The 115,343-nt window shown below is 64.6% G+C and carries 98 protein-coding genes, 1 tRNA gene, 1 other RNA gene and 1 pseudogene (1 of these 101 running past the window's edge); 59 read left to right on the top strand and 42 right to left on the bottom strand.

Annotated features, from left to right (window positions below; translation table 11 throughout):
• From K289_RS0114485 to K289_RS0114460, 6 genes are all read right to left on the bottom strand, one after another.
• On the bottom strand, nt 1–272 hold the 5' end (the start) of the coding sequence (locus tag K289_RS0114485; RefSeq protein ID WP_371260813.1) for a tannase/feruloyl esterase family alpha/beta hydrolase. The gene continues 1,339 nt to the left of window position 1, outside the view; only the first 272 of its 1,611 coding nucleotides appear in the window; it begins with the start codon at nt 270–272; its stop codon lies off the left edge, out of view.
• Between the two features lie 147 nt (nt 273–419).
• A complete protein-coding gene (locus tag K289_RS0114480) occupies nt 420–1,874 on the bottom strand; it encodes a GntP family permease (protein WP_027552181.1) in 1,455 nt (484 codons plus the stop codon).
• Nucleotides 1,875–1,877: 3 nt separating this feature from the next.
• Nucleotides 1,878–2,897 (bottom strand): patatin-like phospholipase family protein, encoded by a 1,020-nt coding sequence (locus K289_RS0114475; protein ID WP_027552180.1) that lies wholly within the window; start codon nt 2,895–2,897, stop codon nt 1,878–1,880.
• Between the two features lie 113 nt (nt 2,898–3,010).
• Nucleotides 3,011–4,255, bottom strand: coding sequence for a phosphoglycerate dehydrogenase (gene serA / locus K289_RS0114470; protein WP_027552179.1), 1,245 nt, complete (start codon nt 4,253–4,255; stop codon nt 3,011–3,013).
• 292 nt (nt 4,256–4,547) lie between these two features.
• Nucleotides 4,548–5,780 carry a rhodanese-like domain-containing protein gene (locus K289_RS0114465; RefSeq protein WP_027552178.1) on the bottom strand — a complete coding sequence of 411 codons (1,233 nt, stop codon included), beginning with the start codon at nt 5,778–5,780 and terminating at the stop codon, nt 4,548–4,550.
• A 95-nt stretch (nt 5,781–5,875) separates the two neighbouring features.
• Entirely contained in the window at nt 5,876–6,781 is a 906-nt protein-coding gene (locus tag K289_RS0114460) for an alpha/beta fold hydrolase (RefSeq protein ID WP_198024704.1), read from the bottom strand.
• A 163-nt stretch (nt 6,782–6,944) separates the two neighbouring features.
• Here K289_RS0114460 and K289_RS50410 point away from each other — a divergent pair, with 163 nt between their 5' ends.
• Nucleotides 6,945–7,802, top strand: a complete 858-nt coding sequence (locus K289_RS50410) for a LysR family transcriptional regulator (RefSeq protein WP_051310573.1) — start codon at nt 6,945–6,947, stop codon at nt 7,800–7,802.
• On the opposite strand, the gene K289_RS44375 is transcribed toward K289_RS50410, so the two are convergent.
• From K289_RS44375 to K289_RS0114435, 4 genes are all read right to left on the bottom strand, one after another.
• The gene (locus K289_RS44375; RefSeq protein ID WP_084788610.1) at nt 7,683–8,942 is read right to left on the bottom strand and encodes a PepSY domain-containing protein; all 1,260 of its coding nucleotides are present in this window, start codon (nt 8,940–8,942) and stop codon (nt 7,683–7,685) included. The genes K289_RS50410 and K289_RS44375 overlap by 120 nt on opposite strands.
• On the bottom strand, nt 8,935–9,942 hold the full coding sequence (locus tag K289_RS0114445; RefSeq protein WP_245283914.1) for an extracellular solute-binding protein: 1,008 nt from the start codon (nt 9,940–9,942) through the stop codon (nt 8,935–8,937). Before K289_RS0114445 ends, K289_RS44375 begins: the two co-directional genes overlap by 8 nt.
• Before the next feature lie 23 nt (nt 9,943–9,965).
• A complete protein-coding gene (locus tag K289_RS0114440; RefSeq protein WP_027552175.1) occupies nt 9,966–12,296 on the bottom strand; it encodes a TonB-dependent siderophore receptor in 2,331 nt (776 codons plus the stop codon).
• Nucleotides 12,297–12,500: 204 nt separating this feature from the next.
• Nucleotides 12,501–13,385, bottom strand: a complete 885-nt coding sequence (locus tag K289_RS0114435) for a dihydrodipicolinate synthase family protein (protein WP_027552174.1) — start codon at nt 13,383–13,385, stop codon at nt 12,501–12,503.
• 178 nt (nt 13,386–13,563) lie between these two features.
• On the opposite strand from K289_RS0114435, the gene K289_RS0114430 reads away from it, so the two are divergent.
• Together K289_RS0114430 and K289_RS0114425 are read left to right on the top strand one after the other, a co-directional pair.
• A complete protein-coding gene (locus tag K289_RS0114430; protein WP_027552173.1) occupies nt 13,564–14,976 on the top strand; it encodes an FAD-binding oxidoreductase in 1,413 nt (470 codons plus the stop codon).
• A gap of 27 nt (nt 14,977–15,003) precedes the next feature.
• On the top strand, nt 15,004–15,669 hold the full coding sequence (locus tag K289_RS0114425; RefSeq protein ID WP_027552172.1) for a GntR family transcriptional regulator: 666 nt from the start codon (nt 15,004–15,006) through the stop codon (nt 15,667–15,669).
• Nucleotides 15,670–15,676: 7 nt separating this feature from the next.
• Here the strand turns inward: K289_RS0114425 and K289_RS51555 are convergent, their stop codons facing one another.
• A complete protein-coding gene (locus tag K289_RS51555; RefSeq protein WP_198024703.1) occupies nt 15,677–15,841 on the bottom strand; it encodes a hypothetical protein in 165 nt (54 codons plus the stop codon).
• Nucleotides 15,842–16,080: 239 nt separating this feature from the next.
• On the opposite strand from K289_RS51555, the gene K289_RS0114415 reads away from it, so the two are divergent.
• The 3 genes from K289_RS0114415 to K289_RS0114405 all read left to right on the top strand — a co-directional run bounded on the left by K289_RS0114415 (nt 16,081) and on the right by K289_RS0114405 (nt 19,836).
• A complete protein-coding gene (locus tag K289_RS0114415) occupies nt 16,081–18,099 on the top strand; it encodes a YgiQ family radical SAM protein (RefSeq protein WP_027552171.1) in 2,019 nt (672 codons plus the stop codon).
• 62 nt (nt 18,100–18,161) lie between these two features.
• On the top strand, nt 18,162–18,569 hold the full coding sequence (locus K289_RS44370) for an Ivy family c-type lysozyme inhibitor (RefSeq protein ID WP_084788609.1): 408 nt from the start codon (nt 18,162–18,164) through the stop codon (nt 18,567–18,569).
• Nucleotides 18,570–18,813: 244 nt separating this feature from the next.
• Entirely contained in the window at nt 18,814–19,836 is a 1,023-nt protein-coding gene (locus K289_RS0114405) for an LLM class flavin-dependent oxidoreductase (RefSeq protein ID WP_027552170.1), read from the top strand.
• 30 nt (nt 19,837–19,866) lie between these two features.
• Here the strand turns inward: K289_RS0114405 and mddA are convergent, their stop codons facing one another.
• From mddA to K289_RS0114390, 3 genes are read right to left on the bottom strand one after another with little or no spacing between them, the layout of a single operon-like run.
• Nucleotides 19,867–20,595: a methanethiol S-methyltransferase gene (gene mddA / locus K289_RS0114400; RefSeq protein WP_027552169.1), complete on the bottom strand. Its 729-nt coding sequence runs from the start codon at nt 20,593–20,595 to the stop codon at nt 19,867–19,869.
• A 20-nt stretch (nt 20,596–20,615) separates the two neighbouring features.
• Nucleotides 20,616–22,721 carry an alpha/beta hydrolase gene (locus K289_RS0114395; RefSeq protein ID WP_027552168.1) on the bottom strand — a complete coding sequence of 702 codons (2,106 nt, stop codon included), beginning with the start codon at nt 22,719–22,721 and terminating at the stop codon, nt 20,616–20,618.
• 36 nt (nt 22,722–22,757) lie between these two features.
• On the bottom strand, nt 22,758–23,399 hold the full coding sequence (locus K289_RS0114390; RefSeq protein ID WP_035684732.1) for a TetR/AcrR family transcriptional regulator: 642 nt from the start codon (nt 23,397–23,399) through the stop codon (nt 22,758–22,760).
• 48 nt (nt 23,400–23,447) lie between these two features.
• On the opposite strand from K289_RS0114390, the pseudogene K289_RS44365 reads away from it, so the two are divergent.
• A pseudogene (locus K289_RS44365) lies at nt 23,448–23,963 on the top strand (LLM class flavin-dependent oxidoreductase); the annotation flags it as partial.
• A gap of 37 nt (nt 23,964–24,000) precedes the next feature.
• Here K289_RS44365 and K289_RS0114380 read toward each other — a convergent pair.
• Nucleotides 24,001–24,933, bottom strand: a complete 933-nt coding sequence (locus K289_RS0114380) for a division plane positioning ATPase MipZ (protein ID WP_027552166.1) — start codon at nt 24,931–24,933, stop codon at nt 24,001–24,003.
• A 173-nt stretch (nt 24,934–25,106) separates the two neighbouring features.
• Between K289_RS0114380 and K289_RS0114375 the strand changes: the two genes are divergently transcribed.
• From K289_RS0114375 to K289_RS0114350, 6 genes are all read left to right on the top strand, one after another.
• Nucleotides 25,107–25,661, top strand: coding sequence for a hypothetical protein (locus K289_RS0114375; protein WP_027552165.1), 555 nt, complete (start codon nt 25,107–25,109; stop codon nt 25,659–25,661).
• A 4-nt stretch (nt 25,662–25,665) separates the two neighbouring features.
• A complete protein-coding gene (locus K289_RS0114370; protein WP_027552164.1) occupies nt 25,666–26,484 on the top strand; it encodes a TIGR04222 domain-containing membrane protein in 819 nt (272 codons plus the stop codon).
• 311 nt (nt 26,485–26,795) lie between these two features.
• Nucleotides 26,796–31,619 (top strand): NAD-glutamate dehydrogenase, encoded by a 4,824-nt coding sequence (locus K289_RS0114365; protein WP_027552163.1) that lies wholly within the window; start codon nt 26,796–26,798, stop codon nt 31,617–31,619.
• A 127-nt stretch (nt 31,620–31,746) separates the two neighbouring features.
• Nucleotides 31,747–32,067, top strand: coding sequence for a hypothetical protein (locus K289_RS0114360; protein ID WP_027552162.1), 321 nt, complete (start codon nt 31,747–31,749; stop codon nt 32,065–32,067).
• A gap of 203 nt (nt 32,068–32,270) precedes the next feature.
• Nucleotides 32,271–32,741, top strand: coding sequence for an aminoacyl-tRNA deacylase (locus K289_RS0114355; protein ID WP_027552161.1), 471 nt, complete (start codon nt 32,271–32,273; stop codon nt 32,739–32,741).
• Between the two features lie 115 nt (nt 32,742–32,856).
• Nucleotides 32,857–33,276 carry a CBS domain-containing protein gene (locus K289_RS0114350; protein ID WP_027552160.1) on the top strand — a complete coding sequence of 140 codons (420 nt, stop codon included), beginning with the start codon at nt 32,857–32,859 and terminating at the stop codon, nt 33,274–33,276.
• A gap of 195 nt (nt 33,277–33,471) precedes the next feature.
• Here K289_RS0114350 and K289_RS0114345 read toward each other — a convergent pair whose 3' ends face one another.
• Nucleotides 33,472–34,341, bottom strand: a complete 870-nt coding sequence (locus K289_RS0114345) for a VOC family protein (RefSeq protein WP_245283912.1) — start codon at nt 34,339–34,341, stop codon at nt 33,472–33,474.
• 879 nt (nt 34,342–35,220) lie between these two features.
• On the opposite strand from K289_RS0114345, the gene K289_RS0114335 reads away from it, so the two are divergent.
• The 5 genes from K289_RS0114335 to mctP all read left to right on the top strand — a co-directional run bounded on the left by K289_RS0114335 (nt 35,221) and on the right by mctP (nt 41,979).
• Nucleotides 35,221–37,467, top strand: a complete 2,247-nt coding sequence (locus tag K289_RS0114335) for a TOMM precursor leader peptide-binding protein (protein WP_027552158.1) — start codon at nt 35,221–35,223, stop codon at nt 37,465–37,467.
• A gap of 93 nt (nt 37,468–37,560) precedes the next feature.
• Nucleotides 37,561–38,928 (top strand): SagB family peptide dehydrogenase, encoded by a 1,368-nt coding sequence (locus K289_RS0114330; RefSeq protein ID WP_035684722.1) that lies wholly within the window; start codon nt 37,561–37,563, stop codon nt 38,926–38,928.
• A 242-nt stretch (nt 38,929–39,170) separates the two neighbouring features.
• Nucleotides 39,171–39,827: an FG-GAP repeat protein gene (locus K289_RS0114325; protein WP_156917961.1), complete on the top strand. Its 657-nt coding sequence runs from the start codon at nt 39,171–39,173 to the stop codon at nt 39,825–39,827.
• Between the two features lie 368 nt (nt 39,828–40,195).
• On the top strand, nt 40,196–40,357 hold the full coding sequence (locus K289_RS52240) for a DUF3311 domain-containing protein (protein WP_245283932.1): 162 nt from the start codon (nt 40,196–40,198) through the stop codon (nt 40,355–40,357).
• A 68-nt stretch (nt 40,358–40,425) separates the two neighbouring features.
• Complete coding sequence (gene mctP / locus K289_RS0114315) at nt 40,426–41,979, top strand: monocarboxylate uptake permease MctP (RefSeq protein WP_027552154.1); 1,554 nt, start codon at nt 40,426–40,428, stop codon at nt 41,977–41,979.
• Between the two features lie 138 nt (nt 41,980–42,117).
• Here the strand turns inward: mctP and K289_RS0114310 are convergent, their stop codons facing one another.
• The 3 genes from K289_RS0114310 to K289_RS44360 form a co-directional block, all read right to left on the bottom strand.
• Nucleotides 42,118–44,541, bottom strand: coding sequence for an autotransporter domain-containing protein (locus K289_RS0114310; protein ID WP_084788607.1), 2,424 nt, complete (start codon nt 44,539–44,541; stop codon nt 42,118–42,120).
• 179 nt (nt 44,542–44,720) lie between these two features.
• Entirely contained in the window at nt 44,721–45,698 is a 978-nt protein-coding gene (locus K289_RS0114305) for an AraC family transcriptional regulator (RefSeq protein WP_156917960.1), read from the bottom strand.
• A 154-nt stretch (nt 45,699–45,852) separates the two neighbouring features.
• Nucleotides 45,853–46,713, bottom strand: a complete 861-nt coding sequence (locus K289_RS44360; protein ID WP_084788606.1) for an outer membrane protein — start codon at nt 46,711–46,713, stop codon at nt 45,853–45,855.
• Between the two features lie 315 nt (nt 46,714–47,028).
• On the opposite strand from K289_RS44360, the gene K289_RS0114290 reads away from it, so the two are divergent.
• On the top strand, nt 47,029–47,991 hold the full coding sequence (locus K289_RS0114290; RefSeq protein WP_198024702.1) for an AraC family transcriptional regulator: 963 nt from the start codon (nt 47,029–47,031) through the stop codon (nt 47,989–47,991).
• Between the two features lie 81 nt (nt 47,992–48,072).
• On the opposite strand, the gene K289_RS0114285 is transcribed toward K289_RS0114290, so the two are convergent.
• Entirely contained in the window at nt 48,073–48,375 is a 303-nt protein-coding gene (locus tag K289_RS0114285; RefSeq protein WP_035684720.1) for a Dabb family protein, read from the bottom strand.
• Between the two features lie 34 nt (nt 48,376–48,409).
• Nucleotides 48,410–49,189 carry an SDR family NAD(P)-dependent oxidoreductase gene (locus K289_RS0114280; protein ID WP_027552148.1) on the bottom strand — a complete coding sequence of 260 codons (780 nt, stop codon included), beginning with the start codon at nt 49,187–49,189 and terminating at the stop codon, nt 48,410–48,412.
• 173 nt (nt 49,190–49,362) lie between these two features.
• Here K289_RS0114280 and K289_RS0114275 point away from each other — a divergent pair, with 173 nt between their 5' ends.
• Genes K289_RS0114275 through K289_RS0114260 form a run of 4 tightly spaced genes read left to right on the top strand, consistent with a single transcriptional unit; the run spans nt 49,363 to nt 52,680 of the window.
• Nucleotides 49,363–49,761 (top strand): cupin domain-containing protein, encoded by a 399-nt coding sequence (locus K289_RS0114275; RefSeq protein ID WP_027552147.1) that lies wholly within the window; start codon nt 49,363–49,365, stop codon nt 49,759–49,761.
• A 55-nt stretch (nt 49,762–49,816) separates the two neighbouring features.
• Nucleotides 49,817–51,034, top strand: coding sequence for an ABC transporter substrate-binding protein (locus K289_RS0114270; protein ID WP_371260812.1), 1,218 nt, complete (start codon nt 49,817–49,819; stop codon nt 51,032–51,034).
• A gap of 17 nt (nt 51,035–51,051) precedes the next feature.
• On the top strand, nt 51,052–51,795 hold the full coding sequence (locus tag K289_RS0114265; protein ID WP_198024701.1) for an SDR family NAD(P)-dependent oxidoreductase: 744 nt from the start codon (nt 51,052–51,054) through the stop codon (nt 51,793–51,795).
• Nucleotides 51,796–51,828: 33 nt separating this feature from the next.
• The gene (locus K289_RS0114260; RefSeq protein ID WP_027552144.1) at nt 51,829–52,680 is read left to right on the top strand and encodes an IclR family transcriptional regulator; all 852 of its coding nucleotides are present in this window, start codon (nt 51,829–51,831) and stop codon (nt 52,678–52,680) included.
• Between the two features lie 124 nt (nt 52,681–52,804).
• Here K289_RS0114260 and K289_RS0114255 read toward each other — a convergent pair.
• Both K289_RS0114255 and K289_RS0114250 read right to left on the bottom strand, forming a co-directional pair.
• Nucleotides 52,805–52,881 (bottom strand) — tRNA-Arg (locus tag K289_RS0114255).
• Nucleotides 52,882–53,170: 289 nt separating this feature from the next.
• The gene (locus K289_RS0114250) at nt 53,171–54,637 is read right to left on the bottom strand and encodes an ATP-binding protein (RefSeq protein ID WP_051310570.1); all 1,467 of its coding nucleotides are present in this window, start codon (nt 54,635–54,637) and stop codon (nt 53,171–53,173) included.
• 392 nt (nt 54,638–55,029) lie between these two features.
• Here K289_RS0114250 and rpmH point away from each other — a divergent pair, with 392 nt between their 5' ends.
• The 11 genes from rpmH (at nt 55,030) to dapE (ending at nt 64,762) form a co-directional block, all read left to right on the top strand.
• On the top strand, nt 55,030–55,164 hold the full coding sequence (rpmH, locus tag K289_RS0114245) for a 50S ribosomal protein L34 (protein WP_008542748.1): 135 nt from the start codon (nt 55,030–55,032) through the stop codon (nt 55,162–55,164).
• A 24-nt stretch (nt 55,165–55,188) separates the two neighbouring features.
• The gene (rnpA, locus tag K289_RS0114240) at nt 55,189–55,587 is read left to right on the top strand and encodes a ribonuclease P protein component (protein WP_027552142.1); all 399 of its coding nucleotides are present in this window, start codon (nt 55,189–55,191) and stop codon (nt 55,585–55,587) included.
• Nucleotides 55,588–55,603: 16 nt separating this feature from the next.
• On the top strand, nt 55,604–57,460 hold the full coding sequence (gene yidC, locus K289_RS0114235; protein ID WP_027552141.1) for a membrane protein insertase YidC: 1,857 nt from the start codon (nt 55,604–55,606) through the stop codon (nt 57,458–57,460).
• A gap of 143 nt (nt 57,461–57,603) precedes the next feature.
• On the top strand, nt 57,604–58,257 hold the full coding sequence (yihA, locus tag K289_RS0114230) for a ribosome biogenesis GTP-binding protein YihA/YsxC (protein ID WP_027552140.1): 654 nt from the start codon (nt 57,604–57,606) through the stop codon (nt 58,255–58,257).
• Nucleotides 58,257–58,622, top strand: coding sequence for a DUF423 domain-containing protein (locus tag K289_RS0114225; protein WP_371260816.1), 366 nt, complete (start codon nt 58,257–58,259; stop codon nt 58,620–58,622). Before yihA ends, K289_RS0114225 begins: the two co-directional genes overlap by 1 nt.
• Nucleotides 58,623–58,782: 160 nt before the next feature.
• Nucleotides 58,783–59,670 carry an acetylglutamate kinase gene (gene argB / locus K289_RS0114220; RefSeq protein WP_027552138.1) on the top strand — a complete coding sequence of 296 codons (888 nt, stop codon included), beginning with the start codon at nt 58,783–58,785 and terminating at the stop codon, nt 59,668–59,670.
• 149 nt (nt 59,671–59,819) lie between these two features.
• Nucleotides 59,820–60,806: a DUF1036 domain-containing protein gene (locus tag K289_RS0114215; protein WP_027552137.1), complete on the top strand. Its 987-nt coding sequence runs from the start codon at nt 59,820–59,822 to the stop codon at nt 60,804–60,806.
• A 102-nt stretch (nt 60,807–60,908) separates the two neighbouring features.
• Nucleotides 60,909–61,598, top strand: coding sequence for a pyrimidine 5'-nucleotidase (locus K289_RS0114210; RefSeq protein WP_027552136.1), 690 nt, complete (start codon nt 60,909–60,911; stop codon nt 61,596–61,598).
• 273 nt (nt 61,599–61,871) lie between these two features.
• Nucleotides 61,872–62,717, top strand: coding sequence for a 2,3,4,5-tetrahydropyridine-2,6-dicarboxylate N-succinyltransferase (gene dapD / locus K289_RS0114205; protein WP_027552135.1), 846 nt, complete (start codon nt 61,872–61,874; stop codon nt 62,715–62,717).
• Between the two features lie 237 nt (nt 62,718–62,954).
• Nucleotides 62,955–63,599: a DUF805 domain-containing protein gene (locus K289_RS0114200; RefSeq protein WP_027552134.1), complete on the top strand. Its 645-nt coding sequence runs from the start codon at nt 62,955–62,957 to the stop codon at nt 63,597–63,599.
• Entirely contained in the window at nt 63,596–64,762 is a 1,167-nt protein-coding gene (gene dapE, locus K289_RS0114195) for a succinyl-diaminopimelate desuccinylase (protein ID WP_027552133.1), read from the top strand. The genes K289_RS0114200 and dapE overlap by 4 nt, the downstream gene beginning before the upstream one ends.
• A gap of 173 nt (nt 64,763–64,935) precedes the next feature.
• Here dapE and truA read toward each other — a convergent pair whose 3' ends face one another.
• The 3 genes from truA to def form a co-directional block, all read right to left on the bottom strand.
• On the bottom strand, nt 64,936–65,673 hold the full coding sequence (gene truA / locus K289_RS0114190; RefSeq protein WP_027552132.1) for a tRNA pseudouridine(38-40) synthase TruA: 738 nt from the start codon (nt 65,671–65,673) through the stop codon (nt 64,936–64,938).
• A 49-nt stretch (nt 65,674–65,722) separates the two neighbouring features.
• Nucleotides 65,723–66,658 (bottom strand): methionyl-tRNA formyltransferase, encoded by a 936-nt coding sequence (fmt, locus tag K289_RS0114185; protein WP_027552131.1) that lies wholly within the window; start codon nt 66,656–66,658, stop codon nt 65,723–65,725.
• A 140-nt stretch (nt 66,659–66,798) separates the two neighbouring features.
• Nucleotides 66,799–67,323, bottom strand: coding sequence for a peptide deformylase (gene def / locus K289_RS0114180; RefSeq protein WP_027552130.1), 525 nt, complete (start codon nt 67,321–67,323; stop codon nt 66,799–66,801).
• Nucleotides 67,324–67,494: 171 nt separating this feature from the next.
• Here def and K289_RS0114175 point away from each other — a divergent pair, with 171 nt between their 5' ends.
• Both K289_RS0114175 and K289_RS0114170 read left to right on the top strand, forming a co-directional pair.
• Entirely contained in the window at nt 67,495–68,694 is a 1,200-nt protein-coding gene (locus K289_RS0114175) for a DNA recombination protein RmuC (RefSeq protein ID WP_027552129.1), read from the top strand.
• A 249-nt stretch (nt 68,695–68,943) separates the two neighbouring features.
• Complete coding sequence (locus K289_RS0114170; RefSeq protein ID WP_027552128.1) at nt 68,944–70,323, top strand: MFS transporter; 1,380 nt, start codon at nt 68,944–68,946, stop codon at nt 70,321–70,323.
• A 114-nt stretch (nt 70,324–70,437) separates the two neighbouring features.
• Here the strand turns inward: K289_RS0114170 and K289_RS0114165 are convergent, their stop codons facing one another.
• From K289_RS0114165 to ffs, 5 genes are all read right to left on the bottom strand, one after another.
• Nucleotides 70,438–70,875 carry a hypothetical protein gene (locus K289_RS0114165; RefSeq protein ID WP_027552127.1) on the bottom strand — a complete coding sequence of 146 codons (438 nt, stop codon included), beginning with the start codon at nt 70,873–70,875 and terminating at the stop codon, nt 70,438–70,440.
• 27 nt (nt 70,876–70,902) lie between these two features.
• Entirely contained in the window at nt 70,903–71,505 is a 603-nt protein-coding gene (gene recR / locus K289_RS0114160) for a recombination mediator RecR (RefSeq protein ID WP_027552126.1), read from the bottom strand.
• A gap of 1 nt (nt 71,506) precedes the next feature.
• On the bottom strand, nt 71,507–71,827 hold the full coding sequence (locus tag K289_RS0114155; RefSeq protein WP_027552125.1) for a YbaB/EbfC family nucleoid-associated protein: 321 nt from the start codon (nt 71,825–71,827) through the stop codon (nt 71,507–71,509).
• A 24-nt stretch (nt 71,828–71,851) separates the two neighbouring features.
• Nucleotides 71,852–73,681, bottom strand: coding sequence for a DNA polymerase III subunit gamma/tau (locus tag K289_RS0114150; protein WP_027552124.1), 1,830 nt, complete (start codon nt 73,679–73,681; stop codon nt 71,852–71,854).
• Nucleotides 73,682–73,776: 95 nt separating this feature from the next.
• Nucleotides 73,777–73,873, bottom strand: an RNA gene (ffs, locus tag K289_RS48225) — signal recognition particle sRNA small type.
• Between the two features lie 184 nt (nt 73,874–74,057).
• Here ffs and K289_RS0114145 point away from each other — a divergent pair.
• From K289_RS0114145 to K289_RS0114105, 9 genes are all read left to right on the top strand, one after another.
• Nucleotides 74,058–74,918: a transporter substrate-binding domain-containing protein gene (locus K289_RS0114145; protein ID WP_027552123.1), complete on the top strand. Its 861-nt coding sequence runs from the start codon at nt 74,058–74,060 to the stop codon at nt 74,916–74,918.
• A 214-nt stretch (nt 74,919–75,132) separates the two neighbouring features.
• Nucleotides 75,133–75,795 (top strand): amino acid ABC transporter permease, encoded by a 663-nt coding sequence (locus K289_RS0114140; protein ID WP_027552122.1) that lies wholly within the window; start codon nt 75,133–75,135, stop codon nt 75,793–75,795.
• Complete coding sequence (locus tag K289_RS0114135; protein ID WP_027552121.1) at nt 75,792–76,610, top strand: amino acid ABC transporter ATP-binding protein; 819 nt, start codon at nt 75,792–75,794, stop codon at nt 76,608–76,610. Before K289_RS0114140 ends, K289_RS0114135 begins: the two co-directional genes overlap by 4 nt.
• Entirely contained in the window at nt 76,610–77,365 is a 756-nt protein-coding gene (locus K289_RS0114130; RefSeq protein WP_027552120.1) for an SDR family NAD(P)-dependent oxidoreductase, read from the top strand. The genes K289_RS0114135 and K289_RS0114130 overlap by 1 nt, the downstream gene beginning before the upstream one ends.
• Nucleotides 77,362–78,489 carry a muconate cycloisomerase family protein gene (locus K289_RS0114125; RefSeq protein WP_027552119.1) on the top strand — a complete coding sequence of 376 codons (1,128 nt, stop codon included), beginning with the start codon at nt 77,362–77,364 and terminating at the stop codon, nt 78,487–78,489. Before K289_RS0114130 ends, K289_RS0114125 begins: the two co-directional genes overlap by 4 nt.
• A gap of 246 nt (nt 78,490–78,735) precedes the next feature.
• Entirely contained in the window at nt 78,736–79,155 is a 420-nt protein-coding gene (locus K289_RS0114120; protein WP_027552118.1) for an HIT family protein, read from the top strand.
• Between the two features lie 11 nt (nt 79,156–79,166).
• The gene (gene nudC, locus K289_RS0114115) at nt 79,167–80,111 is read left to right on the top strand and encodes an NAD(+) diphosphatase (protein ID WP_027552117.1); all 945 of its coding nucleotides are present in this window, start codon (nt 79,167–79,169) and stop codon (nt 80,109–80,111) included.
• Between the two features lie 13 nt (nt 80,112–80,124).
• On the top strand, nt 80,125–81,042 hold the full coding sequence (locus tag K289_RS0114110) for a sugar kinase (RefSeq protein WP_027552116.1): 918 nt from the start codon (nt 80,125–80,127) through the stop codon (nt 81,040–81,042).
• Nucleotides 81,043–81,143: 101 nt separating this feature from the next.
• A complete protein-coding gene (locus K289_RS0114105) occupies nt 81,144–81,653 on the top strand; it encodes an Lrp/AsnC family transcriptional regulator (RefSeq protein ID WP_027552115.1) in 510 nt (169 codons plus the stop codon).
• Nucleotides 81,654–81,822: 169 nt separating this feature from the next.
• Here the strand turns inward: K289_RS0114105 and K289_RS0114100 are convergent, their stop codons facing one another.
• The 4 genes from K289_RS0114100 to K289_RS0114085 all read right to left on the bottom strand — a co-directional run bounded on the left by K289_RS0114100 (nt 81,823) and on the right by K289_RS0114085 (nt 88,124).
• Complete coding sequence (locus K289_RS0114100; RefSeq protein WP_027552114.1) at nt 81,823–83,322, bottom strand: phosphomannomutase/phosphoglucomutase; 1,500 nt, start codon at nt 83,320–83,322, stop codon at nt 81,823–81,825.
• Between the two features lie 226 nt (nt 83,323–83,548).
• Nucleotides 83,549–84,061 (bottom strand): TIGR02281 family clan AA aspartic protease, encoded by a 513-nt coding sequence (locus K289_RS0114095; protein WP_027552113.1) that lies wholly within the window; start codon nt 84,059–84,061, stop codon nt 83,549–83,551.
• A 125-nt stretch (nt 84,062–84,186) separates the two neighbouring features.
• Complete coding sequence (gene hrpB, locus K289_RS0114090; protein ID WP_027552112.1) at nt 84,187–86,664, bottom strand: ATP-dependent helicase HrpB; 2,478 nt, start codon at nt 86,662–86,664, stop codon at nt 84,187–84,189.
• 143 nt (nt 86,665–86,807) lie between these two features.
• On the bottom strand, nt 86,808–88,124 hold the full coding sequence (locus K289_RS0114085) for a UDP-glucose/GDP-mannose dehydrogenase family protein (RefSeq protein ID WP_027552111.1): 1,317 nt from the start codon (nt 88,122–88,124) through the stop codon (nt 86,808–86,810).
• Between the two features lie 214 nt (nt 88,125–88,338).
• Here K289_RS0114085 and K289_RS0114080 point away from each other — a divergent pair, with 214 nt between their 5' ends.
• The 3 genes from K289_RS0114080 (at nt 88,339) to K289_RS0114070 (ending at nt 93,599) form a co-directional block, all read left to right on the top strand.
• On the top strand, nt 88,339–89,388 hold the full coding sequence (locus K289_RS0114080; protein ID WP_035684714.1) for an acyltransferase family protein: 1,050 nt from the start codon (nt 88,339–88,341) through the stop codon (nt 89,386–89,388).
• A gap of 256 nt (nt 89,389–89,644) precedes the next feature.
• A complete protein-coding gene (gene polA, locus K289_RS0114075; protein ID WP_027552109.1) occupies nt 89,645–92,719 on the top strand; it encodes a DNA polymerase I in 3,075 nt (1,024 codons plus the stop codon).
• Nucleotides 92,720–92,963: 244 nt separating this feature from the next.
• Nucleotides 92,964–93,599 carry a LysE family translocator gene (locus tag K289_RS0114070; RefSeq protein WP_027552108.1) on the top strand — a complete coding sequence of 212 codons (636 nt, stop codon included), beginning with the start codon at nt 92,964–92,966 and terminating at the stop codon, nt 93,597–93,599.
• A 38-nt stretch (nt 93,600–93,637) separates the two neighbouring features.
• Here the strand turns inward: K289_RS0114070 and K289_RS0114065 are convergent, their stop codons facing one another.
• Entirely contained in the window at nt 93,638–94,264 is a 627-nt protein-coding gene (locus K289_RS0114065) for a glutathione S-transferase family protein (protein WP_027552107.1), read from the bottom strand.
• A gap of 190 nt (nt 94,265–94,454) precedes the next feature.
• Between K289_RS0114065 and pyrE the strand changes: the two genes are divergently transcribed.
• The gene (pyrE, locus tag K289_RS0114060) at nt 94,455–95,018 is read left to right on the top strand and encodes an orotate phosphoribosyltransferase (RefSeq protein ID WP_027552106.1); all 564 of its coding nucleotides are present in this window, start codon (nt 94,455–94,457) and stop codon (nt 95,016–95,018) included.
• Between the two features lie 250 nt (nt 95,019–95,268).
• Nucleotides 95,269–96,036, top strand: coding sequence for a DUF2865 domain-containing protein (locus K289_RS0114055; protein ID WP_035684711.1), 768 nt, complete (start codon nt 95,269–95,271; stop codon nt 96,034–96,036).
• 102 nt (nt 96,037–96,138) lie between these two features.
• On the opposite strand, the gene K289_RS0114050 is transcribed toward K289_RS0114055, so the two are convergent.
• On the bottom strand, nt 96,139–96,570 hold the full coding sequence (locus K289_RS0114050) for a hypothetical protein (protein ID WP_027552104.1): 432 nt from the start codon (nt 96,568–96,570) through the stop codon (nt 96,139–96,141).
• A 174-nt stretch (nt 96,571–96,744) separates the two neighbouring features.
• The gene (locus K289_RS0114045) at nt 96,745–96,978 is read right to left on the bottom strand and encodes a hypothetical protein (RefSeq protein WP_027552103.1); all 234 of its coding nucleotides are present in this window, start codon (nt 96,976–96,978) and stop codon (nt 96,745–96,747) included.
• 205 nt (nt 96,979–97,183) lie between these two features.
• Here K289_RS0114045 and K289_RS0114040 point away from each other — a divergent pair, with 205 nt between their 5' ends.
• A complete protein-coding gene (locus tag K289_RS0114040; protein ID WP_027552102.1) occupies nt 97,184–99,700 on the top strand; it encodes a glycogen/starch/alpha-glucan phosphorylase in 2,517 nt (838 codons plus the stop codon).
• A gap of 230 nt (nt 99,701–99,930) precedes the next feature.
• The gene (locus tag K289_RS0114035) at nt 99,931–100,746 is read left to right on the top strand and encodes an acyl-CoA thioesterase II (protein ID WP_027552101.1); all 816 of its coding nucleotides are present in this window, start codon (nt 99,931–99,933) and stop codon (nt 100,744–100,746) included.
• Nucleotides 100,747–100,965: 219 nt separating this feature from the next.
• Here K289_RS0114035 and K289_RS0114030 read toward each other — a convergent pair whose 3' ends face one another.
• The 3 genes from K289_RS0114030 to K289_RS0114020 form a co-directional block, all read right to left on the bottom strand.
• A complete protein-coding gene (locus tag K289_RS0114030) occupies nt 100,966–102,582 on the bottom strand; it encodes a phosphoenolpyruvate carboxykinase (RefSeq protein WP_027552100.1) in 1,617 nt (538 codons plus the stop codon).
• 282 nt (nt 102,583–102,864) lie between these two features.
• Nucleotides 102,865–105,462: a CHAT domain-containing tetratricopeptide repeat protein gene (locus K289_RS0114025; RefSeq protein WP_027552099.1), complete on the bottom strand. Its 2,598-nt coding sequence runs from the start codon at nt 105,460–105,462 to the stop codon at nt 102,865–102,867.
• Nucleotides 105,463–105,560: 98 nt separating this feature from the next.
• On the bottom strand, nt 105,561–106,295 hold the full coding sequence (locus K289_RS0114020; RefSeq protein ID WP_027552098.1) for a HugZ family protein: 735 nt from the start codon (nt 106,293–106,295) through the stop codon (nt 105,561–105,563).
• Nucleotides 106,296–106,536: 241 nt separating this feature from the next.
• On the opposite strand from K289_RS0114020, the gene K289_RS0114015 reads away from it, so the two are divergent.
• The 5 genes from K289_RS0114015 to K289_RS0113995 all read left to right on the top strand — a co-directional run bounded on the left by K289_RS0114015 (nt 106,537) and on the right by K289_RS0113995 (nt 110,539).
• Complete coding sequence (locus tag K289_RS0114015; protein WP_027552097.1) at nt 106,537–107,238, top strand: response regulator transcription factor; 702 nt, start codon at nt 106,537–106,539, stop codon at nt 107,236–107,238.
• A gap of 119 nt (nt 107,239–107,357) precedes the next feature.
• Nucleotides 107,358–109,160 (top strand): sensor histidine kinase, encoded by a 1,803-nt coding sequence (locus tag K289_RS0114010; RefSeq protein ID WP_027552096.1) that lies wholly within the window; start codon nt 107,358–107,360, stop codon nt 109,158–109,160.
• Nucleotides 109,157–109,681, top strand: coding sequence for an HPr kinase/phosphorylase (locus K289_RS0114005; RefSeq protein WP_027552095.1), 525 nt, complete (start codon nt 109,157–109,159; stop codon nt 109,679–109,681). Before K289_RS0114010 ends, K289_RS0114005 begins: the two co-directional genes overlap by 4 nt.
• Nucleotides 109,682–109,814: 133 nt before the next feature.
• Nucleotides 109,815–110,216, top strand: a complete 402-nt coding sequence (locus K289_RS0114000; protein WP_024339151.1) for a PTS sugar transporter subunit IIA — start codon at nt 109,815–109,817, stop codon at nt 110,214–110,216.
• A complete protein-coding gene (locus tag K289_RS0113995) occupies nt 110,213–110,539 on the top strand; it encodes an HPr family phosphocarrier protein (RefSeq protein WP_027552094.1) in 327 nt (108 codons plus the stop codon). Before K289_RS0114000 ends, K289_RS0113995 begins: the two co-directional genes overlap by 4 nt.
• A 157-nt stretch (nt 110,540–110,696) precedes the next feature.
• Here K289_RS0113995 and K289_RS0113990 read toward each other — a convergent pair whose 3' ends face one another.
• Nucleotides 110,697–112,325 carry a glycosyltransferase family 39 protein gene (locus tag K289_RS0113990; RefSeq protein ID WP_027552093.1) on the bottom strand — a complete coding sequence of 543 codons (1,629 nt, stop codon included), beginning with the start codon at nt 112,323–112,325 and terminating at the stop codon, nt 110,697–110,699.
• Nucleotides 112,326–112,439: 114 nt separating this feature from the next.
• On the opposite strand from K289_RS0113990, the gene lepA reads away from it, so the two are divergent.
• Both lepA and K289_RS0113980 read left to right on the top strand, forming a co-directional pair.
• On the top strand, nt 112,440–114,251 hold the full coding sequence (gene lepA, locus K289_RS0113985) for a translation elongation factor 4 (protein WP_027552092.1): 1,812 nt from the start codon (nt 112,440–112,442) through the stop codon (nt 114,249–114,251).
• Between the two features lie 447 nt (nt 114,252–114,698).
• The gene (locus K289_RS0113980) at nt 114,699–114,911 is read left to right on the top strand and encodes a hypothetical protein (RefSeq protein ID WP_027552091.1); all 213 of its coding nucleotides are present in this window, start codon (nt 114,699–114,701) and stop codon (nt 114,909–114,911) included.
• Nucleotides 114,912–115,343: the final 432 nt, after the last annotated feature.

Genomic DNA, 115,343 nt, shown 5'->3' with positions numbered 1-115,343 from the left:
TTCCACTCGACCGGCAGGTTGACCTGGAACTTGATCGGCGGTGCTTCGGGATCAGTCGGCTCGATGTGCCCAAGCACCTTGCAGTAGGCGGGATTGGCCGGCGTGACGCGCCCTGACGGCGTCGGTCCGCGCTCCGCAACAGCGAGCTGCGACGGCGCCTGCAACGTTGCGGCATCGATCTTCACCGCATCGCCGCCGCCGGCGAGGCTCTTGCAGACCGTGTCGGCCTCCTGCGGCAACGTCGCCGCAAATGCGGCGTTCATGCCAAGCATGATTATCGCGCCCGCGAGCCATGCACACAGTCTCGCATCCATTCGCGCCATCGTTTCCACCCTCTTCATTCTTATCCGGTCCAACGGGAGGCGCGCATTGAATGCGACCATTAATGGCCCGTCAATTCATTGACATCCGCGTCCAGGCTAGAACGATCCCAGCGTGCCGCCCAATACGATCACGACCACCAGCGCCAGCAACGATGTCACGATGCCCACCATCACGATGTCGAAATAACTGTCGCGATGCGTCAGGCCGCAGATCGCGAGCAGGCTGACCACCGCACCGTTATGCGGCAGGATGTCCAGCGTCCCCGATCCGATCACCGCGACGCGATGCATCAAGCCGAGATCGATCCCGGTGCGCGTGGCAAGCTCGACATAGGTCTGGCCGAGCGCATCGAGCGCGATGGTCAGGCCACCCGATGCCGACCCGGTCAATGCGGCCAGGATGTTGGTTGCGACTGCCAGCGACACCAGCGGGCCGCCTTCGATCGCGAGCACCCAGTCACGCACCACGGTGAAGGCCGGCAGCGCGGCGACGACCGCGCCGAAGCCGACGAGGCTCGCGACACTCAGCGCCGGCAGGACCGACGCATTGGCGCCGGCGTCCATGGTCTGCCGCAACGCCGGCAGCCGGGTCCAGTTCAGCACGATGGTCGCGAGGATGGCGGCAGCCAGCGCGACCGAGACCGACCACACACCTGCGACTGCGGCCAACGACGTGCTGCCGAAACGCGGCTCGGCGAGATAGCTGACGTCGAGCCGCGGCAGCACCACGAGCGACATCGTGAGATTGACGGCGACCACGACGATCAGCGGCACGATGGCGCTCGCGACCGGCGACGGCGAACCGCTGCGATGGCCGCGCTTCAGCTCCGCCGGGTCGAACTCCCGCGCCGTGGTTGCGCGTTCGCGCACGAACTCGTCGGCGGCGGCGCGCTCAGTCGCATCCTCCGTGTCCTCGCCATAGCCCTCGCCGGCGCGGCGCGCGGCAGCCTCGGCGCGACGCAGCCACCACAATCCCGTCGCGAGCATGACGAGCGAAGCGAGAATGCCAAGGCCAGGCGCGGCAAACGGCGTCGTGCCGAAGAACGGCATCGGGATGGCGTTCTGGATCGACGGCGTGCCTGGCAACGCGGACATGGTGAAGGTCGACGTGCCCAGCACGATCGCGGCCGGTATCAGCCGGCGCGGAATCGCGGCGGCTCGGAACAGGGACCGGGCCATCGGTGCGATGACGAAGAACGCGACGAACAGGCTGACGCCGCCATAGGTGACCATCGCGCCGGCCAGCACGACCGCCAGCACCACACGCCGCTCACCGAGTCGCTCCGCCATGAAGCCGGCGACCGCAGTGACGGCACCACTGTCGTCCATCAGCTTGCCGAAGACAGCGCCGAGCAGAAAGATCGGAAAGAACTGCGCCAGGAAGCCGGCCGCACTCGCCATGAAGACCTGCGTCAGGTTCGCAAGCAGCGGCTCGCCGCCGAACAGCGCGGCAACGAGCGCGGCGAACGGCGCGAGCAAGAGGACGCTCCAGCCGCGAAAGGCGAACACCACGAGCAGGCCGAGCCCGACGAGAAGGCCGAGAAGACCCATGCCTCAGCACTCCGTCAGCAGAACATCGAGATCGGCGGTCGAGCGCCGGCCGACGTCCATGCCATGCTCGTCGAGAAACGCCTGCGCAGCCAGCCGTCCCTCGGACCGGAGCATCGAGACGAATTCCCACTCCGCATTGAGCTTCGAGGATGCACCGAACTTCGCCAGCATGTCGCTCTTGATCCGATGCGTCCGCATCTTCGCCCAGCGCGCGCCCTCGCCGCTGCCGGGATCGGCCGCCTGGCGCAGCAGCGCGATCATGCGCAGCTCCTTCATCAGCGGCGAGTTGAAGGAAATCTCGTTGAGGCGGTTGAGGATCTCCGCCGCCGTCCGCGGCTCCTCCGGCCGCTCCGTCGGATTGATCTGCACCAGAATGGTGTCGCAGGCGTCGCTTTCGCGCACCAGCGGCGTGATCGTCGGGTTGCCGGCGAAGCCGCCATCCCAATAGGGCTCGCCATCGATCTCGATCGCCCGGAACATGGTCGGCAGGCAGGCCGACGCCAGCAGCACGTCGGCGGTGATCTCGGCGTTGCGGAAGATGCGGCCGCGCCCGGTCCGCACACGCGTCGCGGTGATGAACAGCTTTATCGGCGAGCGCGCGAGGCGCTCGAAGTCGATGCTCTCGGCCAGCACCGCGCGCAGCGGATTGTAGCCGGTCGGATTGAGATCATAGGGCGAGAGCACCCGCGACATCAGATCGGTGAGGATGTAGGCGGGCGATGTATCGAGCGTCCAGCGCCCCATCAGCCGGTCGAGCGGCGAGCGCTGCAGCGGGCTGAAGGCGGCGGCCCGCGAGACACGGCGCCAGTATTGCTCCAGCGCGTCACGCGCGCCTTCGGCGCCACCGGCGGTCCAGCCATCCGCCAATACCGCCGCGTTCATCGCACCCGCGGACGTGCCGGAGATAGCGGCAATCTCGATCCATTTCTCTTCGAGGAGACGGTCGAGCGCGCCCCAGGCGAACGCGCCATGCGAGCCGCCGCCCTGAAGTGCGAGATCAATCAGTACGGCGTCCCGTTCCATCGGCACCACGCAACTGAAGCTCAAATTCGACGCGTTTTATAACACGCCGAGGATGACAGCAGTGTAGAGAGCCGTGGCCGCTCGATGCAACCGGAACGTGACGGTCCCGCCGTCTAATGCTCGAATACCAGCCGTGCGCCGACGGTGCCTTCGAGGGCGCGAATCTGCTCGAGCAGCGTGCCCGAATCCTGGCCGCCGAGGTCGGCATCGAGCACGACGTAGCCGAGGTCACCGGCGGTCTCCAGATATTGCGCGGCGATGTTGATGTCGCGCTGGAGGAACACCTCGTTCAGCCGGCGCAGCATGCCCGGCACGTTGCGATGGACGTGGCTGAAGCGGGCGCCGGAGGGGCGCAGATGCAGCTGCACCTCCGGGAAATTCACAGCCCCCATGGTCGAGCCGGTGATGAAATAATCGACGAGCTTGCGCGCCACCTCGCCGCCGATCCGCTCCTGCGCCTCCTCGGTCGAGCCGCCGATATGCGGGGTGAGGATGACGTTGCCGAGGCCCTGCACCGGGCTCTTGAATCGGTCGGCATTCGACGAAGGCTCGACCGGAAACACATCGATGGCGGCACCGGCGAGGTGACCGTCACGCAAGGCACCGGCGAGCGCATCGAGATCGACGACGGTGCCGCGGCTGTTGTTGATCAGGAACGAGCCCGGCTTCATCGCCCGCAGCTCCCTCTCGCCGATCATGCCGGCGGTCTCCGGCGTCTCCGGCACGTGCAGGCTGACCACGTCGCTCTGCGCCAGCAGCTCCTCCAGCTTCTCGACCGGCTCGGTATTGCCATGGCGGAGCTTGTCGGTGCGGTCGAAGTAGATCACCCGCATGCCCATGGCTTCCGCCAGCGTCGAAAGCTGCGAACCGATATTGCCATAGCCGATGATGCCGAGGGTGCGGCCCCGCACCTCGCGGCTGCCGGTCGCCGACTTGTCCCAGCCGCCTTCATGCGCCGATACCGAGCGCGGAAAAATCTGCCGCAGCAGCATCACGATCTCACCGATCACCAGCTCGGCGACGCTGCGCGTGTTGGAGAACGGCGCATTGAACACGGGAATGCCGCGCTTTCGCGCCGCCAAAAGATCGACCTGGTTGGTGCCGACGCTGAAGCAGCCGACCGCCAGGAGCTGGTCGGCGGCCTCCAGCACCTCCTCGGTGATCTGCGTGCGCGAGCGGATGCCGAGCAGCGACACGCCCTTCAGCGCCTGCCGCAGCGCCTCCCCGTCCAGCGCCTTGGTCAGGCGTTCGACATTGGTGAAGCCCGCGCTCCTGAACAGGTCCACGGCGCTGTCATTGACGCCTTCAAGCAGCAGCGCCTTCGCGTTCCGCTCGGGGTTTTGACCTGGGGCCGGCATAGGATCTCCGTAAGTAACAGCTTTGCCGCAGCTCATAGACCGCGGAGGAGACGCAGCACAATAGGCTTTGGATGTGGGGAGAAGATGGCCGGGTGGTAGGTGGCTTGGTGTACCAGACCCGTCATCCTGAGGTGCGAGCCATGCGACGCGAAACGTCGCGTGGGGAGCCTCGAAGGATGAACGGCCCCGATGCGGCCGGGCCGTCGCCCTTCGAGGGCCGCTGAAGAAGCGGCCACCTCAGGGGTGACGGTGAGAGATCAATGCTCGCGGTAAGGAACCCTCCCGCCCGCCGTCAAATCACGTAAAACCCGTGCGTGCCGTCGCGGCGGAGCTGCTCGACGAGGCCGTATTCCCAGTCGAGATAGGCCTGCATCGCGCGCTCGGCGACGTCTGTGCCCTCATAGGGACGGCGGTAGCGATGCGCCGGATCGGGCTTCGGCAGGACGCGCGGCGGTCCGATCTCGAGCGCGCCATCATAGCCGCCTTCGAGCACATAGACCTCCCAGCCCATCTGCGCGAGCCAGGACGCGGTCATGTCGGCACGGACGCCCTTGTCGTCGGTCAAGAGAATGCGCGCGCCGCGCACGGGCGCGGCCATGTCGGTCTCCTGGACAAGCTGGCCGCCCGGATAGTGACGGAAGCCCGGGATGTGGCCGGCCGCATATTCCTCCGCGTCGCGCACGTCGAACCGATAGAGCGTACGACCGGTCTGCGCGACGAGCGCGGCCGCCTCGCCGGCGCCGATGCGGCGGACGCCGGCGCGATAGGCAACGTCACGCGCGTTCGCCGGGCCGCCTTCGAACGGGCCGATGGCGCCGCGCCGGTCCGAGCCGTGATCGAGCGTATGTCGCGCCAGCGTCCAGCCGATCGTGCCGTTGCGCAGCGCCCGCACCTTGTTGGGCACGCCGGCATTGATCAGCGACTGGGTACCGATGATCGAGCGCGTGCGGCCGGCGCAATTGACGATGATGGTGGTGTCGGGATCGGGCGCGGCGCGCCCCGCCCGCAGCACCAGCTCCGCGCCGGGCACGCTGACCGAGCCCGGGATGTTCATGGTTGCGTATTCGTCGAAACGGCGGACGTCGAGGATGGCAATGTTGGCCTTGTCGGCGATCAGCTTTGCGACCTCGTCGGCGCCGAGCGAGGGCGTGTGGCGGCGCGCCTCGACCAGCTCACCAAAGGCCTTGCAATAGGAATTGACGTCCTCGAACACTTCAAGGCCCGCCGCGCGCCACGCCCTCAGCCCGCCGTCGAGCGCACGAACGTTGGTGTAACCAAGCGCGGCAAGGCGTTCGGCGCCCGCAGCAACCAGCCCTTCGCCGTCATCATGGAGCACGACCGGCACATCTTTGCGCGGCAGTCTCATCTCGGCTTCGATCGCGATCCTGTCCACGGCCATGTTGGCGGCGAACAGCGGATGGCCGGTCGCAAAAGCCGCCTCAAACCTGAGATCGAGCAGCGCGATCTCCTCGCGCAGCAGCAGCGCGCGGCGGATGTCGGCGGGAGTGACGGTCTGAAGCGTCATGGCATGAACCTCGAAAGGACGAGCCAGGAGCTTTTGAACGATAGTCGGGGCGTTGGCTAGCCACTCCGCTGCATATTGTTGATCGCCGGTTCGCCTCAGCCCGCGGCGGCCACCTGCTTCTCGATGATGCTCGCCACCCGGACCGGGGTCTCGAGCATGGAGTAGTGACCGGCGTCTTCGATCGTCTCGAACGTCACGCGCGGATAGGCCAGCGCAAAGGCGTTGCGCGAGGGATCGCCGCGATAGAACACGATGTCGAGCCCACCGTTCACCACATGCAGGGGCGCGGCAAGCCCGTGTGTCTCGCCCGTGATGGCGGAACTCGTGAACATCTTCAGATAGCCGCGCATCGCCTCGAGCGTCGCCGCGCCGCGCGCGATGGCGAGCTTGCGCTGCAGCCAGCCGGCACCGTAGCGGCTGGAGGTGCGGGCCGTGATCGCACGCGCGGCCGCCTCGTCCTCGTCGATCACGGCGTTGAGTGCCTTCATCGCGGCCTCGTCGGCACGGAAGCCGGTGGGCGGCACCGGCGAGAACAGCGTCACGCTCTGGACCCGGCCCGGCGCCTGGAGCGCAATCTTCTGCGCCACCAGCCCGGACATCGAATGCCCGACAAGATGGAAACGGGCGGTCGAGAGGCCATCGGCGGTGCGCAGCACGTCCGCGACGGCTTCATCCAGCGTGTAGCTCCCACTCATCCCGCGCGACCAGCCGTAGCCGCGGAGGTCCATGAACACTAGCGAGTGGCGGGCGAGATCGACATAGGGCAGCACCGGCTCCCAGTTGACGTGGTCGCCGAGCCATTCGTGCAGCACCACGCAGACCGCAGGACCGTCGCCAATACGGCAATGGCCAAGCCGGCCGTCGCTCGCCAGCTGCGGCACCGGCCATGGCGATGGCGCCATCATCGGAGTGGGCTTTGCGCCCTGAGCCACAACCGGCGTCGCGGCGATGGCGGCAGTGGCGGTCAATCCCAGCCCCTTCAGAAGATTGCGGCGTTGCATGTATTTCCCCCCGCGCCTTATTCCGACCGGCGCGCTTGCCTGATAGCGCACACGCCTCACGCGGGGAAAATTGATTTCTGCAATGGCTTCATTGATAAATCTGATTTTGACTGAGCCCTTGCGCCGGGTTCGTATCCGGCGACGCCTCTTTCGGAGTTCGCCCATGCCGACGACCCTCGACATCGACACGCTGCGGTCCCTGATCGCGATTGTCGACCTCAAGAGTTTTTCGCGCGCCGCCGAGCAGCTGGGGCGATCGCAATCCGCAATCAGCCTTCAGATCGCCCGGCTCGAAGGCCTGGTCGGCCATCCCGTGCTGGAGCGGGCGCGCGGGCGAGTGCTCGGCCCGACGGCAAAGGGCGAGGAGCTGATCGCACATGCGCGAGAGATCATCGCGCTCAACGAACGCGCGATTGCCGCGATGCGCCGGCCGAGGGCGGGCGGGCAGATCAGGCTCGGCATGCCCGCAGATTTTCTCGAGCGTGATTTCTCGTCGACCCTCGGCGAAATCCGCTCGCGCTTCCCGGATGCTCAGCTCGCGCTGCGGACCGACCTGTCGGCGCGGCTCGCCGAAGACGTCGGCCACGGCCGGCTCGATCTCGCCTTCTACAAGCGCACCCCGTCGAATGCCGATGACGCCGCGATCGCGTTCGAGCCGATGACCTGGTTTGGCAAGGCGACGTCTTGTTCCGATGATGCCGTTCCGCTGGTCGCATTCGCCGATGGCTGCGCTTATCGCAGCGAAGCGCTGCGCAGCCTGCGGCTCCTCGGACGCGAATGGACCATCGCCTGCGAGGCCCGCAGCCTCACTGCACTGATCGCCGCCGTCAAGGCTGGCCTCGGCTATGCCGCCCTGCCGGTCAGACTCGGCGAGCGCAAGGCGCTGCCGCATGCCAGCGACCTAGCGGAACTGCCGCAGCTCAACGCCGTCGAGCTTGCCCTTGGCATCGCTAGAGGCTGCAACCTGCCGTTCGCCCGTGCGATCGGCAGCATCATCGCGCAGCGCTGCGCGCTGGCGTGATGGCCGCAACTTGCGGCGCGACATATAGAGCAAGACGCCGGTAACGGCGAACAGCGGCATCAGCGCCGCGGCGAGCATGAACGCGAGCTTGCCTGGCCAGCCCAGGATTGCGCCGCGGTGGAGGTCGTACACGCTCGCGATGATCTTCTCGCCGAACGTCTTGTCGACATAACGCTCCGCGGAGACCATCTGGCCGGTGACCGCGTCGATGCGAAATTCGTCGCGCGAGGCCTCGAGCGTAGCCTCCTTCCCCCATGACCTGATCCGGATCACCGTCCCGGGCCCGGCAGGCAGCGTCAGCAAGGCTCTGGAGAAGCGATCACCCTCTTCGTGCAGAAAAGCCGACCAGGCTCGATCAAATCCCACCGCCGGCACCGGCTCGCGCGGGACGGCTGCGCGCGGTGCCCTCGGCTGCATCTTCGCCGCGGCAGCCTCCGGCCGCGACAGAAGCCAGACCACGCCATCCTTGTACCAGTCGAACGAGTACCAGAGCCCCGTCAGCGTCATCACCAGGTAGATCGGTAGCACCCAGGTGCCGATCACGGCATGCAGCGATCGGTGCAGGCCGCGGCCGCTGAGCCCGAGATTTGGCTTCAGCCACATCTTGACGCTGCTCGCGCGGCGCGGCCAGCGCAGCACGAGGCCCGACACGAGCATGACGATCAGGCTAAGCGCCACGATGCCGGTGATCGGGCGTCCCCAGCCCTTGGCATCGCCGGGGATCAGCAGCCACCGATGCAGCCTGCGGACGATGGCAAAGAATTCCTCGCCGCGCGGCACGCCCAGCACGCGCGCGTCATAGGGATCGACATAGAGCGAAGCCGGCCGCCCGCCCTGCTCGTCCCGGGCGAAGCGGATATGCACGGCCGCGGACGGATCGCTCGACAGCGTGACGGCGGCGACCTTGCCGACATCCTGCGCCGCCTTCAGCCGCGCGACCAGTTCGTCCGGCATCAGCACCGGCGCCGTGCGCGGCGCGACCCGCATCATCCCCGCATTCAGATGATCGACGATCTCGTCCTCAAAGCTCATGATCGCGCCGGTCAGCGCGATCAGGGTAAGCAGCAGCGCGAGCACGAGGCCCACGACGGAATGGACCTGAAGCAGGCCGGCCTTGATCGTATGCCCGAGCCTACTCATCGAAACCCACCTTCCTGATGAGCGCGATCGCGGCTTGCTGATGGCTTGCGACCTGATCGATCGGCAACGCTTCGGCCGTGAACGATCCGATCTCAGCGACAATCGGAGCCGGCTCCGCCGCCGCAAGCACGGGATATTCGAGCTCGGCGGCTGCAAAGATCCGCTGCGCCTCGGGCGCGACAAGGAATTCGATGAATTTCTGTGCCAACGCTGGATGCGGCGCGTGTTTTGCGATCGCCGCACCGGTGAGATTCACATGCGTGCCGCCGCCCTTGAACACTGTCGGAACCGCCCTGACCGCCATCGCCCAGGCACGCCAGTCGGCGCCGTCCCGTCCATCGCGCAACTGCGCCAGCGCCACTGTGTTGCCGATGCCGATCTCGCAACGTCCTTGCGCGATCTCGCGGATCACATCGTTGTCCTTGTCAACCGGCTTGTGGACGAGATTGGCTTTCAGACCGGCGAGCCACGCTTCCGTCGCGGCCTCGCCGTGATGGGCGAGATAGGCCGCCACCAGGGCGACGTTGTTCTGATGCAGAGGCGAGCGCATGCACAGTTTGCCCTGCCATTGCGGGCTCGCGAGGTCTTCATAGTCGATTGCCGCCAGCGCACTGTCCTTGCGCGCCAGCACGACGCGCGGACGAACGGAGACGGCGAACCATTGCGCGCCGTCCCCGCGCAGATTTGACGGAACGGCCTGCTCGACGCGCGGCGATACGAGCGCCTGGGTCAGACCGCGGCTGGAGAGCTGCGTGGTCTTGTCCAGGCCGATCGTCATCAGGACGTCCGCAGGCGACGCTTCGCCCTCGGACACGAGGCGTTTGACGAGACTATCCTCGACGAAGACGACATTCACCTTGACGCCGGTCTCTTCCGTGAACGCCGTGACCGCAGGCGCGACCAGGGCAGCCTCCCTGCTCGAATAGAGCGTGATCTCCTCGCCGCGGCTCGCACCCGCGGTGGCAGCACAGACAGACGCCAGCGCAATCAGAACTGCCAAGGCTTTATGCCGCACCGCCATGGCTAGAACTTCACCGTCGCCGACAGCGACACACGCCGCGCATCGCCAACGGCGACGCCCAGATAGTTATTGGCGGAAGGGTAGTAGACGGTGTCGAACAGGTTCTTGACGTTCAGTTGATAGATGACCGGCAGGGCCTGGTAGTTCGTTTCATACGTCGCGAAGATGTCCGCGACCGTATAGGACGGCAGCACGAACGTGTTCAGGGCGTCGCCAGGCCGGTCACCGACATAGCGCGCGCCGCCGCCGAGCCGAAGCCGGCCCGGCAGCACGGTGCCGAAATCGTAGACGAGATAGAGCGAGGCCGTGTTCATGGCGACGTTCTGCAACTGCTTGCCGGCGTAGGTCGGGTCCTCGGTCACCCGCGCGTCGGTATAGCCATAGCTTCCGATCATGCTCCAATTGTCGGTGAGCCTGCCGGTGACGTCGAGTTCGACGCCGCGCGAGCGGACCTTGCCGGCCGCCGTATAGACGTTGAGGCTGGTCGCGGTGTTGAGCTGGCTGACCAGGACGTTTCGCTTCTCGATGTCGTAGACCGCAAGCGTGCCGGAGAGGCGCTTGTTGAGGTCGAATTTGAGGCCGGTCTCGTACTGCGTCCCCTCTTCGGGCGCGATGTTCGAACCGAGCACGACGCCGCCGCCATTGCTCAAGGGAGCGATGGTCGAGTTCGGCTTCAGCGACTGCGTGTAGCTTGCATAGAGCGAAAGCTCGTCGGTGAGCTTGAAGATGGCGCCGCCGAGCGGAAGCACCGCATCTGCCGACACGTTGGTGTTGGTGATGAACGGCTTTCCGCGTCCGGCGAGCTGATCGTAGTCCATGTAGCGCACGCCGCCGACCAGCGCGAACCGCTCGGTCAGGTGCAGCGTGTCCTGGAAGAACAGCGACAACTGGCCGAGCTTGTCGGTCTGGGCGCTGTCGGTCGGCGACACCGTCGTACCTGGCCCGATCAACCCGTAGACCGGATTGTAGAAGTTGAAGGACGGGGTCGCCTGCCGGATCAGATTGTCGCGATAGATGGTGCGATACTGGCCGTCGCCGCCGAACAGCACCTCGTTGCGCATATCGCCGAGCCAGAAATTGCCCGAGATGTAGGACGTGCCATAGCTCGAATTGCTGAGCGAGCCTTGCGTGCCGTCATTGCTGCGCGTCTCGACGCCGGTCTTGGCATTGACGCCGGTGATGCGGAGCTGGTTCGCACTAAAAGTCTCGGTGTTGTAGCTGTAGGCCGCAAACAGCTTCCAATCCTGGTTGAGGCGGTGTTCGACCGAGGCCTGCATCAGGTCGGAGGTGCCCCACATGTTGTTGAAGGGCTCATCCAGCCGGCGCGTCGCCGGGATTGCCAGCGGAGCGCCGTTGACGAAGGCGGTGCCGCGATCGAACGGGTAGATGAACTCGCGATGCTCGTAGTTGAGGTAAACCGTGGTGTCCTTGCCGTACCAGGCTAGTGATGGCGCCACCAGCATCTCGCGGTGGCGTCCGAAATTCCGCCAGTAATCCTCGCTGACGCCGTAGCCGATGAACCGATAGGCAAGACCTTGATCGCCGATCGGGCCGGTGATGTCGAACGCGCCATCGGCGCCGCTCTTGGAGCCGCCATAGGTCGAGCCAAGCAGCGTCACCGAGCCGTGCTGATAGAGCTCCGGGCGCTTGCTGATGGTGTTGACGATGCCGCCGGGATCCATGATGCCGTAGAGCAGCGAGGCCGGCCCCTTCAGCACCTCGACGCTTTCGACCGCGGCATTGAGGCTGCGCCCCTGTACCAGCGGCATGCCGTTGCGCATGATCGAGCCGTCGCGGTTGTCGCCGAAGCCGCGGCGGATGACTGCGTCCTGCGTGCCGGCGAGCGTGTTGGCCTGGGTGATGCCGGAGACGTTGCCGAGTGCATCGTCGAGGTTGCGCGGCAGTTGGTCTTTCAGCACCTGCTCGGGCACGACGTTGACGGCCTGCGACGTGTCGAGCGGCGAAGCGCCGCTGCGCAGCGTGGTCGAACTCGGCATCGCGCGATAGCCGAGCTTTGCGGCTTGCTGCGCGGCGGCAGCCGCCGCGGCGCGCTCCGACGGCGTCGGCTCAGTGGCGCGCGGGGCGCCGCTGTTGCGCTGGCGCGCGACGGTTTGCGTGCGGCGTTGCGCGGCGTCGGACGCGCGCGCCGGCTTGGGCCGCTGCGTCGGTGCATCCACCGTCACCGGCGGCAGCGCCGCTTGCGCCTCTGCGGTCGTCGTGGTGGCGGGACATTCGGCGAGCAGGACGGCTGCTCCGAAGAGAAGACTCGCACGGCTCTTGCCGGCGCGGTTTCGATGGCAGCAGACGCGCTGGCCATCCACATAGGCACGCACTTTCGATTCACTTCCAAGTCAGGGACGTCGAGGTGTGCGCCTCTAGCAGTCGCCGGAGATGGAGAGAACCGTAGAGGAACTTGAATCCCTCTAGTGTTGAATCGTTCTAAGTGCAGATGGGCACCGCGCGGCAGTCATCGATCGGTACCGATCGCGGCACGCAACACGCGAACGCGCGGCAACGTGTCGCGGCGCTGCGCGAGCTCACGCGATCGCCGGACTCGTCAGCTCATCGAGCTTCCGCTTGAGCGCGGCGCCATCGGAGAGCGGACGCAGCGGCGGACGGACGCGCAGCCAGCCTGCATCTCCGGTCTGCGCCGCGAGGATCGCTTTCAGCGTCGCGAGGAAGGAGGGCGTCTTCACCACGATGTCGACTGCGGCCTGCATGCGCGCCTCGACGTCAGCGCCGTCGATCATGTCCTTGACCAGCTCCGGCACGATGTTGGCCATGCCGCAGATCGTGCCGGCACCACCTTGCGCGATCGCGCGGGCGATGTCGGCTTCGTTACCGACGGTGATGGCGAGCTCGGGCGCGGCCGCGCGGAACGCCAGGAATTGCTTGAAGTCGCCGCTGGAGTCCTTCAAGCCTGCGACCAACTTGCCGTAGCGATTGCGCAGGTTCGCGGCGACCGAGGTCGGGATCGCGACGCCGGAGACCTGCGGGATGTGATAGAGCGTGGCACGCAGGCGCTCGTCGGCGACCGCATCGATGACCGCGGCGAAAGCATCCTCGATCCCCTCGGGCGTGACGCTGCGATCGAAATAGGGCGGCAGCAACAGCACGTGGCGCAAGCCGAGGCCAAGCATCGCGCGCGTCAGCGCAATGCTGTCGCTGATCGCGGGAAAGCCGCCGCCAATGCCGATCCGCTCGGCCGCGATGCCGGCCTTGAGCAGCGCCTCGACGGTCGCGATCCGCTCGGCGACGTTGAACGAGGTGCCCTCGCCCGTGGTGCCGAACAGCACGACGCCATCGACGCCTTTGCCGAAGAGCCGCTGGGCATGCGCCGCCAGCCGGGCGTGATCCACACCGCCCTCCGACGTCAGCGGCGTCGCCGCCGCCACCCAGAATCCGCGAATTGCCTCGGTCATGACACCACCCATTGCTGCGGCCTCGGCGTAAGCCCCTGATTTACAACGATCTTCAGAGCTTGAGCGAGGCTTGTTTTTGCTTTACTTTTCATCTTGTACCTTACATACAAGAAGGGCGCAATTCCCCCTCGCCTCGCTCCCGCTCAATGAGCTCCGGCCGACCTTAAGAAGGTGCTGCATGGACATGGTGCCCCCAACCGACCGCCCCCACCAATTGCTCGGCGCCCTGCGCGACAAGCTCGGCGCGGCGGCCGTGCTGACCGGCGCGGAGGTCCCCGCGCGCAATTGCAACGACTGGAGCGCGAGCCTGCCGCAAACGCCGCTCGCCGTGATCCGCCCGGTCGATGCGCAAGGCGTTGCCGATGCGATCGCGACCTGCCGGCAGGCGCGGCTGCCATTCGTGCCGCAGGGCGGATTGACCGGTCTCTGCCGCGGCGCCTCGCCCGAGCCGGGCTGGGTCGCGATCTCGCTCGAGCGCATGGTCGGCATCGAGGAGATCGATAGCGCCTCCGCGACGATGACGGTAAAGGCGGGCACGCCGCTCGAGACGATCCAGAAGGCCGCCGACGAGGCCGGCTTCTTCTTCCCGCTCGATCTCGGCTCGCGCGGCTCCTGCGCCATCGGCGGCAATCTCTCCACCAATGCCGGCGGCAACCGCGTGATCCGCTACGGCATGACGCGCGAACTGGTGCTCGGCCTCGAAGTGGTGCTGCCGGACGGCACCATCATCACCAATCTCAACAAGCTGATGAAGAACAACGCCGGCTACGACCTGAAGCATCTCTTCATCGGCTCGGAAGGCACGCTCGGCATCATCACCCGCGTGGTGCTGCGGCTTTATCCGAAGCCGCGTTCGACCATGGCTGCGCTCTGCGCGCTGAAGGACTATGCCGCGGTGATCGAGCTGCTCGGCGCCGCCCGAAGCGGGCTAGGTCCGCTGCTGTCGGCGTTCGAGGTGATGTGGCCGGATTATTGGGAAGTGATCACGGCGCGCGCCGGCGTGAAGCCGCCGGTCGCCGCAGGCCACGGTCTCTACGTGCTGGTGGAGGCGCAGGGCACGGAGGAGAGCATCGATGCGCCGCGCTTCCAAAACTGGCTCGAAGAGCTGATGGAGCGCGGAATGCTGGCTGACGCCGCGGTGGCGCAGTCGCTGGGGCAGACCCAGGCGTTCTGGCGAGTGCGCGACATCTGCGCCGAATTCGGCCAGGTGCTGGGGCCGCACATCTCCTACGACATCGGCCTTGCGGTGGCGCGGATGGACGAGTTCGCCACGCGCTGCAAGGCGGCGCTCGCGCAGGGCATCACCGGCTGCGAGAGCGTCTATTACGGCCATATCGGCGACGGCAACCTGCACCTCGTCTCCTGGGTGACGGGCCTCACCGTCGAGCGCCAGCCGAAGGAAGAGATGGACGCGATCATCTATGGTCTCGTGCGCGAGATGGGCGGCAGCGTCTCCGCCGAACACGGCATCGGCACGCTGAAGAAGAAGTGGCTGGGGCATGCGAGGAGCGAGGCCGAGATCGCGCTGATGCGCACGCTGAAGGCCGCGCTCGATCCCGACCATCTGCTCAACCCCGGCAAGGTGATCTGAGCGGCCGGCAGCGCCATGGGAGCGCCGATGAGAGCCTTGAAGCTCGATACGCCGAAATCGCTGTCGCAGCGGGTCATGCTGCGGCTGCGTCAGGCCATCGTCGACGGCGAGTTCGCGCTCGGCGCTGCGATCTCCGAGGAGATGGTGGCGAACTCCTTCGGCGTCAGCCGCACGCCGGTGCGCGAGGCGATGGGGCAGTTGCAGGCACAGGGCCTCGTGGTGATCAGGCCGCAGGTCGGCAGCTTCGTCTTCACGCCGAGCGCCGAGGACATCACCGCGCTCTGCACCTTCCGGATCGCGCTCGAGCCCAAGGCCGCCGAGCTCGCCTTTCGTCACGACCGCGACGGCGCAATTGCGACGATGGGTGCCGCGATTGCGGCGATGGAGCCTGCGGTCGCGGCAAAGGACAACATCGCCTACGGCCGCGCCGATGCCGCTTTTCACGAGGCGCTGTTCGCGCATTGCGGCAATCGCTATCTCGTCGAATCCTACCAGCTCGTCTCGGGCCGCGTCGCAGCGCTGCGCACCAACCTCACCTCGCCGATCGATGTCAGGACCCGCACGTCGTTCGACGAGCATTGCAGACTGCTCGATTTGTTCGGGCGCGGCGAGCTCGCGGCTTTCGAGACGCTGATCACGACGCATATCACCAATTCGGGCGTGGCCTATGCGCGCGCGTTGAAGGTGGACTGAGCGGCCGTTACCGCCCGTCCTTGGGTTCGGGCCGATCCAGAAAATCGAGTGCGGTGTTGATCTGTTCGAGCTGGTGCTCGATCTTGTCGCGCTCTTCGACCGCCTGCGCCTGATCCAGTTGCTCCACGAGCTTCTGCTTTCGCGCCAGCAAGTTCTCTATCACCGTACTCACGGCTCCCCCTCGCCCTAGACGAACATTCAGGCCAAATCCGGTTGCAGGCATGGGCGCTGACATGGCGGCAGTCCGCGCAATCCGGGCTCGCGTCGAACCCTTAACCAGAATGTTCGCGGAAGCAGTTGGTTCCTGGGGCCACGAACAGGGAACCGCCTGCGCAAGGCCTGCCCAGAACCGCGATCTATCACGCGCCCGTCGGTTGAATTCGCCGGTCCGCAGCCTTATGCGTAGGCGCCATGGACACCCAAATCACCGCCGAAAGACCCCTGATGGCCCGGGCGCGGCCCGGCAAGCCGGCGCCGTTCCTCCCCATGAGCCGCGCCGAGATGACGGCGCTCGGCTGGGACGCCTGCGACATCGTGCTGGTGACGGGCGATGCCTATGTCGACCATCCGAGCTTCGGCATGGCGATCATCGGCCGACTGCTGGAGGCGCAGGGCTTTCGCGTCGGCATCATCGCGCAGCCCGACTGGCATTCGGCCGAGCCGTTCAAGGCGCTGGGCAGGCCGCGCGTGTTCTTCGGCGTCACCGGCGGCAACATGGATTCCATGGTCAACCGCTATACGGCGGACCGCCGCCTGCGCCACGACGACGCCTATACGGCCGGCGGCGAAGGCGGCGGGCGCCCGGACCGCTGCACCATCGTCTACGCCCAGCGCTGCCGCGAGGCGTTCAAGGACGTGCCGATCGTGCTCGGCGGCATCGAAGCCTCGCTGCGCCGGATCGCGCATTACGATTACTGGTCCGACAAGGTGCGCCGCTCGGTGCTGGCCGACGCCAAGGCTGACCTTCTGCTCTACGGCAATGCCGAGCGCGCCGTCGTCGAGGTGGCGCAGCGTCTCGCCGCGGGCGAAGCACCGCGCGAACTCGACGACGTCAGGGGCGTTGCGCTGTTCCGCCGCGTGCCCGAGGACTATTCGGAGCTGCACGCCGACGATCTCGACTCCGCCGACGAGGGCGCAACGCGACAGAAAGGCGCCACCGTGATCCGGCTGCCAGCCCTGGAGCAGGTCGAGCAGGATCGCGAGGCCTATGCACGCGCGTCACGCGTGCTGCACCGGGAGAGCAATCCCGGCAATGCGCGGCCGCTGGTGCAGCGCCACGGCGATCGCGATCTCTGGCTGAACCCGCCGCCGATCCCGCTCACCACCGAGGAGATGGACGCGGTCTACGACCTGCCCTATGCGCGCGCGCCGCATCCCTCCTATGGCGAAGCGAGAATCCCCGCCTGGGAGATGATCAAATTCTCGGTGACGATCATGCGCGGCTGCTTTGGCGGCTGCACCTTCTGCTCGATCACCGAGCACGAGGGCCGTATCATCCAGAACCGTTCGGAAGGCTCGATCCTGCGCGAGATCGAGAAGATCCGCGACAAGACGCCGGGCTTCACCGGCGTGATCTCCGACATCGGCGGTCCCACCGCCAACATGTACCGGATGGCGTGCAAGGATCCGAAGGTCGAGGCGGCGTGCCGGCGGCCGTCCTGCGTCTTCCCCGAGATCTGCCCGAACCTCAACACTTCGCATGACGATCTGATCCGCCTCTATCGCAAAGTGCGCGAGACCAAGGGCATCAAGAAGGTGATGGTCGCTTCCGGCGTGCGCTACGACCTCGCGGTGGAGAGCCCCGAATACATCAAGGAGCTCGTCACCCATCATGTCGGCGGCTACCTGAAGATCGCGCCGGAGCACACCGAGCGCGGCCCGCTCGACAAGATGATGAAGCCGGGCATCGGCGCCTACAACCGCTTCAAGCGGATGTTCGACGCCGCAGCAGAGCAGGCCGGCAAGAAATACTATTTGATCCCCTACTTCATCGCGGCGCATCCGGGCACGACCGACGAGGACATGATGAACCTCGCGCTCTGGCTCAAGAAGAACCGCTACCGCGCCGACCAGGTGCAGACCTTCCTGCCCTCGCCGATGGCGACCGCAACGGCGATGTACCACACCGGCGTCAATCCGCTGCGCGGCGTGCGGCACGGCGGCAGCGACAAGGTCGAGGCGATCAAGGGCCTGCGGCAGCGCCGCCTGCACAAGGCGTTCCTGCGCTATCACGACCCCGACAACTGGCCCGTGCTGCGCGAGGCTCTGAAGGAGATGGGCCGCGCCGATCTGATCGGCTCGCAGCCCCACCAGCTCGTCCCCGCGCACCAGCCGCCCGGCACCGGCAAGGCCGCCGGCACGCGGCGCCCGGTGCGTCCGGGCGGCAAGATGCAGCGCTTCACCACCAAGGGCGTGCGCATAATCAAGTGAGGTCGTCGCGATGCTGTAATGAGCGCGACCGAATATGCGCGAACAGGCGCGTGGGGGACGGCATGCGACGGCTTCGTTGGGCAATGGTGATGATGTGCATGGCGAGCCCTGCCGCAGCGGCCGAGCCCTATCTGTTCGACATCATCAAGAAGCCGGCTTACGCGCGGGCGCTGACGAGCCTGTTCGACAGCAGCGGCAAGCTGCCGGGCTGGACGCGGGAGATGCGCAAGCCCGTTGGCAACTATGTCGCCAGCCCCGGCACCCGCGCCGCCGCCGGCGGGACGACCTACGAGATGTTTCACGCCTGCAAGCCGCATGACTGCCAGGACAACCAGATGGTCGTGATGTTCGCACCGAACGGCGCGCAGGCCTGGGGCGCGCTCCAGGAGGCTGGAAAGCCGACGTCCTATCTCGGCTCGCCGAACGATGCGCAGCAGACCGCCTTGAAGGGCGAATTCAGTCCGCCCTGAGGTCACTCCGGGATCGTTCGCGATGGCCGCCCCGGCGGCCGGACGACAAAAATCTCGAAAACAACCCCATGCAAAGTAGCCGACGGCCTCCGGCGAAATGTCGGATTTTACGAAACTGTTGACGCGTCGGGCAAAACAGGCGCACGATGCCATCATCGCCGCGCATGGGGCCAATCGCGGCCAGACGTCCGGCTCGCCCAAAAGTCAGAAGACTTCCCCTCCCGATCATCCATAGACTGCCAGCATGAAGAAGATCGGATTCCTCTCGTTCGGACATTGGACGCCTTCGCCGCAGTCGCAGACCCGCTCGGCCGCGGATACGCTGCTGCAATCGATCGAGCTCGCCGTGGCAGCGGAGGAGCTCGGCGCCGACGGCGCCTATTTTCGCGTCCATCACTTCGCGCGCCAGCTCGCTTCGCCCTTTCCCCTGCTCGCCGCCGTCGGCGCCAGGACCAGCCGCATCGAGATCGGCACGGCCGTGATCGACATGCGCTACGAGAACCCGCTCTACATGGCCGAGGACGCAGGCAGCGCCGATCTCATCGCCGGCGGACGGCTGCAGCTCGGCATCAGCCGCGGCTCGCCCGAGCAGGTGATCGATGGCTGGCGCTATTTCGGCTATCAGCCGGCCGACGGCCAGAGCGACGCCGACATGGGCCGGCGCCACGCGGAAGTCTTTTTGGACCTGCTGCGCGGCGAAGGTTTTGCCGAGCCCAATCCGCAACCGATGTTTCCGAATCCGCCCGGCCTGCTGCGGCTCGAGCCCCATTCCGAAGGCCTGCGCGAACGGATCTGGTGGGGCGCCGGCTCGAACGCGACCGCGGTCTGGGCGGCACAGCTCGGCATGAATTTGCAAAGCTCGACGCTCAAGAACGACGAGACCGGCGAAGCCTTCCATGTGCAGCAGGCCGCGCAGATCCGCGCCTATCGCGCGGCGTGGAAGGAAGCCGGCCATACGCGCGAGCCGCGCGTGTCGGTCAGCCGCAGCATCTTCGCGCTGATCGACGATCGCGACCGCGCCTATTTCGGCGGCGGGCGCGAGGAGGAAGACCAGATCGGCTTCATCGATCCGCGGACCCGGGCGATCTTCGGCCGCAGCTATGCCGCCGAGCCCGACGTTCTCATCGAGCAGCTACGAAAGGACGAGGCCGTCGCCGAGGCCGACACCTTGCTTCTGACCATCCCCAACCAACTCGGCGTCGCCTACTGCGCCCATGCGATCGAAGCGATCTTGACCCACGTGGCCCCGGCGCTGGGATGGCGGTGATGTCCAACAACGGTCATCGAGCGCGGCACGTCAGGTCTGTCGCGGCGGCATGGGAATAATCATCGAGACGCGCTTGCGGTATTCGATGTAGGCCTCGCCATGAAAAGCGACGAGATCGCGCTCTTCCAGCAGGATGCCTATGAAAATGTAACCAGTCGTCGCAATGGCAAAGAGCAGATGTCCTGCTGTCATGACCGGAGTGGCCCAGAACGCCAGCAGGAAACCCAGGTAGATCGGGTGACGTACCGCCCTGTAGAACAGCGGCGCCCGAAAGCTCGGTGACTGCGCAATTCTTCCCTGCCAATGCGCATACACCTGCTGAAGGCCAAACAGGTCGAAATGATTGATCATGAATGTGCTGAGCAGCACGATCGCCCATCCAAGCCAAAAGAAGACATCGAGAACAGCCTTGCCGATGGGATTGCTCACCGACCAGATGACGTCAGTCAGCGGGCGCCACTGCCAGTACAAGAGGATCAGCGCGAGGCTGGAGAGAAGCACGTATGTGCTGCGCTCTATCGACTTCGGGACAAGCCTGGTCCACCAGCGCTTGAAGCCCTGTCGTGCCATGACGCTGTGTTGAACTGCGAACAGACCAAGCAAGACGACGTTAACGATGGTCGCTTCGATGGTGAGATTCGAAGGACCACCGCTGTCAATCGACTTCGGGACAACGACGTTGCCCACGAACCCAATCGCATACAAGAAAGCAAACAAGAACAGAATGTAACAAAGCACTCCATAAACCAGTGCGGCCATGACCCCCTCCTTGCACCAGGTTAGATGAGATCGGACAACATGCGCGCCGCACGCACGGCGCCGTCGGCTTCGACCGGCCGGAAGCAGGGTCGATCCGTTAGAGCGCCTATCATCGCATCGGCAATCATGTCCGGCGTTGACGTTGCATAGTCCATGCGCTTGCCGGCTTGATAGCGATCGAGGCGATAAGCGACATGGAAATTCTGCTCAAAGTGGTTTTGAAGCGGGAAATACAGGAACGGCGTTCCAGCCGCCGCCAGTTCCATGCAGGTTGTCAATCCACCCTGCACGATGGCCAGATCGCAAGCCGCGAGATGGCGATCGAGGTCCGGCACGAACGAGCGTACTTCCACGCCCGGCGGCGCCCCAATGGACGTCGGCTCGATACGAGGACCGGCGACGACGATCATCCGCAAGCCCGGAATTCGGGACTCCGCGAGTTGATAACTTCGCAGGATACGCTTGATCAGGTGCGCGCCGACGCCGGAACCTCCAACTGTGACGATACAGACACGCTCGCCTTGCCGATAGCCGAGGCTTTGGCGCAGATCGCTACGGGATCCAAAAGCCTGGGGGTGCTCACCGATGATGTAACCGGAGAAGTCGAAATGCTTGGGCACCCAGTCCTGCATGTCTGGGAGATCACGGCCGAAGGAGCGGCAAATAATGTCCTCGCGGCTTCCGACAAAGATCGCGCGATCACGAACGCCGGGATTGCGCTCCACATGCTCGATCATCTCGGCATTGTAGTCACGGGCCAGAAACGCCTCGCGGTCACCGCCACTTGGCATCGGCAGAAAGCCGACGAAATCCGTAAGCCAGGCGAGCTTGGCTTTCTTCAGCTCCGGATGCTCGTGCCAGAAGTGATCGATGTCCCATGCTTCATCGGCGATCACGAGTTCATAATCGCCATCTCCGACGGCATCCTGAAACACCATGAAGTTGGCGGCCAGCACTTCATCCATGCGACGAATCGCCTGAAACGCGTTCAGATCGTGTTCGCCTGACTCGAGCTCGATATGCCGCGACTCGCTCGCAAGCCGGGAACTCAGGGGATGAATGTGCTCACCGCTCGCAGCGAGCAATCGCGTGACCGGGTCTTGCGCCAACCAATCGATCTGCAGGTCCGGATGCAATTTGCGCAATTCACGGGCAATCGCGATGTCTCGTCGTCCATGACCAAGACCTATCGGCGAGGACAGATACAAGGCGCGCTTTGTCCTGACCCGCGCGGCGGATTGTTGCCTGGTCTGGACACAGCCGAGCTGCCGATCGAGAAATTCCGTGATCGCGGTATTGCATTTGGCCGGATACCGGACGAGCGGATTGTGACCACCTCCCGGTATGGTGAGGAGTTTTGCCCCGGAGAGTTCTGCTACGATTTTGGCACGCGCAATCGGCTGGATCTGATCGTCGTCACCGTGGATCATCAACGTCGGGCAGCGAACCCGGCGATACATCGTCTCGCCAACGTCGACACTCGGTGGGATCATGCGCGCCTCCACCGTCTTGGCGAGAATCGCGCCCGTGGTGTCGCCGGCCCACTCGATTCCGTCCTCGATCTGCTTGGTGGAATGCGGCTCAGAGAAGATGTTGCTGACGAAGTGTCTGGCGAAATCCGGATAGTCCAAGAGCCAGTAGTCTCTGTTGTATTTGTTCCAGCCGTCGAAGTTGTCTTGCTTCGACAGGAAATGCTGCGGGCTCATGTATGCGTAGCCAGGTCCGACGATCGCCGCAGTCCCTGCCAGGATCGCGGCCTTGACTCGTTCGGGATGATAGGCCGCCAGAACGCACGCCAGTATCGTCGAGGCCGAGAGGCCTACGACGATCGCTTCGCCCGCATCGGTGGCATCCAGCACGGCAAGAGCATCGGCGACCTGATTGTCGAGCGAATAGGCAGCGATGTCATCCGGCCGATCCGACTTGCCGTTGCCGCGTCCGTCATAGGTAATGCACCGGAAGCGTTCGCTGAAATAAGGAAGCTGAGCCTTGTAGACCCGCGAATGGACGATCGTCCATGTCGGCAAAAACACCATCGTTTGCGGGCCGCTGCCATAAACTTCATAGGCGAGCTTCACGCCATCACGTTCAACGAAGCCGTCCCTCTCCGGTAGTTTCGCGCGCATGGTATCGCCCCCCTTGCATTACGCTACGCGATCAAATCAGGTCATCCGCTTGTGCTCGGCTGCTGCGGCGCCTTCGGCCATACGAATGAGATCACCAAAGCGCCGAAGCGCCCGGCGCACCGGAACGCCCTGCTGCTCGAGACCGAGGAGATACAGACTCTCTGCGCCCATGAAGGCATGACTGACGAGCGTTGCGATATCCGCGGGCGTGAACGGGCCGAGGCCACCAAAGCTCCTCTCAGCACGCCGCGCCAAGTCGGTGAGGAGTTCGATCCATCCCATGATGCCGGCCCGGATGACCTCGGCCACGGGAGCGTCTGCCCAACTGGCAGCAATCAGTTCTTGCAGAACGCGCACATAGCCGGAGGCGATATCCTCATCGAAGTAGTCGCAGGCGCGATCCCACTGGTCCGAAAGCTTGAGCGAGGGATCGTTGAACATCGCGTGCTGCCGGTCGAGCAATTGCGCGTTCAAGTGCTCGAAAAGCGCCACGATCATCCCGTGCTTCGAACCGAAATGGTAGTGAATTTGGCTGAGCGGTACACCGGCCTCTTGCGCAACATCGCGTGTCGAGAGGCCGGCATATCCGCGTTGGCGAAGCATCGCCTTCGCGGCCTCCAGTAACGCCGTCGTGGGATCCGTCCTTTTCGGAACCGCTTTTGCAACCCGAGTACCCATACCGGCAGTATAATTCGGTCGACCGACCGAAGTCAATTGGCTGAACGGCTGCGCTTAGAGCCGCATTCCGAAGGCCTGCGCGAGCGGATCTGGTGGGGCGCCGGCTCGAACGCCACGGCGGTCTGGGCGGCGAAGCTCGGCATGAATCTGCAGAGCTCGACGCTCAAGAGCGACGAGACCGGCGAAGCCTTCCATGTGCAGCAGGCAGCCCAAATCCGCGCCTATCGCGCCGCGTGGAAGGAAGCCGGCCACACCCGTCAGCCCCGCGTGTCGGTCAGCCGCAGCATCTTCGCGCTGATCGACGACCGCGATCGCGCCTATTTCGGCGGCGGACGCGCGGAGGAGGATCAGATCGGCTTCATCGATCCGCGCACCCGCGCGATCTTCGGCCGCAGCTATGCCGCCGAACCGGATGTGCTGATCGAGCAGCTCCGCAAGGACGGGGCGATCGCGGAGGCTGATACATTGCTGCTGACCGTCCCGAACCAGCTCGGTGTGGCCTACTGCGCGCATGCGATCGAGGCGATCCTCACGCACGTGGCGCCTGCGCGCGGATGGCGCTGATGCGGAATGGCGTGCACACGTCTGCAGCCGCAATGGGTTAAAGTCCATTCGGCGACACGACTGAATCAACCAGCACATCATCGATGTCGAGTGGCGCGCCTGCCGATGCAAACCACTCTTTTCGGGCGGCGGCCCTGCGGCGGACACGCTCGGTGATCGGCAGGTTCAGGAGGCCGATCAGATCGCGCATCTCTTGCTGAGCCAATCGGTGTGATTGACCAGGTTTGGCGCCGAAGGTCGCTTCGTCCAGCGCATCGAGGGCAGTGAGGCCGGAGAGGAAAAGCTGGCGATACACGACGCGCTCGGCACAGCCTCGGATATCTCTGAGCCCCAGCCGTATGCCGAGTTCGGCAATATTGGGATACGGCAGTCGCCCCCGCGCCGAGCGATTACGCAGGACGACCCAATCGGTCCGGCATTGGTCGAAATGGCGCCGATACCTGCGAGCTTCGCATACCATCTCGGCGTAGTGACCGGTTCCCTTCACCTCCTGCGTGATGGGGTCGACTGAGGCCAGCGAGCCGAAATCAAGAAAACTATCAGTGACGGGCGTCACCAGCGTATCGGCCACCAAATGTGCAAGGCGCATGAGATACGTGTCGGTCGAGGGGGTATCGATCACGACGAAATCGACGGACTTTTTGAGGTCGGAAACAGCCGCCTGGAAGGCGGCGAGCTCCTCGACTTCGTTGTCCTCCAGGTTAGCGCCCTCGGCGCGCCGAACCAGACGGTGCAACGGCAGTTCGAGTTCGATCCGCCGATGCCAAGCCCAGATGCGCCGGTTTTCGATGTAGCGCGTCAGAGCCGCCTGATTGCTATCGAGATCGATCGTCCCGACGCGCTGGCCCTCTTTCAGAAGTGCGACGGCCAGATGCATGGCCATCGTCGTCTTCCCCGAGCCACCCTTCTCGTTGCCGATGACGATGACATACGGCGATCCCGCCCCTGCGATTGGTGTCGCGTGCAGCATCGCAGGCCTTATAAGTACCTGATTCCACTTTAGGACTAATGCGGTCGACCCACGCCTGGTTCCGAGCCGATCCTCATTGACCCCGGCCAACAAGGGACGCGCCGGTCATCCGACCGTCATCCTGGGCGCGCCATCCCGTGCTATTATGATGATCGACGATCCCGGAGCCTCGATTGCAGCGAGAGCAGTTCAAGATCGACATCCAGTCCGACGAGCCGGTCTGGACGGCCGCCCGGCAGGAGCTGTGGCGACGTATCGAGCAGCATGATTTCGAGCCGGACACACGGCTCAACTTCACCCGCCGGCTTGCGCGTGACCATGGCTGGAGCCTCGAGGAGGCCCGCGCGGCTGTCGATGCCTATCGCCGCTTCTGCTTTCTGGCCGTCGTCTCGCCGACGCCGGTCACGCCGAGCGAGGTCGTCGACGAGGTCTGGCACCAGCATCTGATCTATTCACGCGACTATTGGACGGTCTGGTGCGGAGAGAGGCTGCAGGCGCCACTGCACCACGATCCGACTCCCGGCGGCAGTGAGGCCCAGGCGCTCTATCGCCGGCAATATGCGGAAACGCTGGCGCTGCACGAGCGCGTGTTCGGGCCGCCTGCCCCGGAGCTGTGGCCGGCGACACACTTACGCTTCGGACGACAACGCTATCATGTGACCGATCGCAACCGCTGGCTTATCATACCAAAGCCCATGGCATGGATTCGACGTTTATTCAGGAGATGAACTGATGACCTGGAATCCGTTCGACTGGACGGCCGGCCCGTTCCTGACGTTCTACCTGACCATGGCGGCAATCGTCTTCCTGGCCGGCTACAGCCTCAGACTGCGGATCGGCCCGGCCGCGCACGCTGCCCGCAAACTCAACGCATTGGAGCTCGCTTATCTCTCCGGTGGCGCACGCCGCGTCGGCGATGCCGCGCTGCTTAGCCTGATGTCGGCGAACGCTGCGTCCATCGGACTCAGGGATCACAGGATCACCGTCACTGATCAAACGCCGCTGGGCACAATGATGGGGCGGCCGACACATCTGCCGGTCGAACCCGGCATGACACGGCAGCAGTTCCAGACCGCGGTCAAGCCACTCGTCGAGCGGATTCAAACGCGCTTGCAGGACATCGGCTATTGCCCGACCGACGAGCAGATGCTGTCCTTCCGCATGACCTTCCTGCCCTTCGTCATGCTCCTGATCGGCACAGGTTTCATCAAGGCTGCTGTCGGCGAGGCGCGGCATCACCCGATCGGAATTCTGGTCATCCTCCTGATGCTCACGGCCTTTGCGGGGTTCCTGCTCGCGCAGCGTCCGACGCGGACGCGAGCCGGTGCGGACGTTCTGGAGAAGTATCAGTCCTCCCACGCACGGGCCTCGCGCGCGCCGCTCGATCACGAACTCGTCCTCGCCGTGGCGCTCTCCGGCGCCGTGGTGCTGTCGGGCACGCCCTACGCGTCGGTCTATGCCGCATCGAAAACGATGAGCGGCAGTGGCGACGGTGGCGGCGGATGCGGTGGTGGTGGCGGCGGCGGTGGCGGATGCGGCGGGTGTAGTTGAAGGGCGGCCGAAGAGAGCTGCCGTTCGCTCCGCGTCCAAGGGCCACGAACTCATATACGATTGAAATTTCTGGTGATTTTTTCTGCCCCCAATGGTTCGACAGACCGCCGACGCCGACCTCGGCCTCACCCGCTGTCGTCGGAAAAATTCAGCACGCCTCACGACAGCGTGCGCCTTTCGCTCCGGGATCGTAGTATTGTCGTCGAAAGCCGTCGAAGCTTCGAGGCTGCGCAGCACTCGATCGCGGCGCTCGAAGAGATGCACTCCAAAATCAAGCTGACGATTGCACCTGCGGTCGGACGGCACGGCAAATGGAGGACATTATGGCGTGGCGTGACGACAAGGCCCGGGCAACCCTGATCCGCGATGCAGCGGGTAGCGTGCCAGCGGGCAGGAGCCCCCGGGCCTTTGCCGAACCGTTGTTCGGCTACACCAATATCGAGGATCTCGCCAATTACGATGCCGCCTCGCTTGCCCTCCTTGCCGAGCAGGCCTGGGAGCACGTGCAGCGGCGCACGGCCGGCAGCGCCGATGTCCGCGTCGTCAATCCGACCTTGCCGAACGGGCGCGAGATTTCCGTGCTCGAGATCCTCAACGACAACATGCCCTTCCTGTTCGATTCCACCATGGCGGAGCTCGCCGAGCAGGGCATCGAAGTCACCCTGGTCGCTCACCCCATCATCGCCGTGGAGCGCGACGATGGGGGCAAGCTGCTGCGCTTCCACGGCGAAGCGCTGCCGGACGGGGCAAAGGGCGCGCGCGAAAGCCTGATTCATCTCCACATCACACGCCTCGATGCCGATGCCGACCGCCAGAAGCTGATCGACGGCCTGACCAGGACGTTGAACAATGTCCGCGCCTGCGTCGCCGACTGGCGCGTCATGCGCGATCGCGTCGAGGAAGCGATCAAGACGTTCTCTTCCAATCCGCCGCCGCTGCCGATCGACGAGGTCGCCGAAGCCAATCAGTTCCTGCAATGGCTCTGCGCGGACAATTTCACCTTCCTCGGCGTGCGCGAATATCGCTTCTCGCCCGACAGCGACGCCTCGGACGACATCACGACCGGCGAGGGCCTCGGCATCCTGCGCGATCCGGACGTGAAGGTGCTGCGCCGCGGCACTGAGATGGTGGTGATGACGTCGGAAATTCGCGAGTTCATGCACGAGCCGACCCTGCTGATCGTCATCAAGGCCAATGTCAGTAGCCGCGTGCATCGCCGCATCCGGATGGACTATGTGGGCATCAAGCTCTACTCGCCCGACGGCCGGCTCGAAGGCGAGCTCCGCGTCGTCGGCCTTTTCACCTCGGGCGCCTATACCCGCTCGGCACGGCAGATCCCTTATGTGCGCCTCAAGATTTCGCGGGTGCTGCAGCGGGCCGGCTTCGATCCGAACGGCCATTCCGGCAAGGCGCTCATGCATATTCTCGAAGATTATCCGCGTGACGAATTGTTCCAGATCGACGTCGACACGCTCTACAATTTCGTCATCGAGATCCTGATCCTCTACGAGCGCCCGCGCGTCCGGGCGCTGGCGCGGGTGGACAAGTTCGATCGCTTCGTCTCCATCCTCACCTTCATTCCCCGCGACAAATACGACACCGACGTCCGCACGCGCGTCGGAGCCTTCCTGGCGCAGGTCTACAAGGGGACCCTGTCCGCTTCCTACGTGTCATTCCCCGAAGGCGCGCTTGCGCGCGTCCATTTCATCATCGGGCGCTATGAAGGCAAGACTCCCGTCGTCGACCACGCCACGCTCGAAGCCGGGATCAGCGCCATTGCCGCGACCTGGGCCGACAAGCTGAAGACCGCGCTCACTGCGTCGACCGATGGTATGCGGGCGCGCATGCTCACCAACCGTTATGCCCGGGCTTTTACCGGTGGCTACACCGAAATTTTCAGCGCGGAGCAGGCAATTGCCGATATCGCCACCATCGAAAAGCTGACGCCAGCCCGCCCGGTCACGATTTCGGTTCACCGTTTCGCGGAGGACGATCCGAGGCGCCTCGGCCTGAAGGTCTTTTCGGACGCCGCACCGCTGTCGTTGTCATACCGCGTGCCGGTGATCGAGAATCACGGCCTGCGCGTGGTCAACGAGCGCACCTATCAGATCGTGCCCGGTAACCGGCCGGAGCCGGTCTGGCTGCACGACATGACGATCGAGACCGGTGACGGCCAGCCCATCGAGATCGACCCGGAATTCAGCCATCGCCTGGAAGCCTCGATCATGGCGGTGGTCACCGACCGTGCCGAATCCGACGGATATAACGGACTGATCCTGCGCACCGCCCTGGGCTGGCGGGAAGTCTCGACGATCCGGGCGCTGTCGCGCTATTTGCACCAGATCCGCGCTCCGTTCACCCAGGATTACATGTGGGAGACCTTGCGCAAGAACGCCGCGATCACGGCCAACCTGGTCGCGCTGTTCCAGGCCCGCCTCGATCAGCGCCTCGTCCTTACGGATCGGGAACGTTCGGCACGCGAGACGGCCCTTCTTGCCGAGATCGAGGAGCAGCTCAAATCCGTCGCCTCGCTCGATGAAGACCGCATCCTGCGCCGCTTCACCAATCTGGTGCAGGCAACCGTTCGCACCAATCTGTGGCAGATCGGCGAGGATGGACATCCGCGACCGGTGATCTCCTTCAAGTTCGAGGCGCGCCGGATCGACGACTTGCCCGCGCCACGACCGCTCTACGAGATCTTCGTCTATTCACCTCGCGTCGAAGGCATTCACCTGCGCTTCGGCAAGGTTGCGCGCGGCGGCCTGCGCTGGTCCGACCGGCCGCAGGATTTCCGCACCGAGATCCTGGGCCTGGTAAAGGCGCAGCAGGTCAAGAACGCCGTGATCGTGCCGGTCGGCGCCAAGGGCGGCTTCGTGCCCAAGCGCCTGCCGCCGCCTCTCAATCGCGACGCCTGGCTCGTGGAGGGCACCGAAGCCTATCGCATCTTCGTTCGCTCGCTGCTCGAACTCACCGACAATCTCGACGGCGACATCGTCGTGCCGCCCGAATCCACCTTGCGGCATGATAGCGACGACCCCTACCTCGTCGTCGCCGCCGACAAGGGCACCGCCACCTTCTCCGACGTCGCCAACGCGATCTCGGCCGAGAAGAACCATTGGCTCGGCGACGCCTTCGCCTCGGGCGGCAGCCTGGGCTACGACCACAAGAAGATGGGAATCACGGCGCGCGGCGCCTGGGAGGCGGTCAAGCGCCACTTCCGCGAACTCGGCACCGACATTCAGACCATGCCGTTCACCGCGGTCGGCGTCGGCGACATGTCCGGCGACGTTTTCGGCAACGGCATGCTGCTCTCGCCGACGACGAGGCTGGTGGCAGCTTTCGATCATCGCGACATCTTCATCGATCCCTCGCCCGATCCAACGACCAGCTTCGCCGAGCGCAAGCGGCTGTTCGATCTGCCGCGATCGAGCTGGCAGGACTACAACAAGTCGCTGATCTCGCAGGGCGGCGGCGTGTTCTCGCGCCAGCTCAAGGCGATCCCGCTCGCTCCGGAAGTGCGCACCCTGCTCGAGCTCGACAAGCCGCAAGCCACGCCTTTCGAGGTGATGACGGCGATCCTGAAGGCTCGCGCGGACCTCCTGTGGTTTGGTGGCATCGGCACCTATGTGCGCTCCTCCGGGGAGAGCGACGATCAGGTCGGTGACCGCGCCAACGATCCGATCCGCATCGCGGGCGGTGACGTGCGCGCCCGGGTGATCGGCGAAGGCGCCAATCTCGGCGTCACTCAACGCGGCCGCATCGAAGCGGCGCAGAAGGGCGTCAAGCTCAACACCGACGCGATCGACAATTCGGCCGGCGTGAACACGTCCGACGTCGAGGTCAATATCAAGATCGCGCTGGCGCGCCTCGAGCGCGAGGGACGCCTCAGTCCCGCTGAGCGCAACAGCCTGCTTGCCGCGATGACCGACGAGGTCGGCGTGCTGGTGCTGCGCAACAACTATCTGCAGACGCTGGCGCTCTCGCTCGCCGAGCGCAAGGGCGTGGCCGAGACCGGCTTCCTCACCCGCCTGATGCAATCGCTCGAGCAGCGTGGCCTGCTGAGCCGTGCGGTGGAGTTCCTGCCCGACGACGCAGCGCTCTCCGAGCGCACGAGGCGCGGCCAGTTCCTGACACGGCCGGAGCTTGCGGTGCTGCTCGCCTACGCCAAGCTGACCCTCTACGATGACCTGCTCGTCACCAGCGTGCCCGATGATCCCTATCTCGCCCGCGAACTGTCGCAGTATTTTCCGCGCGAGATTCAGGACAAATTCCCGACCGCGGTCGAATTCCACCGCCTGCGGCGAGAAATCATCGCGACCAGTCTCGCCAACGCGGTGATCAACCGCGGCGGCCCGGCCTGTGTCGTGCGTCTGATCGACGAAACCGACGCCGATATCCCGACCATCGTGATGGCCTATGTGGCGGTCGATGAATGCTACGGACTGAAGTTGCTCAATGACGCGATCGATGCACTCGACACCTGCATCGACGGGCAGTTGCAGCTGTCCCTCTATGCGTCTGTGCAGGACCTGCTGCTCTCCCGCATGGTCTGGTTCGTGCGCAATGTCGATTTCAAGGACGGACTGGAGGCCGTCGTCGCGCGCTTCGGCCCGGCGATCCGCCAGATCGTTTCCGGGCTCGACACCGCCCTGCCGTCGGACTTGCAGGCCGGGCGCAGCAAGCGGCGACAGGAACTCACTGAGGCCGGTGTCCCGGCCGGCCTCGCCGGCGAGCTCGCCGATCTCGACGCTCTGGTCTCCGCACCCGACATCGTGACGGTTGCCGAGCGCACCACCCGCCCGATCGGCGATGCCGCCGCGACCTTCTACGCCGCCGAGGCGAATTTCCGTCTCGACCGCATCATCGCCGCCGCGCGCGGCGTGCCCGCAAACGATTATTTCGAACGCATGGCCATCGATCGCGCCGTCGAGCAGATCGCCGGCGCCGAAAGGAGGCTGGCCGCGGACATGCTGGCGACCGGCCAGTCCGGCCAGCAGGCGGTCGGGACCTGGCTCGCGGCGCACCCCGAAGCGATCCGCATCCGCCGCTCGGTCGAGGAAATTGCTGCCAGCGGCCTGACGCTCGCCAAGCTGACGGTGGCGGCGAACCTATTGGGGGATTTGGTCAAAGCCTAAAGCATGATCCGGAAAAGTGCGAAGCGGTTTTCCGAAAAGATCATGCTCAAAAAAGAGCGCGTTGCGAGGCAGCGATGTGAGAAGCGCAACGCGAGCGCATGTTGCAGCCGGCGAACGGAGGAAGCCAATGATCCACGCCACTTGCCATACCGCCGACAATGTCCGCTGCATCGAGTTCGACGCCACCCCCTGGTTCAGCGAGGCTGACGCTCCGAGCATCATCGATTTGGCCCAACGCGGATGGACCAGCTCGGCGATTGCAGAGTCCCTCGAGCACCGACGGGGATACGAAGGCCTGCACGAACTCGTCGAGTATGCGGCGAAGCGACTGCAATTGGAATCCCTGGAGGACCCAACCTGGGAAACCTTCGAGTGTGTCGTCGATGGACCCGAGGCCGTCGCCTGGCTCGAGAAGAACCGGCCCAACGTCGTGGCAAGGATCCCGTAAGCCACGAAAAGCGGAGCAAAGGTCACAATCGATTGGCGCAAACGACGCGGAAATGGCGCGCCCGGAGCGATTCGAGCCTCCGACCCGATTGCGGCATTCGAGGGCAAGGCCTATGCTCAAGCCCGGCAATCACGCGGCCGCCCATCGTGCGGCGGGGGCAGCCTCACGGTGGATGGCTCGCATACCCATCCGGAGGCTACGCCATGTCCATTGCCCCCACACTGCACCGATATCTGGCTGCCGAGAACATCCAGTATGCCGAGATTCCGCACGATCTCACCATGTCATCCGCGCGCACGGCGCAGGCCTGCCACGTCTCGGGCGATCGTCTCGCCAAGGCCGTCGTGCTGCGGCATGACGGCGGCTATATGCTCGCGGTCGTGCCGGCATCGCACCATCTCAACCTGCCGGACTTGAAGGAGAGGCTTGGCGAGGATCTCGTCATGGCCAACGAAACCGAGATCAACCGCCTGTTCGCGGACTGCGCGCACGGAGCCGTTCCGGCGGTCGGCCGCTGCTACGGGCTCGATCTCATCGTCGATGACAGCATCCGCGCCCAGCCCGAGATCTATATCGAAGCCGGCGATCACGAGACGCTGCTCCAGCTCACCCATGCGCAGTTCGCGCGCCTGACGGCCAGTGCACCGCATGGGCGCTTCAGCATGCACGACTGATGCGGCATCACGGCGGGATGATCCCGGTACACCTTCGTCGCGGCGACGCGTGCGGTCGCGGCCGGTTCATTGTATAGTCACGTCACGGGGGCTGCGTTCGCAACGGAGGTCCTCCATGAAGGTCAAGGATGTGATGCACAAGGGTGTCGATTGGGTCAGCCCCGACACCCCAATCACCGAAATCGCGAAGCTGATGCAGGGGCACGACATCGGCTGCATTCCGATCGGCGAAGGCGACCATTTGATCGGGATGGTGACCGATCGCGACATCGTCTGCAAAGGCCTTGCGCGCAAGGACTTCAACGCCGCGCGCATGACAGCGCGGGAGGTCATGACCGAAGGCATCCATTGTTGCCGGGAAGACGACGATCTGGCGAAAGCCGTGCATCACATGGAGACGCTGAAGATCCGCAGGCTGCCCGTGATCAACAAGAGCAAGCGGATGGTCGGCATGATCAGCCTGGGTGATATCGGCCAATCCGCCACCGTTGATCTGTTGACCCAGTGCGTCAAGGGCGTGTCGGCCCACCATTGAGGCGATGCGGGCCCGTCTCCGGAACTTCGCCGGCTCGCTCGCAGACCCTGCGGCCGGCGAACGGGCAGCGGGTGATCCGCGGCTCGATTGATGAATGTGAGGAGCTGGTGCCATTGCGCGCGTGCTCCGTCGCACGCTTCCTGGCGGGATGCAGACATTGATCGGGTCGACGACGACCCCGCGAAACGTCAGGTCCTAGCGCTTCGTCTTGTGAAGGACCAACCTGCCCTGTGACGCAACACCACCCCATCTGGCGGACCAATTGACTTCCGCGGCGGAAGGTTGCTCGGCGCCCTTCTGATCCCAAGCTCCCTGCAGCGCAAACAGGGCACCTTGGGGATCGGCGCATCGCACGATCCAGCAACCATCGGGCAACTCGATCGGACCCTGGAGGACCCGGCCTCCGCCAGCATTGACGCGCTTGGCGGCCGCGCCGATGTCGTCGACATTGAAGTAGTAGAGCCAACAGGGCTGCGATACGCTCGGAAGCTTGGTGAGCATGCCGCCGATCGTCTGTCCGGCCGCCGAGATCAGCTCGTACATATCTGCCGGATCGGCTTCAGCGGAGGCCTTCTGCCAGCCAAGAAGCGCGCCGTAAAATGGAAAGATCCTGGTCCGGTCTTCAGCCAGCAGTTCGTGCCAGCCGACGCGCCCGGGCTCGTCCAACCCGCAGGCCTGCCGCTGGCCGTATGACAGTCCGGTGACCAGCGCAAACGTCGCTCCTTGCGGATCGGCGACCACCGAAATTCGGCCGATATTGCTGTCGGTCGGCGGCACCAGAATGGCGCCCCCAAGACGGCGGATCTGCGCGGCCTTCGCATCCATGTCATCGACGGCGACATAGCCGACCCATCTCGGCGTCGCACCCATTCGCAGCCCCTCTTCGGGGAGCCCCATGAACCCAACGACCGGAGCGTCGCCAGCGTTGAGCACCGTGTAGGCCAGTTCCGGCGTCGACGCATCTTTCGCAGCCCAGCCGACGACCTTGCCGTAAAACGCAGCTGCTCCCGAGATGTCCGTCGTCAGAAGCTCGTACCAGGCGAAGCGTCCGGGTTGATCGACCAAGCTAATGTCCCCATTCAAGCGGGTAGACGATTGCGCACTGCATCAAACCACATCCGTTGCTCTCCGCTCTACAAGCGCGGATACTCGATGCAATCGACGGATTTGCGCGATATCGTTCATGAAGATGAATGCAATCTGAACGAGCTCATTACATTTCGTGTATGCGTGATTCTTGCCTGCCTTGTTTGCTCGGCGTAGGATCATCTTCTCAATATCCTTCTGCCAACTGGAGGATGCGGCCATGCAGCGGGCGAAGCAAGCTTCGAAAAAGAAGCGAGTGACCAATGTCGCGGTACCGGCGCTGGGAGTAGCCGGTCTAACTTTTTCGCTGGCGGGAAGTGCACTGGCGTCGGCCCTGCCGACCAGCGACGTTCAACACAGGACGAACTTCGTGCCCAGCGGGGTGAGCCCGCTCAGCGAGGAAGAACTCGCTGACGTCAGCCTCGCCACCTTCCATCTCTTCGACAATGAAAGCGTCGGTGACCGCATACAGGTCGCACGGGGATGCGGCGGCTGTGGCTGCAGAGGTTGCGGAGGCTGCAGAGGTTGCGGAGGATGCAGGGCCTGCAGAGGCTGTGGTTGCGGCGTCGGCATCGGCTGCGGTGGATGTGGCGGCTGCGGCGTCGGCTGGATAGGCGTCGGCGTGCCGTGGGTGACGTGCGCAGGGTGCTGTGCATCGTGGGGCCGCTGCCGCTGGTGCTAGGAAGCAACGCTCGCTGACCATGTATCGACACGTCGCGATTTCGTCGGCTGGGCCCGCGAACGGCCCGGCCGATTTTTTGCTTTCGTTGCACGTTCGCCGCATCCGGCTGATCAGCTTGCCGATGGTGGGCGAGTGTGATCCAACTTATTCAGAAACAGGATCAGCGTGCTGACCCGATGACAGTCAATGGCAAGAGCCGCGCTGCGAGGCAGACCCGCAAGGGCATTTTGCGATTCGCGCCGAACTTCACCGCCTATCTAATTCCTCCCGATGCGGTCTGTCTCTATTCCGAGAACCGCAAGTTCTTCCTGCACGGCGATCTGTACTGCGCGGTGGCCGCAGCAATCGGAAAAAAGGGCAAGGCTGCGCCGGAGATCGTTCGCCAGCTTTCAAGGAATTTTCCCGCCGACAAGATCGAGGAAGCGATCAGGCGGCTGCTCGATCGCCGATACGTCGTCAGCGGAGCATCGCGCGCATTCGATGGCGCCGTCGATGGATATTGGGCGAGCCTCGGCCTGCCTGTCGAGGTCGCGGAGCAGAATCTCCGCGAATGTCCTGTGCGGGTGGAATCGATCGATGTCAAAGGCGCCAAAGAACTCGCCGCGGCCTTGAGCCAGCTCGGCGTTCGGATCACCAAGCGTTCGCCCAAGCTAACGATCACGCTGGTGAACGACTATCTCGATCGGCGGCTCGCTGAAGTGAACAAGGAGCGCGCCGGCGATGGGACGCCCTGGCTGCTGGTGCAGCCGTCCGGCGTGTTTCCGCTGGTCGGACCTGTGTTCAAGCCGGGCGAGAGCGGCTGCTGGACCTGCCTGTTCGATCGCATGATACGCAATCGGGAGATCAAGGGATTTCTCGACCGCGGACCGGCGCAAGCGGTCGCGATATCACCCCTGGTCAGTGACACCGTAGGGCAGATCGCCATCCACTTCGCTGCCGTTGAAATCGCGAAAGCGATCGCCTCGGGATTTCGCACCGATCTGCGCGATCACATCGCAAGCTTCGACCTGACTGGGGCGGTGATCGGCAAGCACTACGTCGCGCGGCGCCCGCAATGTCCGACCTGCGGCAGCAAGAAGCTGCAGAATCCGCGCCGGACGGCGGCGCCGATCGAGATTGCGGAGGGCAGAAAGCTCATCATGACGAGCGGCGGATACCGCACCGTGACGTCGCGAGCCACGGTCGCGCGGTTCCGCAAGCACGTAAGCCCGCTGACCGGCGTCGTTTCGCGGCTCGAGCGGATCGAGGTCGATCTGCCGATGAACACCAATTTTTTCGCCTACCACAATTTCTCTGCGCCAGCCTGGAACGTCGACCAGCTCAGATCCGGACTGAGCGGCGGCAGCTTCGGCAAGGGGTCCACGGCCGAGCAGGGCGAGGCCAGCGCACTGATGGAGGCGATCGAGCGCTACTCGGGCATTTTCCAGGGTGACGAGATCAGGACGAAGCGCCGCTTTGCCGATTTCGCTCCCGGCGACGCTCTCCTCCCCAACGACGTCCAGCTTTTCAGCGACACGCAGTTTCAGAACAGGCATGCCCCGCAGGGGGACGATTCGCATCCGGTGCCCGAGCCGTTCGATCCCTCGACCAAGACCGAATGGTCGCCGGTCTGGTCGTTACGCGACAAGCGTTTCAAATATCTTCCGACCGGCCTCCTGTACTTCTTCTACGGCGGCTTCCACACCGATTCCAACGGATGCGCGGCCGGCAACACCCGCGAGGAAGCCATCGTTCAAGGCTTCCTCGAACTGGTCGAACGTGATGCCTACGCCATCTGGTGGTACAACCGGCTGCAGCGCGCCGAACTCGACCTCACGCAATTCGACGATCCCTATGTGCGGGATCTGCAAGCCCAGTTTGCCGATGCGGGGCGCAGGCTTTGGGTGCTCGACATCACCAGCGATCTCGGCATTCCCTCCTACGTGGCGATCATGCACTGGATGCAGAACGGACACGAGAACATCGAGTTCGGCTCCGGCTCGCATTTCGATCGCCGCATCGCCCTGCTGCGTTCCCTCACCGAGCTGACCCAGTTCATGTCGATTGGCATGATGGGCGGCGGAAGTGGCGAGAAGCCGACGCTGGACGGCGTCACGCCGCTGCGCCTCGACGATTACCCGTTCCTGATCCCCAGCGACAATCCGCTTCTCCCGCCGGCGCCGAGCCTCAAGGTTCACGACAATACGCGCGACCAGGTCAATGCCTGCATCGAGATTGCGACCCGGGCGGGATATGATTTCCTCGTGCTCGACCAGACGCGGCCCGACGTCGAAGTCCCCGTCGTCAGAGTGCTCGTTCCGGGCTTGCGGCATTTCTATCGCCGCTTCGGGCCCGGCCGGCTCTACGACATTCCGGTGAAGCTTGGATTGTTGGATCGCCCGCGACTGGAAAGCGAACTCACTCCGTTCCTTCCCCACACCTGAAGGTTGGCCTCGTTGCGCAACGTCCGGAAAAAGCCGGTCAGGAAGAGCGCGCCAGTCATCGCAGCCCGGTTGAACGGTCGTTTTTCCTTTCATATGCAGGCCGACGGAAGCATCGCCGCGGCCGTAGGCGGCTATTCGGTCAATCTGGGACAATTCAGCGCGGCGGCGATCGAGCGCGCGGGACAACTCAGCACCGGCCTGCCGCTCGCCTCCTTTGCCGGCAAGAGCGTGCTCGCGCGGCAGGTTCATGCCCTGGTGCAGCGACTGGCGCGGCACGGGCTTCTCGAATACCGCCTGTCCTCTCCGCATGACGAGCAGGACCTCGTGGTCATCGAGCCGCAGGTCGCCGAATACTGGCCGCAAGCGGCAAAGCTGGGGAACGGCGATACCGTCGTGCTGTCGCGCTTCGCATATCTGCGCCGGCGCGGCAACGAGATGGTGCTGGAATCGCCGCGCGCCGGCGCGCTGTTCCGGATCTGCGATCCCGCCATCGCGGCCACCCTCGCGGCGCTGTCGCGGCCCCAGAAGATCAGCAAGCTTCGCCGCGACGCGGCCTCCTTGAGCCTCGATCTGCTCGGATTGCTGCTTCATAGCCGGATGCTGATCAAGCTCAGTGCGAAAGACGGCGACGGCCTTCGGGTGAATGAAGGCGACAGCAATCTCGTTCTCTGGGATTTCCACGATCTCGTGTTTCACACGCGGAGCACGGAGGGCCGGCATGCCAATCCGGTTGGCGGCGCATTCACCTATGCGGGCGTCGTTGCACCGCTGCCCGCGGTGCGTCCGCCCTGGCCCGGCAAGCCAATCGACCTCGGCAAATTCGCAACGCCTGAGCCGGTCTCGTCCTTCGCGAAGCTGCTCCGCGAACGCCATTCAATACGCGATTTCGACGACCAGCATCCGATCACGCTCGCCGAGCTCGCGCAGTTTCTCGGCACGACAGCCCGCGTGCTGTCGGAATGGAACGGCGCAGGTTTCGACGGCGGTCCGGAGCTCACCTACAGCGCAAGACCCTATCCGTCGGCAGGCAGCGCGTATGAGCTTGAATTGTACCTGGCGGTCTCGAACTGCGAGGGGCTTGCACGTGGCCTCTACCACTACGACGCAGGCGGCCACGCATTGGTCGCGATCGACGCCTCCGCCCAGCAACTCCAGGCGCTTGCGAAGGCGGCCGAATTCGCGATGGACGCATCCGGTCCGCCGCAGGTCCTGATCACGATCGCCGCGCGCTTCGGGCGGATCTCCTGGAAATACAGCTCAATTGCCTATTCGCTGATCCTCAAGGATGTCGGCAATCTGATCCAGACGTTCTATCTGGCGGCGACCGACATGAGCCTTGGTGGCTGCGCCATCGGCACCAACAACATCGATCTGTTCGCGAGAATGACGGGGCTCGAATTCCACGTCGAGGGACCGGTCGGCCAGTTCGCGCTCGGACGCGGATCGCGTCTCGTCCGGTGACCGGTATGAAACTGGCTTATCTAGCGCTTTTGGGCGCCCTCGGCGCCGGGTGGACATTCGCGACGGCTCCTGCCGCCGCAGGCCAAGCGTCGAGTCCGTTTCCTGATCCTCCCGGCTATCACCCAGCGGTCACACCACCGGCCCCCGGGAATTCCGACGCGAAGCCGCCGGTCCATGCGCCCTCACGCCCGTGGGTACGACAGCCGTCGCCGCAACTCGCAGCGCGGTTGCAGGGGTGGCGTGTGAACATCGGGCCCGACAAGTCTGCGCCAGATCCGGCAAAAGGCGTGTTTGCTTCCGATTGTTGCACCGACACGACGATCCGGTTGCTGAAGAGTGGCTCGTCAGCTTCGATCAAATTGACTCCCGTCGCATTGCGAGTGCGCTACGTTCCCAAATCGGAGAGTCGCACCGATCCGAAAGATCAGGTCATCACCCAGGATCTGGTCGACGTGCTTGCCGGCCGCGAGATTGCACGCTTCATTGCCTCGCAGCGGCTTGGCAGTCCGCGCCTGAATGCTGGACAGAATCTTGCTGTCGCACTGGTGCAGGAGTTCGATGCGGCGTTGAGCGCGCCCGGGCACAAGGAGCACATCTGGTCGATCAACTGGCGGGTCGAGACCAATCCCGGCAAGCCCGACGACTATGTCGGTTACGAGGCGTGGGGTCTGTTCACGCGGGTGAACGGCGCGTTGAAACCCTTCCACCTTGCCGCCCGTGAATCGTGGTCGAGCGGCGAGAATTCAAACTACTTCTATGTGCTCGCCACCGGCGATCTTGACGGCGATGGAATCGACGAAATGGTGGTGCGGGAGATGGTCTTCGAAGGGGAGGAAGACCTGGTCCAGCTGTGGGCGTGGGAGCGCGGCATGCCAGTCACGATCAGCAAGATTCCCTAGACGTGCGGGGCACAGCACAATGACCATGCAATAGTTCCCTGGCTGTCGGCGGCGCTCAGGGGTCCCAGTTGACGCTGACGACCTCCCGCGCGCTGAAGGCCCGCCATAGCCGAAAGGAGATTGGAACCCTGGAACTGGTGATGCGTTACGACGACGGCGCAGGTGAGAAGGCCGCGTGGAAGCTGACGAGCCCCAGCTTTCGCTGCCGGGATCATCGAGATAGCTCCGCTATCGTCCGCATCATTGACCGGCATTGGCCCACCTCGGTGGAGGTCTCCATGTCAAATGGCGTCGGTTCGAGATACAGCATCCAGGAAGCAGCCACCGGCCGGCACGACGAAAAACACGCCGGATGGAGCTGGTGGTACCTGCTCTTCATCATTCAATTCATCGCCGTGCTCTGGCCGCCATTCTACAACATGGCCGAACCCGATCTGATCGGCATGCCATTCTTCTACTGGTACCAGCTTCTCTGGGTCATCGTTGGAGCCATCCTGACCGCAATCGTCTATTTCGCAACTGAGGACTAGCCGGCCCGCGGGCACGATCACACAAGAGGGAGTCGATAACGAGGGAGGGCCAATCGGGAGGGAATGCCGTGCAGGACGTCAACTGGACTGCCTTGACCATCTTCCTGGTGCTATTTGCCCTGATCACGTGGCTCGGCTTCGCCGCGGCGCGGTGGCGCAAGGGCGACCTCGACCAGTTGCACGAATGGGGGCTTGGCGGACGTCGCTTCGGCACGATCGTCACCTGGTTCCTGATCGGCGGCGACCTCTACACGGCCTACACCTTCATTGCCGTTCCGGCGCTGGCTTTCGGGGCCGGCGCGATCGCCTTCTTCGCTGTCCCGTATACGATCATCGCTTATCCCATTCTCTTCCTGGTTTTTCCGCGGCTCTGGTACGTCTGCCACCGGCACAATTACATCACGGCCGCCGACTTCGTCCGCGGGCGCTTCGGCAATCGCTGGCTCGCATTGGCGGTGGCGGTCACCGGCATCGTCGCGACGTTGCCCTATATTGCGCTCCAGCTTGTCGGGCTTCAGGTCGTGATCGGAGGGATGGGCGTTTCCGGCGAGGGCTACAGCGGCGACCTGCCGTTGCTGCTCGCGTTCATCATCCTCGCCGCCTTCACCTATTCGAGCGGACTGCGAGCCCCAGCATCAATCGCCATCGTCAAGGACATCCTGATCTACATCACGGCGTTCGCCGCCATCATCGTCGTTCCCATACAGCTTGGCGGCTTCGGGAACATCTTCGCGGCCGTACCGGCCGAGAAACTCCTGCTGGCCACGCCCGGCGCCAATACGACCGGCGCGTACGGCGCCTACGCGACGCTGGCGCTCGGATCAGCGCTCGCGCTCTTCCTTTACCCCCATTCGATCACGGGTATTTTGAGCGCCAGCAGCGGACACGCCGTCAGGCGCAACGCGGCACTTCTGCCGGCCTATTCGTTCATGCTTGGCCTGCTTGCGCTCATCGGCTTCTTCGCCATTGCCGCAGGCGTCGGCAAGCTTCCCGAATACGCAACCGGCTTCAAACAGTTCGGCAACAATTTCGCGGTGCCGGCCCTGTTCCTCCACAGCTTCCCGTCATGGTTTGTCGGCATCGCCTTCGCCGCCATCGGCATCGGAGCGCTCGTGCCGGCTGCGATCATGTCGATCGCCGCCGCCAATCTCTACACGCGCAACATTCACCGCGAGTTCATCAACGGCGCGCCCACCGACAGGCAGGAAGCGCAGATGGCAAAGTGGGTGTCGCTGATCGTCAAGTTCGGCGCGCTCGCCTTCATCGTCTTCGTGCCGTCGAAATTTGCGATCTACCTGCAGCTCCTCGGCGGAATCTGGATCATCCAGACGCTGCCCGCCGTGATGCTTGGTGTCTACACCCGCTGGTTCAACGATTGGGCGCTCCTCGTCGGATGGGCCGCGGGCATTGTCGCCGGCAGCGCAATGTTCGTCGCCGCGAACCTCACTCCGACCTATGCTCTTGCGGTGGGCGACCTCACCTTTCCCGGCTATTCGGCGCTGTACGCCGTGGTGCTCAACCTCATCCTGACACTCGTCCTCACACCGCTGTTCAATCTCGTCAGCCGCACTTCGGCCGATGAGACTCTCGCGGCCGAATATCGGGCGCCGTTGCGAACCTGAGAAAGCATCGCAAGACAGAAAAGCGCGCTGTCGCAGGTTCAGTTGTGACCGGCAGAAGATGGCGCGCCCGGAACGGTTCAAACGTCTGTCCCTCGGGTTCGTAGTCTGGGGCGAGCCCTCTCCTCCAGCCGTCCACCCTCACCAATTCACCCTGAGCGTCCCTGTGCCGGCATAACTCCGGCCGGCGCTTGAAAACTCGCCGGTGAAACGCGCGGACAGTTCCGACCAGCGGTTCAGCACCAGGCGCGAGCCGAGTTCGACGCGGCCGGCGTCGCTCGCCGCACGTGCGCCCTCGACTGTGAAGGCCGGGACCGGCATCGAGATCAACGATGCCGTGACGTCGCGGTTCGGCGAGAATTCATGCACCCAGGCGAGACTTCCGAACGGCATCCACATCATGCCGTTGCCGAGCGTGAAGCGGGCATCGAACTTGCTGCCAAGGAAGGTCGGCAGCGAGGAGACGTTGCGCGAGGCGTAGCTCAGGCCGAGCACGCCCGGACCGGCACCCGTGACGCTGGTCTCGGTATAGCCCGCCTGCCACAGCCTTGCGGCCTGGAGCGCTGCGAACGGGGTCACCCTGACCGTGCCGAAATCGTAGCTGCGGCCGACCTCAAGGCGTCCGCCGAACTGATCGCTGCCGAACGATCCCTTGGCGATCTCGTCAGCGCCGATGCCGGTGATTGTGCGCGTCGTCGAGTTGTTGAAATGGCTGTAGCCGAGCTGACCCGAGACGTAGCTCGCGCCGAAGCGCTGCATCGCATAGCCGCCGACATGGGCGCCGTCGAGCCGGCCCGACGTGGCACGATCGTCGACATTGAAGGTTGCGCTGGAGCCGCCGGCGGCGATGCCGACGAGCAGATCGGGCCCGACGAGATGATCGACACCGACTGCGCCGCCCGCGACGCGGTCGCTGAAACCGGCGCTGCCAACCGTGGCGTCGCCCGACAGCGACTGCCCGGCGCCGAAGCCCGACGCCCAGGCGTGCCATTGCGGCTCGACCCGCGGCGGCGCCTTCAAGGCGTTGAAAGCTGAGGTGACTGGGCGTTCGGCGGCGTAACCGAGTGCGCCGCTGCCTGCGGCCTCGCCACGGTGGCCCGCGCGCCAGGCATCCATCTGGCTGTCGATGGTCTGGCCGAACAGGCTGCCGGCGGCAAAGGCGGTGTTTTGCGTGCCGCTGGTGCCCTCGCCGGAGAGCTGGTCGAGCACGCGCACCGAACCGGCCGCGAGGAGCTGCGAATAGAACGCCGCGGCCGCGCCGGTGAGCGACGGCGAATAGCCGGCTTCGAGCGCATTGCCGACCGCGCGCTGGTTCGCCGTTTCCCCCGCGACCGCGCCAAAGCCGGAGCGGGTCAAGGTCAGGTCGACGCTGGTGCTGTTGTAGGTGGCCACGGCGTTGTAGAACGTCGATGACGTGGTGACCTGATCGAACCGGCCATTGAGCGGATTTGTGGCTGAGAAGACGCCGCTGTAGGACGTCGTCGGCGCATAGGTCCCTGGCTGGAGCACCGCACGCAGCGTACCGCCGAGATTGGCGGTCGTGGTGGTGAACGTGTCCGCGGCACCCGCCGCATTCACCCGCAGCGCCAGGACGCCTGAGGCCGTCTGGCTGAACGTCCCCTGAAACAGGTGACCGGTGCCCACCGGCGTGTTGGGGTCAGTAATGGTGATGAGCCCCGCATTGGTGAATGTATTCGTGTTGAAGGGGTCATTCACAAACAGCTGGCCGTCGATCGTTCCGTTGTTGGTCAGTGAGCTCTGGACCATGAGGGCAACGATCGAGCCTCCGGCGGAGGAGGCGGCGATGGTGCCGTTATTGACGATCGACTCGTTCATGCCGACGATCGAGAGCCCCGAAGTGCCACGGATCACACCGTTGTTGACGAGGGTGTTGCCGTCGCCGGACACATCAACACCGATCGAATTGTTACCCAGAGCATTGATCGTGCCCGTGTTGGTAAACGTGTTGTTGTTGAACAGGAAGACGCCGGCGTCATTGGTCGAAGCGCTGTTCCCGACCGTAATCGTTCCGGAGTTGAAGACGGTGTTGTTGGCTCCAAAAATATTGATGCCATTGGACGACGATCCGGTTAGGGCAATCGTACCGGTATTTGTGACAACACTCCCCTGACTGGACAGGTCGAGACCGAAGGTATGCAAATAACTCGAGGAAATGGTGCCGTTGTTCGTCACCGTACTTCCAACACCGTTCACCAGAATGGCGCTTGATTGCGCCCCGAGAGAGATCAAGCCATTGTTGGTAAGAATATTGCCATCGCCCTCCGTCCGGATAGCGAAAGAGCCGTCGCCCGTCGTGATCGTGCCATTGTTCGTGACGGTGTTGCTCTGATTGAGCCAAATCCCGTTAACGCCCGCACCAAGCGCAATTGATGCGTCCGGCTGCACGGTCACGGTATAGCCATTCTGCGTGCCGTCGCCGAAACCGGCCGTGGCGGCGCCGCTGCAGATGACACTGGTGCCCAACTGATCGCACGCTGCATGAGCCGGAGCGGTCGCCCACATGAAAGCCGCGGGCGCCAGCGCCCAAGTCAATTTCCGAAACATCAACCCCTCAAGAGATTTTGCTCACCAGAACGAAACCCTAGAGGGAGGCAATTGCACCGTCGTCGCGGATTGCGAACCCTGCAGTGCGCTTTCGCGACCATCTGGCGCAGCGACATCGAAAAGCCGCCGGATGTGCCTCGGTTGCAACAGAAGCGCAGACCTCGCCGCTGGCAGGCGGCCTACTCGTCCCGGTTCAGCGCGGCAGACCGCAGACCACCCGGCGTCGTTCCGAACTCTCTCTGGAATAGGCGGTGGAAGTGCGAGACGCTGGAGAAGCCGCATTCCAGGGCTATCTCGGTGACATTGAGACGCCGATAACGCGGCGAGACGAGCATATCGCGCGCACGGCTGAGCCGGCGGCGCGTCACTTCCCGGGTGAAGGACGTTCCCATTTCGGACAGCAGGCGTTGCACGTAACGGGGGGTGACTCCGAGCCGGCGGCCGAGTGCGGGCAGCGAGAAATCGCCGTTCCCGGCGTGCTGCTCCAGCTCACGATAAATCGCGGCCACGCGTCCCGCTCGCAAACCATCCTGGCCCTCGCCGGCGTGCGCGTCCGCCAGCTCGACGGCTGCGGCAATGAAATCGGCAATGTGCCTTGACGCGTATCTGAGCGCCGAAGGTCCGTCTGCCGCCCGCGGAGACAACAGCACCGAGACATACGCGCTCATCAGCGCCATTGCCGTTGACCGCCCCGGCACGCGCAGCATGAAACGATCATTGAGCTCCGGCAGATGCGCGGCCACCCGCGCGCGCGGCGCCTGGATCGCAAGCAGGTTGCAGTTTGCGTGCTCGACCCTGATCCAGGACGGCGCACATTGCTCGATCAGGACCGAGTCGCCTGCATCCAGGTCAACGGCAACGCCCTTCTGCTCGACGCAAATCCGACGCGTGCCGGAATTGCAGAGCAGCACGACATTGTCGGTATTCTCCGCAGCGACCTCGCGCGCCGACCGCGCTATCGTCTTGACCGTGCCATAGATCGTACCGACCGACGTCTTGTCGACCACTGCGATCTTGAGCTGCCCCTGAAACGGCCGGTCGGCCACCGGATCGGCGTTCAACCGCACGTAACCCGAGGACAGGGTGGAAATCCAAAGATCCTTCCGTGACCTTTCCTCGCCCGCCAACGTGGAGGAGTCAAAAATGATCCTTTGCAAGGCTTATTCCCGGTCGTCTGGCTGATAATCCATGGCCAAGAGACACCCATATCCTCAATGACGATCAGACATGCCGATCGCCGGCCGACGGCGGCTGTCCGGCTGGTGCGCCGAGGAGCATCTCTCAAGAAGGAAAAGCCGCTCTGGGCGCCCCTCAATATTTTGCTACCGCGGCATTGCCAAAACGATAGTTTACGCCGACGCGCACGATGTCGTCGGTGAGGCGGCTGCTTGCTTGCAATGTGCCGACGAATGGCCAGATGGCTACCTGGGTGAGGCCGCTGCTGATCGAGCCAAAGTCGAGGTGAAGGTACTCGATCTTGCCGGTCCATCCGCCGACAAGCGCGGACTCGAATCCGGCGCCAACCACCCATCCTAACTTGGCTTGACCGAAATTGCTGGTGATCGAGCCACCCGGGTTAGGCGTACACGGAGCCAGACAGACTTGCGGTGCGACAGTCAAGGTCGTGCTAGCGTCGATCTCTCCATAAGCAAGTCCGCCCGTCACATAGAACAACGACCGATCCGATGGCATAAACCCGATTCGTCCGCGCAAGGTGCCGAACCAGGGCAGCGATTGTGAATGGTTGAGCGGCGCGTTGGTCACTGTCGGCGGCGGCTGCACGCAGGGTGCAAGACATTCATTCGGAGAGGTGAGGGAAGCAGTGGACTGCCCCTTACCCTGCTGGCCGGTAGCCTGGATGTCGGTCTCGACACCGAAGATCAGCCGATTGATCTGCATATTGTATCCGGCCTGCAGCCCGCCAAGCCCCCCACTGATGCGTCCCGACGTGGAGTTTGCGACGGCCGTGTCGAAACGGCTGCGCGGATCGAAGCTGGCGTCAACGCTTGAACGTCCCCAGCCTCCGCCAACATTTACACCGGCATAGAAGCCCGTCCAGTTGTAGACTGCCTCATACGCAGTCGCCTTGACTGGGAAATCCGCGGCGGAAGCCACCTGCGTCAACGCGAGTCCAAGTGTAACTGCCCAAGCAAGTCTTCCGGTGATAGTCATCGCCCCTCTGCAACCGATGCACGCGTCCGAAAAAGCCAAGGAGCTTTACCGAGGGCGGGGCATGCTGGCTTGGAATATGCGCTACACCGACTTGGACTGGTCGCTACAATCCTCGCGATTGCAAATCACTGTGGTCGCCTTGCCACATGAGCAGGCGCGTTGGTCCGGTGGCATGGTCGCGTCCGGCCGTGTTTGAAACGCCAGGCGCTTCCGACTGGAAGTCACCATCAAAGGCCTTTGCAAAGGCCTTTGAACGCCGCGCAATTTCTTGCGACAAATGGGGGCGGGGATATCTCACTCTCAATGGAGCGATCGTTGGTTATTGGCGACGAACTGATTGCGTTGGAGCTTTCCAGCTCGGCGTTTGCCGAACGAGACAGGACCGAAGCCTTTCACGAGGTCTATGGCCGCGAAATTCTGAAGCTGGATATCGAACCTCTGCCCGAGACGACGCTCCAGGTCGATATGAACCTGCGCGCTTTGCCCGGAATGTCCGTGGCCATGGCGACCGTTTCTCCGATCGTCTGTCGCCATACCACGTCGATGATCGACAACGATGATCCGGTGATCGTGCTTAATCTCGAGGGGACTGCGACCTACAGGCAGAACGGCCATGAGGCGAGTCTCGGTCCCGGCGATGCGATTCTCACCACCAATGGCCTACCGGGGACATCGATTAGTCACGACGCGAACCGTGTGATCAACTGGCGGATCAGCCGCACGCTGATCGCGCCGCTGGTAAAGAATTTTGATCAAGCCGTGGGAAAACCTCTCGACAGGCACAATCCAGCACTTGCTTTCTTCCTGGATTACCTCGGCATCGTCAATGAGAGGCAGACGCTCGCTAAACCGGGAATGCGACGGGCCGTGGTGACCCATATGCTCGATCTCGGCGCCCTCTTGCTGGGCGCGACTCCCGATGCGGCTGAAATGGCTGACTTGCGCGGCGTTGCAGCGGCCCGCATGCGGAGCATAAAGGCGCATATCCGCGCCCAGGCAGGTGCCCCTGATTTCAGCCTGGCTGCCGTCGCCGCGAAGCAGGGCATCTCCAAGTCCTACGTCCGCAGGCTCTTCGAGATCGAAGGCACGAGCTTTACGGAATTCGTTCTGAATCATCGACTCGCCGTGACTTACAAGATGCTGACAGATCCCAGCCTTGCAGGCCGATCAATCAGTGAGATCGCACATCAATCCGGCTTCAACGACATCTCGTACTTCAATCGCACCTTTCGCCGCGTCTACGGCATGCCACCATCGGAGGTCCGCGTTCGCAAGTGACCAACCGGACCTATCGGTTTGCCCGTTTCGTGACCGCCCTGGCGCCTTGCGATGTTCAATCCCGTTTGGCTTGGCGTGCACTCACGAGAAGGTTTGGATTTCGCTATCGCAAACCACCAGACGTTCGATGAAGCTGGCCATATAGGCCTTCATTTCCTGGTGGGCCGAGCTGACCTGATAGCGATCGTGTGCGGCTGAATCGGCAAATGCGCCTATGACAGCATGGTCCAGCCCATCAGAGCGACTTGCCAGGTTGGGCTGAAAATCATAGCCGGCGACGCCGTCGCATTCCGACTTGATGCGCGCGCAATAGTGCTGCACGCGCTGGCGGAATTGCGCATCGGCGTCGCGATTGAACTGCATCATCACCACGTGCAGGAACATCGGAATTGCAAGCGCGCCAGGCGCGCCTCCCCCTTTACATGCGCGCCAGGAGGCCGCCGTCGATCGCCAGCACATGCCCGTTGACGAACGAGGCGGCCGCGGAAGCCAGGAACACCACGGCCGGAGCGACATCCTGCGGGGTCGCCCAGCGGCCGGCCGGCACGGCCGAGGACAGGAAAGCCTGGAATTGGGGATTGTCCTGCAGGCCTTGCGTGAAGTCGGTTCGGACAAAGCCCGGTGCCAGCGCATTGCACGTGACCCCGCTTGCGCCATATTCGACCGCCAGCGCCCGCGTGAAAGCAGCGATAGCTCCTTTGGCGGTGGCGTAGGCGGCGATGTTCGGCATGGCGGCCTGTCCTGCCACCGAAGACATCAGCACGATGCGCCCGAAGCCGCGCTGCGTCATGCCGGGCAGCGCTGCGCGCGCGCAATTGAACGCGCCATTGACATGGACATTGTGTAGCGCCTGCCACTCGTCCGGCGACATCTCCACGACGGGCTTGCGGTTCTGATTCCCGGCATTGCTGACCAGCACATCGATGGGCAGGCCCTCGGCCTCGAGTTGCGTCAGCGCCTTGGCGACGCCCGAACCGTCGGCCACGTCGAAGGCCAGGCCGCGAGCCGCGATGCCCTCTTGAGCCAACCGCGCCGCCGACTCCTCGCAAGCCTGCGCACTCAGGTCGTTGATGACCACGCGCGCACCAGCCAGGCCGAGACCGCGCGCAATGGCGAACCCCAATCCGCGTGCTGCGCCCGTCACGAGCGCTACTCTCCCCCCGAGACCGAAGGTCTCGCTCAGGTAGTCATGCTTCAACTTTTGTCCCCTCGGTCATCGACGTCGACGGTTTGCCCCCGCGTTTCCGCTTCGGAGCAAGCCTGCACTGTGGCCATCCGCCCTTTAAGTAAGTCGCAATATATAAGACTATTTACAAACTCTCAATAGAGAGAATATTGTTGGATCTCCAACAAGAACCTGGAGGAGACACCATGGCTTTGGAAACACCCGGCTGCCCTGCCCTCGACGCGCTGCCTCCGCTGGCCTCGCGCTTCCTGAAAGTGGGCGAATTGCCCTGGAAACCCACGCAAGTGCCCGGCATCGACATGAAGGTGCTGATGCAGGACAAGGAGACGGGCCTGCTGACCGCATTGTTCCGCTGGCAGCCGGGGACCGAATTGCCGCTGCACGAACACGTGGAAGTGGAGCAGACCTTCGTACTCGAAGGCTCGATCGTCGACGCCGAGGGCGAGGTTTGTGCCGGCGACTATGTCTGGCGCCCCCGCGGTAACCGGCATGTCGCGCGTGCGCCGAATGGCGCCCTGGTGCTGAGCTTCTTCCTGAAGCCGAACCTGTTCATCGACGCATTCGCCGGCCAGACGCTGGAATAGGCACCCACGCGACCGGTCAGCATAGGCCGGCGCTCAAGCCAATCCCCGAGGAAACATGCCCATGCAATTCAAATACAAGAACGTCGTTGCCGCCTGCCTGCTCAGCACTCTGCCAATGGCGGCACACGCGCAAGTGTCCGACAATGTCGTCAAGATCGGCGTGCTCGGCGACCAGTCCGGCATGATGGCCGATCTATCCGGTCAGTTGGGCGTGGAAGCGGTCAAGATGGCGATCGAAGACTTCGGCGGCACCGTGCTCGGCGAGCCGATCGAAGTCGTCTCGGCCGATCACCAGAACAAGGTGGACGCCGGCTTGTCCATCGCGCGTCGCTGGTACGAGAACGAAAGCGTCGACATGATCCTGGACGTGCCGAACTCGGCCATCGCGCTGGCCGTTCAGGATCTGACGCGGCAGAAGAAACGCGTGGTGATATACACCAGCGCTGGCTCTGGTGAGTTGACGGGAAAAGCCTGTTCACCAAACGGCATCCACTGGACCTACGACACCTATGCCTATGCGACCGGTGTGGCCAGCGGCGTCACGGATGACGGCGGCAAGAGCTGGTTCTTCGTCACCTCGGACTACGCATTCGGTCATTCGCTCGAGCGCGACGCCTCGGCGGTGGTGAAGGCCAGGGGCGGCGAAGTGCTGGGCAGCGTCCGGCACCCGATCTCAACCTCCGACTTTTCGTCCTTCCTGCTGCAGGCTCAAGCCTCGAAAGCGCAGGTCATTGGTCTCGCCAATGGCAGCGGCGACACCATCAACAGCATCAAGCAAGCGTTTGAGTTCGGCATCATGGGCAGCAAGCAGCGGGTGGCCGCGCTGTTCATGAGCATCGTTGACGTGCGAAGCCTGGGCCTGGAGTATGCGCAAGGGCTGAATTTGGTGGAGCCGTTCTACTGGGACCAGGACGACAAGGCACGCCAATGGTCCGAACGTTTCTTCAAGCGCACCGGCCGCATGCCCTCGATGGTACAGGCCAGCAATTACGGCGCGACCATGCACTACCTGAACGCCATCAAGGCGGCCGGCACCGATGCATCCGAACCCGTATTGAAGAAGATGCATGAAACTCCTATCAATGATTTCATGACCGACAACGGCAGCATCCGCGCAGACGGCCGCGTCATGCGCGATCTTTATCTGTTCCAGGTCAAGAAGCCGGCCGAATCGAAACGCGACTGGGACTACTACAAGCTGGTACGCAAGATTCCCGCTGAGCAGGCATTTCGACCGCTCAACCAGGGCGGATGCCCGTTGGTGCAGCAATGAGCGGGGGTGCCACTGGCTTGCTGGCCGGCAAGCGCGCGGTGGTGACGGGCGGGGCCAACCCGCGCGGCATCGGCGCGGCGATCGTGGAGTTGTTCCTGGCGCAAGGCGCCAGCGTCGCCGCGTTGGACAGCGCCTACCCCGCTGCCCCGCAACCGGTCGCATTGGACCGGCGCGTCAACCTGCATTGCGATGTCGCGAGCATCGCGTCCTGCGATCAAGCCGTAGAGGCGGCGGCCTCCGCACTCGGCGGCATCGATGTCCTCGTGAACAATGCCGGCATCGTGGCCGCCACGCGCATCTGGGACATGCGCGACGATGAATTCCGCCGCATGATCGAGGTCAACCTCACCGGCACCTACAACATCACGCAAGCGGCGTTGCCGACATTGATGCAAAGCGAGCGCAGGCCCGCTATCGTCAATCTGGGATCCACTGCAGCCCTGCGGGGCGGCGGCCTGCTGGGCGGCTCGCATTACGCGGCTTCCAAGGGTGGCGTCATCAGCTTCACCAAAGCCCTGGCGCGAGAATTGGGACCACGCGGCATTCGCGCAAATTGTGTAGCGCCCGGCATCATCGAAACTGATATGACCCTCGGAAAATTCGGCGAGGATTGGGAGCGGGATCTGAAACAAGGCATTCCGCTGCAACGCTTCGGCTCGCCAACCGAAGTGGCGCAGGCCATCCTGTTCCTCGCATCCGATCTTTCTTCCTATTCAACCGGCATTGTGGTCGACGTCAACGGCGGCTTCCACATTCACTAGGCACGCCAACACACAATGAGCTCTCCAGATCGCATGCTGTCCATTCTGGACCTCTTCCGCGACGACACGACCGCCGTGTTTCAGGAAGATGTCATGGCGCATCTGGAGTGCTCCCGCGCGACTGCATACCGTTACCTGAAATCGCTGACCGAAAGCGGGCTGTTGACCCCGACTGCCGGCGGCGCCTACGTGCTGGGCTCGCGCATCATCGAACTTGACCGACATCTTCGTCAGCACGATCCCTTGATGCGCGCGGCACGCGATGTGATGCGCGCCATCGGCGACGAACTGCATGCCAACCTGATGCTTTGCAGCTATTACGGCGACAAGGTCATGTGCGTAGACCGCTACTGGCCCGACGCGTCCATCGAATCGAGTTACGCGCGTGGACGACCCTTTCCGATGTTTCGCGGAGCAACGGCGAAACCCATCCTGGCAAATCTGCCGCCCTATCAGTTGCGCAACCTGATGCTGTGGCATGCGGACGAGATCCGCAGTGCGGGGCTGGGCGAAAACTGGGATCAGTTCCGCGCCAACCTCAAGCGCCTGCGTGCCGCCGGCGCCTACGTCTCGCACGGCGAGGTCGATCGTGGGCTGCTGGGTATCGGAACAGCCATCTTCAGCCCCGAGCAGAAGGTTGTCGGCAGCCTGGTCTTCATCACGTCGGAGGCCCGCACACCGCCCGAGCGCTTGGCCCTGTTGCAGGCGCGTATCCAGAGCGCAGCCAAGCAGGTCTCTCAGAACCTGCACGCCCCGCGCGCGAATGCGCCTGCAATCGGCATCTTGCCGTCGCGGCCGCGCCGACTGAAATCGCCCACGAGCACAGCTGCTGCCGATGCGGCCGTCGCAAGGCTCTCGAAACGGCCATCAAGTCGGCGGCGTTAAAACGCTCCGCAAGCTCGGACGCTGTTCCGCCCCGACATGCCGATGCAGGTCCCCAATAAAACAGGGAGCGCAACTAATTTAGCGCCAAATCGGGTTCACAGCTTTGTTCTGGATGGTGGAGAAATGGCGCGCCCGGAACGATTCGAACGTCCGACCCTCAGATTCGTAGTCTGATGCTCTATCCAGCTGAGCTACGGGCGCGTGTTTCGCAAACAGCGAATGCGGGCGGGGCCCGCACGCATCTTCCGGGCGGAGCCGGAAGGGGTGCGAAAGAGCGCTTTGACTAACCGCTCTTGCCCCGGTTGGCAAGGTCTGCCTGGGCGGTATTTTGGAGCATTTCCGCCTCTGGCTCGTCATTCCGGGGCGCGACGAAGTCGCGAGCCCGGAATCCATAACCACGGGCCGGGGTTATGGATTTCGGGCCTGGCCCTTTGGGCCATCCCCATTGCGCAATGGGGAATGACGGGTTCACTCGGCCTCTGGCCGAGTCTTACGCCCTCGCCCGCTCGTTGCGGATCGAGAGGAGTTCCACGGGACGGTCGGGGATGACGATCCGGAAGGTGGCGCCGATGGTGCCTTCGACCAGGTGGATGTTGCCGCCATGGGCGCGGACGAGCTCTGCGGCGATCGCAAGGCCAAGGCCGCTGCCGCCGGGGCGCCCCGAGGTCTGGAACGCCTCGAACAGGTGCTCCCGGGTCCTTTCGGGAACGCCCGGACCGGTGTCGGAGACTTCCAGGATAGTGACTGCGCCTTCGCGCTTGCCGGTGATCCGGATCTGCTGCACGCCGCCGTCGCCGGACGAATGCGTCTCCAGCGCCTGGGCGGCGTTGCGCACGAGGTTGAGCAGCACCCGGAACAGCTGGTCGGGATCGGCATCGATCGCGAGCCCGCGCTCGATCGCGGCGACCCAGGCGATCGAGGCGTCATTGGCGAGACCTGCGGTCTCGCGCACCTCAAGCACCACCGGCTCGATCAGGATCATGCGGCGATCGGGCGCGGCCTCCTGGGCGCGGCCATAGGACAGCGTCGACTGGCAGAAGGCGATGGCGCGCTCGAGCGAGCGCACGAGCTTTGGCGCAAAGCGCTGCACCCGCGGATCGGGCACGCTGGCGAGCTGATCGGACAGGAGCTGCGCCGAGGCGAGCAGATTGCGCAGATCGTGGTTGATCTTGGAGACGGCAAGGCCGAGCGCCGCGAGCCGGCTCTTCTGATGCAGCATCGACATCAGGTCGCGCTGCATGTCCGACAGCTCGCGCTCGGCCACCCCGATCTCGTCGCCGCGCTGGCTCGGCACGATGATTCGCGCCGAACTCTCGGGATTCTCGTGGAAGCCGACAAGACTGGCCGTCAGCCGCCGCATCGGCCGCACGAACAGATAATGCAGCGCGAGATAGACGAGGCCCGCGGTCAGGACCGCGATGATCAGCGCCACCACCACGACATTGCGGGAGAAGCGGTACATCGACTGCCGCAGCGGCTGCTCGTCGGTGACGATTTCGATGAACTGGGCATTGCCGACGCCCGGGCCGACGATGCGGATGGCCTGGTTGCCGGTCTCCAGCATCATCTCGAAGGAGCCGGTGATCGCCTGCCACGCCGTCATGTCGCGCAGGTCGATGTCGTGCTCGATCGCCGCCGGCAGGTTGTCGCTGGCGAGCAGCCGGCGCTGCTGGCCCATCTTGATCGCGACCGCGCGCGCATTGATGCTTTTCAGGATCTGCCGCGACAGCGAATCGGGGACCATGCCGAGCGGCGCGGCGTCGAGCACGAGGGCAGCGGTATTGGCCGCGGCGACGCGGTCGTTCAGGCGGTTGACCCAGAAGTTGGCGATGGCCGGCACGTAGAGCAGGACGGCGGCGATCATCACCAGGGGAACGGTCAGCAGCAGCAGCTTGCCGGACAGGCCGAGCCGGCGCGGCTCACGCGGCCGCGGCGCCGGCTGGTCCGGCTGATCCATAGATCTATCTAAGCCTTGGGTCGGCTGGAGCTCTGTCGCTGCCACGAAATTCGCCCTCACTGCCTCGGCTGGTGAAGAATGCGGCCCGCTACCACCCCCGGTCAAATTACGGATCGCTAATCTCCCAAGGTGGGATGTAAGCCTGGAAGCCGCGAGTCGCTACCCACCGGTTAAAAACACCGTCGAAACAGCGATATTCACCTGATCTACGCCCTCCTGCGGCGTTGACGAAAACGGGACGCTCGCTTATAAGCCGCGCCGAATTGTCCGCGTTGACCCGGCTTGGTCGGGAGCGGCTCTTTTGGGGCCGAAAAGGGCCCATTCTGGGCCGCATCTTCCGGACTTTACCTTCAATTCTACAGGCAAATTGCCCGGTCAGCGGAGAACAACCCGTGAAGCGGACTTATCAACCCAGCAAACTGGTGCGCAAGCGCCGTCACGGCTTTCGTGCCCGCCTCGCCACCGCCGGCGGCCGCAAGGTTCTCGCCGCCCGCCGCGCCCGCGGCCGCAAGCGTCTGAGCGCCTGAGCCGGACCCTTTTGGGATTTCATCATGGAACGGCTAAGGCAGCGGGCGGATTTCCTCGCCGTTGCCAATGGCGCGCGGGCGAATGCCAGCGCGTTCGTCCTGCAAAGCCGTCGCCGTGATGACACCGGCCCGATCCGGGTCGGGTTTACCGTTACCAAAAAGAACGGCACCGCCACCGAGCGCAATCGCATCCGGCGCCGGCTTCGCGAATTGGTGAAGCGGCTCGATCCGGTGTCAATGCTCCCCCATCATGATTATGTGCTAGTCGGCCGAAGGGAGGCGCTCACGCGCGACTTCGCGACGATGCTCGACGACCTCCGCGCCGCGTTCAGGAAGCCCGCACGGCAGGCGCCCAAAGGACCGTCGAAGGGACGCGGCCCGAAGGTGGGCCCATCCCCCGCGACCATCCGCAAACCGGATTGATGACGAGACACAAGAGATGACCGACAACCGCAATACCATTCTCGCCGTCATTCTGTCCGGCTTGGTGCTGATCGCCTGGCAGTACTTCTACAATGTGCCGCAGATGGAGAAGCAGCGCGCCCAGCAGCAGACGCAGGCCGAGCTCCAGAAGAACGCGCCGCAGCCGACGGCCTCTCCGACGCCGGGTGCTACGCCGCAGTCCGGCAACGCACCGCAGCCCTCCACGGCACCGGGCGCGAGCCAGCAGGCGCAGCCGGTCGTCAGCCGCGACACCGCGCTTGCCGCGGCTCCCCGCGTGAAGATCGACACCCCGCGGCTTGCCGGCAGTATCTCGCTGAAGGGCGGCCGCATCGACGACCTTGCGCTGGTTCAATACCGCGAAACGGTCAATCCGAGCTCGCCGCCGATCATCCTCTATTCGCCCTCGGGCACGGCGGAGCCCTATTATGCCGAGTTCGGCTGGGTGGCCGCGACAGGCGTGACGGCGAAGATGCCGGACTCGACCACGACCTGGCAGCAGGACGGCAGCGGCAACCTCACGCCGTCGACGCCGGTGGTGCTGAAATGGGACAATGGCGAGGGCCTGACTTTCCGCCGCACCATCTCGGTCGACGACCACTATCTCTTCACGGTCAAGGACGAAGTGAGCAACGTCGGCAACGCGCCGGTCACGCTCTATCCGTTCGCGCTGATCTCGCGCCACGGCACGCCACAGGTCTCCGGCTACTACATCCTGCATGAAGGCCTGATCGGCTATCTCGGCGAGCACGGCCTGCAGGAATATGCCTACAAGAAGATCGACGAAGCCAAGCAGGTGAACTTCAAGGCGACCAACGGCTGGCTCGGCATGACCGACAAGTACTGGGCCTCCGCGCTGCTGCCGGACACCAATGCCCAGCTTCAGGCGCGCTTCTCGTCGAACCTCTCCGGCAATGTGCACACCTACCAGACCGACTATCTGCTCGATCCCGTCACCATCGCGATCGGCGGTACCGCGACGGCGAACGCACGGCTGTTTGCCGGCGCCAAGGAAGCCGGCGTGGTCGGCATCAACTTCCCGTTCGCCGGCCTCGGCGGCTACAACAAGGAGCTCGGCCTCAACCACTTCGATCTCCTGATCGACTGGGGCTGGTTCTACTTCATCACCAAGCCGATGTTCCTGGGGCTGGACTTCTTCTATCGCTTCTTCGGCAATTTCGGCATCTCGATCCTGCTCGTCACCGTGATCGTGAAGCTCCTGTTCTTCCCGCTGGCGAACAAGTCCTACGCCTCGATGGCGAAGATGAAGTCGATCCAGCCGCAGCTTCAGGCGCTCAAGGAACGCTTCCCCGACGACAAGGTGAAGCAGCAGCAGGAGATGATGGAGATCTACCGCAAGGAGAAGATCAATCCGGTCGCCGGCTGTCTTCCCGTGGTGATCCAGATCCCCGTGTTCTTCTCGCTCTACAAGGTGCTGTTCGTCACCATCGAGATGCGACACGCGCCGTTCTACGGCTGGATCAAGGACCTCTCGGCGCCCGATCCGACCAATCTGTTCACCCTGTTCGGGCTGATCCCGTTCGATCCGACCACGATCCCGGTGTTCGGCCATTATCTCGCACTCGGCATCTGGCCGATCATCATGGGCATCACGATGTGGTTCCAGATGAAGCTGAACCCGACGCCGCCGGATCCGACGCAGCAGATCATCTTCAACTGGATGCCGCTGATCTTCACCTTCATGCTGGCGGGCTTCCCGGCGGGCCTCGTGATCTACTGGGCCTGGAACAACACCCTCTCGGTGCTCCAGCAGAGCTTCATCATGCGCCGCAACGGCGTGAAGGTGGAGCTGTTCGACAATCTCAAGGCGACGTTCGCAAGGAAGGCGACGTAGGTTAGGGGTACTTCGAACCTCATCCTGAGGAGCGGCCGCAAGGCCGCGTCTCGAAGGATGGCCACGGGCACCGGGGCCTTCATGGTTCGAGACGGCGCTTGACGCGCCTCCTCACCATGAAGGACTGACACGGAGCCGTGGGCTTGAACGACAATACCGACGATAAGCTGATCGAAGCCGGGCGAAAGCTGTTCGCCCGCGACTGGCAGTTCATCTGGGCTTCGCCCTCGATTGCGACGCTGCCGCCGATGGCGGGACTGGAGATCGCCTTTGCCGGCCGCTCCAATGTCGGCAAGTCGAGCCTGATCAACGCGCTGACCGGCCGCAACAACCTTGCGCGCACCTCGCACACGCCGGGCCGGACGCAGGAGCTGATCTTCTTCGAAGTCCCCGGAAAGTCCGACCTGCGGCTGGTCGACATGCCCGGCTATGGCTATGCCAAGGCGCCCAAGACGCAGGTCGCGTCCTGGACCGACCTGATCCACAAATTCCTGCTGGGACGCGCCAGCCTCGCGCGCGTCTACGTGCTGATCGATGCGCGGCATGGCCTCAAGGAGGTCGACCTCGAGGTTCTGAAGACGCTCGACCGCTCGGCGGTCAGCTATCAGATCGTGCTGACCAAGGCCGACCAGGTGAAGGCCGCCGAGTTGCAATCGCGCATCGCCGAGACCGAAGCCGCCCTGACAAAACACCCGGCCGCTTTCCCCAACGTGCTTGCGACCTCCTCGCGCTCATCGACCGGTATGGCCGAGCTGCGTGCCGCAATGGCGCGGCTGCTGGACGAGCGGGGATCATGATGGCTGCATTCCGCCTGCTGATTGGGCTTGCCGGTTTGATGGGCGCCGCCGGCGTGGCGCTGGCGGCCGCCTCCAGTCACGGCACAGACGCGAGCCGGCTCGCCACCGCGAGCGCGATGCTGCTGTTTCATGCAACCGCCGTCCTCGCCGCCGTCGCCTTGCTCGCGCGCGGCCTTCTGCACGGCGGAATTGGCCTCATCGCCGCGTTCGGCTTCGTGATTGCGGCGACGCTGTTCGCGGGCGACCTGACGCTGCGCCAATATGCCGGCCATTCGCTGTTTCCCTACGCCGCGCCGACCGGCGGAACGCTGCTGATCTTGAGCTGGCTGGCCGTGAGCGTGGCGGCGGTGTGGCCGGGGAAATGACGCTCGTGCCCCGGACGCGGTGCGGCACCTGAAGCGCGTTTACGCGCGTCTTCGACGCGCTATGGTGACGCGCCGCGTCCGGGGCGCGAAGACCACTTTGCGCCCGCCCCGCCAATCGGATAGAACGCGGCCCGACAGTCCCGCCAGCGAGATCCGCCCCATGACCGACATCTCCCCGCTCGACCAGGCCCGCATCCTGTCCGAAGCGCTGCCGCACATGCAGCAGTACGACGAAGAAACCATCGTCATCAAATATGGCGGCCATGCCATGGGCGACGAGGAGACCGCGAAGAACTTTGCCCGCGACATCGTGCTGCTCGAGCAGACCGCGATCAATCCGGTGGTGGTGCATGGCGGCGGGCCGCAGATCGCGACCATGCTGAAGCGCCTCGGCATCGTCTCGGAATTCGCCGCGGGCCTGCGCATCACCGATGCCGCGACCATCGAGGTCGTCGAGATGGTGCTCGCCGGCTCGGTCAACAAGCAGATCGTCGGCTACATCAATGATGCCGGCGGCAAGGCGGTGGGACTCTCCGGCAAGGACGGCAACATGGTGAAGGCGTCCAAGACGACGCGCACCATGGTCGATCCGGACTCGCACATCGAGAAGGCGGTCGATCTCGGCTTCGTCGGCGACCCCGAGAAGGTCGACCTCACGCTGCTCAACCAGCTCATCGGCTACGAGCTGATCCCGGTGCTGGCGCCGCTTGCGACATCGCATGACGGCCAAACGCTGAACATCAACGGCGACACCTTCGCGGGTGCAATCGCCGGCGCGCTGAAGGCAAAGCGCCTCCTGCTGCTCACCGACGTGCCGGGCGTGCTCGACAAGTCGAAGAAGCTGATCCCGCAGCTCTCGGTGAAGGACGCGCGCAAACTGATCGCCGACGGCACCATTTCCGGCGGCATGATCCCGAAGGTCGAGACCTGCATCTACGCGCTCGAACAGGGCGTGGAGGGCGTCGTCATCATCGACGGCAAGATGCAGCACGCCGTGCTGCTCGAGCTCTTCACCAACCAGGGCACGGGCACGCTGATCCATAAGTGATGGAAGAGCGGACAAAGAAAGGCGTCATGGCCAGGCAAGAGCGCGAAGCGCGTCTTCGCTCAAATGTCCCGGCCATCCACGACCTTTCTCGCGGCACTGACGAGCGGAGAGCAAGGCCACGCCGCCGTTCCGCCCTGACCCGCTTCCTGATGACGCTGCCGGCGGCCGTCGTCTCGTTCGTCTTCTCCTCCGCACCGGCCATCGCCGACCTCAAGATCTGCAACCGCATGTCCTATGTGGTGGAGGCCGCGATCGGCATCGACGACAAGGCGGCGACCGCGACGCGAGGCTGGTTCCGGATCGATCCCGCCACCTGCCGTGTGGTGGTGCAGGGCACGCTCTCCGCCGATCGCATCCTGCTCAATGCCCGCGCGCTCGGCGTCTATGGCGCCTCGCCGATCCCACAGAACGGCAGCGACATGCTCTGCGTGGCGCAGGACAATTTCGTCATCGCCGCAGCGCGGCAATGCCGCAGCGGCCAGACCCAGGCCGCCTTTACCCAGATCACGCCGACCCAAGGCGATGACGGCAATTTCGTCGCTTATCTCGCCGAGGATTCCGAATATGACGACGAGCAGGCGCGGCTCGCCGGCATCCAGCGGCTGCTGGTGATCGCAGGCTATGATGCGGCGCCGATCGACGGCGTCGACGGGCCGAAGACGCAGGGAGCGCTTGCCGCCTTCCTGAAGAGCCGCGGGCTCTCGTCCGACATCGTGTCCTCGCCGAATCTGTTCAAGACCATGGTGGATGCCGTGCAGACGCCCTCGGCGAGCGGGCTGACCTGGTGCAACGACACGCCGCACAAGGTGATGGCGGCGGTTGCCACCGACGACGGCAAGGCAGTGACGAGCCGCGGCTGGTATCGCATCGATCCCGGCAAATGCCTGCACCCGGATGTGACCGGCCAGCCGAAGCAGATCTTCAGCTTCGCGGAAGCCGTCGATGGCGACAACCGCACCATCAAGCTGAAGGACCGGCCGCTGAACTGGGGTGGCGACAGGCAGCTCTGCACGCGCGAGAGCAAGTTCGAAACCAGCGAGCAGAACGATTGTCCGGCGCGCGGTTTTGCGGCGACGGGCTTTGGCCCCGTGGATATGTCGAGCGGCGGCAAGACGCTGCGCTTTGCGATGCCGTGATGTGATGGTGGTGACGCCACACATCCCATCGTCGTTGTGGCGAAAGCCAGGACGACGATCGAGGGCGGGGTCGCGGCCACGGTCAACGGATAGAGATTTGAGATGAAATCCCCCCGCACCTTCACCCACGTCAACACCTGGGTGTTCGACCTCGACAACACGCTGTATCCGCATCACGTCAACCTGTGGCAGCAGGTCGATGCGCGGATCGGGGAGTTCGTTTGCAGCTGGCTGAACGTCACGCCGGAAGAAGCGCGAAAACTTCAGAAGGACTATTACCGGCGCTTCGGCACCACGATGCGCGGCATGATGACCCTGCATGGCGTGCGTGCCGACGACTACCTCGCCTATGTCCACAAGATCGACCATTCGCCACTGGAGCCGAACCCCGCGCTCGGCGAAGCCATCGCGAAACTTCCCGGACGCAAGCTGATCCTGACCAACGGTTCTGTCGACCACGTCGATGCGGTGCTGGCGCGGCTCGGTCTGGCCACGCATTTCGACGCGGTGTTCGACATCATCGCGGCCGGGTTCGAGCCCAAGCCGGCGCCGCAGACCTACGAAAAATTCCTCGCCGACCATGCGGTCGATCCGACCCGCGCCGCGATGTTCGAGGACCTCGCCCGCAACCTCACCGTCCCGCACGAACTCGGCATGACCACCGTCCTGGTGGTGCCGGACGGCACGCAGGAGGTGGTGCGCGAGGACTGGGAACTGGAAGGGCGGGATGCCGCCCATGTCGACCACGTCACGGATGATCTGGCTGGGTTTTTGGCGAAGCTGTCGCGTTGACGCCGTAGCGGCGGTGAAGCCCCAATGAGGCGTCATACCCCGCGACCCGGCTTCGCCGGGGCTTACGCTCTTGGGACGCCGAAGCTTTAGCGTAGGCGGCAAGCGGGGTATCCAGTAATCACTGCTATCTCGATTCATCACAACCGCCGCGGCGTACTGGATCACCCGCTTTCGCGGGTGATGACGGCGAACCCAAGCTTGACTCCTCTCCTCCAAATCCCGAAAAAGCCCCCCAATCCATCACAAATCCTGCCCTTCTGAGAGGAAATTCCGATGTCCCTCCAAGCCCTCGAATCCACCATCAACAGCGCTTTCGACGCGCGCGACGGCATCTCGACCTCGACCAAGGGCGAGGTCCGTGAGGCCGTGGATCAGGCGCTGGAGATCCTGGACAAGGGCGAGGCGCGCGTCGCCGAGCGCGGGGCTGACGGCAAGTGGAAGGTCAATCAATGGCTGAAGAAGGCCGTGCTGCTCTCCTTCCGCCTCAACGACATGGGCGTCATTCCCGGCGGTCCGAGCAAGGCCAATTGGTGGGACAAGGTGCCCTCGAAGTTCGAGGGCTGGGGCGAGAACCGTTTTCGCGACGCCGGTTTTCGCGCGGTGCCGGGAGCGGTCGTCCGCCGCTCGGCCTTCATCGCCAAGAACGTCGTGCTGATGCCTTCCTTCGTCAATCTCGGTGCTTATGTCGATGAGAGCACCATGGTCGACACCTGGGCCACGGTCGGCTCCTGCGCCCAGATCGGCAAGCGCGTGCATATCTCCGGCGGCGCCGGCATCGGCGGCGTGCTCGAGCCGCTGCAGGCCGAGCCTGTCATCGTCGAGGACGATTGCTTCATCGGCGCGCGCTCGGAGGTCGCCGAAGGCGTGATCGTGCGCAAGGGCGCGGTGCTGGCGATGGGCGTGTTCCTGGGCGCCTCGACCAAGATCGTCGACCGCGAGACCGGCGAAACATTCATCGGCGAAGTGCCGGAATATTCGGTGGTCGTGCCCGGCGCCTTGCCCGGCAAGCCCATGAAGAACGGCCAGATCGGTCCCAGCACTGCCTGCGCGGTCATCGTCAAACGCGTCGACGAGCGCACCCGCGCCAAGACCAGCATCAACGAGCTGCTGCGGGATTAAGACTCTCTCCTCTCCCTCTCCGCGCCCTTCGCGGGGAGAGGGTTGGGGTGAGGCGCTGCTTCCGCAAAGACGGTGACTATTGCCCTCGCGGAGAGCCCCCTCACCCGGTCGCTTCGCGACCGACCTCTCCCCGCAAGCGGGGCGAGGTGACCCGCGGCCCCAGCCCGCTCAATCGAACCCTCCCTCCTTCCATCGCGACCAATCACCGGGCGGCCTCGACCGCCCGGAGCCTTTGGTATGGACTGGACCTGGTACCTCTTCCGCTTCGACGGCCGCATCAACCGCGCGCTGCTGTGGCAGGCGCTGCTGACCGTCGCGCTGCTGGCGGCCCTGCTGGAGATCATCAGTCAGGCCATCGGGGTCCTTGAAGGGACCAGATCCTTCTCCACCAGCTTCGAGTTCGACTTCGACTTCGGCCTCGACGATCTCTTCAAGATGGTCGATCCCCGGGCCTATCGTCATCTGGCATCCGCCAACCGCGCGCCCCTCATCCTGAGAGCGTTCGGCACCTCGCTATTCCTGTGGATCTACCTTGCGACCGCGATCAAGCGGCTGCACGACCGCGACAGGACCGGCTGGTGGATCATTCCGTTCTTCGTCGTGCCCGGCCTGTTCAGCCAGTTCTCGGACTTGCTGCCCAAGTCGAACTGGATGCTTCCCTTCAGCCTGGCAGCCTCCATCCTGTGGCTGTGGGGCACCATCGAGATGTTCTTCGTACCCGGCAGCGCCGGCGACAACAGGTTCGGTCTCGATCCGCTGGCCGAATTCGAGGACGGCTCCGCCTCGTCCTCTGCGAAAAGCTGGGACCAGCAGAGCGAGGTCGAATTTGTCCCGCCCAACGCTAGCCCGCCCGGCGGCATGCATGTTAAGCGGAGCACATGACCGATGCTCTCTCGATTGCCCGCGATCTCATCCGCTGCCCCTCGGTAACCCCGGCCGACGCCGGTGCGCTGGGAGTGCTTGAAAAAGCGCTTAACCTGGCCGGCTTCACCTGCCACCGTGTCACCTTCTCAGAGCCCGGCACGGCCGACGTCGACAATCTCTACGCACGGATCGGCACTGAAGCGCCGCACATCACCTTCGCCGGCCACACCGACGTGGTGCCGCCCGGCGACGAAAGCGCCTGGAGCGTCGGCGCGTTCTCCGGCGAGGTGAAGGACGGTTTCCTGCACGGCCGCGGCGCGGTCGACATGAAGGGCGGTATCGCCTGCTCCGTCGCCGCTGTGCTGGAGCATCTCGCCGCGCAGGGCGGCAAGCCGCGCGCCGACGGAAAAGGTTCGATCTCGTTCCTGATCACCGGCGACGAGGAAGACGTCTCCATCAACGGCACGATCAAGCTTTTGAAGTGGGCAGCCGAGCGCGGCGAGACATTCGATCACTGCGTGCTCGGCGAACCCTCCAATGTCGAGGTGCTCGGCGACACCATCAAGGTCGGCCGCCGCGGCTCGCAATCCGGCACGCTTTACGTCGACGGAGTGCAGGGCCACGTCGCCTATCCGCATCGCGCAGCCAATCCGGTGCCGGATATCTCGCGGCTGATCGTTGCGATCTCCGACGAGCCGCTGGACCATGGCAGCGCGCAGTTCCAGGCTTCCAATCTCGAATTCACCTCGGTCGATGTTGGCAACAGCGCCTACAACGTCATCCCCGGCCAGGCCCGCGCAAAATTCAACATCCGCTACAACGACAACCACACGCAGGCGAGCCTGCGCGAGCTGGTCGAGTCGCGCTTGGCAAAAGCCTGCGGCAACCGCATCCGCGCCCGCATCGTCTGGGAGCCATCAAACTCCAACGTGTTCGTGACCAAGCCCGGTCCGTTCACCGATCTCGCGGTTTCCGCGATCGAGGAGGTGACGGGCCGCAAGCCGGAGCTGTCGACCAGCGGCGGCACATCGGATGCGCGATTCATCTCGAGCCATTGCCCGGTCATCGAGTTCGGCCTGGTCGGCCAGACCATGCACCAGGTCGACGAGCGCGTGCCGGTGGTGGATCTGGAGAAGCTGACCAAGGTGTATCGCGGGATTCTTGCGCGGTATTTTGGATGACGCTCCTCCCTCTCCCCGTTCTTACGGGGAGAGGGTTGGGGTGAGGGGCTGCTTCCGCAAACACGGTACGAGTTGGACTCGTGGAGAGTCCCCCTCACCCGCCGCGCTCCGACGATGCTTCGCATCGCTCGAAGCGCGTCGGCCTCTCCCCGCAAGCGAGGAGAGGCGAAGGGTCAATAATCCACCCGCACCAGATACAGCCCCTCCGGCGGGGCGACGATGCCGCAGGCGGCGCGGTTGCGCGCGGCAAGCGCTGCGGAGAGATCGTCGGCGGTCCAGCGGCCTTCGCCAACCCAAACGAGCGAACCGACCATCGAACGCACCTGGCTGTGCAGGAAGGAGCGTGCGGAAGTGAGGATCGTCACCTCGCGGCCGTCGCGCAGCACATCGAGCTGATCGAGCGTCTTCTCCGGCGATTTGGCCTGACATTCGGTGTCGCGGAATGTCGTGAAATCGTGCTTGCCGATCAGGCGCTGTGCGGCCACATGCATCGCAGCGGTGTCGAGCCGGCGCGGCACGCGCCAGGCGTGGCCGACGTCGAGCGCGAGATTGGCGCGGGTATTGACGATGCGGTAGCGGTAGTGGCGCTTGATGGCGGAGAAGCGCGCCTCGAAGGTTTCGCCGACGATCTCGGCATCGAGCACCGCCACCGGATCCGGGCGCAGATGCGCGTTGAGCCCATCGCGGAAGCGATCCGGCGCGAACTGCTTCTCGATATCGACATGCGCGACCTGGCCGAGCGCGTGCACGCCGGCATCGGTGCGGCCGGCGCCGTGCACCCGCACATCCGCGCCGGTCATCGCCTTCACGGCTCTCTCGAGCGCGCCCTGCACCGAGGGCAGCGTCTCCTGCACCTGCCAGCCGCAGAACGGCGCGCCGTCATATTCGATGGTGAGCTTGTAGCGGGGCATCTTGTCCCAATTTCGGAGTCATCGCCCGCCTTCGCCGGGTATGACAGTGTTACGTAAGTCTACCGCCTATCCCTAAAGGCACGCCGCGCAAGAAGTCTGCAGCCTGCATCCGCGCCTTGCCTTCGCGCTGCAGCTCGATGATGCGGATGGCGCCCTCGCCACAGGCGATGGTGAGCTGGTCGTCGAGGACGTCGCCGGGGGCGCCCGAGCCTTTCGCGAGTTCGCAGCGCAGGATCTTCACGCGTGCGTTCTCGCTCACGTCCGCAAGCTCGCTCCAGGCGCCGGGAAACGGCGACAGGCCGTGAATGTGGCGCAGCACGTCGCGTGCAGGCTTGCTCCAGTCGATCCGCGCCTCGGCCTTGTCGATCTTGGCGGCGTAGGTAACGCCGTCCTCGCTCTGCTTCTTGAGCTGGAGTCCGCCGCGTGCGAGCGCGGCCATGGCGCGCACCATCAGATCGGCGCCGAGCCGGGAAAGGCGATCGTGCAGGTCCACTGCGGTCATGTTGTCGGTGATCGCAAGACGCTCCGCCATCGCGACGTCGCCAGTGTCGAGGCCGACGTCCATCTTCATCACCATCACGCCGCTCTCGGCATCGCCGGCCATGATCGCGCGGTTGATGGGCGCCGCACCGCGCCAGCGCGGCAGCAGCGAGGCATGCAGATTGTAGCAGCCGAGCCTTGGCGCATCGAGGATCGCCTGCGGCAGGATCATGCCATAGGCGACGACGACGGCGGCCTCGGCGCCAAAGGCGCGGAATTCGTCGAGCGCTTCCTGCGTCTTCAATGTCTTCGGCGTCAGCACGGGCACGCCGAGCTTTCGCGCCGCCTCCTCGACCGGCGTCGGCTGCAATTGCAGGCCGCGCCGCCCGCCCGGCTTCGGCGCGCGGGTGTAGACGGCCGCGACCTCGTGGCCATGCGCGACGAGCTCGAGCAGCGTCGGCACGGAGAAATCTGGCGTACCCATGAAGATCAGGCGAAGGGGCATGTGGCGGCGTTTCGGTGAGAGTTCCGGTTCTCCGTCATGCCCGGGCTTGTCCCGGGCATCCACGTTCTTCGGCAAAGCAAGCAAGGCGTGGATGGCCGGGTCAAGCCCGGCCCTGACGGCGTGAGAGGACCGAGCCCTACTCACTCCGCGCGCTTGGCGGCTTTCTCGAATTTCTTGAACACGCGGTCGCGCTTGAGTTTCGACAGATAGTCGACGAACAGCACGCCGTTGAGATGGTCGATCTCGTGCTGGATGCAGGTGGCGTAGAGGCCCTCGGCGTCCTCCTCATGCACCTTGCCGTCGAGATCGATGAAACGCACACGCACCTTCGCAGGCCGCTCGACCTCCTCGTAATATTCGGGGATCGACAGGCAGCCTTCCTCGTAGACCGACAGCTCCTCGGACGAGGCGATGATCTCGGGATTGATGAAGACGCGCGGCTCGTGCTTGGTCTCGCCGTTCTCGTCGCGCTTGGCGAGGTCCATGGTGATCAGGCGCAGCGGCTGCGCGACCTGGATCGCCGCGAGGCCAATGCCGGGCGCGTCGTACATGGTCTCGAACATGTCGCCGGCAAGCTTGCGGATCTCCGGCGTGACCTTCTCGATCGGCTTGGAGACCAGACGCAACTGCTTGTCGGGCAGGATGATGATTTCTCTTAAGGCCATGGCGGCGATTTAAGCCCCGCGCGAGATGCGGTCAATGCAGCGGGGAACGCCGTTAACGCTCCGCTAACCATAAAACTTAGGGCTTCGTTAACCATAAAAATTAGGGAGGTATTAACCATAAGCGTTCCCTCTTCGTTCGCACGTCCCCGCGAATCGGCTAGAAGGGCTGGCATGAACGAGATCATTTTCATGGCTGGCGACTGGCCGGTGCGCACCATCGATGCGCTGATCGGCTTCGGCGTCCTGGTCCTCCTCCTGCTGGTGGTGATTGCCGTCGTGATCGCGCGGTCGGGGCGGCGCGGCGCGGAACTCGCGATGGCGCACGCGATCCGGGCCGACGAGCTCGAGGAGCGCCTGAGCCAGGTCCTGCACGCCCAGAGCGAGGCGTCGGGCCGAGTCGATGCCATGACTCAGGCACTGGCCGGCCGTCAGGCCGAGATGGCGCGCGCGGTCAACGAGCGGCTGGATTCGGTGACCCACCGCGTCGGCCAGTCGATGGAGCACTCGACTCGCAACACCATGGAGAGCCTGCGCGCGCTGCACGAGCGGCTCGGCATCATCGACAACGCGCACAAGAACCTCACCGACCTCACCACGCAGGTGACGACCTTGCGCGACGTGCTCGCCAATAAGCAGTCGCGCGGCGCCTTCGGCCAGGCGCGGATGGAGGCGATCGTCCAGGACGGCTTGCCGAAGGGCTCCTACGAGTTCCAGTTCACGCTCTCGACGGGAAAACGGCCGGACTGCGTGGTGTTTCTCCCGGATCAGCGGCCGCTCTGCATCGACGCCAAATTTCCGCTGGAAGCGATGACCGCGCTGCACGACGCTCGCACCGACGAGGAGCGGCGGATTGCTTCGCAGCGGCTGCGCGGCGACGTGATGAAGCATGTCAGCGACATCGCAGAAAAATATCTCGTCACCGGCGAGACCCAGGAGATGGCGCTGATGTTCGTGCCGTCGGAATCGGTCTACGCCGAGATCCATGACGGCTTCGACGACGTGATCCAGAAGGCTTATCGGGCTCGTGTCGTACTCGTGTCGCCCTCGCTTCTGATGCTGGCGATCCAGGTGATGCAGCAGATCATGAAGGATGCGCGCATGCGCGATGCCGCCGACCAGATCCGCACCGAGGTGATCAAGCTCGGCGACGATCTCGGCCGCCTGCGCGACCGCGTGCTGAAACTGCAGAAGCATTTTTCCGACGTGAACGAGGACGTGCGCCAGGTCCTGATCTCCGCCGACAAGATCGAGAAGCGGGCGGGTCGGATCGAAGAGCTCGATTTCAGCAAGACCGACACGCCGGAAGCCCCGCGCCTCGTGGCGACGGGCGCGCCCGAGCTGTTCCCGCGCAAGCTCCAGGCGGGGGAGTGATTCTCCTCTCAGATCCGGTACGCGGTCGCCCCAATTTCACTGTCGTCGCCCGGCTTGACCGGGCGAAGGCGGGGCATCCAGTACGCGGCGGCGGTCGTGATTGAGCCGAAGCGCTGGTGGGTACTGGATCGTCCGCCCCAGTGCGCAATTGCGCACAAGCCGGACGATGACACCGAGAGGGTGTTGAGAGCTTCCGCCTCACTGACTGCGTCGGGAGTCTTTTAGGCCAGAATCTGCTAACACCTCCCCATGACCGCACCCGACGCGACTTCCGGAACCGCCCCGGCAACCGCCGGCGCCGATGCCCCCGCCGCCTCCTGGCGCGACAGCCTTGCCGTGTACATGCAGCCGCGGGTGCTGATCGTGCTGTTTCTGGGCTTCTCCTCCGGTCTGCCGCTGGCGCTGTCGGGATCGACGCTGCTGGTGTGGATGCGGGAATCCGGCGTCGATCTCGGAACCATCGGGCTGTTCGCGCTGGTCGGGACGCCCTACACGCTGAAATTTTTGTGGGCGCCGCTGGTGGATGCGCTGCATGTGCCGCTGTTCACCCGCGCCTTCGGTCGCCGCCGCGGCTGGCTGTTGTTCTCGCAACTGCTGCTGATCGTCTCGATCGTCCTGCTGGCGCTGACCGATCCGGCGCGCTCGCCGTTCTACGTCGCGCTCGGCGCGCTACTGGTCGCAACGACATCGTCGACGCAGGACATCGTGGTCGATGCCTTCCGCGTCGAGAGCCTGCCCGAGAGCGAGCAGGCCGCCGGCATGGCATCCTATGTCGCAGCCTACCGCATCGGCATGCTGGTCTCGACTGCCGGAGCGCTGTTCATCGTCTCCGGCTTCGAGGGCACCGGCATTCCGAAGTCGTCCGCCTGGATGTGGGGCTATGTGGTGATGGCGGCCATGGTGCTGATCGGCACGATCACGGCGCTGGCTGCGACCGAGCCTGAGCAATCAGTGCGGGCCGAAGCGGCGACGCAGACCGAGACGGCGTTCGCGCGCGTGCTGCACGCGGCGATCGGCGCCTTCTCGGAGTTCCTGTCGCGGAAAGATGCGCTCGCCGCGCTCGCCTTCGTGGTGCTGTTCAAGTTCACCGACGCGTTCTCCGGCACCATGACCGCGCCGTTCGTGATCGACCTCGGCTTTTCCCGCAACGATTACGCGGCGATCGTGAAGGGCGTGGGCCTTGCCGCAACACTGATCGGCGGCTTTGCCGGCGGTTTCGTCGCGCGGCGCTATTCTCTGGCGACGAGCTTGTGGATCGGCGGCATGGTGCAGGCGATTGCGAACCTGTCGTTCTCCTGGCTCGCGCTGGTCGGCACCAACCAGTGGGCGCTCGCATTCGCCATCACCTGCGAGAACTTCACCAGCGCCATCGGCACGGTGATCTTCGTCGCCTACCTCTCAGCGCTGTGCCAGAACCCGCTGCACACCGCCACACAATATGCGCTGCTCACCGCGCTCGCGGCGGTGGGACGCACCTATCTCTCGTCCGGCGCGGGATTCGTCGCGAAACTGACGGGCTGGCCGCTGTTCTTCATGATCTGCGTCGTGGTCGCAGTGCCCAGCCTGATCCTGCTCGCGTATTTGCAGAAGCGCAGGCATTTCGAAACGCTGGGCCCGGTGCGGGTTTAAACTCCGCGGCCGGAGGGGTGGGCAAGGGTGCAATGCGCCGTGCCCACCATCGCACCGAGAAGTCGAAGAAGCGGTGGGCACGCTTCGCTTTGCCCACCCTACGGCAGTTCGAACCTACTGCTTCTTGATCAAGCTCCACTTCGTGATCACGGCCTCGCTCATCTGGCCGGCATCGCTGGCGCAGGCGATTTCGTCGACCTTGACCGAGATCTCCTTGCCGACGAACGACTTCAACTGCGTCGCCTGCGCATCGCTGGAGGTGACGAGCTGGAAGGTCTCGGGTCCGGTCTCGAGATTGCACAGCCCGTTCGGCGGCGGCAGACGGCGCGGCTCGGAGGTGATCTGGTACATCGCAATCCGCTTGCCGGCATTCTTGACGTCGCGCACCTTCATCGCGTTCAGCTCGCCCGAGAGCACGTCGCCGGTGTTGATCGGCTTGCCGGGCTTCGACGGCGGCGGCGCCTCGTCGTCCTGCTGCGCCGAAATGGCCGGGGTCACCAGCATCATCATCGTCGCGGCCAAAGCCAAGCGTGTGGCGAATCGTTTCGTCATGTCGTCCGTTCCGTAAAGTCTGGATTGCTAGAACAGGGTCCGCTGCCGCATCGCGGCCGATAACGTCCCCTCATCGAGATAATCAAGCTCGCCGCCAACCGGCACACCATGGGCCAGCCTGGTTACTTTTACGTTGGCGTCCTGCAAGAGGTCGGTGATGTAATGCGCGGTGGTCTGGCCGTCGACCGTCGCGTTCAGGGCAAGGATGATCTCCTGCACCTGCGCATCATGCGCACGCGCGACCAGCGCATCAATGGTGAGATCCTGCGGGCCGACGCCGTCCAGCGGCGACAATGTCGCGCCAAGCACATGATAGCGGCCCTGCGTCGCGTTGGCCCGCTCCAGTGCCCAGAGATCGGCGACATCGGCAACGACGACGATGATGGAGGGATCGCGCCGCGGATCGGTGCAGACCGTGCAGGGATTTTGCGTATCGATGTTGCCGCAGGTCTTGCAGACCTGAACCTTGTCGAGCGCGACCTGCAAGGCGCCCGACAGCGGCATCATCAGCGCTTCGCGCTTCTTGATCAGATGCAGCGCCGCGCGCCGCGCCGAGCGCGGACCGAGGCCCGGCAGCCGCGCGAGAAGCTGAACCAGCCGCTCGATTTCAGGACCTGCAACCGCGCCCATGTTATTGGCCGAACAGCCCCGGTGGCAGGCCGAGCCCGCCGGTCAAGGACTGCATCTTTTCCTGCATCGCCGTTTCCGCCTTGCGGCGGGCATCGCTCAATGCGGTGACCAGGAGGTCCTCCAGCACCTCGCGCTCTTCCGGCTTCATCAGCGAGGGATCGATCCTGACGCCCTTCACGTCCATCTTCGCGGTCATGCGCACCGCAACCAAGCCGCCGCCGGAGATGCCCTCGACCTCGACATTGCCGAGCTCCTCCTGCATCGCCTGCATCTTGGATTGCAGCTGCGCCGCCTGCTTCATCATGCCGAGAAAATCAGCCATCGGTTTCGTCCTTGGAAAGCTGGCTCAGAGATCGTCGCTGTCGGAACCGTCGACCGGATCATCACTGCCATAGTCTGAGTTAATATTGGATTCCGGCGCCTCGGGGGCAAGCCTGCGGACCTCGACGACCTTTGCACCGGGAAAGCGCGACAGCACCTCCTGCACGCGCGGATCGGCCTCGGCGGTGCGCGCATGTTCCTGCTTGGCGGCCTGGTTCACCGACCGCAGCGTCGGCTGGCCCTGCTCGTTGGAGACGATCACGGTCCAGCGGCGGCCGGTCCAAAGCTCGAACTTGCGCGCAAGCTCGGTGATCGTGGTCTTGGACGCGTTGGGCTCGAGCGCGACCTCCAGCCGGCCCTCCTCGAAACGGACGAGGCGCATGTCGCCTTCCAGCGCCCCCTTGGTCATGAGATCGCGCTTCTGGCCGGCAAGCGCGACGAGCTGGGTGAAGCTCGTGATGCGCAGCGCAGGTGCGGCACCTTGCGGATCCGGCGTGGGCGCGGCCATCTGCGGCCGGGCGCCGCCGCCGAAAGATGACGGCGACGAGGTCGGCATGCGGGCCGGCGCCGCGGAAGCAACCGGTGCAGAGGCAATCGGTGCGGCCGGCGCGCTGCGCGCGGCACTTCCGCCGCCCGCGGCCTGTGAGCCGCCGCCGTTCTGCTCCAGCATTTTGATCGCTTCGTCCGGCGTCGGCAGGTCGGCGACATAGGCGATGCGCACCAGCACCATTTCGGCGGCAGCGGCGGGCCGCGTCGCGGCCTGCACCTCGGTGATGCCCTTGAGCAGCATCTGCCACATCCGCGACAGCACGCGCATCGAGATCTTCGATGCGAAATCGCGTGCCCTCAGCCGCTCGGTCTCGCCATAGGCGACGTTGTCGGCCGTCGCCGGCACGATCTTCACGCGGGTGACGAAGTTGACGAATTCGGCAAGGTCCGAGAGCACGACGATCGGATCGGCGCCGACATCGTACTGGTCGCGGAACTCCTTGAACGCGGCCGCGATGTCACCACGCACCAGCGAATCGAAGAGGTCTATGACGCGGGTCCGGTCGGCAAGCCCCAGCATCTGCCTGACGGCATCGGCCTTCACCTGGCCGGCCGCATGCGCGATCGCCTGGTCGAGCAGCGATAGCGAATCGCGCACGGAACCTTCCGCCGCGCGGGCGATGATGCCGAGCGCCTCCGGCTCGATCTCGACGCTCTCCTTCGCCGCGATATTGGCAAGGTGCTTCATCAGCACGTCGGCCTCGACCCGGCGCAAATCGAAGCGCTGGCAGCGCGACAGAACGGTCACCGGAACCTTGCGGATCTCGGTGGTCGCGAACACGAATTTGGCGTGCTCCGGCGGCTCCTCCAGCGTCTTCAGAAACGCGTTGAAGGCCGCCGTCGACAGCATGTGGACTTCGTCGATGATGTAGACCTTGTAGCGGGCGCTGGCCGGTGCATAACGCACGCTGTCATTGATCTGGCGGACGTCGTCGACGCCGGTATGCGAGGCGGCGTCCATCTCCAGGACGTCCATGTGCCGGCTTTCCATGATCGCCTGGCAGTGCACGCCCAAGGTCGGCATGTGGATGGTCGGGCCCTTCACCGAGCCGTCCGGCATCTCGTAGTTGAGCGCCCGGGCGAGGATGCGCGCAGTGGTGGTCTTGCCGACACCGCGGACGCCGGTGAGGATCCAGGCCTGCGGGATGCGCCCGGTTTCGAACGCGTTGGAGACGGTGCGGACCACCGCCTCCTGGCCGATCAGGTCGTCGAAGCTGGAGGGACGGTATTTGCGCGCCAGCACCCGGTAGGGCGTGCCAGCCTGGCCGGCGCTGTCGGTATTGGGGGGAGCGCCAGCGTCGGTCATCGATCGATCCGCAATGAAATGTCTCTCGGCTGGCTTTTGCGGACAGAAGCGCGCGGGCGGCCACTGCCGCCAGCGCAATTCGCTCGAAAAAACAGGTAGGAGACTGACGAGCGACCCGATCCGGACCTCGTTAGGGCTGCTTCCTTCCGGACCTGACCCGGTTGGCGAGTGGCTCGTCCACCGCCAATCTCCCGATCCCTATTTGGGGCCAAAAGGACTGGAAAGCAAGCGGGTATCACCTGACAAGGGCTTGGACTTGCCCAGCATCCGGGCAATTTCCGATCTGCTCAGCCGACAGGCTGTGCTTTCGCTGCCGGTAGCGCCTTGATATGAACGATGCCGGAACTCCACCCAACCAGAAAAGCGATTGATCCCAATGGTTACACGTCGTGATGTTGCATCGATTGTCGGACTTGGTGCCGTCGGCGCGGCGGTGACCGCGGGCGCGCTGGTGTCGCCGGCTGTGGCCCAGACTGCGGCTGATCCCAATGAATCGACCTTTGCCCGCATCCGCCGCACCAAGAAGATGCGGATCGGCGCGGTCGGCGGCGGCGCGCCCTACTACATGAAGGATCTCTCCACCGGCCAGTGGAAGGGCTTTTACATCGACATCGCCAAAGCGCTCGCCGACGACATGGAGGCCGAGCTCGAGATCACCGAGACCACCTGGGGCAATTCGGTGCTCGATCTTCAGTCCAACAAGATCGACATCTTCTTCGGTCTCAACCCGACGCCGAAGCGCGCGCTGGTGGTCGACTTCTCGGTGCCGGTGTTCAACAACGCCTTCGGCATCCTCTGCAAGAAGGACTTCAAGCCGAAGACCTGGGCCGAGCTGAACTCGCCCGACATCAAGATCGCCGTCGACCAGGGCTCCTCGCACGACCAGGTCGTCAGCCGCCTGACGCCGAAGGCGCAGATCTCGCGGCTCAAGACTGCGGACGACGCCACCGCCGCGCTGCAGACCGGCCGCGTCGACGCGCAGTGCCTGATCACCATGCTGTCGCTGACCGTTCTGAAGAAGAACCCCTCGCTCGGCCAGTTCGTGCTGCCGACGCCGATCTTCGCCACCACCTCGAACGCCGGCTTCCGGCGCGAGAACGACAAGACCTGGCGCGACTACGTCAACACCTGGATCGATTTCAACAAGGGCCTCGGCTTCATCCGCAGCGCGATCCTGACCAACATGGAGCTGGTGGGCGTGACGGAGGCGGATATTCCGCCGGGCGTTTCCCTGTAAGGTGCGATGAGCGCCGCTGCCTCAACATCCTTGCTGCGCTCCCTCTGCCGCTTGCGGGAGGGGGTTGGAGTGAGGGGTGCCTCCGCAGAGAGGCTCGCAATGAGGAAAGAGCCCTCACCCGGCGATTCGCGCCGACCTCTCCCGCAAGCGGGCGAGGTGCAGCGAATGCGCGGCGCCAGTGTCCCAAGCTTTCGAGCGGTTGAGTAAAGTACGCATGTATCAGTGGGACTTCGGCATCCTCTGGAGCTATCGCTGGCTCTTCCTCAATGGGCTCGGCGTCACCGTCGGCTTCACCATCGTCATCGTCGTCTGCGGACTTCTGTTCGGCCTGCTTGGCGCCTTCGGCAGCCTGTCGCGCCTCAAAGGCGTGCGCCTGATCGCGCTCGCTTTCATCGAAGCGTTCCGCTGCACGCCGATCCTGGTGCAACTGATCTGGTTCTATTACGCGCTGCCGATCCTGGCCGGCGTCGAGATGACGCCGATCACGGCCTCGGCACTCGCGCTCTCGCTCTATGGCGGCTCGTTCTATTCAGAGATCATCCGCGGCGGCATCGTCTCGATCGACAGCGGCCAGTCGGAAGCCGGCGCCGCGCTCGGCATGACGCCGGGCCAGACCATGCGGCGCATCGTGCTGCCGCAGGCGATCAAGCGCATGATCCCGGCGCTGATGAACCAGTCGATCATCCAGTTCAAGAACACATCGCTGGTGTCCGTGCTGGCGGTGCCCGACCTCGTCTACCAGAGCCAGGTCGCCGCCCATGACAGCTACCGGCCGCTGGAGACCTATACGGCGGTCGCGGTCGCCTATGCGGCGATCCTGATTCCCCTGACCATCATCGTCCGGCGCGGCGAGAAGCGACTGGCAGTCAGCGAATGAGCGAGACGTCCAAAGATATTTGCAAGGATACTTGCAAGATCGAGATCCGCGGCTTGCGCAAGAGCTTTGGCAGCAACGAGGTCCTCAAAAGCATCAGCCTCGACGTCGCCAAGGGCGGCGTCGTGGCGCTGATCGGCCCGTCCGGCTCGGGCAAGTCGACGCTGCTCCGCTGCATCAATCTGCTGGTCGTACCCGACGGCGGCAGCGTCCGCGTCGGCGACACCCACTTCCAGTTCGGCCAGGGCACCAAGCCGCCGGACGTGAAGACACTGGCGAAATTCCGCGCCACCACCGGCATGGTGTTCCAGCACTTCAACCTGTTCCCGCACATGACGACACTCCAGAACGTGATGGAGGGACCGGTCACGGTGCGCCGCATGGCCAAGGCGGACGCCGAGAAGCTGGCGCGTGCGCAGCTCGCAAAAGTCGGACTCGCGGAGAAGGCGGACCAATATCCGGCAACACTCTCCGGCGGACAGAAGCAGCGCGTTGCGATTGCGCGCGCGCTCGCCATGGAGCCGGACGTAATGCTGTTCGACGAGGCAACCTCCGCGCTCGATCCCGAGCTGGTCGGCGAGGTGCTGAACGTCATGCAGCGGTTGGCATCCGAGGGCATGACCATGGTGATCGTGACCCACGAAATCGCCTTCGCCCGCGAGGTTGCCGAGCGCGTCGTGTTCATGCGCGACGGCGTCGTGGTCGAGGAAGGCCCGTCGCGGCAGGTGATCGATACGCCGCGCGAGGCCGCGACACGCGCGTTCCTCAGCCATTTTCACCGCACCGGCGCGCTGCCGCCGGCCAACGCGACACCATGATGCCTGATATCAATCGCGTCTATCTCGTCACCGGCGCCGCCAGCGGCATCGGCCGCGCCACGGCAAAGTTGCTGGCGGCACCCGGCACAGGCCTCCTCCTGCACACGCGCTCGAACGCGGCCGGCCTCGATGCCACCGCCGCGGACACCGAAGCGCGGGGTGTGAGTGTCGCAAAGTGCCTCGGCGACTTCGCCGAGGAGGCTGCGGCAACCGATGCCATCGCCGCCGCGCAATCCGCCTTCGGCCGGCTCGATGCGCTGATCCTGGTCGGCGGCCATGCCCGCCGCGGCAGCGCCATCGGCACGCCGCCGGACGAATTCCGCCGGGCGATGGACGAGTCCGCGCTGGCCTTCACGCGGCTGGTCGAAGCCGCGCTGCCGCTGCTGCGCGCCGGGAACGACGCGCGCATCATCGCGGTGTCCTCGTTCGTGGCGCACGCGATCCGGCCCGACTTCGCGCCGTTCGCGGCGACCGCCGCGAGCCGCTCCGCACTGGAGGCTCTGGTGCGCCTCACCGCGGTCGAGCTCGCCAAGGACGGCATCACCGTCAATGCGGTTGCGCCCGGCCTCATCCTCAAGGACAAGCCGAGCGAGAGCAGGCTGTCGCCCGAGCAGATCGCCGCGACGGAAGCGCTGATCCCGATGCGCCGCCGCGGGCGGCCGGAGGAAGTGGCCGAAATCATCGCCTTCCTGGCTTCGCCAAAAGCATCCTACGTCACCGGCCAGGTCTGGCACGTCAATGGAGGCCTGACATGACCGAAGCGATCATCGAACGGATCAGGCTGTTCCTGATCGAGAGCCCGATCAAGATGGCGCGCCTGCAGGGCGTCGGCAACGTCAAGGGCACGGTCAAGCGCGTGCTGATCGAGCTGACCGCGAGCGACGGAATTGCCGGCTGGGGCGAAGCGGCGCCATGGGAAGTGTTCACTGGCACGCCCGAGGCGGCATTTTCCGCGCTCGACATCTATTTGCGGCCGATCGTGCTGGGCAAGCCGGTCCGCCGCATCCGCGCGCTGATGGCGGAGCTCGACCGCGCGCTGGTCGGACATGCCGAGGCGAAAGTCGCGATCGAGATGGCGCTGCTCGACATCGTCGGCAAGTCGTCAGGGCTTTCGGTCGCCGATCTGCTCGGCGGCCGCGTGCGCGACACGATCCCCCTCTCCTTCTCGATCGCAGATCCGAATTTCGCCGCCGATCTCGAGCGCATGCGAAAGATGGTCCCGGACGGCAATGTCATCTACAAGGTCAAGACCGGCGTGAAGCCGCACCGCGAGGACCTCGATCATCTCGAGGCGATCCGGAAAGAATTCGGTGACCGCATCGATCTGCGCGTGGACTACAACCAGGCACTGGCGCCATTCGGCGCCATCAAGATTTTGCGCGATGTCGAGCAGTTCGCGCCGACCTTCATCGAGCAGCCGGTGCCGCGCAAATATCTCGACGTCATGGCGCAGCTCACCGCGGCGCTGGAAACGCCGGTGCTCGCCGACGAAAGCTGTTTCGATCGCCGCGACATGATGGAGGTGGCGCGCCGCGAGGCCGCCGATGCCGTCTCGATCAAGCTGATGAAGGCCGGCGGCCTGTTCGAGGCACAGGCGATCATGGCGGTCGCCGACATCGCGGGCCTGCCCGGCTATGGCGGCACGCTCTGGGAGGGCGGCATTGGGCTAGCCGCCGGGACGCAACTGATCGCGGCAACGCCCGGCATCTCGCTCGGCTGCGAATTCTACATGCCGCATCACGTGCTGACCGAGGATGTGCTCGAAGAACGTGTTGCAAACCGCGCCGGCCATGTCGTGGTGCCCGATGGCCCCGGCCTCGGCATCCGCGTCAGCGAAGCCTCGGTCCGCGCCAACGCGCGCGTGCTGGCGGAAGCGTAATTCCGTCATTCCGGGGCGCGCGCAGCGCGAGCCCGGAATCCATAACCACAGGATTGAGTTTGGCGAAGACTCGGGGTTGCCAGCTCGCGCGGTAGCAATTCCCTGGGGTTATGGATCCCCGCCTTCGCGGGGACGACGATCGAGTATGCGGTACCCGCGGAGCACCCATCCTTCCCCTGACAAACTCGGTATCGTATGGTCGGAGCCAACAAGCCCGTCCCTGTCGGGCAGTCCGGAACCCCCTTCATGCCTGAACCCGCCTGGTCGCTGCACTCCCGCCTGAAAGAAGACACCATCGACATCGGCGACCTGCCGCTGTCGAAGGTACTCGTCATCAAGGACGCCAATTACCCCTGGCTGCTGCTGGTGCCGCGGCGCCCCGACACAGTCGAGATCATCGACCTCGACGAGGTGCAGCAGGCGCAGCTGATGACGGAGATCTCCCGCGTCTCGCGCGCGCTGAAGGAGATCACCAAATGCGACAAGCTCAATGTCGCAGCGCTCGGCAACCTCGTGCCGCAGCTCCACGTCCACATCATCGCGCGCCGGACCGGCGATGCCGCCTGGCCGCGGCCGGTGTGGGGCGTGATGCCGCCCTTGGCGCATGACGCCGCAGAGGTGCAGAATTTCATCAGCGCGCTTCGCCGCAAGATCTGGTTGGGTTGAAAGAACAACAAATGTCAGCATTCGACTCGTTTCCGCTGGGGCAACCGGCGTTCGTCACCAACGTCCTCGATCGCGCCGCGCATCTGCGCCGCGATGACGAAAAGCTGTTCGCGATGGAGCAGAAGCCGTCGTCGCGCGCCTACGTCATCTACCGCGACTCCCTGCTGGTGAAGCGCGACGGCGAGCGCGTGCGCGCGCTGCTGTCGATCGACGAGGCGCTGAACTGCGGCGCCAATCCCGGCACGATCTTCCTCGGCCTGCGCGACGGCGCGGCGGTGTTCGGCATGGGCCTGTCGCAGGCGGCGGCCGAGAAGCTGGTCGGCCGCGAGGACTATACCGTCACCGAGCTGCGCGGCATGGCGATGCAGGGCGCGATCCTCCCCGACGAGCTCTCGGCGGTCGCGATGGCGAAATCGATGGTGAGCTGGCATCAGCGCCATGGCTATTGCGCCAATTGCGGCACGCGCAGCGCGATGAAGGAAGGCGGCTGGAAGCGCGAGTGCCCTGCTTGCAAGGCGGAGCATTTCCCGCGCACCGACCCGGTCGTGATCATGCTGGTCGCCTCCGGCGGCAAGTGCCTGCTCGGCCGCCAGAAGCAGTTTCCGCCGGGAATGTATTCCTGCCTCGCCGGCTTCGTCGAAGCGGCCGAGACCATCGAGGACGCCGTGCGCCGCGAAATTTTCGAGGAGTCCGGCATCCGCTGCACCGACGTCGAGTACTACATGACCCAGCCCTGGCCCTATCCGTCGTCGCTGATGATCGGCTGCAGCGCGCGGGCGCTGAACGAGGACATCGTCGTCGACCATTCGGAGCTGGAGGACGCACGCTGGGTCACGCGCGACGAGGCAGCCCTGATGCTGACGCGGACCCATCCCGATGGGCTCGCCGGCCCGCATCCCTTTGCCATCGCGCATCATCTGCTCGGGCGCTGGTTGCGCGACAAGAGCGGTGCTTGAGCGGCGACGGCCGATGGCTTCGACGGAGATCGCGCCGCGCATCCTCTGCATCGGCATTCCCGTGCGCGACCTCACCTTTCGCGTCAAGAGCATGCCCGCGCGCGGCAGCAAGGCCAACGCCAGCCACCTCACGGAAATCTGCGGCGGCAACGCGCTCAATGCCGCGATCGCGATTGCGCGGCTAGGCGGCCGCGTCGCGTTCGCAGGCCCCATGGGCGATGCACGGGAGACGTCGAGCGGCTTCATTCTCGATAGGATGGCTCAGGACGGGATCGACACCAGACACATCGTGCGCATGCCGGGCCTGACGACGCCGGTCTCGGCCATCATGATCGAGCCCTCCGGAGAGCGGACGCTCACCATCTATCGCGACCCGGCGCTGTGGACCGTGAAGCTGCCCGACGCCGATGAACTGCTCGCCGACTGCCGGGCGGTCCTGGTCGAAAGCCGCTGCGCGGCGTTCTGCAGCGATCTCTGCGCCGAGGCGCGCCGGCGCGGCATTGCCGTCATCGTCGGCGTCGACCGCGCGATGGCGCTGACCGACAGCCTGCTGACGGCCGCCTCGCATCTCCTGTTCGCCAGCGAGCAGGTGCAGGAGACCGCCGGCGTTGCCGACGACGGCGAAGCACTGAGGAGCTTGGCGAAATTGACACCGGCCTTCCTGGCCGCTACGCGCGGCCCGCGCGGCACGATCTGGCTGAACGAGGCTGGCGAGTTGGAGGAGACGCCGGCCTTCCCGGTCGAGGCCGTGGACACGCTCGGCGCCGGTGATGCCTTCCATGGCGCCTTCACGCTTCGCCTCGCCGAGCGCGGCGGTGTGCGGGAGGCGCTGCGATTCGCCGCGGCGGCGGCGGCGCTGAAATGCACCCGCTTCGGTGGTGGCCAGGCCGCCCCGCAACGTGTTGAAGTTGAAGAGCTTTTGCGTGAATGACGGGTACCAGGTTCCAGCCGGCCCGAGATTAGGGGCTTGCTAGAGAAAGATTTTCTCTATATCAGGGAAATCAGCCCCTTAAATGGAACAAAGTTCTTCAAATGACTGACCTCGCCGTCCAGATCCCTGAAACCAGCCGCCGCCTCGACGCCATCGATCGCAAGATCCTGATGGTGCTCCAGGAAGACGCCTCCCTGTCGGTTGCCGAGATCGGCGACCGGGTCGGACTATCCTCCACCCCCTGCTGGAAACGCATCCAGCGCCTGGAGGCCGACGGCGTGATCCTGAAACGGGTGGCTCTCGTCGATCAGAACAAGATCGGCCTCGGCATCTCCGTGTTCGTCTCGGTCGAGAGTTCCGATCACTCCGACGCCTGGCTGAAGAAGTTCGCCGAAGCCGTCAGCGCCATGCCCGAGGTGATGGAGTTCTACCGGATGGCCGGCGATGTCGACTACATGCTGCGCGTCGTCGTCGCGGACATGCAGAGCTATGACGTCTTCTACAAGAAGCTGATCAGCGCCGTGCCGCTGAAGAACGTCACCTCGCGCTTTGCGATGGAGAAGATCAAGTCGGTGACTGCGCTGCCGATTCCGGCGGTGGTGGCGGCTTAGGGCTCGCGCCTCACCACGCCGAAGAAGCCAGCTTTGATGCTGTCATCGTCCGCGAAGGCGGACGATCCAGTATCCCAGAGACAGCGATGGGATACGGAAAGGCCGCGGCGTACTGGATGCCCCGCCTGCGCGGGGCATGACGCAGTGTATGTGGTGACGCCGGCGCGCCTCAGATCTTCTGATTATACTCACCGACCTCGGGATGCGTGCGCAGCACGCTGTCGACCATCTCGAACATGTCACGCATGCGCTGCTCGGAGACCGGGCTCTCGACGACGACCACGAGCTCGGGCTTGTTCGAGGAAGCGCGCACCAGACCCCAGCTTCCGTCCTCGACGGTGACGCGAACGCCGTTGACGGTGACGAGATCGCGGATCGACTGCCCGCCGATCTTCGCGCCCTTCGCCTGCAAGCCTTCAAAGTGCTTCACCACGGCGTCGATGACGCCGTATTTGACCTCATCGGCGCAATGCGGCGACATCGTCGGCGACGACCACGTCTTCGGCAGCGCATCCTTCAGATCAGCCATCGACTTGCCGGGCGCGCGATCGAGCATGTCGCAGATCGCGATCGCGGAGACGAGGCCGTCGTCATAACCGCGACCGAACGGCTTGTTGAAGAAGAAGTGGCCGGATTTCTCGAAGCCTGCGAGCGCACCCATCTCGTTGGTGCGGCGCTTCATGTAGGAATGGCCGGTCTTCCAATAGGCAGTCTTCGCGCCCTGCTTCTGCAGCACCGGATCGCTGATGAAGAGCCCGGTCGACTTCACGTCGACCACGAACTGCGCATCCTTGTGGATCGCCGACATGTCGCGCGCCAGCATCACGCCGACCTTGTCGGCAAAGATCTCCTCGCCGGTGTTGTCGACGACCCCGCAGCGGTCGCCGTCACCGTCGAAGCCGAGGCCGACATCGGCCTTGTGATGCAGCACCGCATCGCGGATCGCGTGCAGCATCTCGAGATCTTCCGGGTTCGGATTGTATTTCGGGAAGGTGTGGTCGAGCTCGGTGTCGAGCGGGATCACCTCGCAGCCGATCGCCTCCAGCACCTGTGGCGCGAAGGCGCCGGCGGTGCCGTTGCCGCAGGCCGCAACCACCTTGAGCTTGCGCTTCAGCTTCGGGCGGCTGGTGAGATCGGCGATGTAGCGCGCCGGATAGTTTTCGTGGAACTGGTAGGAGCCGCCGGCCCTGTTCTTGAACTCGGCGTTGAGCACGATCTGCTTCAGCCGCGTCATCTCGTCGGGACCGAAGGTCAGCGGACGGTTCGCGCCCATCTTGACGCCGGTCCAGCCATTGTCGTTGTGGGAAGCCGTGACCATGGCGACGCAGGGCACGTCGAGATCGAACTGCGCGAAATACGCCATCGGCGTCACCGCGAGCCCGATGTCGTGCACCTTGCACCCCGCCGCCATCAGGCCCGAGATCAGCGCATATTTGATCGAGGCCGAATAGCCGCGGAAATCATGGCCGGTGACGATCTCTTGGCTGACCCCGAGCTCGGCGATCAACGCACCCAGCCCCATGCCGAGCGCCTGCACGCCCATCAGGTTGATTTCCTTGTTGAACAACCAGCGGGCGTCATACTCGCGGAAGCCCGTGGCCTTCACCATCGGCTCGGATTCGAAGGCATAGGTGTTGGGCAGCAGTGCGGGCTTCGGCTTGGGAAACATTGAGTCTATCTCGTGAAACAGAGCGAAAAATCGCTGCAGCCTTAGCGAATGCCGGGCCGCAGCGAAAGGCGGGATGGGCAGCTTATGGCCCATAATTGCGGCAGTTTGGTAACGCGCGAAGACATTACCCGCAACCGGCTGCGCCGCCCGGACACGATTAGAGGCAGGAAGTCCACATCGCCGATTGGACCTGTACGCGCGCGCTACGGCAGGCGCTCAAAGCCGCCTACTGCTCCAGCACCATCTGCCCGTTGGCGTATTCGAAACGCTTCAGGCGGGACAGGAAGGAGAGGCCGAGCAGGTTTTCCGACAGCGCCTCGTCCGGCAGCACCATGGCGTCGACGTCGCGCACGATGAGGCCGCCGACCTCTAACATGGCGATGCGGGTGCGGGCGGCCTTGATGGTGCCGTTGGCGGTAGAGACGGTCGCGTTGTAGTCGCCGCGCGAAGGCCGCAGACCGAAGCGGGCGGCCGAGGTCTCGTTCAGCGCGACCACGGAGGCGCCGGTGTCGATCATGAAGCCGATACGCTGGCCATCGATCCGGCCTTCCGTCTGGAAATGGCCGCGGGCGTCGCGGGGGATGCTGAAGCTGCGATTGCCGGCCTGCGGCGTGGATGCGAGGGCGACCGTCGTGCGCGGCGCTGACGTCGCGGACGCGGAGCTCATCTTGTCCGCCATCTGCGCCATGAATGTGCCGAGGCCGATCATGATGGCCGCGAAGATCATTATGTTACGCATCACACCACTCGGGACCGAAAGTTCGATTTCACCACGCTACGCGCCGGCCCGCGAGCACGGGCGCGGCCGAAACGGTGCCATTTTGGCGAAAAGGATGAGCGATCGGTTAATGCGGCGCCTGAATTTCACGTGCCGCGCGGCTTCGCCCGCCGCGTCGGCAGCGCGCTTGCGGGATCGTCCGGCCAGGGATGGCGCGGGTAGCGACCGCGCAGGTCCGAGCGCACCGCGCTGTAGCTGCCGCGCCAGAAGCCGGGAAGATCGCGCGTCACCTGCACCGGACGCTGTGCCGGCGACAGCAATTCCAGCACCAGCGGTACCTTGCCGGCCGCGATCGACGGATGGGTGTTGAGGCCGAACAATTCCTGCAGACGCACCGCGATGGTCGGCCCCTGCTCGGCTTCATAATCGATCGCGAGCATGGAGCCGGTCGGCGCCTCGAAATGGGTCGGCGCCTCGCGATCGAGCCGCGCGCGCAGCCCCCAGGGCAGCAGCGCCATCAACGCATCGGAGAGATCGCCGGCGGAAACATCCCTCAAGGCGATCTTGTCGTAGAGCGCCGGCACCAGCCAGTCGTCGCGCCGCGCGATCAGCCCGTCGTCAGAGAGATCGGGCCAGCTCTCGCCTTCGGCCTTGCGCAAGAACATCACGCGGTCGCGCCATTGCTTGGCGGCCTTCGACCAGGGCAGCCGGTCGAGGCCGGCGGCGATCAGCCCGTCGGCGAAAACCCGCGCGGTCGCTTCCGACGGCGAGATCGCGAGCGGCGCCTCCGACAGCGTGATCGCATGCAAGGCGCGCTTGCGCCGCGCCCGCAGCGCCATCGCGCCGCGATCGAAGGAGATCTCGTCGGCCGTCTCGATATGCTCGGCGAAATGCCGCTCGACGTCGTCCTGCGTGATCGGCGCCGCGAGCAGGATACGCCCGCTCGCCGCCGTCCCCGTCATTTCCCCGACGGCGATGTAGGGCGCGCGGGCGAGCGAAGTGGTTTGCTCGACCGCGGCGCCGCGGCCGTTGGCGAGCACGAAGCTGCCATTGCCACGGTTGCGCGCGACGCGGTCGGGGAAGGCATAGGCGAGCATCAGGCCGGTCGAGAGATCATCCTGCCCGGGCGCGGCCTTCTCTGCACCCGCCACCTGCGACGCCCAGCGTCGGGCCAGATCGCGGGCGCTCGAGGCGCGCGGCGAACGGTCACGGCGAAACTGATCGAGCCTGTGCTCGAGATCGACGCTGTCGCCGCCGAGCCCGCGCTCGGTGAGGATGGCGGCGATCTCGGCCGCCGCCTCGCCGGCGCCGGCGCGATGCGAATCCACGATCATGCGCGCGAGCCGCGGCGGCAGCGCCAGCGCGCGCAGGCTCTTGCCTTCCGCTGTGATGCGGCCGTCGCCATCGAGCGCGTTGAGCTCGGCGAGCAGGCCCTTCGCTTCCTTCCAGGCCGGCTGCGGCGGCGGATCGAGAAACGACAGCGCCGCGGGATCGGCAACGCCCCATTGCGCGAGATCGAGCACCAACGACGACAGGTCGGCGCTGAGGATTTCCGGCTGGGTGTAGGGCGCGAGCGAGGCCGTCTGCGGCTCATCCCAGAGCCGGTAGCAGACGCCGGGTTCGGTGCGGCCGGCGCGGCCGCGGCGCTGGTCCACCGCCGCGCGCGAGGCCCGCACGGTCTCGAGCCGGGTCAGGCCGATGTCGGGCTCGTAGCGCGGCACGCGGGCGAGGCCGGAATCGACGACGATGCGCACGCCTTCGATGGTGAGCGAGGTCTCCGCGATCGAGGTTGCCAGCACCACCTTGCGCGCCCCCTTGGGCGCCGGCGCAATCGCGCGGTCCTGCACGGCGGCATCGAGCGCACCGAACAGCGGCACGATCTCGGTGCTCTCATCCTGCACGCGCTCGGCGAGAAAATTCTGGGTGCGGCGGATTTCGGCCGCGCCCGGCAGGAACGCCAGCACCGAGCCGCTATCCGCGCGCAGGGCGGACGCGATCGCATCCGCCATCTGCCGCTCCACCGGCGCATCCGCCTTACGGCCGAGATAGCGCGTCTCGACGGGATAAGCGCGGCCCTCGCTCTCGACGACGGGCGCTTCCCCGAGGAGCTTTGCGACACGCGCGCCGTCGAGCGTCGCCGACATCACGAGAATGCGCAGATCCTCGCGCAGGCCGAGTTGCGCATCGCGCGCCAGTGCGAGGCCGAGATCGGCGTCGAGCGAGCGCTCGTGGAATTCGTCGAACAGGACGGCGGCCACGCCCGAGAGCTCGGGATCATCGAGGATCTGTCGGGTGAAGATGCCCTCGGTCACCACCTCGATGCGCGTTGCTCGCGAAATCTTCGAGCCGAATCGGACGCGATAACCGACGGTGTCGCCGGCGCGCTGGCCGAGCGATTTTGCCATGCGATCGGCGCTGGCGCGCGCAGCGATGCGCCGCGGCTCCAGCACGATGATCTTCTTGCCCGCGGCCCAGGGCGCATCCAGCAGCGCCAGCGGCACCCGCGTGGTCTTGCCGGCGCCTGGCGGGGCCACCAGCACGGCGGCGTTGTGCCGATCCAGCGTGCGCGACAGATCGTCGAGCACGGCGTCGATCGGGAGGGGCGTGTCGAAAGTGCGGGGCAAACGTCTCGGTCCGTCATCGTCCGCGCCTTGTGCGCCATCGCGCACTGGGCGGACGATCCAGTCAGCTCAGATCCCGGCCATTCCGAAGATCTCTTCGCACTGGATACCCTGCCTTCGCGGGGTATGACAACATTGTGTCGCTATCAGCCCTGCACCGGCGGCCGTCCGACGCTCTCATAGACGAAGCCGGCGGCGGCCATGTCCTCCGGGCGGAAGATGTTGCGGAGGTCGACGACGACGGGCTGCGCCAGGACGCTCTTCAGCCGGTCGAGGTCCAGGCCGCGGAACTGCACCCATTCGGTGACGACGACGAGCGCATCGGCACCTTGCGCGCAGGAATAAGCATCTTCGCAATAGGTGATGTTCGGCAGTTCCTGCTTGGCCTGCTCCATGCCGACGGGATCGAAGGCGCGCACCTTGGCACCCATGTCGAGCAGACCCGTCACGAGCGGGATCGACGGCGCATCGCGCATGTCGTCGGTGTCGGGCTTGAAGGTCAGGCCGAGCACGGCGATGGTCTTGCCGCGCAGCGCACCACCGAGCGCGTGGCTCACCTTGCGCGCCATCGCGCGCTTGCGGTTCTCGTTCACCGCAAGCACCGATTCGACGATGCGCAAGCTCACGTCATAGTCCTGCGCGATCTTGATCAGCGCCTTGGTGTCCTTCGGGAAGCAGGAGCCACCGAAGCCCGGACCGGCATGCAGGAATTTGGTGCCGATGCGGTTGTCAAGGCCAATGCCGCGCGCGACCTCCTGCACGTTGGCGCCGACTTTTTCGGAAAGGTCGGCGATCTCGTTGATGAAGGTGATCTTGGTCGCGAGGAACGCATTCGCCGCGTATTTGATCATCTCCGCGGTGCGGCGCGCCGTGAACATCAGCGGCGCCTGGTTCAGCGACAGCGGACGATAGATATCGCCCATCACCTTGCGGCCACGCTCGTCGGAGGTGCCGACGACGACGCGATCGGGGAATTTGAAATCGCGGATCGCCGCGCCCTCGCGCAGGAATTCGGGGTTGGAAGCGACGACGACATCGGCTTCCGGGTTGGTCTCGCGGATGATGCGCTCGACCTCGTCGCCGGTGCCGACCGGAACGGTCGATTTCGTCACCACGACGGTGAAGCCGGAGAGCGACTGCGCGATCTCGCTGGCAGCGGCGTAGACGTAGGATAGATCGGCATGGCCGTCGCCGCGGCGCGAGGGCGTACCGACCGCGATGAAGACCGCGTCGGCTTCCGCCACCGGCTTGGACAGGTCGGTGGTGAAGCTCAGGCGCTTGGCCTTGACGTTGGTCGCGACCAGCTCGTCGAGCCCGGGTTCGTAGATCGGGATCTCGCCGCGGTGGAGCGCTGTGATCTTGCCCTGATCCTTATCGACGCAGGTGACGTCGTGGCCGAAATCCGCAAAGCAGGCCCCGGATACCAGTCCGACGTAACCCGTGCCGATCATCGCGATTCGCATAGAAGACCCTGTCTGCCTTGGTTAACGGAACCCCAACTCAAGGCGGTTTTAGCATTTTCCTGATGGGAGGGACCAGAGCCCGCGTTCGGAAGCCGGCACGCGATTTGTACCGGTAAAGAAGTCGGAAACCACCAGGCCCCACACTGCCCCGGGCCCGGACAGGACCGAACCCGCGTGCGCTTCGAAAAGGGACACCATGGCACGATCAGGCACAATGGACGCGAACGGAGGCTCCAAGCACCCGGCTACCCCGCGCGTCGACTGGGTCGACTATGCCAAGGGCATCTGCATCGTCATGGTGGTGATGATGCATTCCGTGCTGGGGGTCGAGCTCGCCGCCGGCGAGACCGGGTTCATGCATGTGCTGGTGGCCTTCGCAAAGCCGTTCCGGATGCCGGATTTCTTCCTGATTTCGGGCCTGTTCCTTCCACTGGTGATCGGCCGGGACTGGCGAATCTATCTCGACCGCAAGGTCGTGCATTTCGCTTATTTTTATGTCGTCTGGGTGACAATCCAGTTCGCCTTCAAGGCGCCGGCCTTCGCCGCGGAATCGAGCTGGCGCGACGTCGGCCTGCTCTATCTGGAATCCTTCATCGAGCCCTTTGGCACGCTCTGGTTCATCTATCTGCTGCCGATCTTCTTCGTCGTCACAAAACTGACACGGCGAATCTCGCCGCTCGCGATCTGGCTCGTTGCAGCCGCGCTGGAAACGGCGCGAATCGCGACCGGCTGGACCGTGATCGACGAGTTCTGCGCGCGCTTCGTGTATTTCTATTCGGGCTATCTGTTCGCCGATTACGTCTTCGCGCTGTCCGACCGCGCACGGAAGCATCCCGCGCTAGCGCTTGCCGCGCTCGCGGCATGGGCGATCATCAACGCCGGGCTCGTCGCGCTCGGCGCGAGCGAGTGGAAGATCGTGTCGCTCATGCTCGGTTTCGCCGGCGCGTGCGCCATCATCACGATCGGCACGCTGCTCGCACGCGCCCATTGGCTGAACTTCTTGCGCTTCTGCGGCGAGCATTCGATCGTGATCTATCTCGCCTTCTTCCTGCCGATGGCCGCGACCCGAACGCTGCTGCTCCGCACCGGCGTCATTCCCGACATCGGCACGGTGTCGCTGATCGTGACCGTCGCCGGCGTGGTCGGATCGCTTGTGATCTGGCAGGTCGCACTGCGGCTCAATGCCAAATTCCTGTTCGAGCGGCCGGAAGCCTTCTGGATCGCGCCGAAGAAGGCCGGGGCAATGTTGCAGGCAGCGGAGTAGCTGCTAGCGGTCGTCGCCCGGCTTTCCGTCTTCGCTTAAGCTTCGCCGGCCCAACACCGAAAAGCCCGGCGAAGCCTTGGCGTAGCCGGGACCGGGCGACCGAGTATTCCAGAGACAGCAGTTATCGACCGACCGGCCGCGCCGTACTGGATTCCCCGGTCAAGCCGGAGAATGACAGTGGGGATAGTGGCACTAGCAGCCCAAAAATCCCCCCTCCAAGGCTGTCAAAGGCTGCAAAAATTCATACATTGCGGCCATGCCCAAAACCTCCCCGAAGACCACCGCCAAAGCTGACACCAAGCCTGCTGCGCCCAACGCGGCCTCCGAGACCAAGCCCGCTGCTGACAAGTCTGCTGCCAAACCGGTCGCAGCCAAGGCAGCCGGAAAAGGCGACCATGTCTTCCTGGTCGACGGTTCCTCCTACATTTTCCGCGCCTATCACGCGCTGCCGCCGCTGAACCGCAAGTCCGACGGCTTGCAGGTCAATGCCGTGCTCGGCTTCTGCAACATGCTGTGGAAGCTCTTGCGCGACATGCCTGCGGACAATCGGCCGACCCATCTGGCGATCGTGTTCGACAAGTCGGAAGTCACCTTCCGCAATACCATCTACCCCGACTACAAGGCGCACCGGCCGCCGGCGCCCGACGATCTGATCCCGCAATTCGCGCTGATCCGCGAAGCGGTGCGCGCCTTCGACCTGCCCTGCCTGGAACAGGCTGGCTTCGAGGCCGACGACCTGATCGCCACCTACGTGCGCGAGGCCCGCGAGCGCGGCGCGAGCGCGACCATCGTGTCCTCGGACAAGGACCTGATGCAGCTCGTGACCGATTGCGTCACCATGTACGACACCATGAAGGATCGCCGCATCGGCATCCCCGAGGTGATCGAGAAGTTCGGCGTGCCGCCGGAGAAGGTGGTCGAGGTGCAGGCCCTCGCCGGCGACTCCACGGACAACGTGCCGGGCGTGCCCGGCATCGGCATCAAGACCGCCGCGCAATTGATCGTCGAGTATGGCGACCTCGAGCAACTCTTGTTCCGCGCCGGCGAGATCAAGCAGCCCAAGCGCCGCGAGGCGCTGCTCGAGAACGCGGAGAAGGCGCGGATCTCGCGCCAGCTCGTGCTGCTCGACGACAAGGTGAAGCTGGACGTGCCGCTGGACGACCTCGCCGTCCACGAGCCCGACGCGCGCAAGCTGATCGCCTTCCTGAAGGCGATGGAGTTCTCCACGCTGACGCGCCGCGTCGCCGACTATTCGCAGATCGACCCTGCCGGCGTCGACGCCGATGCGGCGAACAGCAGCGGAGCAACCAAGGCCGAAGGTGCGGCCAAGGCAAAATCGACTGAGGCCTCCGGCGATCTCTTCGCCGCCCCTGCGCCAACAGCAAAGCCCGGCGACAAGGGCGACAAGGCCGCGAGCCTCAAGGGTGCGCCGATCTCGCTCGCCGCCGCGCGCGAGGAGGCGCTGAAGAAGCTTCCGGTCGACCGCAGCAAATACCAGACGATCAAGACCCGCGCCGAGCTCGACACCTTCGTCGCGCGCATTCATGAGGTCGGCCACGTCGCGATCGAGACCAGGGCTGATACGATCGACCCGATGCAGGCGGATCTCTGCGGCATCGCGCTGGCGCTGGCGCCGAACGATGCCTGTTACGTGCCGCTGGCGCACAAGCAGTCCGGCGGCGGCGCGGGCCTGTTCGACGCCGGCCTCGCGCCCGATCAGGTCAAGCATGGCGACGCCATCGATGCTCTGCGGCCGGTGTTGGAATCGACCGGAATCCTCAAGATCGGCTTCGACGTGAAATTCACCGCCGTTGCGCTGGCGCAGCACGGCATCACGCTGCGCAACTACGACGATGCGCAGCTGATCTCCTATGTGCTCGACGCCGGCCGTGGCTCACATGCGCTGGAATCGCTTGCCGAGCGCTGGTTCGGCCATGCGATGCTGAAGGAGAGCGAGCTGCTCGGCAGCGGCAAGAACAAGCTCACCTTCGACCAGGTTCCCATCGAGAAGGCCACACCACTGTCGGCCGAGACCGCCGACATGATCCTGCGGGTGTGGCGCGTCCTGAAGCCGCGCCTGATCGCCGAGCACATGACCGCCGCTTACGAAACACTGGAGCGGCCGCTGGTCTCGGTGCTCGCCCGCATGGAGCGGCGCGGCATCTCGATCGACCGCCAGGTGCTGTCGCGGCTGTCGGGCGAATTCGCCCAGACTGCGGCGCGGGTCGAGGCCGAGATCCAGGAGATCGCGGGCGAGCCCGTCAATGTCGGCAGCCCCAAGCAGATCGGCGACATTCTGTTCGGCAAGATGGGATTGCCCGGCGGCAGCAAGACCAAGACGGGCGCATGGTCGACCACCGCGCAGGTGCTCGATGATCTCGCCGAGCAGGGCTACGACTTCCCGAAGAAGATTCTGGAGTGGCGTCAGGTTTCCAAGCTGAAATCGACCTACACGGATGCACTGCCGACTTACGTCAACCCGCAGACCCATCGCGTGCACACGACCTACGCGCTGGCTGCGACCACGACGGGCCGCTTATCGTCGAACGAACCGAACCTGCAGAACATTCCGGTGCGCACCGAGGACGGCCGAAAGATCCGCCGCGCCTTCATCGCCACGCCCGGCCACAAGCTGGTGTCCGCCGACTATTCGCAGATCGAGCTCAGGCTGCTCGCCGAGATCGCCGACATCCCCGTCCTGAAGCAGGCGTTCCGCGACGGCCTCGACATTCACGCGATGACGGCGTCGGAAATGTTCGGCGTGCCGATCCAGGGCATGCCGAGCGAAATCCGTCGCCGCGCCAAGGCCATCAATTTCGGCATCATTTACGGCATCTCGGCGTTCGGCCTCGCCAACCAGCTCGGCATCGCCCGCGAGGAAGCGTCCGCCTACATCAAGAAATATTTCGAGCGCTTCCCCGGCATCCGCGCCTATATGGACGAGACCAAGGAGTTCTGCCGGCAGCATGGCTATGTCACCACGCTGTTCGGCCGCAAGTGCCACTATCCCGACATCAAGGCCTCGAACGCCTCGGTGCGCGCGTTCAACGAACGCGCCGCGATCAACGCACGGCTGCAGGGCACCGCCGCCGACATCATCCGCCGCGCCATGACGCGCGTCGAGGACGCGCTCGCCGCGAAGAAGCTGTCGGCGCAGATGCTGCTCCAGGTGCATGACGAATTGATCTTCGAGGTGCCCGACGCGGAGGTCGAGGCGACGCTGCCGGTCGTGCAGCACGTCATGCAGGACGCGCCGTTCCCCGCCGTGCTGCTCTCGGTGCCGCTGCATGTCGACGCACGCGCGGCGACGAACTGGGACGAGGCGCACTGATCTCGCTTCACCTCGCCCCGCTTGTGGGGAGAGGTCGGATCGCTCTTGCGATCCGGGTGAGGGGGTACAGGTCCCTCGACGATCTCACGTGGGGAGAGAGGCCCCTCACCCCAGCCCTCTCCCCGTAAGAACGGGGAGAGCGAGAGCGCCGTCACGAGAGCCGAATTGTCCTCCGTGCAATTGCGCGATGGTCTGGCCCCGTCGCGCATACTAGAACCATGCGGTCTCCCGCACAGATTCACCCATGCCCCACACCTCCGCTTTGCTCGGCTTTGCCCTCGTCTGCCTCGGTCTCGTGCTGACGCCGGGGCCGAACATGATCTATCTGATCTCGCGCTCGATCACGCAGGGACCTGCGGCGGGCATCGTCTCGCTCGGAGGCGTGGCACTCGGCTTCGTGTTCTACATGCTGTGTGCGGCGTTCGGCATCACGGCACTGCTGCTCGCCATTCCCTTTGCCTATGACGCGCTGCGCTTCGCGGGCGCGGGTTATCTGTTATGGCTCGCCTGGCAGGCAGTGAAGCCGGGCGGCCGTTCGCCGTTCCAGTTAAAGAAGCTCGCCATCGACAGCCCGCGCAAATTGTTCGCGATGGGGTTCGTCACCAACCTGCTCAATCCGAAGATCGCGATGCTCTACCTGGCGCTGCTGCCGCAGTTCATCGATCCCACCGCCGGGAGCGTGCTGGCGCAGTCGATCGTGCTGGGCGCGATCCAGATCGCGATCAGCGTCAGCGTCAACGCCATGATCGCGCTCGCCGCAGGATCGATCGCGATGTTTCTGGCGAGCCGGCCGAGCTGGATGCTGGTGCAGCGCTGGCTGATGGGCACCGTGCTGGCGGGCCTCGCGGTGCGGATGGCGGTCGAGGCGCGACGCGTGTGATGGCCACCCTCCCCTGGAGGGGGAGGGTAAGAAGAAGCTCAATCCAGCTTCGCTTCCATCCCCCGCTTCACCGCCGGGCGCGCCATCAGTGCCTCGTACCAGCGCTTGACGTTGGGAAAGTCCGCCAGCTCCACCTTGTGGCGGGGATGGCGCCAGGCCCAGCCGAGGATGGCGAAATCGGCAACGGAGAGGTCGCCGGCGACGAAGTCACGGCCCTCGAGCCGGCGATCCAGCACGCCATAGAGCCGGCGTGTCTCCGCCATGAAGCGCTTCAGTCCATAGGCGCGGTCCTGCTCGTTCTCGAGCGCGATGAAGTGGTGCACCTGGCCGGGCATCGGCCCGAAACCGCCCATCTGCCACATCAGCCATTCATAGACCGGGATGCGGCCGGCCAGCGATTTCGGCAGGAATTTTCCGGTCTTCTCACCGAGATAGAGCAGGATCGCACCGGACTCGAAGATGCTGACGGGCTTGCCGTCCGGCCCCTCGGGGTCGACGATCGCGGGGATCTTGTTGTTGGGGCTGAGCTTGAGGAACCCCGGCACCATCTGCTCGCCCTTGGTGATGTTCACCGGGATCACCTTGTAGGGCAGCCCCATTTCCTCCAGCGCGACCGAGATTTTCCGGCCGTTCGGCGTGTTCCAGGTGTGGAGCTCGATAGTCATTCTCTGTTTCCTTCCCCAAGAGATGGCCCTCACCTACTCCAGAAGGTTGCACCCCCACAACCGGCGGCGCCGGAATGGCCGACCGGCCGCTCGCGCGGCCGATCTTTGTTGACGGGCCGCGCCCCCTCTGGAATGTCGCCGCGGCGGGGGATAAATTCCGCCTCCTCCAAAATGCTCCCGAGGGACCGACGTGTCGAAATCTGCCTCCCGCGCCCGCCTGTTCGAAATCATCCGCCGGCGCTCCTTCGGCCGCGGCGAGGTGACGCTCGCGTCGGGCCGCAAGAGCGATTTCTACTTCAACCTCAAGCCGACCATGCTCGACCCGGAAGGCGCGACCCTGCTCGCCGAGCTGACCTATGAAGCACTGAAGGACGATCAGCTCGATTTCATCGGAGGCCTCGAGATGGGCGCGGTGCCGCTTGCCGGCGCGCTGGCACAGATCTCCTGGATCAAGGGCCATCCGATCGCGGCCTTCTTCGTGCGCAAGAAGCCGAAGGAGCACGGCGCCAAGCTTGCGGTCGAAGGCCTCGCCAAGGGCGAGACGCTCGAGGGCAAGCGCGTCGTGATTGTCGAGGACGTCACCACCACCGGCGGCTCGGCGATGAAGGCGGTGGAATCCGTGCGCGAGGCCGGCGCCCATGTGGTGCTGGTGCTCACCATGGTCGACCGCGAGGAAGGCGCCACCGATACGTTCGGCCAGGCCGGCCTGCCGTTCCGCTCGCTCTACAAGGCTTCGGAGTTCCTGAAGGCCTGAGGCGACGAAACTCTCTGCGCTCGTCATGCCCGGGCGTGACCCGGAAGCAACGATCCGTCGGAAGCTGTGCCCGGCCTTAAAGAGGTCACCGCCTCGTCTTGAAACGGCCTCCGCGCAACTGCTCATTTACCATCGCGCATTATGGTGAATCAGGTGCTGCGACCTCGAAAAGGTCCCGGCCCGGTTCAGTAGCGTGGTGGAGTGAGCCTTGCGTACAGAGTTGTCCCAATCGCGGCGGCAGCGTCGCGCGATGTGTGTGGCCGCCCTCCTCGCGGTTCCCATGCTTGCGGCTCCGGCTCCGGTTTCGGCCGAGGGCCTGTTCGACTTCTTCTTCGGCGGACTGCAGCAGCAACGCCCGCAGCAGTCGGGCTCCTACTCCGATCCCTTCACCGGCCAGCAGAATTCGCCCGTCCAGCAGCAGAACATGCCGCCGGCGCGGACGGCAGCGGCAGGCGGCTCAGGCCCGGCCTTCTGCGTGCGCACGTGCGACGGCAAATATTTTCCGCTGATGCGCGGCGTCGCCTCGCCCGCGCAGATGTGTCAGGCCTTCTGTCCCGCCACCGCGACAAAGGTCTATTTCGGCTCCAGCATCGACGGCGCCTATGCGCAGACCGGTGAGCGTTACGCCGACAGCGAGAACGCGTTCGCCTACCGCAAGGCGCTGCGATCCGACTGCACCTGCAACGGCCGTGAGCCGGTCGGCCTCGCCCCGGTCGATCTTGCGCTCGACTCTTCGCTGAAGGCCGGCGACGTGATCGCGACCACCGACGGCCTCGTCGCCTATACCGGCGTGCGCCTCGGCATCGACCAGACCGCCGAATTCACGCCGGTCGCCTCCTTTCCCGGCCTCACTGCCCAGGTCCGCGCCCGTCTCGGTGAAATGAAGGTCGCCCCGGTCCGCGCCGAGACAGTGGCCGCAGATGCGCCCGCCACGGAGATCGTGCGCGAGACGCCGCCCGGCGTGACGGTGCCGAAGACGCAGGCGCAGAAGCCGGCGAAGCGCGCGGGGCTGGATTAGCCCCAACTGTAACCACGCCGTCATTGCGAGCGTAGCGAGGCAATCCAGAAACGCCGGCGCGGTGACAGTCTGGATTGCTTCGTCGCTACGGAGGATGTTGCGCTACCGCCCGATGATCACCCCGATCACGTTCGGCGCGGCCAGGTATTTCTCCTCGATCGCGGCGCGCGCAGCGGCGCGGTTGTCCGGCGTCAGCAGTCCGCGCTTCTCGGCCAGGATCATCCAACAGAAACCCCACCAGTCGGTCAGCATGCCCTGGTCGTCGACGAGATCGTAACCCTGCTCGGCCGCGAAGATGCGCGCATGCGCTTCATCGAGCGTGTCGAGGAACAGATGATCGTCGGCCGAGAACAGGTCATCGCTGACGTCGTCGATGGTGTAGCCCCAGATCGACTGGCAGACCGCGTTGAACTCGCGGTCGAACTGGTCGTCATCGACTGCGTAACGCCGCGCCGCCTGATGCAGCCGCGACAGCGACCGCGCGAAATCGGCAATCCGGGTAAGGGCGAATTGATCGAAGGCAATGGTGGACATGTAGTCCTCGCGAAGTCGGACAGACCCTAGATATTGTGTCGGCAACGTGCCGAATCACAATGATATATCAAAGGCTTGCTAAATTGTTCTTAATTTGTTCCGACACTCCCACGATGTCGTTACGGCGAACGCCGCGACGACGATGCAGGGACAATTAGTGCTTCGCCGTTACCCTCAATTCACCGCCGACATCAGCCTGTCCACGCACGCGCTCGCGTAGAACTTGCCGCCGCATTGGCGCTTGATGGCGGCGCAGCGCACGGCGGGGGACGCATTTTGCGGAACAGTAAAGCCGCAGCTTGAGGCATCGGCGCTGCGGTTCGATTTGGCGGCGGCGAAGGCGGCGCTGGACGCGGTGATGCAGACGACGAGCAAGGCTGCAGCGGCGATTTCGATCAGCAATCTCATGGGCGCCTCCTCCACACTGATGGCTGAATTGGCCCGCAATCTAGCACCGAATTCGGGTTTCTCCGTGGGCTTCCGGGTTCCCAAACCGGCCCATTCCTTGCATAAAATTACGCCAGCGCGGTGCACCGGCGCGCCAGCAATGGTTCCGGTCCCGGAGCAGGACGCGTAAACTCTGAGTTCAGTAGTCGACCAGGAAGTGACGGCTTTGCAAGATTCATCGTTCCAGCCCAATTATCCCGCTCCCGGCCAGCCGATCGACGAGCTCGCGCTGACGGAGATCAAGGGCGCGATCCTGGCGAAGCTGCGCCTTGCGATCGGCAAGGACGCGGGCATGGCGACCAAGCATGACTGGTACCAGGCCGCCGCGCTCGCGCTGCGCGACCGCATCGTGCATCGCTGGCTCACCGCCGAGAAGCACAGCTACGATGCGGGCCGCAAGCGCGTCTATTATCTCTCGCTCGAATTCCTGATCGGCCGCCTCTTCACCGATGCGCTGAACAATATGGGGCTGCTCAAGATCTTCGAGGTCGCGCTCGGCGATCTCGGCGTGTCGCTGCCCGATTTGCGCAAATGCGAGCCGGATGCCGCGCTCGGCAATGGCGGCCTCGGCCGCCTCGCCGCCTGCTTCATGGAGAGCATGGCGACGCTGTCGATCCCCGCGATCGGCTATGGCATCCGCTACGATTACGGCCTGTTCCGCCAGATCATCAATCAGGGCTGGCAGCAGGAATATCCAGACGAGTGGCTGAGCTTCGGCAATCCCTGGGAATTGCAGCGGCCGGAGGTGATCTATCACGTCCATTTCGGCGGCGGCGTCGAGCATGTCGACGACAAGGGCCGCGACCGCGCGATCTGGCATCCGGCCGAAACGGTGCAGGCGATCGCCTATGACACGCCGATCGTCGGCTGGCGCGGCCAGCACGTCAATGCGCTGCGGCTGTGGTCGGCACGTTCGCCCGATCCGCTGAAGCTCGACGTCTTCAACTCCGGCGACTATGTCAGCGCGAGCTCGGAGCAGGCGCGCGCGGAGGCGATCTGCAAATTCCTCTATCCGAACGACGAGAGCCCCGCGGGCCGCGAGCTGCGGCTGCGCCAGGAATATTTCTTCGTCTCCGCCTCGCTGCAGGATCTCGTCAGGCGGCATCTCGCATCCGACGGACAATTGCGCAGCCTGTCGACGAAGGTCGCGGTCCAGCTCAACGATACCCATCCGAGCCTCGCCGTCACCGAGCTGATGAGGATCCTGGTCGACGACCACAATTTCCGCTGGGACGAGGCCTGGAAGATCACCGTCGCAACGCTGTCCTACACCAACCACACGCTGCTGCCCGAGGCGCTGGAGACCTGGCCGGTCGAGCTGTTCGAGCGACTGCTGCCGCGGCATCTCGAGATCATCTACCGCATCAACGTGCAGCATCTGGCGCTTGCGGAAGCGCGCTGCCCCGGCGACATCGATTTCCGTGCATCGGTCTCGCTGATCGACGAGAAGAGCGGACGCCGCGTGCGGATGGGCCAGCTCGCCTTCGTCGGTTCGCACCGCATCAACGGAGTCTCGGCGATGCATTCGGACCTGATGCGCGAGACCGTGTTCCACGATCTCAACCATCTCTATCCCGGCCGCATCACCAACAAGACCAACGGCATCACCTTCCGCCGCTGGCTGATGCTGGCGAACCCGAAGCTGACCGACCTGTTGCGCGAGACCTGCGGCGAGGCCGTGCTTGACGATCCGACGCAGCTCAGCCTGATCGAGGCCCGCGCCAGCGACGTCGAATTCCAGCGGAAATTCCGCGCCGTCAAGCATCACAACAAGACGGCGCTGGCGCGCCTGATCGGCGAGCGGCTCGGCATCAAGGTCGATCCGAGCGCGCTGTTCGACGTGCAGATCAAGCGCATCCACGAATACAAGCGCCAGCTGCTCAACATCATCGAGACGGTCGCGCTGTACCAGTCGATCAAGGACGATCCGACCGGCAACTGGGTGCCGCGGGTCAAGATCTTCGCCGGCAAGGCGGCGGCGAGCTATCGCTACGCCAAACTGATCATCAAGCTGATCAACGATGTCGCCGACATCGTCAATAACGACCCCATGATCGAGGGAAGACTGAAGGTCGCCTTCCTTCCGGACTACAATGTCAGCCTCGCCGAAGTGATCATTCCTGCGGCCGACCTGTCCGAGCAGATCTCGACCGCCGGCATGGAGGCCTCCGGCACCGGCAACATGAAGCTGGCGCTGAACGGCGCCATCACCATCGGCACGCTCGACGGCGCCAATATCGAGATCCGCGACCATGTCGGGCCTGAGAATATCGCGATCTTCGGCATGGAGGCCGGCGACGTGATGATCCGCCGCAAGCAGGGGCTGGATGCCGCCGACGTGATCCGGCGGTCGCCAAAGCTGTTGCGCGCGATCAATTCGATCGCGACCGGCGAATTCTCGCCCGGCGATCCCGGACGTTTCGAATCCATCGCGCACGCCTTGCGCCATCTCGACCATTACATGGTCAGCGCCGATTTCGATTCCTATTACGAGGCGCAGCGCGGCATCGACGCGCGCTGGCAGGTGGTGCCGGCGTGGACGCGTGCCAGTATCCTCAATGTCGCGCGCATGGCCTGGTTCTCCTCGGACCGCACCATCCGCGAATATGCCGAGGAGATCTGGAACGTGCCGGTGAATCCGACCACGCCTTTGCTGCCGGATCTTCGCGACGCGACCGGCTGATTTTTCCGCGAGACGAAATCTCGCATGACCCGCGAGGTTATTGCATCCGGCGCGGAGGATGATGATATGATTGTCATCATCCCCAAGAGGCGCTGTCAGCGATGCTGACGCCGTGACCTCAAACAACGTGATTGCGAGCGCAGCGAAGCAATCCAGACTGCCTCCGTGGAAAGATTCTGGATTGCTTCGCTGCGCTCGCAATGACGATCGGGCAGGCATCGAGGAATGAAATGCACGCCAAACTCTCGCACCCCTTCGACGAAGCGACGCGCATCACTGCCGGCGACAGCAGTTGGCAGGGGCACACCAGCGACGACTACTGGGCCTTCGTCGGCCCCTTTGGCGGTGCGACCGCTGCGACCATTCTGCGCGCTCTGATCGATCATCCGGAACGCGCCGGCGATCCGTTGGCGCTGACCGTCAATTACTGCGCGCCGATCGCGAAGGGGCCGTTCGATCTGGACGTGCGGCTGGTCAAGGCCAACCGCTCCAGCCAGCACTGGAGCGTCGAACTGTCGCAGGGCGGCGGCGAGGTCGCGACGCTTGCCACCGCGGTGTTCGCCGATCGTAGGCAGTCCTGGTCGCACGAGGTCGCGAAACGCCCGGACGCAAAATCATTCGAAGAGACGCTGCCCTTTCCGAAGATCGCCGCGTCCTGGGCCAACCAGTACGAATTCCGCTTCGTCGAGGGCGAGATGCGGATCGGCCCGCCGCAGGCGGAGCTTGCAAGCACCTATTCCAAGGTCTGGATCAGCGACCGCACGCCGCGCAAGCTCGACATGCTGTCGCTGATGTCGATGTCGGACGCCTTCTTCGGCCGCATCTTCCACGCGCGGCGCGAGCTGGTGCCGTTCGGCACGGTGTCGCTGACGACTTATTTCCATACCGATGCCGAGAGCCTAGCGGCCGAAGACATCACCCGCGTGCTCGCGACGGCGGATGCAAAGATATTTCATCGCAGCTACGGCGATCAGAACGGCGAGCTGTGGTCTCCGAGCGGCCGCCTGCTCGCGACCACGACGCAGATCGCGTATTTCAAGGCGTGAGCTCTCTCCTCTCCATCTCACCGTTCTTACGGGGAGAGGGTTGGGGTGAGGGGCCTGCTTCCACAATCACGGTCATAGACGGACTCGCGGAGAGCCCCCTCACCCGCCGCGCTACGCGCGTCGGCCTCTCCCCGCACGCGGGGAGAGGCGATAGAGTCCCGCTCGCTCAAACAAAAAGGGCGGCCGCGCGGCCGCCCCTTTGCATTCAACTGAACGAAGTTACTCCGCCGCGAGCTTCACGTCCGGCGCGGCCGCACGCACCTCGGCGTCGACCTGGGCTTCGAACTTGGCAAAGTTCTTCTGGAACATGCCGACGAGGGCCCGGGCGGTCTTGTCGAACTCGTCCTTGTCCTTCCAGGTGTTGACCGGATTGAGGATCTCGCTCGGCACGCCCGGCAGCGCGGTGGGGACCGCGAAGCCGAAATACTTGTCGGTGCGGAATCCGACGTTGCGCAAGGACCCGTCGAGCGCCGCGGTGAGCAGCGCGCGCGTCACCTTGATCGGCATGCGCGAGCCGACGCCGTACTTGCCGCCGGTCCAGCCGGTGTTGACCAGCCAGCAGTCGACATTGTGCTGGGCGATCAGGTCGCGCAGCATGTTGCCGTAGACGGACGGGTCGAGCGGCAGGAAGGGCGAGCCGAAGCAGGTCGAGAATTCCGGCTGCGGCTCGTTGCCGAGACCGCGCTCGGTGCCGGCGACCTTGGCGGTGTAGCCGGAGAGGAAGTGATACATCGCCTGCGCCGGCGAGAGCTTTGCGATCGGCGGCAGCACGCCGAAGGCGTCGGCGGCGAGCATCACCACGTTCTTCGGCTGCGGCGCGCGGCCGGTCCGCGAGGCGTTCGGGATGAATTCGAGCGGATAGGCCGAGCGCGTGTTCTCGGTCTTGGAGCCGTCGTCGAAGTCCACCACACGGGTGTCTTCATCGAGCACGCAGTTCTCGAGCACTGCGCCGAAGCGCGTCGAGGCCGCATAGATCTGAGGCTCGGCTTCCTGCGACAGCTTGATGCACTTGGCGTAGCAGCCGCCCTCGAAATTGAAGACGCCGTTCGGGCCCCAGCCGTGCTCGTCGTCGCCGATCAGCGTGCGGTTGGGATCGGCCGACAGCGTGGTCTTGCCGGTGCCGGACAGGCCGAAAAAGATCGCGGCATCGCCATTGGCGCCGACATTGGCCGAGCAGTGCATCGGCATCACGCCTCGCTCCGGGAGGTAATAGTTCAGCGTGGTGAAGACCGACTTCTTCATCTCGCCGGCATAGTAGGAGCCGCCGATCAGCACGATCTTGCGGGCGAAATCGATCGCGACGACGTTCTCCGAGCGCACGCCGTGACGCTTCGGATCGGCGCGGAAGCTCGGCATGTCGATGATGGTGAGCTCGGGCGTGAAGCTCGACAGCTCGACCGCCTCGGGACGGATCAGCAGCGTGCGGATGAACAGCGAGTGCCAGGCGAGCTCGGTGAACACGCGGGTCTTGATCCGGTAGACCGGATCCGCACCGCCATAGAGATCCTGCGCGAACAGCGTCTTGCCTTCGGCGTGCTTCAGGAAGTCCTGATAGAGCGCCTCGAACTGTTCTGCGGTGATCGACTGATTGCCGCCCCACCACATCTTCTTGTCGGTGGTGGCATCGCGCACCGTGAACTTGTCTTTCGGGCTACGGCCCGTGAATTCGCCGGTGTCGGCGCACAGCGCACCGTCCGCAGACAGAACCGCCTCGCCCGCAGAAAGCGAATATTGATAAAGCTGCGGCGCGCCGAGGTTCCAGTGAATTTGTTTGAGCTTCTTTAAGCCGAATTTGTCGGCGCCGAAGGCACCGTTGCGCACGCCCGTCTCTTGCACGAAAGATCCTCCTAGAACCCGCGACATTCAGCGCGACCAAGCTTTGGCGCCATCGCGGTTACCGTGAATAATAGGCCATCCGGCCTCGGTTGGGCGACCTAATAATGATGAACGCTGGCGTTGCCAAGCCGATCCCGCAGGAATTGGTTTATTCAAGGACCGCGCCAAACGTCGCGCATGTCAGCTCTGTGCAGACGTCTCGAAGAATCGCAAATGGTCGCGCAACCAAAGGCGTGATTCAGCGTTATCCCGGGTTTTTGCGACGCACAATCGCCGAGCGATCTATTGCACCGCGCCTTCGCCGATGAGTGCGAACGGTGCCCAGATAGCGGGATAGGCATTGCGCGGTGACGATGCGTCGTCGAGATAGGCCAGCATCGCGCGTCGCAAGGCTTCAGCGCGCCCCATTCCGGGCTCGCTCTTGAGCAGATCGAAGGTCGAAATGGTCAAGCGGGTGGCAGCTTCGGAATCGACTGCCCAATGCGAGACCAGAAGCGCGCGGGCGCCGGCGTAGAAGAATGAGCGCGCCAATCCCGACAGCGCCTCGGCGCCCGGCTTGTCGCCGGCAATCGTGTTGCACGCCGACAGCACCACCCAATCCGCATTGAGCTTGAGCTGCGCGACTTCGCTCGCGGTGAGCAGACCGTCGTCGAGCTCGGAGGGCTGGTCGGGAATTGAGAGCGCGAGCGACGGCTCGCCCAGTCCCTTGACGTCGCCGGCGACGAGGCCATGGGTCGCGAAATAAATGATGCTGTATTGAGCAAGCGCTGCACGCTTGAGCGTTGTTTCGCTGGCGTCGCGACCGAGATGGATGTCGGCCGCGGCGGCGCCGACATCCTTCGCCACCGCGTTGAGCTCGTCCGCGGTGTCGGGCAGTTGCGGCAGCGCTTGCGAAAGCCGCGCGCGATCGACGCCCGCGCCGCGCCAGAAATCGGTATAGGCGCCAGCCGCCAGGCTGCGCGCAGCGATCTTCCCACTTGTCGCGCGCCGGTCGGCCGGCCCCGCCTCGGCAGGGTTGAACACGGGATCGCCAAAGCCGGTCATCGGCTTTGCGCCCTGATCCTTGCGCGCAAAGGCGCGCAGCGATTTCAGGCTGACCACCGACGGCAGCACCGCCACTGCCTGACGCCGCAACAGCCAGGCGGCGTTGCGATAGCCCTCGATCTTGTCGGGAATGGCAGCCTGCGGCTTCTCGGTGACAAGCAGATGAAACGGCAATGCGGTCAGTGCGCCCGATGGCACCACCAAAAGGCTGCGCTTGTCCTTCGTCAGCGCCTCGACCGGGCCGAGCAGCGCGACATAGAGCTCGTTGGCGAGCGCCAGATCGAACAATCCGGACTTGCCCGATGCATCGCTCGCCTTGCCGACATCGAGCCCTTTGCGGAAGTCGGACAATTTCCGCGCCAGCGCGTCCGCGCCAAGCGGAATTTCCTTCCAGTCGACGCTCTCGCGCGTGATCGCGATGACATAGCTTCGCTTGTCGACGACCGAATAGATCACCATAGCCTCATCGGCCGACAGCAGCGCCTGAATGTCCCTGGCCGCGAGCGGCAGCGGGTTGGAGAGCGAGGCGTAGTCGGGGAATTCGACGGCGAGCGTCTTCTGCAAGCCTGAACGCTCGCTCGCGATCGCCACGAGCCGCGCGCGGCTGCGCTGCTCGGCGGCGACGTCGCGCTGGGCGGACGGCTTCGACACCGCGGCAATGATGGCCTTGTCGAGCGTCTCGTCTTCAGTCGCGAGGTCCTGATCCCGGCGCACGAGTTCGGCAAGCCGGTCATTGCCGGCGGCAAGGCGCACCGCGAGCTTGTTCACGGCGGAAGCGGCAGAGGATTGCGTCCCGCGCTGGATTGTGGCGAGCGCGTCGTCGAGGGCCTTGTCCGAAGGCAGCAGAGATTGCTGTCGCGCGGCGAACAGGACCGGCAGCACGACGCGCAGCTGCGCACGGTTGCCGGCGAGCGTCCTTTCCGCGAGCGGCAACGCGTCCGCGGTGCGTCCTGATGCCTGGAGGAAATAGGCGAGATTGCTGGTCGAGGTCGCAACATCAGGATGATCGGGCCCGAGCGCGCGCTCGCGGATCGCCAGCGCGCGGCGATAGAGCGGCTCGGCCTCGGTATAGTGCTGCTGGTGCTCATAGAGGCCGGCGAGATTATTGAGGGAGCGCGCGACATCGGGATGATCCGCCCCCAGCACTTTTTCGCGGATCGCAAGCGAGCGCTTGATGGGCGCTTCGGCGTCGGCGTCGCGGTTGAGATCGCGATCGAGCTGGCCGATGTTGTTCAGGATGGTGGCGACTGCCGGATGCTCGGGTCCAGCGACCTTCTGATAGATGGCAAGCGCCCGCTGGAACAAAGGTTCGGCGTCGGCATAGCGCTCCTGCTTGACATAGAGCGTGGCGAGATTGTTGAGGGCCTGGCCGACATCGGGATGCTCGCGCGACAACGCCTTTTCGCGAACGGCGAGCGCGCGTTTGAACAGCGGCTCGGCCTCGGCAAAGCGGCCCTGCCGCTGATAAAGCGCGGCGAGATTGGTCAGTTCGGCCGCGACAAGCGGGGTTTCGAGGCCAAGCGATTTTTCCATCAGCGCGATCGAGCGCTTGTAGATCGGCTCGGCCAGATCGTCGCGGCCCTGACCGGCATAGACCTGACCGAGGTTGTTCAGCGCGGCGGCGAGCTCGCGACCGTTATCGCTCTTCTCCAGACTTGCGACCATGGCCTGCGCCAAAGGAAGCGCTTCCGAGTATTTGCCGGCCTGATTGAGCTGGTTGATCCTGGCACTCTGCGCGGCGAGACCGCCGTTCTGCGCGAAGGCGGTCGTGGAAAGGAGTGCACCAGCCGCGAGCGTCAAGCCCGCCACCAGCGCCAATCGATTACGTCTTGCCATGAAGCACTCTCGCTGCCGACCCTGGCCTTCCGGGCCCGAGCATGGGTCGCAGCGATCCGCGCCGCCGTTCAAGCGCGAGCGCGGCTATCCGCGCTCGACTATTTGGTATTACCCCGCGCCTCGCCCGCCAGCCTGACCAGCATCTTGCGCAGTTCGGTGCCGCTGGTGACCCGTTCGGGGAACTCGAGCCGCAACGCGGTCTGCTCGGCCTGCATATCGAGCCCCTCGGGATCGCACCCCGTGCAGCGCCAGTCGCCCTCCGCGGCATCAAGCAGCTTCGTCGCATAGAGCTTCATGGTGTCGCGATGGTCGGCGTTCATGTGCTCGACCGCCCCCTCTTCCGCAGCCAATAGGTCCTCGGCACTGGTGAGGTCCGTGAGGAACTGCTCAGGCTTGAGGTCGACAATCCGGCCAAAGCCGGCGACCAGATGGGTTCCCGTGGGATGGATCCGGAAAAACGAGAAATCCTTAAAGGAAGCAAAGCCTTCCGCCGAGGGATGTGCATTGAGATACCGGCGCTGGAGCAATTCCTTCTCGGCATCGGCCTGTTCGGCGCGGCCGGACAGCATGATCCGGGCGCCTTCCAGGGGATCGCCGGGGGCGCGCTCGTCCAGCATCAGGGAGACCCTCGCATCGGTGAGGATGTTCCTGGTGTGAACGGCGAGGCGCGAGATCAGCAGGATGGGCGAGCCGTCGGGATGGCTCGCCAGATTGACCAGCGAGCAATAGGGATCGCCGCTGCTGACCATCAGGGTTGCCAGGGCGCCCTGGCGGGAACGCCGCAACAGCGATTTGGCGAGCTTTCCGGGGTCGAAATCGGGGGTCGGCTGCATTGGCTTTCTCGGCTCAGGTGGTTGCAAGGGGGGCCTTTTTTCGGGTAAACGGGGGTCCGGTTATGGGTCGAAACGCGGCGAATCTGCCGTGTTTCGTGGAACTTGGTCACACTTCAGCCTAGCTTGCATTGCTCGGTGACCTTGTCGAACCCCGAGTTCGGGACCCATGTATGCGGCGCATCACTGGATTGCTCGCCGTTTCAAGCCACGACCCAAAACGGAAAGCAGAAAGCAGAGGCTCATGCCCACAATCGCTTTGGTCGACGACGACCGCAACATTCTCACATCCGTCTCGATCGCGCTGGAAGCCGAAGGCTATCGCATCATGACTTACACCGACGGCGCCTCGGCGCTCGACGGTTTCCGCACGACCCAGCCCGATCTTGCCATCCTCGACATCAAGATGCCGCGCATGGACGGCATGGAGACGCTGCGTCGGCTGCGGCAGAAATCCGACCTGCCGGTGATCTTCCTCACCTCCAAGGATGAAGAGATCGACGAGCTGTTCGGCCTCAAGATGGGCGCCGACGATTTCATCCGCAAACCGTTCTCGCAACGGCTGCTGGTCGAGCGCGTCAAGGCGGTGCTGCGCCGCTCGGCGCCGAAGGATCCGACCGCCGTGCCGAAGGAGAACGACGCCAAGGCGCTCGATCGCGGCCTGTTGCGCATGGATCCCGAACGGCACACCTGCACCTGGAAGAACGAGCCGGTGACGCTGACGGTCACCGAATTCCTCATCCTCCAGGCGCTGGCGACCCGTCCCGGCGTGGTGAAGAGCCGCAACGCACTGATGGACGCCGCCTATGACGATCAGGTCTATGTCGACGACCGCACCATCGACAGCCACATCAAGCGGCTGCGCAAGAAGTTCAAGGTGGTCGACAACGAGTTCGAGATGATCGAGACGCTGTATGGCGTCGGCTACCGTTTCAAGGAAGCCTGAAGCGCACCGCGGCTTCACCAAAGCGAAAGGGGCCCGGTCGGTTCTGATTCCATCGGGACCGATGTGGCTTTAGGATGCGAAGGACCCATCGCGCGAGCTGTCAAAACCGGGCGTAAGCATTGCTTGACCGAACGCAGCCTGATTCGAGCCTGACTACCGAGGACGCCGCCCGCGGCGTCCCGGATCATGCTGCCGGGGACACGCCGGCCGCACAGGGCTGGCGGCCGCTGAGCTGGCTCAAGCGCGCCGGACAGTTCTTTTTTGCGCTCTCCTTCTCGAGCCTGACCCGCCGCATCGTCTCGCTCAATCTCGCCGGCCTCGTCGCGCTGGTCGCGAGCATCCTGTACCTGTCGCAATTCCGCGCCGGCCTGATCGACGCCCGCGCGCAGAGCCTGCTCGTGCAGGCCGAGATCATTGCCGGCGCGATCGCGGCCTCCGCGACCGTGCAGACCAACGCGATCACCATCGATCCAGACCGGCTGCTCGACCTCAAGCCGGGCGAGACCTATGGCGGCTCGGACGAGTATTCGCCGCTGGATTTCCCGATCAATCCGGAGCGCGTGGCGCCGGTGCTGCGCACGCTGATCTCGCCGACCAAGACGCGCGCCCGCATCTACGATCCGAACGGCAGCCTGCTGCTCGACAGCCGCAACCTCGAGAACGTGTTGCGCTTCGAACTGCCGCCGCCCTCCGCGGAGAAGCCGAACATCGTCGAGCGCGGCATGACCGCGGTGCGTACCTGGCTGAACCGCGGCGACCTGCCGCTCTACCGCGAGCTCGGGCCCGAGAAAGGCAACGGCTATTCGGAGGTCGCCGATGCGCTCCAGGGCCAGAAGCGCTCGATGGTGCGGGTCAATTCGCGCGGCGAGGTGATCGTCTCGGTCGCGGTCCCGGTGCTGCGCTCGCGCGCGATCCACGGCGCGCTGATGCTGTCGACGCAGGGCGACGACATCGACCAGATGGTGACCGCCGAACGCCTCGCGATCCTGAAGGTCGGCGGCGTCGCGGCTGCCGTCATGATCATGCTGTCGCTGCTGCTCGCGAGCACGATCGCAGGGCCCGTGCGCAGGCTCGCCGACAGCGCCGAACGGGTCCGCCGCCGCATCAAGACCCGCGTCGAGATTCCCGACTTCACCCGCCGCCGCGACGAGATCGGCCATCTCTCCGGCGCGCTGCGCGACATGACCAACGCGCTCTACAGCCGCATCGAGGCGATCGAGATGTTCGCCGCCGACGTCGCCCATGAGCTGAAGAACCCGCTGACCTCACTGCGCTCGGCGGTCGAGACGCTGCCGCTGGCGCGCAACGAGAACAGCCGCGCACGCCTGCTCGAGGTGATCGAGCACGACGTCAAGCGGCTGGACCGGCTGATCTCGGACATCTCGGACGCAAGCCGGCTCGATGCCGAGTTGCAGCGGCAGGATGCGATTCCGGTCGATCTCAGGCGCCTTTTGGGCACGCTGGTTTCGGTCGCCAATGAGACCAAGCTCGGCCACGACGTCGCCGTCGAGGCGCGCTTCGAAGGCCGCGGCCCGAGCGACAACTTCTCCGTCCCCGGCCATGATTCACGGCTGGGACAGGTGGTCGCCAACCTCCTCTCCAACGCGCAATCCTTCTCCGAGCGCGGCAGCAAGGTGCGCCTCACCTGCCGCCGCGTGCGCGCCGAGATCGAGATCGTAGTCGACGACGACGGCCCAGGCATCCGCGATGACGCGCTCGAGCGCATCTTCGAGCGCTTCTACACCGACCGGCCGCATCAGGGCTTCGGCCAGAACTCCGGCCTCGGACTTTCGATCTCCAAGCAGATCGTCGATGCACATGGCGGACGCATCTGGGCCGAGAACCGCGCAGGCCCGCCGGATGAGGACGGCACCCCAACCGTTGCCGGCGCGCACTTCGTGGTGAGGCTGCCGGCGCTATGAGCGATGGCGGCCAGAGCGTTCACGCCTCCGCGGTCAAAGTCGGACATCTGGCGGTGCTGATCCGCGGGCCTTCGGGCGCCGGCAAGTCGCGGCTTGCCTTCGATTTGATCCTGGCCGGGCGCGCAGGGGTGGTCGAAAAGGCGATTCTGGTCGGTGATGACCGTGTCCATCTGGCGACAGTCGGCGACGAAATTGAAGTCCGCCCGAGCAGCATGCTGGCCGGCCTGATCGAAATCCGCGGCCTCGGAATCCGTCAATGCGACTACGTGGAGCATGCGACTGTCGGCCTCGTGGTCGATTTGGACGCAAGCGACGCCGAACGTCTGCCGCCGTCCGAAGCGCTGAAAACACGCATTTTTGGTGTCGAAATACCGCGAATCCCGGTCGCCAGCGGCTATTCGCCGCTCCCTTTGGTTGTCGCGGCCTTGACCACTACCAAAAGTTCATCTTCGGTTAACCATTCAGGCGATTGTTTGAAGGGAAATGGTAACCATATGAACCCCACTATCGCGACCGAATAGACCGGCGCAGCTCCCCTCATCCATCCGTCTAGATTCAGGGAGATACGCAACATCCCCTCTTGCGCGAGGGCTCTGGATGGTCAAAGTGGCGCGTTCGTGCGGCGCACCAAGAGCGCCCGCGAGGAGTTTTCCGATGATTGGTCTAGTACTTGTGACCCACGGGCGCCTTGCCGATGAATTCAAGGCGGCGCTTGAACATGTCATGGGTCCGCAAAAGCAAATCGAAGCGATCACGATCGGCGCCGAGGATGATTCCGATCTCTGTCGAAGCGACATCATCGAGGCGGTTAACCGCGTCGATTCCGGCGACGGCGTTGCGATCCTCACCGACATGTTCGGCGGCACGCCGTCCAACCTTGCCATATCCTGCATGAGCCGGCCCAAGGTCGAAGTGCTCGCGGGCATCAACCTTCCCATGCTGGTGAAGCTCGCGAAGGTTCGCGAGGAACGTTCGCTGCCCGACGCGATCGCGATGGCGCAGGAAGCAGGTCGCAAATACGTCACCATCGCCAGCCGCGTGCTCGCCGGCAAATGAGCGACGACACGCCGCTCGGAAGCCAGGCCGGGACAGGCGTGCCCGCGGGTGCGATTTCCAAAGAGCTCCTGATCGTCAACAAGCGCGGCCTGCACGCCCGCGCTTCCGCAAAATTCGTCCAGGCCGTCGAGCGCTTCGATGCGCAGGTGTGGGTGACGCGCGGCGGCGAGACCGTCGGCGGCACCTCGATCATGGGCCTGATGATGCTCGCTGCCGGCCCCGGCACCACCATCACGGTGGCAGCCGCCGGCACCGATGCCGAAGCCGCGCTCGCCGCGATCACCGAGCTCGTCGAGAGCAAGTTCAACGAGGAAGGGACGTAAAGCTCTCGCCGCGCTTTCAGCTGTAGGGTAGGCAAAGGCGCTTAGCGCCGTGCCCACCATCTCTCGATGATCGCAATAGAAGCGGTGGGCACGCTTCCGCCTTCGCTCTCCGAGCTACGGCGGACAAGTCGCTTTGCCCACCCTACGGGACCTTCGGTCACTTCTCCGGCGGCGCGATGTAGACGTTCCAGGTCATCGCCGGGCCGGCCTTGCCGTGGGTGAAGCGCCGCGTCGTCATCACCATGCGCTCGGCATTCGGCGCGGTTTCCGACACCCATTTCTCGAACGCGGGCAGGCGGCCGTCGGTCGGATCGAACACGCCGATGAAGCCATATTTCTTGACGTCCTCGGGCGAGGTCAGCCCCGAGCTCCAGGCCTCGTTCGGCGTGAACGGGCTCGGATGATCCGGGCTGTAGAACGCCATCGGCTGGATCGTCTCCATGGTGCCGGCGACCACCGCCCAGCGCGAGCCGAAGCGGGTGTGCCAGGCCTGCGTCAGTTCGCGCGCAAGCTCCGAGCGCGCGCCATAGGTCGCCGTGTTGCCGGCATTGGCGGCCATCTCGCGCGCTTCGATCCACGGCGAGGCGGCGAGCGTCGTGACGCTGAGCACAAGCCAGATCGCGGCGATGTTGAACAAGGTCGCGCTCGGCACGCGCAGCGTCGGGATGGCGACCAGCGCCAGCGGCACCAGGAAGAACAGCGAGATGCCCCAATCGGTCTTCAGGTAGATGCTGAAGACCAGCGCGCCGAGCGGCGGGCCGACCGCAACGACGATCTGGATGATCCAGACGTGCAGCGCCTGCGAACGGTTGACGCCGGGATTGGCGCCACGTGCCCAGGCGCGCGTGACGATGCGCAAGGGCGCGCGCAGCAGCAGCGTGAACCACGGCGGCACCAGCGCGATGGCGAGCGCAGCGAGCGCGACCGGCAAGGCCAGCAGCGCGACATTGTGCACGACATAGCCGAGCACGAGCTCCCGCACGTAGTTCCCGTGTCCCTCGAGATTGTAGGTGTCCCCCGCATAGGTCAGCGGCACGAAATGCGCATCGGCAAGCCAGGCGATGTGCGGGATCATGGCGACGAGAAGCGTCGCGATCGCCACCCAGGGTGCCGGCGAGCGCAGGAATTTCAGCCGGTCGGGATGGATCAGCGCGGCGAGCCCGATGGCGCCGATCATGGTCAGCACCCAGTATTTGGTCATCAGCGCCAGCGCGCCCGCAAGCCCGAGCCAGATGCCGGACTGCCAGCTCCGCTTCTCGAACGCATTGAGATAGGCGAGCACGACGAGCGGCAGGGTGACGAGTTGCAGCAGGTCCGCGTTGTACTTGAAACCCTTGAAATTGAAGATCGGGTAGAGCGCGACCATCACCACGACCAGGAACGCGCGCCTCGCGTCCACCACCCGCAGCGCAATGAGCCAGCAGATCACCATGCCGACGCTGACGGTCGCCATCGCCAGCGCATAGGTCGCCCAGTCCGTCGCCGGAAACACCTTGAACCAGAGGCCGGCGATCCAGCCCGACAGCGGCGGGTGCTTGCCGTAGCCGAGCAGGAATTTCTGGCCCCATGCATAAGCTTCTGCGACGTCCATATGAACGTCCTGCGCGGCCTTGAGATTGATCAGGATGAAGGTCCAGAGCACCGCATGCAGGATGGCAAGCTGAATCACCAGCCACAGGCGGGCCTCCGGCCGGGTCGCGCAGGCAACCAGCCAGGCCTTGAAGCGGCCAAAGCTCACCCGGGTCTTCGCGCGCGGTCTGGCAGAGGGGATTGAGGTCGTCGACATGGGGCGTTGCGTAGCGCGTTTTTGGCCGCCATGGAATCAGCTTGGCGTGAAGAAACGCCCTGAAAATACAGCAATATGGTTGCCGCACGGGGATGTGAGTGGTATCCCGCGCCCATGACGACCGTCCCCATTTCCAACATCCGCAATTTCTCCATCGTCGCCCATATCGACCATGGCAAATCGACGCTGGCCGACCGCCTGATCCAGATGACCGGCGGCCTGTCCGACCGCGAAATGGCGGGCAAGGAGCAGGTGCTCGATTCCATGGATATCGAGCGCGAACGCGGCATCACCATCAAGGCGCAGACCGTGCGGCTCTCGTACCGCGCCAAGGATGGCAAGGATTACATCTTCAACCTGATGGACACGCCCGGCCATGTCGACTTCGCCTATGAGGTCTCGCGGTCGCTGGCGGCCTGCGAGGGTTCCCTGCTGGTGGTCGACGCCAGCCAGGGCGTCGAAGCGCAGACGCTCGCCAACGTCTACCAGGCGCTCGACAACAACCACGAGATCGTTCCGGTCCTGAACAAGGTCGACCTTCCGGCCGCCGAGCCTGAGAAGATCAAGCAGCAGATCGAGGACGTCATCGGCATCGATGCGTCGGACGCGGTGATGATCTCGGCCAAGACCGGCCTCGGCGTTCCCGATGTGCTGGAGGCCATCGTCACCCGCCTGCCGCCGCCGAAGGGCGATCGCGACGCGACGCTGAAGGCGCTGCTGGTCGACAGCTGGTACGACGTCTATCTCGGTGTCGTCGTTCTGATCCGTGTCGTCGACGGCGTCATGAAGAAGGGCAGCCGCGTCCGCATGATGGGCACCGGCGCGGCCTATGACGTCGAGCGCGTCGGTTTCTTCACGCCGAAGATGCAGCAGGTCGAGGAGCTCGGCCCCGGCGAGATCGGCTTCATCACCGCCGCGATCAAGGAAGTGGCCGACACCCGCGTCGGCGACACCATCACCGACGACAGGAAGCCGGTCGCGGACATGCTGCCCGGCTTCAAGCCGGCGATCCCGGTGGTGTTCTGCGGCCTGTTCCCGGTCGACGCCGACGACTTCGAAACGCTGCGCGCCGCGATGGGCAAGCTGCGCCTCAACGACGCCAGCTTCTCCTTCGAGATGGAAACCTCCGCTGCGCTGGGCTTCGGCTTCCGCTGCGGCTTCCTCGGGCTGTTGCACCTCGAGATCATCCAGGAGCGGCTGTCGCGCGAATTCGATCTCAACCTGATCGCGACCGCGCCGAGCGTCATCTACAAGATGAAGCTGACCGACGGCACCGAGATCGAGATCCACAATCCCGTCGACATGCCCGACGTGGTCAAGATCGCCGAGATCGACGAGCCCTGGATCGAGGCCACGATCCTCACGCCGGACGAATATCTCGGCAGCGTGCTGAAGCTGTGCCAGGACCGCCGCGGCTCGCAGAAGGAGCTCACCTACGTCGGCTCCCGTGCGATGGTGAAATACGATCTGCCGCTCAACGAGGTCGTGTTCGATTTCTACGACCGCCTGAAGTCGGTCTCCAAGGGCTACGCCTCGTTCGACTATCATCTCACCGACTACAAGCCGGCCGATCTCGTCAAGATGCAGATCCTGGTCAACGCCGAGCCGGTCGATGCGCTCTCCATGCTGGTGCATCGCACCCGCGCCGAAGGCCGCGGCCGCGCCATGGTCGAGAAGATGAAGGAGCTGATCCCGCCGCACATGTTCCAGATCCCGATCCAGGCGGCGATCGGCGGCAAGGTGATCGCCCGCGAGACCGTGCGCGCGCTGCGCAAGGACGTCACCGCAAAGTGCTACGGCGGCGACATCACGCGTAAGCGCAAGCTTCTGGAGAAGCAGAAGGAAGGCAAGAAGAAGATGCGGCAGTTCGGCAAGGTCGACATCCCGCAGGAAGCCTTCATTGCCGCGCTGAAGGTGGATAGCTGAGGCGATTTCGTCATTTTCGGGGCGCGCCACTTGGCGCGAGCCCGGAGTCCATTTCTCCGCCTTACCTGCTGCACCATGGATTCCGGGCTCGCGCCAAGTGGCGCGCCCCGGAAATGACGGCGGCGCCCCCATGGCCGGACAACAGAAATCTCTAAAACAACCCCATGCAAAGTAGCCGGCGGCTTGTCGGCACTGCTCTTTTTTCAATTTTGCGAAATCCATTTGACACGTCGGGCAAAACACCGGCACGATGGCATCATCGCAGCCGGTGAGACCTTGCAACCTCCGACGGAAGCCTTGTTGCACTGAAGAAAGCCTTGCCGCGCCGAAGCCGGATGGCGGAGCCCCCATAATTTCGTGGGCTTATCGAACCCGAACCGGAATCGACGACACTACCTCTGCAAGTCGCACGACTGCGCCTCAGCGCGGTCCAGAGGAAAGCCTGTCATGCGAAAGCGAAACTGGCGTCTGATCGCGGTCGGCGGAGTGCTGCTGGTTCTCGCCGTCCTGTTCTTCCTGTCCATGCGCGACATGACGCCCTGGTCCAATGATCCCGGCGCCCTGATGCGCACGGTCGGAGAAGTTTCCGGCGCTGTCGGCGGCATCAGCATTGTCATGATCGTGTTCGGCCTGATCGGCCGCAAGGCGCCGGCCGGTTAGGGCGCGTCGTCATAGATCAATCGGGACACGGCCGATCGGAGTGCGTTTGACGTCTGCTTTAGTCTCAGCAGCGGCGCAAGAGCGGACCTCGCCCGAGGTCCGAGGCCGGGCCATGTGTGGACGGCTCCGGGTTGGCAAGAAGAATCTTCACGTCGCAGCATTGGTCGGAGCAGCCATGTGTTCGGCCTGTTTGCGCGGTACTCATGACCGCTGGCCATAATGCCCTCCGCGGATCAGGTCCCGGTCAAAAGCACGCATTCGATGATGCTGTGGCCCTAGTGGGTTGTCCTGATCGCCGGATCGACCGGCACTGCATTACGTGCTGTTCGCCTTCCCAACCGTTGCGTCACGCCGGGCTGTCCGGTGTGATCTCGTTTACGCCGCGAGAGCGGCAGGTTCCCTGTAGCGTTCGTTCCTGGCCATCATGGCCCA

Origin of the sequence: Bradyrhizobium sp. Cp5.3, assembly GCF_000426265.1 — a bacterium.
GTDB lineage: Bacteria > Pseudomonadota > Alphaproteobacteria > Rhizobiales > Xanthobacteraceae > Bradyrhizobium > Bradyrhizobium neotropicale.
Note: the sequence above shows the minus strand (reverse complement) of the source record. Positions and strands in the feature narration are given on the sequence as shown.

Bases quoted from the DNA above. Each gene is read 5' to 3' on its own strand.
- K289_RS0114480 (WP_027552181.1), bottom strand. From the start codon at position 1,874: ATGGGTCTTCTCGGCCTTCTCGTCGGGCTCGGCCTGCTCGTGGTGTTC.
- K289_RS0114475 (WP_027552180.1), bottom strand. From the start codon at position 2,897: ATGGAACGGGACGCCGTACTGATTGATCTCGCACTTCAGGGCGGCGGC.
- serA (WP_027552179.1), bottom strand. From the start codon at position 4,255: ATGCCGGCCCCAGGTCAAAACCCCGAGCGGAACGCGAAGGCGCTGCTG.
- K289_RS0114465 (WP_027552178.1), bottom strand. From the start codon at position 5,780: ATGACGCTTCAGACCGTCACTCCCGCCGACATCCGCCGCGCGCTGCTG.
- K289_RS0114460 (WP_198024704.1), bottom strand. From the start codon at position 6,781: ATGCAACGCCGCAATCTTCTGAAGGGGCTGGGATTGACCGCCACTGCC.
- K289_RS50410 (WP_051310573.1), top strand. From the start codon at position 6,945: ATGCCGACGACCCTCGACATCGACACGCTGCGGTCCCTGATCGCGATT.
- K289_RS44375 (WP_084788610.1), bottom strand. From the start codon at position 8,942: ATGAGTAGGCTCGGGCATACGATCAAGGCCGGCCTGCTTCAGGTCCAT.
- K289_RS0114435 (WP_027552174.1), bottom strand. From the start codon at position 13,385: ATGACCGAGGCAATTCGCGGATTCTGGGTGGCGGCGGCGACGCCGCTG.
- K289_RS0114430 (WP_027552173.1), top strand. From the start codon at position 13,564: ATGGACATGGTGCCCCCAACCGACCGCCCCCACCAATTGCTCGGCGCC.
- K289_RS0114425 (WP_027552172.1), top strand. From the start codon at position 15,004: ATGAGAGCCTTGAAGCTCGATACGCCGAAATCGCTGTCGCAGCGGGTC.
- K289_RS0114415 (WP_027552171.1), top strand. From the start codon at position 16,081: ATGGACACCCAAATCACCGCCGAAAGACCCCTGATGGCCCGGGCGCGG.
- K289_RS44370 (WP_084788609.1), top strand. From the start codon at position 18,162: ATGCGACGGCTTCGTTGGGCAATGGTGATGATGTGCATGGCGAGCCCT.
- K289_RS0114405 (WP_027552170.1), top strand. From the start codon at position 18,814: ATGAAGAAGATCGGATTCCTCTCGTTCGGACATTGGACGCCTTCGCCG.
- mddA (WP_027552169.1), bottom strand. From the start codon at position 20,595: ATGGCCGCACTGGTTTATGGAGTGCTTTGTTACATTCTGTTCTTGTTT.
- K289_RS0114395 (WP_027552168.1), bottom strand. From the start codon at position 22,721: ATGCGCGCGAAACTACCGGAGAGGGACGGCTTCGTTGAACGTGATGGC.
- K289_RS0114390 (WP_035684732.1), bottom strand. From the start codon at position 23,399: ATGGGTACTCGGGTTGCAAAAGCGGTTCCGAAAAGGACGGATCCCACG.
- K289_RS0114380 (WP_027552166.1), bottom strand. From the start codon at position 24,933: ATGCTGCACGCGACACCAATCGCAGGGGCGGGATCGCCGTATGTCATC.
- K289_RS0114370 (WP_027552164.1), top strand. From the start codon at position 25,666: ATGACCTGGAATCCGTTCGACTGGACGGCCGGCCCGTTCCTGACGTTC.
- K289_RS0114365 (WP_027552163.1), top strand. From the start codon at position 26,796: ATGGAGGACATTATGGCGTGGCGTGACGACAAGGCCCGGGCAACCCTG.
- K289_RS0114360 (WP_027552162.1), top strand. From the start codon at position 31,747: ATGATCCACGCCACTTGCCATACCGCCGACAATGTCCGCTGCATCGAG.
- K289_RS0114355 (WP_027552161.1), top strand. From the start codon at position 32,271: ATGTCCATTGCCCCCACACTGCACCGATATCTGGCTGCCGAGAACATC.
- K289_RS0114350 (WP_027552160.1), top strand. From the start codon at position 32,857: ATGAAGGTCAAGGATGTGATGCACAAGGGTGTCGATTGGGTCAGCCCC.
- K289_RS0114335 (WP_027552158.1), top strand. From the start codon at position 35,221: ATGACAGTCAATGGCAAGAGCCGCGCTGCGAGGCAGACCCGCAAGGGC.
- K289_RS0114330 (WP_035684722.1), top strand. From the start codon at position 37,561: ATGCAGGCCGACGGAAGCATCGCCGCGGCCGTAGGCGGCTATTCGGTC.
- K289_RS0114310 (WP_084788607.1), bottom strand. From the start codon at position 44,541: ATGTTTCGGAAATTGACTTGGGCGCTGGCGCCCGCGGCTTTCATGTGG.
- K289_RS44360 (WP_084788606.1), bottom strand. From the start codon at position 46,713: ATGACTATCACCGGAAGACTTGCTTGGGCAGTTACACTTGGACTCGCG.
- K289_RS0114285 (WP_035684720.1), bottom strand. From the start codon at position 48,375: ATGTTCCTGCACGTGGTGATGATGCAGTTCAATCGCGACGCCGATGCG.
- K289_RS0114275 (WP_027552147.1), top strand. From the start codon at position 49,363: ATGGCTTTGGAAACACCCGGCTGCCCTGCCCTCGACGCGCTGCCTCCG.
- K289_RS0114270 (WP_371260812.1), top strand. From the start codon at position 49,817: ATGCCCATGCAATTCAAATACAAGAACGTCGTTGCCGCCTGCCTGCTC.
- K289_RS0114260 (WP_027552144.1), top strand. From the start codon at position 51,829: ATGCTGTCCATTCTGGACCTCTTCCGCGACGACACGACCGCCGTGTTT.
- K289_RS0114250 (WP_051310570.1), bottom strand. From the start codon at position 54,637: ATGGATCAGCCGGACCAGCCGGCGCCGCGGCCGCGTGAGCCGCGCCGG.
- rnpA (WP_027552142.1), top strand. From the start codon at position 55,189: ATGGAACGGCTAAGGCAGCGGGCGGATTTCCTCGCCGTTGCCAATGGC.
- yidC (WP_027552141.1), top strand. From the start codon at position 55,604: ATGACCGACAACCGCAATACCATTCTCGCCGTCATTCTGTCCGGCTTG.
- K289_RS0114225 (WP_371260816.1), top strand. From the start codon at position 58,257: ATGGCTGCATTCCGCCTGCTGATTGGGCTTGCCGGTTTGATGGGCGCC.
- argB (WP_027552138.1), top strand. From the start codon at position 58,783: ATGACCGACATCTCCCCGCTCGACCAGGCCCGCATCCTGTCCGAAGCG.
- K289_RS0114215 (WP_027552137.1), top strand. From the start codon at position 59,820: ATGACGCTGCCGGCGGCCGTCGTCTCGTTCGTCTTCTCCTCCGCACCG.
- K289_RS0114210 (WP_027552136.1), top strand. From the start codon at position 60,909: ATGAAATCCCCCCGCACCTTCACCCACGTCAACACCTGGGTGTTCGAC.
- dapD (WP_027552135.1), top strand. From the start codon at position 61,872: ATGTCCCTCCAAGCCCTCGAATCCACCATCAACAGCGCTTTCGACGCG.
- K289_RS0114200 (WP_027552134.1), top strand. From the start codon at position 62,955: ATGGACTGGACCTGGTACCTCTTCCGCTTCGACGGCCGCATCAACCGC.
- dapE (WP_027552133.1), top strand. From the start codon at position 63,596: ATGACCGATGCTCTCTCGATTGCCCGCGATCTCATCCGCTGCCCCTCG.
- truA (WP_027552132.1), bottom strand. From the start codon at position 65,673: ATGCCCCGCTACAAGCTCACCATCGAATATGACGGCGCGCCGTTCTGC.
- fmt (WP_027552131.1), bottom strand. From the start codon at position 66,658: ATGCCCCTTCGCCTGATCTTCATGGGTACGCCAGATTTCTCCGTGCCG.
- def (WP_027552130.1), bottom strand. From the start codon at position 67,323: ATGGCCTTAAGAGAAATCATCATCCTGCCCGACAAGCAGTTGCGTCTG.
- K289_RS0114175 (WP_027552129.1), top strand. From the start codon at position 67,495: ATGAACGAGATCATTTTCATGGCTGGCGACTGGCCGGTGCGCACCATC.
- K289_RS0114170 (WP_027552128.1), top strand. From the start codon at position 68,944: ATGACCGCACCCGACGCGACTTCCGGAACCGCCCCGGCAACCGCCGGC.
- K289_RS0114165 (WP_027552127.1), bottom strand. From the start codon at position 70,875: ATGACGAAACGATTCGCCACACGCTTGGCTTTGGCCGCGACGATGATG.
- recR (WP_027552126.1), bottom strand. From the start codon at position 71,505: ATGGGCGCGGTTGCAGGTCCTGAAATCGAGCGGCTGGTTCAGCTTCTC.
- K289_RS0114155 (WP_027552125.1), bottom strand. From the start codon at position 71,827: ATGGCTGATTTTCTCGGCATGATGAAGCAGGCGGCGCAGCTGCAATCC.
- K289_RS0114150 (WP_027552124.1), bottom strand. From the start codon at position 73,681: ATGACCGACGCTGGCGCTCCCCCCAATACCGACAGCGCCGGCCAGGCT.
- K289_RS0114145 (WP_027552123.1), top strand. From the start codon at position 74,058: ATGGTTACACGTCGTGATGTTGCATCGATTGTCGGACTTGGTGCCGTC.
- K289_RS0114140 (WP_027552122.1), top strand. From the start codon at position 75,133: ATGTATCAGTGGGACTTCGGCATCCTCTGGAGCTATCGCTGGCTCTTC.
- K289_RS0114135 (WP_027552121.1), top strand. From the start codon at position 75,792: ATGAGCGAGACGTCCAAAGATATTTGCAAGGATACTTGCAAGATCGAG.
- K289_RS0114130 (WP_027552120.1), top strand. From the start codon at position 76,610: ATGCCTGATATCAATCGCGTCTATCTCGTCACCGGCGCCGCCAGCGGC.
- K289_RS0114125 (WP_027552119.1), top strand. From the start codon at position 77,362: ATGACCGAAGCGATCATCGAACGGATCAGGCTGTTCCTGATCGAGAGC.
- K289_RS0114120 (WP_027552118.1), top strand. From the start codon at position 78,736: ATGCCTGAACCCGCCTGGTCGCTGCACTCCCGCCTGAAAGAAGACACC.
- nudC (WP_027552117.1), top strand. From the start codon at position 79,167: ATGTCAGCATTCGACTCGTTTCCGCTGGGGCAACCGGCGTTCGTCACC.
- K289_RS0114110 (WP_027552116.1), top strand. From the start codon at position 80,125: ATGGCTTCGACGGAGATCGCGCCGCGCATCCTCTGCATCGGCATTCCC.
- K289_RS0114105 (WP_027552115.1), top strand. From the start codon at position 81,144: ATGACTGACCTCGCCGTCCAGATCCCTGAAACCAGCCGCCGCCTCGAC.
- K289_RS0114100 (WP_027552114.1), bottom strand. From the start codon at position 83,322: ATGTTTCCCAAGCCGAAGCCCGCACTGCTGCCCAACACCTATGCCTTC.
- K289_RS0114095 (WP_027552113.1), bottom strand. From the start codon at position 84,061: ATGCGTAACATAATGATCTTCGCGGCCATCATGATCGGCCTCGGCACA.
- K289_RS0114085 (WP_027552111.1), bottom strand. From the start codon at position 88,124: ATGCGAATCGCGATGATCGGCACGGGTTACGTCGGACTGGTATCCGGG.
- K289_RS0114080 (WP_035684714.1), top strand. From the start codon at position 88,339: ATGGACGCGAACGGAGGCTCCAAGCACCCGGCTACCCCGCGCGTCGAC.
- polA (WP_027552109.1), top strand. From the start codon at position 89,645: ATGCCCAAAACCTCCCCGAAGACCACCGCCAAAGCTGACACCAAGCCT.
- K289_RS0114070 (WP_027552108.1), top strand. From the start codon at position 92,964: ATGCCCCACACCTCCGCTTTGCTCGGCTTTGCCCTCGTCTGCCTCGGT.
- K289_RS0114065 (WP_027552107.1), bottom strand. From the start codon at position 94,264: ATGACTATCGAGCTCCACACCTGGAACACGCCGAACGGCCGGAAAATC.
- K289_RS0114055 (WP_035684711.1), top strand. From the start codon at position 95,269: ATGTGTGTGGCCGCCCTCCTCGCGGTTCCCATGCTTGCGGCTCCGGCT.
- K289_RS0114050 (WP_027552104.1), bottom strand. From the start codon at position 96,570: ATGTCCACCATTGCCTTCGATCAATTCGCCCTTACCCGGATTGCCGAT.
- K289_RS0114045 (WP_027552103.1), bottom strand. From the start codon at position 96,978: ATGAGATTGCTGATCGAAATCGCCGCTGCAGCCTTGCTCGTCGTCTGC.
- K289_RS0114035 (WP_027552101.1), top strand. From the start codon at position 99,931: ATGCACGCCAAACTCTCGCACCCCTTCGACGAAGCGACGCGCATCACT.
- K289_RS0114025 (WP_027552099.1), bottom strand. From the start codon at position 105,462: ATGGCAAGACGTAATCGATTGGCGCTGGTGGCGGGCTTGACGCTCGCG.
- K289_RS0114020 (WP_027552098.1), bottom strand. From the start codon at position 106,295: ATGCAGCCGACCCCCGATTTCGACCCCGGAAAGCTCGCCAAATCGCTG.
- K289_RS0114015 (WP_027552097.1), top strand. From the start codon at position 106,537: ATGCCCACAATCGCTTTGGTCGACGACGACCGCAACATTCTCACATCC.
- K289_RS0114005 (WP_027552095.1), top strand. From the start codon at position 109,157: ATGAGCGATGGCGGCCAGAGCGTTCACGCCTCCGCGGTCAAAGTCGGA.
- K289_RS0114000 (WP_024339151.1), top strand. From the start codon at position 109,815: ATGATTGGTCTAGTACTTGTGACCCACGGGCGCCTTGCCGATGAATTC.
- K289_RS0113995 (WP_027552094.1), top strand. From the start codon at position 110,213: ATGAGCGACGACACGCCGCTCGGAAGCCAGGCCGGGACAGGCGTGCCC.
- K289_RS0113990 (WP_027552093.1), bottom strand. From the start codon at position 112,325: ATGTCGACGACCTCAATCCCCTCTGCCAGACCGCGCGCGAAGACCCGG.
- lepA (WP_027552092.1), top strand. From the start codon at position 112,440: ATGACGACCGTCCCCATTTCCAACATCCGCAATTTCTCCATCGTCGCC.
- K289_RS0113980 (WP_027552091.1), top strand. From the start codon at position 114,699: ATGCGAAAGCGAAACTGGCGTCTGATCGCGGTCGGCGGAGTGCTGCTG.